The 115343-nt window shown below is 45.0% G+C and carries 114 protein-coding genes and 1 other annotated feature (1 of these 115 cut by a window edge); of the genes, 94 read left to right on the top strand and 20 right to left on the bottom strand.

The annotated features are described in order from the left end of the window. Window positions 1-780, top strand: the 3' portion of a protein-coding gene (locus tag GDZ68_RS01885) for a LysR family transcriptional regulator (RefSeq protein WP_153720674.1). 108 nt of this gene lie to the left of the window's left edge; the window shows 780 of its 888 coding nt (coding positions 109-888); the start codon falls outside the window, past its left edge; the stop codon is at window positions 778-780. Window positions 781-815: 35 nt separating this feature from the next. Here the strand turns inward: GDZ68_RS01885 and GDZ68_RS01880 are convergent, their stop codons facing one another. The 4 genes from GDZ68_RS01880 to GDZ68_RS01865 form a co-directional block, all read right to left on the bottom strand. Then, window positions 816-2006, bottom strand: a complete 1191-nt coding sequence (locus GDZ68_RS01880; protein WP_153720574.1) for an MFS transporter — start codon at window positions 2004-2006, stop codon at window positions 816-818. A gap of 295 nt (window positions 2007-2301) precedes the next feature. Beyond that, window positions 2302-2757: a TlpA family protein disulfide reductase gene (locus GDZ68_RS01875; protein ID WP_153720573.1), complete on the bottom strand. Its 456-nt coding sequence runs from the start codon at window positions 2755-2757 to the stop codon at window positions 2302-2304. An 81-nt stretch (window positions 2758-2838) separates the two neighbouring features. Further along, window positions 2839-3381, bottom strand: coding sequence for a peroxiredoxin (locus tag GDZ68_RS01870; RefSeq protein WP_153720572.1), 543 nt, complete (start codon window positions 3379-3381; stop codon window positions 2839-2841). Between the two features lie 174 nt (window positions 3382-3555). Then, complete coding sequence (locus tag GDZ68_RS01865; protein WP_153720571.1) at window positions 3556-3858, bottom strand: hypothetical protein; 303 nt, start codon at window positions 3856-3858, stop codon at window positions 3556-3558. A gap of 201 nt (window positions 3859-4059) precedes the next feature. Here GDZ68_RS01865 and GDZ68_RS01860 point away from each other — a divergent pair, with 201 nt between their 5' ends. The 5 genes from GDZ68_RS01860 to GDZ68_RS01840 are packed head-to-tail and all read left to right on the top strand — an operon-like array spanning window position 4060 to window position 8516. Next, window positions 4060-5166, top strand: a complete 1107-nt coding sequence (locus GDZ68_RS01860) for an ABC transporter ATP-binding protein (protein ID WP_194841016.1) — start codon at window positions 4060-4062, stop codon at window positions 5164-5166. Further along, the gene (locus tag GDZ68_RS01855; protein WP_153720570.1) at window positions 5156-5980 is read left to right on the top strand and encodes an ABC transporter permease; all 825 of its coding nucleotides are present in this window, start codon (window positions 5156-5158) and stop codon (window positions 5978-5980) included. Before GDZ68_RS01860 ends, GDZ68_RS01855 begins: the two co-directional genes overlap by 11 nt. Next, a complete protein-coding gene (locus GDZ68_RS01850) occupies window positions 5964-6758 on the top strand; it encodes an ABC transporter permease (protein ID WP_153720569.1) in 795 nt (264 codons plus the stop codon). The genes GDZ68_RS01855 and GDZ68_RS01850 overlap by 17 nt, the downstream gene beginning before the upstream one ends. After that, entirely contained in the window at window positions 6755-7828 is a 1074-nt protein-coding gene (locus GDZ68_RS01845) for an ABC transporter substrate-binding protein (RefSeq protein ID WP_153720568.1), read from the top strand. The genes GDZ68_RS01850 and GDZ68_RS01845 overlap by 4 nt, the downstream gene beginning before the upstream one ends. A 28-nt stretch (window positions 7829-7856) precedes the next feature. Further along, on the top strand, window positions 7857-8516 hold the full coding sequence (locus GDZ68_RS01840) for a potassium channel family protein (RefSeq protein WP_153720567.1): 660 nt from the start codon (window positions 7857-7859) through the stop codon (window positions 8514-8516). A gap of 693 nt (window positions 8517-9209) precedes the next feature. Here GDZ68_RS01840 and rnjA read toward each other — a convergent pair. The 3 genes from rnjA to def (GDZ68_RS01825) form a co-directional block, all read right to left on the bottom strand. After that, window positions 9210-10877: a ribonuclease J1 gene (gene rnjA / locus GDZ68_RS01835; RefSeq protein WP_153720566.1), complete on the bottom strand. Its 1668-nt coding sequence runs from the start codon at window positions 10875-10877 to the stop codon at window positions 9210-9212. Between the two features lie 3 nt (window positions 10878-10880). Next, entirely contained in the window at window positions 10881-11090 is a 210-nt protein-coding gene (locus GDZ68_RS01830) for a DNA-dependent RNA polymerase subunit epsilon (RefSeq protein ID WP_153720565.1), read from the bottom strand. 241 nt (window positions 11091-11331) lie between these two features. Further along, window positions 11332-11889 (bottom strand): peptide deformylase, encoded by a 558-nt coding sequence (gene def, locus GDZ68_RS01825; RefSeq protein WP_153720564.1) that lies wholly within the window; start codon window positions 11887-11889, stop codon window positions 11332-11334. A 109-nt stretch (window positions 11890-11998) separates the two neighbouring features. Between def (GDZ68_RS01825) and GDZ68_RS01820 the strand changes: the two genes are divergently transcribed. The 7 genes from GDZ68_RS01820 (at window position 11999) to GDZ68_RS01790 (ending at window position 19192) form a co-directional block, all read left to right on the top strand. After that, window positions 11999-12634: a YkyA family protein gene (locus tag GDZ68_RS01820; RefSeq protein WP_194841015.1), complete on the top strand. Its 636-nt coding sequence runs from the start codon at window positions 11999-12001 to the stop codon at window positions 12632-12634. Window positions 12635-12909: 275 nt separating this feature from the next. Further along, window positions 12910-14025: a pyruvate dehydrogenase (acetyl-transferring) E1 component subunit alpha gene (gene pdhA, locus GDZ68_RS01815; RefSeq protein ID WP_153720562.1), complete on the top strand. Its 1116-nt coding sequence runs from the start codon at window positions 12910-12912 to the stop codon at window positions 14023-14025. A 3-nt stretch (window positions 14026-14028) separates the two neighbouring features. Then, window positions 14029-15006 carry an alpha-ketoacid dehydrogenase subunit beta gene (locus tag GDZ68_RS01810; protein ID WP_153720561.1) on the top strand — a complete coding sequence of 326 codons (978 nt, stop codon included), beginning with the start codon at window positions 14029-14031 and terminating at the stop codon, window positions 15004-15006. Between the two features lie 72 nt (window positions 15007-15078). Further along, the gene (locus GDZ68_RS01805; RefSeq protein WP_153720560.1) at window positions 15079-16455 is read left to right on the top strand and encodes a dihydrolipoamide acetyltransferase family protein; all 1377 of its coding nucleotides are present in this window, start codon (window positions 15079-15081) and stop codon (window positions 16453-16455) included. 5 nt (window positions 16456-16460) lie between these two features. Then, complete coding sequence (gene lpdA / locus GDZ68_RS01800) at window positions 16461-17873, top strand: dihydrolipoyl dehydrogenase (protein WP_153720559.1); 1413 nt, start codon at window positions 16461-16463, stop codon at window positions 17871-17873. A 71-nt stretch (window positions 17874-17944) separates the two neighbouring features. Next, window positions 17945-18907, top strand: coding sequence for an NAD(P)H-dependent flavin oxidoreductase (locus GDZ68_RS01795; protein ID WP_153720558.1), 963 nt, complete (start codon window positions 17945-17947; stop codon window positions 18905-18907). A 12-nt stretch (window positions 18908-18919) separates the two neighbouring features. Beyond that, on the top strand, window positions 18920-19192 hold the full coding sequence (locus tag GDZ68_RS01790) for a UPF0223 family protein (protein WP_153720557.1): 273 nt from the start codon (window positions 18920-18922) through the stop codon (window positions 19190-19192). 37 nt (window positions 19193-19229) lie between these two features. Here the strand turns inward: GDZ68_RS01790 and GDZ68_RS01785 are convergent, their stop codons facing one another. Beyond that, window positions 19230-19877, bottom strand: a complete 648-nt coding sequence (locus tag GDZ68_RS01785) for a YktB family protein (protein ID WP_228550968.1) — start codon at window positions 19875-19877, stop codon at window positions 19230-19232. A gap of 159 nt (window positions 19878-20036) precedes the next feature. Here GDZ68_RS01785 and GDZ68_RS01780 point away from each other — a divergent pair, with 159 nt between their 5' ends. Together GDZ68_RS01780 and GDZ68_RS01775 are read left to right on the top strand one after the other, a co-directional pair. Further along, window positions 20037-20237 carry a hypothetical protein gene (locus GDZ68_RS01780; protein WP_153720555.1) on the top strand — a complete coding sequence of 67 codons (201 nt, stop codon included), beginning with the start codon at window positions 20037-20039 and terminating at the stop codon, window positions 20235-20237. A gap of 156 nt (window positions 20238-20393) precedes the next feature. Further along, window positions 20394-21185 carry an inositol monophosphatase family protein gene (locus GDZ68_RS01775; protein WP_153720554.1) on the top strand — a complete coding sequence of 264 codons (792 nt, stop codon included), beginning with the start codon at window positions 20394-20396 and terminating at the stop codon, window positions 21183-21185. 83 nt (window positions 21186-21268) lie between these two features. On the opposite strand, the gene GDZ68_RS01770 is transcribed toward GDZ68_RS01775, so the two are convergent. Beyond that, a complete protein-coding gene (locus tag GDZ68_RS01770) occupies window positions 21269-21454 on the bottom strand; it encodes a YlaF family protein (RefSeq protein WP_153720553.1) in 186 nt (61 codons plus the stop codon). A 99-nt stretch (window positions 21455-21553) separates the two neighbouring features. Between GDZ68_RS01770 and typA the strand changes: the two genes are divergently transcribed. Beyond that, window positions 21554-23395: a translational GTPase TypA gene (gene typA, locus GDZ68_RS01765; protein ID WP_153720552.1), complete on the top strand. Its 1842-nt coding sequence runs from the start codon at window positions 21554-21556 to the stop codon at window positions 23393-23395. Window positions 23396-23419: 24 nt separating this feature from the next. Next, window positions 23420-23755, top strand: coding sequence for a YlaH-like family protein (locus tag GDZ68_RS01760; protein ID WP_376776819.1), 336 nt, complete (start codon window positions 23420-23422; stop codon window positions 23753-23755). 958 nt (window positions 23756-24713) lie between these two features. On the opposite strand, the gene GDZ68_RS01755 is transcribed toward GDZ68_RS01760, so the two are convergent. Both GDZ68_RS01755 and GDZ68_RS01750 read right to left on the bottom strand, forming a co-directional pair. Next, entirely contained in the window at window positions 24714-24917 is a 204-nt protein-coding gene (locus GDZ68_RS01755; RefSeq protein WP_153720550.1) for a YlaI family protein, read from the bottom strand. Window positions 24918-24930: 13 nt separating this feature from the next. Then, complete coding sequence (locus GDZ68_RS01750; protein ID WP_153720549.1) at window positions 24931-25431, bottom strand: peptidyl-prolyl cis-trans isomerase; 501 nt, start codon at window positions 25429-25431, stop codon at window positions 24931-24933. A gap of 177 nt (window positions 25432-25608) precedes the next feature. Here GDZ68_RS01750 and GDZ68_RS01745 point away from each other — a divergent pair, with 177 nt between their 5' ends. The 3 genes from GDZ68_RS01745 (at window position 25609) to pyc (ending at window position 30581) form a co-directional block, all read left to right on the top strand. After that, the gene (locus GDZ68_RS01745; protein ID WP_153720548.1) at window positions 25609-25890 is read left to right on the top strand and encodes a YlaN family protein; all 282 of its coding nucleotides are present in this window, start codon (window positions 25609-25611) and stop codon (window positions 25888-25890) included. A 63-nt stretch (window positions 25891-25953) separates the two neighbouring features. Further along, the gene (locus GDZ68_RS01740; RefSeq protein ID WP_153720547.1) at window positions 25954-27120 is read left to right on the top strand and encodes an FtsW/RodA/SpoVE family cell cycle protein; all 1167 of its coding nucleotides are present in this window, start codon (window positions 25954-25956) and stop codon (window positions 27118-27120) included. Between the two features lie 17 nt (window positions 27121-27137). Further along, window positions 27138-30581, top strand: coding sequence for a pyruvate carboxylase (gene pyc / locus GDZ68_RS01735; RefSeq protein WP_153720546.1), 3444 nt, complete (start codon window positions 27138-27140; stop codon window positions 30579-30581). 111 nt (window positions 30582-30692) lie between these two features. Here pyc and GDZ68_RS01730 read toward each other — a convergent pair whose 3' ends face one another. Beyond that, complete coding sequence (locus GDZ68_RS01730) at window positions 30693-31601, bottom strand: COX15/CtaA family protein (protein ID WP_153720545.1); 909 nt, start codon at window positions 31599-31601, stop codon at window positions 30693-30695. A gap of 402 nt (window positions 31602-32003) precedes the next feature. On the opposite strand from GDZ68_RS01730, the gene cyoE reads away from it, so the two are divergent. The 8 genes from cyoE to GDZ68_RS01690 all read left to right on the top strand — a co-directional run bounded on the left by cyoE (window position 32004) and on the right by GDZ68_RS01690 (window position 38611). Continuing rightward, window positions 32004-32921 (top strand): heme o synthase, encoded by a 918-nt coding sequence (cyoE, locus tag GDZ68_RS01725; RefSeq protein WP_153720544.1) that lies wholly within the window; start codon window positions 32004-32006, stop codon window positions 32919-32921. Between the two features lie 102 nt (window positions 32922-33023). Next, window positions 33024-34091, top strand: coding sequence for a cytochrome c oxidase subunit II (gene coxB, locus GDZ68_RS01720; RefSeq protein WP_153720543.1), 1068 nt, complete (start codon window positions 33024-33026; stop codon window positions 34089-34091). Between the two features lie 33 nt (window positions 34092-34124). Then, window positions 34125-35999 carry a cytochrome c oxidase subunit I gene (locus GDZ68_RS01715; RefSeq protein ID WP_153720542.1) on the top strand — a complete coding sequence of 625 codons (1875 nt, stop codon included), beginning with the start codon at window positions 34125-34127 and terminating at the stop codon, window positions 35997-35999. Further along, window positions 35999-36625, top strand: a complete 627-nt coding sequence (locus GDZ68_RS01710; RefSeq protein WP_153720541.1) for a cytochrome c oxidase subunit 3 — start codon at window positions 35999-36001, stop codon at window positions 36623-36625. The genes GDZ68_RS01715 and GDZ68_RS01710 overlap by 1 nt, the downstream gene beginning before the upstream one ends. 1 nt (window position 36626) lies before the next feature. Further along, window positions 36627-36974 carry a cytochrome C oxidase subunit IV family protein gene (locus GDZ68_RS01705; RefSeq protein WP_153720540.1) on the top strand — a complete coding sequence of 116 codons (348 nt, stop codon included), beginning with the start codon at window positions 36627-36629 and terminating at the stop codon, window positions 36972-36974. Between the two features lie 20 nt (window positions 36975-36994). Next, window positions 36995-37195, top strand: a complete 201-nt coding sequence (locus GDZ68_RS01700) for a hypothetical protein (RefSeq protein ID WP_153720539.1) — start codon at window positions 36995-36997, stop codon at window positions 37193-37195. Window positions 37196-37200: 5 nt separating this feature from the next. After that, on the top strand, window positions 37201-38124 hold the full coding sequence (gene ctaG / locus GDZ68_RS01695; protein ID WP_153720538.1) for a cytochrome c oxidase assembly factor CtaG: 924 nt from the start codon (window positions 37201-37203) through the stop codon (window positions 38122-38124). Window positions 38125-38149: 25 nt separating this feature from the next. Next, window positions 38150-38611: a DUF420 domain-containing protein gene (locus GDZ68_RS01690; RefSeq protein WP_153720537.1), complete on the top strand. Its 462-nt coding sequence runs from the start codon at window positions 38150-38152 to the stop codon at window positions 38609-38611. A gap of 45 nt (window positions 38612-38656) precedes the next feature. Here GDZ68_RS01690 and ytvI read toward each other — a convergent pair whose 3' ends face one another. Further along, window positions 38657-39712, bottom strand: coding sequence for a sporulation integral membrane protein YtvI (gene ytvI / locus GDZ68_RS01685; RefSeq protein ID WP_153720536.1), 1056 nt, complete (start codon window positions 39710-39712; stop codon window positions 38657-38659). Between the two features lie 106 nt (window positions 39713-39818). Beyond that, on the bottom strand, window positions 39819-40178 hold the full coding sequence (locus GDZ68_RS01680) for a YugN family protein (protein ID WP_153720535.1): 360 nt from the start codon (window positions 40176-40178) through the stop codon (window positions 39819-39821). 300 nt (window positions 40179-40478) lie between these two features. Here GDZ68_RS01680 and GDZ68_RS01675 point away from each other — a divergent pair, with 300 nt between their 5' ends. After that, complete coding sequence (locus GDZ68_RS01675; RefSeq protein WP_194841014.1) at window positions 40479-41489, top strand: CAP domain-containing protein; 1011 nt, start codon at window positions 40479-40481, stop codon at window positions 41487-41489. Here the strand turns inward: GDZ68_RS01675 and GDZ68_RS01670 are convergent. Further along, the gene (locus tag GDZ68_RS01670; RefSeq protein ID WP_153720533.1) at window positions 41486-42217 is read right to left on the bottom strand and encodes an amino acid kinase family protein; all 732 of its coding nucleotides are present in this window, start codon (window positions 42215-42217) and stop codon (window positions 41486-41488) included. The genes GDZ68_RS01675 and GDZ68_RS01670 overlap by 4 nt on opposite strands. Before the next feature lie 93 nt (window positions 42218-42310). Between GDZ68_RS01670 and GDZ68_RS01665 the strand changes: the two genes are divergently transcribed. Both GDZ68_RS01665 and GDZ68_RS01660 read left to right on the top strand, forming a co-directional pair. Then, window positions 42311-43762, top strand: coding sequence for a UDP-N-acetylmuramoyl-L-alanyl-D-glutamate--2,6-diaminopimelate ligase (locus GDZ68_RS01665; RefSeq protein ID WP_153720532.1), 1452 nt, complete (start codon window positions 42311-42313; stop codon window positions 43760-43762). Window positions 43763-43821: 59 nt separating this feature from the next. Further along, window positions 43822-44265 carry a YlbF family regulator gene (locus tag GDZ68_RS01660; protein ID WP_153720531.1) on the top strand — a complete coding sequence of 148 codons (444 nt, stop codon included), beginning with the start codon at window positions 43822-43824 and terminating at the stop codon, window positions 44263-44265. Window positions 44266-44960: 695 nt separating this feature from the next. Here the strand turns inward: GDZ68_RS01660 and GDZ68_RS01655 are convergent. Then, window positions 44961-45833, bottom strand: a complete 873-nt coding sequence (locus GDZ68_RS01655; RefSeq protein WP_153720530.1) for a PI-PLC domain-containing protein — start codon at window positions 45831-45833, stop codon at window positions 44961-44963. Window positions 45834-46041: 208 nt separating this feature from the next. On the opposite strand from GDZ68_RS01655, the gene GDZ68_RS01650 reads away from it, so the two are divergent. Further along, on the top strand, window positions 46042-46314 hold the full coding sequence (locus tag GDZ68_RS01650; protein ID WP_153720529.1) for a YlbG family protein: 273 nt from the start codon (window positions 46042-46044) through the stop codon (window positions 46312-46314). A gap of 12 nt (window positions 46315-46326) precedes the next feature. Here the strand turns inward: GDZ68_RS01650 and GDZ68_RS01645 are convergent, their stop codons facing one another. Continuing rightward, on the bottom strand, window positions 46327-46722 hold the full coding sequence (locus GDZ68_RS01645; protein ID WP_330583156.1) for a DUF7147 family protein: 396 nt from the start codon (window positions 46720-46722) through the stop codon (window positions 46327-46329). A 102-nt stretch (window positions 46723-46824) separates the two neighbouring features. Between GDZ68_RS01645 and GDZ68_RS01640 the strand changes: the two genes are divergently transcribed. The 3 genes from GDZ68_RS01640 to coaD are packed head-to-tail and all read left to right on the top strand — an operon-like array spanning window position 46825 to window position 49305. Beyond that, window positions 46825-48267 carry a hypothetical protein gene (locus GDZ68_RS01640; RefSeq protein WP_153720528.1) on the top strand — a complete coding sequence of 481 codons (1443 nt, stop codon included), beginning with the start codon at window positions 46825-46827 and terminating at the stop codon, window positions 48265-48267. Beyond that, window positions 48264-48818 carry a 16S rRNA (guanine(966)-N(2))-methyltransferase RsmD gene (rsmD, locus tag GDZ68_RS01635; RefSeq protein ID WP_153720527.1) on the top strand — a complete coding sequence of 185 codons (555 nt, stop codon included), beginning with the start codon at window positions 48264-48266 and terminating at the stop codon, window positions 48816-48818. Before GDZ68_RS01640 ends, rsmD begins: the two co-directional genes overlap by 4 nt. A 4-nt stretch (window positions 48819-48822) precedes the next feature. Further along, window positions 48823-49305 carry a pantetheine-phosphate adenylyltransferase gene (coaD, locus tag GDZ68_RS01630; protein ID WP_153720526.1) on the top strand — a complete coding sequence of 161 codons (483 nt, stop codon included), beginning with the start codon at window positions 48823-48825 and terminating at the stop codon, window positions 49303-49305. A 45-nt stretch (window positions 49306-49350) separates the two neighbouring features. On the opposite strand, the gene GDZ68_RS01625 is transcribed toward coaD, so the two are convergent. Next, on the bottom strand, window positions 49351-50238 hold the full coding sequence (locus tag GDZ68_RS01625) for a hypothetical protein (RefSeq protein WP_153720525.1): 888 nt from the start codon (window positions 50236-50238) through the stop codon (window positions 49351-49353). 128 nt (window positions 50239-50366) lie between these two features. Here GDZ68_RS01625 and GDZ68_RS01620 point away from each other — a divergent pair, with 128 nt between their 5' ends. Further along, window positions 50367-51413: a SepM family pheromone-processing serine protease gene (locus tag GDZ68_RS01620; protein WP_153720524.1), complete on the top strand. Its 1047-nt coding sequence runs from the start codon at window positions 50367-50369 to the stop codon at window positions 51411-51413. Between the two features lie 8 nt (window positions 51414-51421). Here the strand turns inward: GDZ68_RS01620 and GDZ68_RS01615 are convergent, their stop codons facing one another. After that, a complete protein-coding gene (locus GDZ68_RS01615) occupies window positions 51422-52621 on the bottom strand; it encodes a nucleotidyltransferase (protein ID WP_153720523.1) in 1200 nt (399 codons plus the stop codon). Window positions 52622-52747: 126 nt separating this feature from the next. Here GDZ68_RS01615 and GDZ68_RS01610 point away from each other — a divergent pair, with 126 nt between their 5' ends. The 45 genes from GDZ68_RS01610 to GDZ68_RS01390 all read left to right on the top strand — a co-directional run bounded on the left by GDZ68_RS01610 (window position 52748) and on the right by GDZ68_RS01390 (window position 100265). Beyond that, window positions 52748-53281, top strand: coding sequence for a YceD family protein (locus tag GDZ68_RS01610; protein WP_153720522.1), 534 nt, complete (start codon window positions 52748-52750; stop codon window positions 53279-53281). Between the two features lie 24 nt (window positions 53282-53305). Further along, window positions 53306-53479 carry a 50S ribosomal protein L32 gene (gene rpmF / locus GDZ68_RS01605; RefSeq protein ID WP_153720521.1) on the top strand — a complete coding sequence of 58 codons (174 nt, stop codon included), beginning with the start codon at window positions 53306-53308 and terminating at the stop codon, window positions 53477-53479. A gap of 1101 nt (window positions 53480-54580) precedes the next feature. Beyond that, complete coding sequence (locus tag GDZ68_RS01600; RefSeq protein WP_153720520.1) at window positions 54581-55342, top strand: enoyl-CoA hydratase/isomerase family protein; 762 nt, start codon at window positions 54581-54583, stop codon at window positions 55340-55342. 126 nt (window positions 55343-55468) lie between these two features. Next, window positions 55469-55684 (top strand): acetyl-CoA carboxylase biotin carboxyl carrier protein subunit, encoded by a 216-nt coding sequence (locus tag GDZ68_RS01595; RefSeq protein ID WP_153720519.1) that lies wholly within the window; start codon window positions 55469-55471, stop codon window positions 55682-55684. A gap of 18 nt (window positions 55685-55702) precedes the next feature. Then, a complete protein-coding gene (locus tag GDZ68_RS01590) occupies window positions 55703-57253 on the top strand; it encodes an acyl-CoA carboxylase subunit beta (protein ID WP_153720518.1) in 1551 nt (516 codons plus the stop codon). Window positions 57254-57312: 59 nt separating this feature from the next. Further along, window positions 57313-58212, top strand: a complete 900-nt coding sequence (locus GDZ68_RS01585; RefSeq protein WP_153720517.1) for a ketopantoate reductase family protein — start codon at window positions 57313-57315, stop codon at window positions 58210-58212. After that, window positions 58212-58592: a DUF3397 domain-containing protein gene (locus tag GDZ68_RS01580; RefSeq protein WP_153720516.1), complete on the top strand. Its 381-nt coding sequence runs from the start codon at window positions 58212-58214 to the stop codon at window positions 58590-58592. Before GDZ68_RS01585 ends, GDZ68_RS01580 begins: the two co-directional genes overlap by 1 nt. An 86-nt stretch (window positions 58593-58678) precedes the next feature. Then, a complete protein-coding gene (bshC, locus tag GDZ68_RS01575) occupies window positions 58679-60295 on the top strand; it encodes a bacillithiol biosynthesis cysteine-adding enzyme BshC (protein ID WP_194841012.1) in 1617 nt (538 codons plus the stop codon). Window positions 60296-61295: 1000 nt separating this feature from the next. Further along, a complete protein-coding gene (gene mraZ, locus GDZ68_RS01570) occupies window positions 61296-61727 on the top strand; it encodes a division/cell wall cluster transcriptional repressor MraZ (RefSeq protein WP_153720671.1) in 432 nt (143 codons plus the stop codon). Between the two features lie 17 nt (window positions 61728-61744). After that, a complete protein-coding gene (gene rsmH, locus GDZ68_RS01565) occupies window positions 61745-62677 on the top strand; it encodes a 16S rRNA (cytosine(1402)-N(4))-methyltransferase RsmH (RefSeq protein WP_153720514.1) in 933 nt (310 codons plus the stop codon). 17 nt (window positions 62678-62694) lie between these two features. After that, window positions 62695-63066 (top strand): cell division protein FtsL, encoded by a 372-nt coding sequence (gene ftsL / locus GDZ68_RS01560; protein WP_153720513.1) that lies wholly within the window; start codon window positions 62695-62697, stop codon window positions 63064-63066. Between the two features lie 32 nt (window positions 63067-63098). After that, entirely contained in the window at window positions 63099-65291 is a 2193-nt protein-coding gene (locus GDZ68_RS01555) for a penicillin-binding protein (RefSeq protein ID WP_228550967.1), read from the top strand. Between the two features lie 74 nt (window positions 65292-65365). After that, window positions 65366-67261 (top strand): penicillin-binding transpeptidase domain-containing protein, encoded by a 1896-nt coding sequence (locus GDZ68_RS01550; RefSeq protein WP_153720670.1) that lies wholly within the window; start codon window positions 65366-65368, stop codon window positions 67259-67261. Between the two features lie 55 nt (window positions 67262-67316). Continuing rightward, window positions 67317-68288, top strand: coding sequence for a phospho-N-acetylmuramoyl-pentapeptide-transferase (mraY, locus tag GDZ68_RS01545; RefSeq protein WP_153720511.1), 972 nt, complete (start codon window positions 67317-67319; stop codon window positions 68286-68288). Further along, window positions 68289-69638, top strand: a complete 1350-nt coding sequence (gene murD, locus GDZ68_RS01540) for a UDP-N-acetylmuramoyl-L-alanine--D-glutamate ligase (protein ID WP_153720510.1) — start codon at window positions 68289-68291, stop codon at window positions 69636-69638. Window positions 69639-69695: 57 nt separating this feature from the next. Then, the gene (gene ftsW / locus GDZ68_RS01535) at window positions 69696-70784 is read left to right on the top strand and encodes a putative lipid II flippase FtsW (protein ID WP_153720509.1); all 1089 of its coding nucleotides are present in this window, start codon (window positions 69696-69698) and stop codon (window positions 70782-70784) included. A gap of 15 nt (window positions 70785-70799) precedes the next feature. After that, window positions 70800-71585, top strand: a complete 786-nt coding sequence (locus tag GDZ68_RS01530; RefSeq protein WP_153720508.1) for a cell division protein FtsQ/DivIB — start codon at window positions 70800-70802, stop codon at window positions 71583-71585. After that, window positions 71557-72282, top strand: a complete 726-nt coding sequence (locus GDZ68_RS01525; RefSeq protein ID WP_153720507.1) for a DUF881 domain-containing protein — start codon at window positions 71557-71559, stop codon at window positions 72280-72282. Before GDZ68_RS01530 ends, GDZ68_RS01525 begins: the two co-directional genes overlap by 29 nt. Window positions 72283-72301: 19 nt before the next feature. After that, window positions 72302-73021 (top strand): DUF881 domain-containing protein, encoded by a 720-nt coding sequence (locus tag GDZ68_RS01520; protein ID WP_153720506.1) that lies wholly within the window; start codon window positions 72302-72304, stop codon window positions 73019-73021. Window positions 73022-73025: 4 nt separating this feature from the next. After that, entirely contained in the window at window positions 73026-73391 is a 366-nt protein-coding gene (locus GDZ68_RS01515; RefSeq protein ID WP_153720505.1) for a small basic family protein, read from the top strand. 100 nt (window positions 73392-73491) lie between these two features. Beyond that, window positions 73492-74778, top strand: a complete 1287-nt coding sequence (ftsA, locus tag GDZ68_RS01510) for a cell division protein FtsA (RefSeq protein ID WP_153720504.1) — start codon at window positions 73492-73494, stop codon at window positions 74776-74778. 46 nt (window positions 74779-74824) lie between these two features. Then, the gene (gene ftsZ / locus GDZ68_RS01505) at window positions 74825-75997 is read left to right on the top strand and encodes a cell division protein FtsZ (RefSeq protein WP_153720503.1); all 1173 of its coding nucleotides are present in this window, start codon (window positions 74825-74827) and stop codon (window positions 75995-75997) included. Window positions 75998-77093: 1096 nt separating this feature from the next. Continuing rightward, window positions 77094-77942: a sigma-E processing peptidase SpoIIGA gene (locus tag GDZ68_RS01500; RefSeq protein ID WP_153720502.1), complete on the top strand. Its 849-nt coding sequence runs from the start codon at window positions 77094-77096 to the stop codon at window positions 77940-77942. Next, entirely contained in the window at window positions 77936-78646 is a 711-nt protein-coding gene (gene sigE / locus GDZ68_RS01495; RefSeq protein WP_153720501.1) for an RNA polymerase sporulation sigma factor SigE, read from the top strand. Before GDZ68_RS01500 ends, sigE begins: the two co-directional genes overlap by 7 nt. 104 nt (window positions 78647-78750) lie before the next feature. Beyond that, window positions 78751-79539, top strand: a complete 789-nt coding sequence (sigG, locus tag GDZ68_RS01490; protein WP_153720500.1) for an RNA polymerase sporulation sigma factor SigG — start codon at window positions 78751-78753, stop codon at window positions 79537-79539. A 95-nt stretch (window positions 79540-79634) separates the two neighbouring features. Continuing rightward, window positions 79635-79880 (top strand): PRC-barrel domain-containing protein, encoded by a 246-nt coding sequence (locus tag GDZ68_RS01485; RefSeq protein WP_153720499.1) that lies wholly within the window; start codon window positions 79635-79637, stop codon window positions 79878-79880. Window positions 79881-79946: 66 nt separating this feature from the next. Then, window positions 79947-80636, top strand: a complete 690-nt coding sequence (locus tag GDZ68_RS01480) for a YggS family pyridoxal phosphate-dependent enzyme (RefSeq protein ID WP_408020111.1) — start codon at window positions 79947-79949, stop codon at window positions 80634-80636. Continuing rightward, window positions 80633-81082, top strand: coding sequence for a cell division protein SepF (locus tag GDZ68_RS01475; RefSeq protein WP_153720497.1), 450 nt, complete (start codon window positions 80633-80635; stop codon window positions 81080-81082). The genes GDZ68_RS01480 and GDZ68_RS01475 overlap by 4 nt, the downstream gene beginning before the upstream one ends. A gap of 83 nt (window positions 81083-81165) precedes the next feature. After that, on the top strand, window positions 81166-81453 hold the full coding sequence (locus GDZ68_RS01470; RefSeq protein WP_153720496.1) for a YggT family protein: 288 nt from the start codon (window positions 81166-81168) through the stop codon (window positions 81451-81453). Window positions 81454-81516: 63 nt separating this feature from the next. Beyond that, entirely contained in the window at window positions 81517-82293 is a 777-nt protein-coding gene (locus GDZ68_RS01465) for a YlmH family RNA-binding protein (RefSeq protein WP_153720495.1), read from the top strand. Between the two features lie 99 nt (window positions 82294-82392). After that, window positions 82393-82902: a DivIVA domain-containing protein gene (locus GDZ68_RS01460; protein ID WP_153720494.1), complete on the top strand. Its 510-nt coding sequence runs from the start codon at window positions 82393-82395 to the stop codon at window positions 82900-82902. 50 nt (window positions 82903-82952) lie between these two features. Then, window positions 82953-83165, top strand: a binding site (T-box leader). Between the two features lie 69 nt (window positions 83166-83234). Next, window positions 83235-85994 carry an isoleucine--tRNA ligase gene (gene ileS / locus GDZ68_RS01455; protein ID WP_153720493.1) on the top strand — a complete coding sequence of 920 codons (2760 nt, stop codon included), beginning with the start codon at window positions 83235-83237 and terminating at the stop codon, window positions 85992-85994. Between the two features lie 143 nt (window positions 85995-86137). Further along, window positions 86138-86617 carry a signal peptidase II gene (gene lspA, locus GDZ68_RS01450; RefSeq protein WP_153720492.1) on the top strand — a complete coding sequence of 160 codons (480 nt, stop codon included), beginning with the start codon at window positions 86138-86140 and terminating at the stop codon, window positions 86615-86617. Further along, on the top strand, window positions 86617-87522 hold the full coding sequence (locus GDZ68_RS01445; protein WP_153720491.1) for an RluA family pseudouridine synthase: 906 nt from the start codon (window positions 86617-86619) through the stop codon (window positions 87520-87522). Before lspA ends, GDZ68_RS01445 begins: the two co-directional genes overlap by 1 nt. A gap of 229 nt (window positions 87523-87751) precedes the next feature. Beyond that, window positions 87752-88300 (top strand): bifunctional pyr operon transcriptional regulator/uracil phosphoribosyltransferase PyrR, encoded by a 549-nt coding sequence (gene pyrR, locus GDZ68_RS01440; RefSeq protein ID WP_153720669.1) that lies wholly within the window; start codon window positions 87752-87754, stop codon window positions 88298-88300. A gap of 21 nt (window positions 88301-88321) precedes the next feature. Next, window positions 88322-89605: a uracil-xanthine permease family protein gene (locus tag GDZ68_RS01435; protein ID WP_153720490.1), complete on the top strand. Its 1284-nt coding sequence runs from the start codon at window positions 88322-88324 to the stop codon at window positions 89603-89605. A gap of 56 nt (window positions 89606-89661) precedes the next feature. After that, the gene (locus GDZ68_RS01430) at window positions 89662-90540 is read left to right on the top strand and encodes an aspartate carbamoyltransferase catalytic subunit (RefSeq protein ID WP_153720489.1); all 879 of its coding nucleotides are present in this window, start codon (window positions 89662-89664) and stop codon (window positions 90538-90540) included. A gap of 1 nt (window position 90541) precedes the next feature. Next, window positions 90542-91819, top strand: a complete 1278-nt coding sequence (locus tag GDZ68_RS01425) for a dihydroorotase (protein ID WP_153720488.1) — start codon at window positions 90542-90544, stop codon at window positions 91817-91819. Then, a complete protein-coding gene (locus tag GDZ68_RS01420; protein ID WP_153720668.1) occupies window positions 91819-92919 on the top strand; it encodes a carbamoyl phosphate synthase small subunit in 1101 nt (366 codons plus the stop codon). Before GDZ68_RS01425 ends, GDZ68_RS01420 begins: the two co-directional genes overlap by 1 nt. Beyond that, window positions 92912-96109, top strand: coding sequence for a carbamoyl-phosphate synthase large subunit (gene carB / locus GDZ68_RS01415; RefSeq protein WP_153720487.1), 3198 nt, complete (start codon window positions 92912-92914; stop codon window positions 96107-96109). Before GDZ68_RS01420 ends, carB begins: the two co-directional genes overlap by 8 nt. Next, entirely contained in the window at window positions 96106-96885 is a 780-nt protein-coding gene (locus GDZ68_RS01410; protein WP_153720486.1) for a dihydroorotate dehydrogenase electron transfer subunit, read from the top strand. Before carB ends, GDZ68_RS01410 begins: the two co-directional genes overlap by 4 nt. Continuing rightward, entirely contained in the window at window positions 96882-97796 is a 915-nt protein-coding gene (locus GDZ68_RS01405) for a dihydroorotate dehydrogenase (protein ID WP_153720485.1), read from the top strand. Before GDZ68_RS01410 ends, GDZ68_RS01405 begins: the two co-directional genes overlap by 4 nt. Next, window positions 97793-98506, top strand: coding sequence for an orotidine-5'-phosphate decarboxylase (pyrF, locus tag GDZ68_RS01400; RefSeq protein ID WP_153720484.1), 714 nt, complete (start codon window positions 97793-97795; stop codon window positions 98504-98506). The genes GDZ68_RS01405 and pyrF overlap by 4 nt, the downstream gene beginning before the upstream one ends. Next, a complete protein-coding gene (pyrE, locus tag GDZ68_RS01395; RefSeq protein ID WP_153720483.1) occupies window positions 98503-99132 on the top strand; it encodes an orotate phosphoribosyltransferase in 630 nt (209 codons plus the stop codon). The genes pyrF and pyrE overlap by 4 nt, the downstream gene beginning before the upstream one ends. 494 nt (window positions 99133-99626) lie before the next feature. Then, complete coding sequence (locus GDZ68_RS01390) at window positions 99627-100265, top strand: FusB/FusC family EF-G-binding protein (RefSeq protein ID WP_153720482.1); 639 nt, start codon at window positions 99627-99629, stop codon at window positions 100263-100265. Between the two features lie 179 nt (window positions 100266-100444). On the opposite strand, the gene GDZ68_RS01385 is transcribed toward GDZ68_RS01390, so the two are convergent. Beyond that, a complete protein-coding gene (locus GDZ68_RS01385) occupies window positions 100445-102133 on the bottom strand; it encodes an Rqc2 family fibronectin-binding protein (protein ID WP_153720481.1) in 1689 nt (562 codons plus the stop codon). A 121-nt stretch (window positions 102134-102254) separates the two neighbouring features. Between GDZ68_RS01385 and gmk the strand changes: the two genes are divergently transcribed. The 13 genes from gmk to spoVM all read left to right on the top strand — a co-directional run bounded on the left by gmk (window position 102255) and on the right by spoVM (window position 114998). After that, window positions 102255-102872, top strand: a complete 618-nt coding sequence (gene gmk, locus GDZ68_RS01380; protein ID WP_153720480.1) for a guanylate kinase — start codon at window positions 102255-102257, stop codon at window positions 102870-102872. Between the two features lie 3 nt (window positions 102873-102875). Beyond that, entirely contained in the window at window positions 102876-103100 is a 225-nt protein-coding gene (gene rpoZ / locus GDZ68_RS01375) for a DNA-directed RNA polymerase subunit omega (RefSeq protein ID WP_153720479.1), read from the top strand. A gap of 105 nt (window positions 103101-103205) precedes the next feature. Further along, window positions 103206-104423 carry a bifunctional phosphopantothenoylcysteine decarboxylase/phosphopantothenate--cysteine ligase CoaBC gene (coaBC, locus tag GDZ68_RS01370; RefSeq protein ID WP_153720478.1) on the top strand — a complete coding sequence of 406 codons (1218 nt, stop codon included), beginning with the start codon at window positions 103206-103208 and terminating at the stop codon, window positions 104421-104423. Beyond that, window positions 104413-106821, top strand: a complete 2409-nt coding sequence (priA, locus tag GDZ68_RS01365) for a primosomal protein N' (protein WP_153720477.1) — start codon at window positions 104413-104415, stop codon at window positions 106819-106821. The genes coaBC and priA overlap by 11 nt, the downstream gene beginning before the upstream one ends. Window positions 106822-107095: 274 nt before the next feature. Then, the gene (def, locus tag GDZ68_RS01360; protein ID WP_153720476.1) at window positions 107096-107581 is read left to right on the top strand and encodes a peptide deformylase; all 486 of its coding nucleotides are present in this window, start codon (window positions 107096-107098) and stop codon (window positions 107579-107581) included. Beyond that, window positions 107578-108516 carry a methionyl-tRNA formyltransferase gene (gene fmt, locus GDZ68_RS01355; RefSeq protein WP_153720475.1) on the top strand — a complete coding sequence of 313 codons (939 nt, stop codon included), beginning with the start codon at window positions 107578-107580 and terminating at the stop codon, window positions 108514-108516. Before def (GDZ68_RS01360) ends, fmt begins: the two co-directional genes overlap by 4 nt. After that, window positions 108513-109859, top strand: coding sequence for a 16S rRNA (cytosine(967)-C(5))-methyltransferase RsmB (rsmB, locus tag GDZ68_RS01350; RefSeq protein ID WP_153720474.1), 1347 nt, complete (start codon window positions 108513-108515; stop codon window positions 109857-109859). Before fmt ends, rsmB begins: the two co-directional genes overlap by 4 nt. Window positions 109860-109882: 23 nt before the next feature. Then, window positions 109883-110641: a Stp1/IreP family PP2C-type Ser/Thr phosphatase gene (locus tag GDZ68_RS01345; RefSeq protein WP_194841011.1), complete on the top strand. Its 759-nt coding sequence runs from the start codon at window positions 109883-109885 to the stop codon at window positions 110639-110641. Continuing rightward, a complete protein-coding gene (gene pknB, locus GDZ68_RS01340) occupies window positions 110638-112608 on the top strand; it encodes a Stk1 family PASTA domain-containing Ser/Thr kinase (RefSeq protein WP_153720472.1) in 1971 nt (656 codons plus the stop codon). The genes GDZ68_RS01345 and pknB overlap by 4 nt, the downstream gene beginning before the upstream one ends. Window positions 112609-112620: 12 nt before the next feature. Continuing rightward, the gene (rsgA, locus tag GDZ68_RS01335) at window positions 112621-113502 is read left to right on the top strand and encodes a ribosome small subunit-dependent GTPase A (RefSeq protein ID WP_153720471.1); all 882 of its coding nucleotides are present in this window, start codon (window positions 112621-112623) and stop codon (window positions 113500-113502) included. Between the two features lie 2 nt (window positions 113503-113504). Further along, window positions 113505-114173: a ribulose-phosphate 3-epimerase gene (gene rpe, locus GDZ68_RS01330; protein ID WP_153720470.1), complete on the top strand. Its 669-nt coding sequence runs from the start codon at window positions 113505-113507 to the stop codon at window positions 114171-114173. After that, window positions 114170-114823, top strand: coding sequence for a thiamine diphosphokinase (locus GDZ68_RS01325; RefSeq protein WP_153720469.1), 654 nt, complete (start codon window positions 114170-114172; stop codon window positions 114821-114823). Before rpe ends, GDZ68_RS01325 begins: the two co-directional genes overlap by 4 nt. Window positions 114824-114836: 13 nt before the next feature. After that, window positions 114837-114998 (top strand): stage V sporulation protein SpoVM, encoded by a 162-nt coding sequence (gene spoVM / locus GDZ68_RS01320; protein WP_153720468.1) that lies wholly within the window; start codon window positions 114837-114839, stop codon window positions 114996-114998. Window positions 114999-115343 lie beyond the last annotated feature (345 nt).

Genomic DNA, 115343 nt, shown 5'->3' with positions numbered 1-115343 from the left:
CAGACCATTGAAAAAGAGTGGGGAATGCTGCTGTTTATTCGCTCGCAAAAGGGGCTGGAACCTACGCCAGCCGGGGAGCATGTGATTGCGTATGCAAAAGAGTCCCTGGCAAAACGAGATGAAACCCTCGAGATGATTGCATCGCTTGAAGACAAAGTCCATGGAACGCTGAAAATTGCCTGTGCCTCGATTATTGGCCAGACGTGGCTGCCGCAGGTTCTGAAAGATTATGTGACATTATATCCGGATGCCAAAATTTCTTTGATGACCGGCTGGAGTTCTGAAATATCTAAAGCTCTGTATGAAGGCGAGGCGCATATCGGTATTGTCAGAGGGCAGACAGATTGGAAAAGTAACCGGGTGTATTTATTCAGGGATCAGCTCTATTTGGTAGATCGGGAAATCTCCACAATTGACGAGCTAAAAGACACGGATCGGCATTTTATTCAATTTAAAAGTGATTCCAATTATTATATGGAAATTCAGCGCTGGTGGCATAAACATTTTAATCAAAACCCGAGCCGCCAGATTATTGTAGATCAGATTGAAACGTGTAAACAGCTTGCTTTGAATGGCGTTGGTTACGCGATCTTGCCTTCCATTACTCTTTCGGGAGATGAGCGGGTAAATCGTATTCCTTTGTTGAACAGTGAAGAAGAGTTTGAACTGACGAGAGATACTTGGCTGATCGGCTATAATTCCACTTTCGAATTAAAACAAGTAAATGCTTTTGTCGAGATCGTGCAGAAGTATGCAGAAATCTTGCGCAAGGAGCAATAAAAAAGGCTTTCCCGCTGAATAGGGGAAAGCTTTTTTTATGTAGTACGGGCGGATTCAAGCAATGTTTTCTTCTGCTTTGCCCATGTTGAAGCTAATATAAAGCATAGCAGTAAAATAGTCGTCCCGACAATATACGGCGACCGTATATCCATGTCGAAAATATAGCCCGCCGTCGCCGGTCCGATCATATTGCCCAGACTCATATAGGCGTTCATCATACCTGCAGCATAGCCTTGTTCCTTACCGGCCAGCTTCGATACGAGCGTATTGACCGCAGGGCGCAGCAGCGAAGTGGCAGTAGAGAATACTGTCGCAACGAATAGAATTGTAAAGAATGTATTGACGAATAAAATGCACAGCATAGCAGCGGCTGCGACCACGAGATTGATCAAAATAATTCGCATCTCGCCGAAGCGCCTGAACAGCCGGTCGATAACGAATGTCTGGATGATAACCCCCACAAATCCGCCCACTGTAATAATTACGGCAATTTGTGATGGTGTGTAACCGTACTTATGGTCCACATATAGTGAAATGGTCGACTGGAAGTTAGCCAATCCGAATGAAAAGACAAACATGACAATCAGCATAACAAAATAGGGAGTTTTTGTTGACCGTCGCATCTGCTGGAATAAGTTTTCATTTGTCGGTGTCCCTTGCAGTACGGGTTTTGGATTAGGCAGGAACAGTAAAGAAACAATGGCTGCGAAAATCGATGCGCCTGTAGCTGCATAGAAGGGAAATGATAGGCTGATATTTGACAGAAAGCCTCCGATTCCAGGCCCAATCATGAAACCTAAGGACATGGAAGCCCCGAGAAGACCCATTCCGCGTCCGCGCTTTTCGAGTGATGTAATATCGGCAACAAATGCCATGGTAGGTGGAATGATAAAGGCGGCGCCGAATCCCGAAAAGAAGCGGGAGACGTACAGCATCCAGAGCTCTGTTGATAAACTGAAGGCTAATTGAGAAAGTCCGTAAATAACTAAACCGATAACAATAATCTTTTTCCTGCCGATCTGATCGGAAAGATTACCTGAAATAGGCGACATAATGAACTGGGCGAATGAAAAGATCGCGATCAGCAATCCAAGAGCCTGTCCCGCTACGCCGAAGGTTCCTAAGTATTCCGGCATGATAGGAATGATGAGGCCGACGCCTGCCATTGCGATGAACATGTTGAACATTAAAATATAAAGGGCGAGATTATTTGAGTTTTGTGGCATATGTGTGCTCGCTTTCTGGAAACTTTTTCTCTATCGTATCATATAAAAAAAGCTAATACACTTGCTTAGACTTAAGCTGTTAATAAAGTGTTTCGATAGAATATTGGCTCTTCGCCTATAGGCTTATCGCGTAAGGCGAACCCCCAGCGCCGAAGCGGGTCTAAACTGCAGCATGATTTTCGCAATACATACATGACAAGTTGTCAAGAACTGATTTCAGGGCAGACCCAGAATATTTAATCTAAATCCAGCTAAATAAAAAACGGCCCCTTCTTAAGAAGGAGCCGTTGAGAAATTAATCTTCTTTTTTCATTTCGTCCAGTACACGATTGACGCGTTTTTCCAGCATCTTCATGCCGCTGCCGCCTGCTTGGAAGTGGCGAAGCTGGCCGTCTTTATCGAATACGTAGTACGCAGGGACATACTGATTTTCGAATGCATCGTTCAGTTTTAGTTCGCTGTCTACGAAGATTGGCTGAGTGATGTCGTGTTCAGCAGCAACTTCCTTGATTTGCTCAAGATCCACATCATCTTCTGAACGCGGCATATGTACAGCAACTACGTTCAATTCTTCTTTATATTTGTCTCTGAAGCTGTTGACGTCTGGCATTGCTTCTTTACAAAGATGGCAGCTGACAGACCAGAAATGAATCAGTGTCGGTTTTTCACCAACCAATTCAGATTTAGAAGTTTCGCCGTTTAACCATGCGGTTGCACCATCAAGTTCAGGCATTGGTGTACGTAATTTCATCAAGAGTTCCTCCTAGCAAACTATAGTAGTTGTCAAAAAATCCCCACGATTGATGTAATACGTGGGGACGCTTGTACAAAATTAAAGTGTTTTTTCACCCGGGCGCCAGTTTGCAGGGCATAGGCCGCCGGTTTGCAATGCTTGAAGAACACGAAGAGTCTCGTCCACGTCACGCCCGATATTATTATGGAAAACTGTCTGATACTGAAGTTCTCCTTCAGGGTTAATGATGTAAAGGCCGCGCAATGCGATACCTTCTTCTTCGATTAATACGCCATAATCACGTGATACTGTGTGGTTCGTATCTGCTGCTAATGGGTATTTAAGTTGTTCAAGACCATTTTCCTTGCGATCTGTATTGATCCAAGCAAGGTGAGTATGGATTGTATCAGTGGAAACACCGATTACTTCTGCATCTAAGTCTTCAAACTCGTCATAGCGGTCAGACATCGCAGTGATTTCTGTCGGACATACGAATGTGAAGTCCATTGGATAGAAGAAAAGTACAGTCCATTTGTCATTTTTAATGTTGTCTTGCAAACTTACTTTACCAAAAGATTTGTCAGCCAATACTGCTTCCATTGTGAAATCTGGAGCTTGTTTACCTACCATACGTTCAGCCATAATATAAATCCCTCCAATTATCTTTTGTGCAGAATCATATCTGAGCTGCACAATTCTTATATAGAATATCAAATAATGAATCCAAATACAATTAGAATGACTTGAAGATAATAATTATTATTAAAAACAAGATAAAGTCTTATATGTAAAGGATTTGGGTAAACTATTTATAGTTTACTCAAAATCTTGTTGGCAGTCAGAAGGCTTTAAAGGACGTGTTTGACACGTTTCGCAACTCGGATCACAAATCATCTCTCGCCACTCATCACAATCTTTACAATAACGTGCATCGAACTCATCGCTGTAATGAAGTGTCTCCATGCATTCAATACAATGAGAAGCCATTTCTTTCCATGTACGGATCTTATTATTATTCATCAGAAAAATTCCTTCAAGCTGATTTTCTCTTGTAGATGATTCTGATTTTCGATTCCGCTTGGCATCAGAGTCCAAATAAAAAAACAAGTGGTCTTCCAACTGAATCCCTCCTTAATAGATGGTTTCATTTTACTATGACATACGCGAAAAAACAATTTTCATGACCATTTTCCTGCATCTAAATTTCGGCTATAAAACAAGACTATATTTGCTTTAGCTGATAGTTTGTGTATAATGATTAGGTTTACAAGACTTCATATTGAAGTACTCGACTACATGTCACTGCAGGGAGGAATCATATTGACCAATCAACCGATTATTCGCTTTGAAAACGTTACAAAACGATACAACGAATCAACGACTGTTCTCGACCGCGTTTCATTTGAAATGGAGCGGGGGAAGTTCTATACATTGCTCGGGCCTTCAGGATGCGGAAAAACAACTATTTTGCGCTTGATTGCAGGTTTCACTGAAGCAACAGACGGAAACATCTTCTTTAATGGAAAGAAAATTAATTCCGTGCCGGCAAATGAACGGCAAGTCAATACCGTATTCCAGGATTATGCACTGTTTCCTCATCTAAACGTTTATGAAAATGTCGCATTCGGTCTTCGCATAAAAAAAGTGAAAAAGAATGACATCGACCGCAGAGTGAAAGAGGCGCTTAAATTCGTTAACCTGGATGGCTATGAAAACCGCGAAATCACGGAAATGTCTGGCGGCCAGCGTCAGCGGGTGGCGATTGCGCGTGCAATTATTAATGACCCTGAAGTCATTCTGCTGGATGAACCGCTGTCTGCGCTTGATCTGAAGCTTCGTTCCGCGATGCAGTATGAATTGCGTGAACTGCAGCAGCGCCTGGGAAAAACTTTCGTGTTTGTCACGCATGACCAGGAAGAAGCTCTTGCCATGTCAGATGAAATTTTTGTGATGAATAACGGTGAAATTCAGCAATCCGGAACACCTATTGATATTTACGACGAACCGATCAACCGATTTGTTGCTGATTTCATTGGGGAATCAAATATTGTCAAGGGCAAGATTGTAGAAGATTATCTGGTGGAGTTTACAGGCAAGCAATTTCAATGTGTGGACGGCGGATTTTACCCGAATGAAAAAGTGGATATCGTGATTCGTCCGGAAGATTTGGAAATGACGACAGTCGAGCAGGGGAAGCTGAGTGTCACCGTGGATACGCAATTATTCAGAGGGGTCCATTACGAGCTGTCCACCTACGATGCGGACGGCAATGAGTGGCTTGTCCATTCCACGAAGCCTGCGGATGTCGGCACGATGATCGGCCTGGATTTTGCGCCGGTTGATATACACGTCATGCGTTTAAATGAGTCGGAAGAAGATTTTGATGCGCGTCTTGAATCGTTTGGAGTGGCGGAAGATGAAGAATAATCCGCTGCGCTTTATATATGCCGTGCCGTATGCTGTGTGGATGCTGCTGTTTGTGCTCGCGCCGATAGCGGTTATTGTCTATTATTCTTTCTTTGATCTATCAGGAAATCTGACGCTCGGCAATTACCGCAACTTTTTCACGTCCGTCTATTTTAAGCTGACGATGAGTTCGTTCTGGTATGCATTTTTGATTACCTTTTTCTCGTTGCTCATTTCGTATCCAACCGCTTATTTCTTAACGAAAACTAAACACAAGCAGCTGTGGCTTTTGCTGATCATTATTCCTTCGTGGATTAATCTATTGCTGAAGACGTATGCTTTCATCGGCTTGATGGGACTGTACGGACCGATTAATGCTTTCTTGGAAACAATCGGGATCGGCAGCCAGCAAATACTCTTTACCGATTTTAGTTTTGTTTTTGTCTCTGTCTACATATTTATTCCGTTTATGATTTTGCCGATATTCAATTCGTTGGATAAAATAAATCCTGCGCTGCTGGATGCTTCAAAGGATTTGGGAGCGAATGCGTGGGTAACATTTAAGCGGGTGATTTGGCCGATGACGATTGACGGAGTAAAATCGGGCGTGCAGGTCGTATTCATACCGGCGCTCTCTTTGTTCATGATTACACGGCTGATCGCCGGGAATAAAGTAATTACACTCGGGACTGCGATTGAACAGCAGTTTCTGGTCACGCAGAACTGGGGAATGGGTTCAACGATCGCTGTATTCTTAATTATTTTCATGTTCTTAATCATGGTGCTGACATCCGGGAAAGAGAAAGGGGGCAATGCAAATGGGAAAGTTAAGTAATCTGCCGAAAATCTATCTGGCGGTTGTTTTCCTGATTTTGTATACGCCGATTTTCTATCTGATATATTACTCTTTCAATTCGGGCGGCGGCATGTCAAATTTTGAATCCTTTACGCTGGAACACTATCAGGCAGTATTTCAAGATACCCGCTTGTTGATCATTGTTATGAATACGGTTATTATCGCTTTACTGTCGGCATTGCTGTCTACAACGATTGGAGTGATCGGTGCACTTGCGATCTATTTCATGCGTAATAAATCCATGAGGCAGACGATCCTGTCACTCAATAATATTTTGATTGTCAGTCCTGATGTTATTATAGGGGCATCCTTCCTAATTTTATTCACCTTAATTGGCGTGAAACTCGGTTTTGCATCTGTACTGATTTCGCATATTGCGTTCAGTATTCCGATTGTAGTGATCATGGTGCTGCCGAAACTGCAGGAAATGAGTACAACATTGGTGGATGCCGCGCTCGATCTCGGAGCGTCGCGAAAAGACGTGCTGACCCGCGTTGTGCTTCCTTATATTAAGCCGGGGATTTTTGCGGGTTTCTTTTTAGCATTAACCTATTCATTGGATGATTTCGCGGTAACTTTCTTCGTGACGGGCAATGGTTTTTCTACACTGTCCGTAGAAATATACTCGATGGCACGTACAGGCATTACGCTGACGATTAATGCGCTGTCCGGCTTGATTTTCGTTATTACGATGGTCCTGGTGCTTGGTTATTATATGATCGGCAGCCGGAAAGTAGATCAGGGGGTGAAGCGATGAAAGGCCTTGTCAGCGGTGCTGCAGCAATCCTGCTCGTTTCTTTTGCCTTGCTGTTTACGAACTACCAGCTGGAACATAAAGCGGGGGGCGCCGGAAAAGATACGATTACGGTTTATAATTGGGGCGAGTATATCGATCCTGATCTTTTGAAGCAATTTGAAGAGCGGGAAGGCATCAAAGTCATTTATGAAACCTTTGATTCGAATGAAGGCATGATGGGAAAGATCGAACAGGGCGGAACCTCCTATGATCTATCGGTCCCTTCAGAGTATGCCGTTCAAATGATGGAGGACAGGGAATTGCTGATCCCTTTGGATTTCAGTAAGATTCCGAATATCAAAAATATCGATCCGTACTTTATGAACTTACCGTTTGATACGGACAATACGTATTCGATTCCTTACTTTTGGGGGACACTGGGCATTGCTTATAATCCGTCACTATTAGAAGGGCAGACGTTTGAAAGCTGGGAAAGCTTATGGGACGCCTCACTTCGCCAAAAGCTCATCTTAGTCGACAGTGCGAGAGAAGTTATAGGCGTCGCATTAAATTCCTACGGTTATTCACTGAATTCCACAAGTCTGCAACAGTTAAAAGAGGCAACGGATAAACTGGAAACGATGGGACCGAATGTGAAAGCGGTAATTGGAGATGAAGTGACGCAGTTGATGATCAATAATGAAGCATCTGTCGCACTCACTTGGTCAGGTCAGGCAGCAGATATGATCTCGGAAAATGAAGACATCGATTATATTGTGCCGGAAGAAGGATCTAATCTTTGGTTTGATAATATTGTCATACCGAAAACGGCAAAAAATATTGAAGGTGCTTATAAATTTATTAATTTCATGCTGGAGCCCGAAGTAGCTGCCCAGAATGCAGAGTATGTAGGTTATTCCACCCCTAATAAGGAAGCTCTTGCTTTTATGGATGAAGAAACGGTTACGGATGAACGTTTTTATCCGAATGAAGAGGCGAGGGAAAATCTCGAAGTTTATGAGAATTTAGGATTAGAGACGCTTGGCGTGTATAATGAGTTATTCCTGAAATTTAAAATGGGTTTGCGATAGCACAGATTTTGATGTGAGGAGCAATGTGATGAAAAAAGAATTCGTAGTGATCGGTCTCGGGCGGTTTGGCGGAAGCATCGTTAGAGAACTGATTGAACTGGAAGCAGATGTCATGGCAATTGATATTTCACAGGAACGTGTGGAGGAATATGCGAATATCGCTACACAGGCGGTCGCAGTAGATACAACAGATGAGGCGGCTTTACGGTCTTTAGGTATCCGGAATTTTGAGCATGTGGTCATTGCGATTGGTGAGAATATCCAGTCAAGTATTCTGACGACTCTTATCTTGAAGGAGATAGGTGTGCAGCGGATTACTGTAAAGGCACAAAATGATTATCATGAAAAAGTGCTGCGGAAAATCGGAGCAGACCAAGTTGTCCATCCTGAACGGGATATGGGGAAGCGGATTGCGAATAATCTGGTGTCCAATAATATTCTGGATTACCTGGAGCTGTCTGACGAGTATTCTATCGTGGAGATTCAGGCGAATAATTATATTGCAGGTTCTTCTTTGATTGATTTGGATATACGTGCAAAGTATGGGGTAAATATCGTCGCGATCAAGAGAGGCACCCATATATTGGTGTCACCGCAGGCGATTGAGCAGATCGAAGTGAATGATGTTTTGATCGTTATCGGTTCTGATTTGGACATTCACCGATTTGAGCGTAAGGCATTGCATTAATTAAAATTTGCGCTTTATCATCTAGTGTAAAAGATAGGTAAGCAGGGGGGATACCGTTTCCCTGCGTTCCAGGCGGACGCGTGTCTTGCGGGCCCGCGGTGAGCCAAGCGAACAGCGGAGGGTTCGCTTTGCCGTATTTTTGCGCTCTTTGCAAAAATTAAGGCAATACAGAGTTTCTTCTACACGCTATTTTCGCTTCGCTCCCGCAAGTCGTCTCACCTGTCGGGCTGATCCTCCCAGAGTCGCCGCCTTCCACTTCGGTACACTAGCTGGTTTTTCAGGACTTTTTATGTGAATGGCAGTATGAGCAATACCGTCTGAGACTTTTGTGACAGGTGGTATTTCATGCAATGCTTATTACTCTGCAAAGGCTAAGATTCTTGTGATCAATACGTTTGCAAAGTCGAGCAACGAAAATACACCAACTTAATCTGTATTATGCGAAAAAGCAGCATGGTATACATTCTTCAACTTAAGCGAAGGCGCAACTGCGGGGTCGGCCGTTGCGATGAGACTGCTGGCGTGGTCTTCGCCAGTAGGCTTATCGCGTAAGGCAATCCCCCAGCGCCGAAGCGGGTTTACACTGCAAAAACAAACCCCATTCAAACTGCCTGCATAGTCGAGTAGCGGAACCGCACTATTTGAACACAAAAAAAGCAAGTGCAAAAATGCACTTGCTTTTTGGTGTTTTATTTACAGTTCCATAATTACTGGAAGAATCATTGGCTTGCGTTTCGTTTTCTCGTAAAGATACGGAACCAGTGTATCAATAATTTCGCTCTTCAGCTGATTAACGGAGTCGGGCTTGCTTGCCAGTTTACGCTGCAATGTCTTGGACAGCATATACTGCGCTTCGTTGATCATCGCGCCGGACTCACGCATGTAAACGAATCCGCGGGAAATTAAATCAGGGCCGGATACCAATCTGTTTTTCTTTGTATCAATAGTAGCTACGACAATGACCAATCCATCTTCCGATAGAATACGGCGGTCGCGCAGTACCACGTTGCCGATATCTCCGATTCCGCTGCCGTCGATATACACATCTCCGGAAGGTACACGGCCGGCAAGTCTTGCCGAATCATCAGTAAGAGCGAGCACATCGCCGTTCCCTATAATAAAGATATTATCAGGTTCTACATCACAATCAACGGCAAGTTCCGAGTGCATGCTCATCATCCGGTACTCGCCGTGAATCGGCATGAAGTACTTTGGCTTAATGAGACGCAGCATCAGTTTCTGCTCTTCCTGTGAACCGTGGCCTGACGTATGGATATTGTTCAGCGGTCCGTGAATTACTTCAGCGCCTGCACGGAACAGGGAATTTATTGTTTTATTCACACTGAGCGTGTTTCCTGGAATTGGAGATGAAGAAAAGATCACCGTATCTCCAGGCTGAATCTGCACTTGTCTGTGTGTGCCGTTCGCGATGCGTGACAGAGCGGCCATAGGTTCTCCCTGGCTCCCTGTGCACAGAATCATGACTTTATTGGCTGGCAGACGATTTAGTGACTGTGCATCAACGAACAGGTCTTTAGGTGCATCGATGTAGCCAAGTTCTCTTCCGATTGTGATAGCATTGTCCATACTTCGTCCGAAGATTGCAACTTTACGGTCGAAGTTCTGTGCTGCTTCAATTACTTGCTGCAGCCTGTGAATATTTGATGCAAATGTCGCAAAAATAATACGGCCGTCTACTGTTCGGAAAATATCATTCAGACTTTCGCCGACTTTTCTTTCAGACATGGTAAAATTCGGGATTTCAGCGTTTGTACTATCAGACAGAAGGCAAAGCACGCCTTCACTGCCGATTTTCGCCATCTTATGCAAGTTGGCCGGTTCTCCGACAGGTGTAAAATCAAATTTAAAGTCTCCCGTATGCACAATGTTTCCGGATGGTGTCTTCACTACGACTCCATAAGCATCGGGAATACTGTGCGTCGTTCTGAAGAAAGAGACGGATGTTTTACGGAATTTAATAAAATCATCTTCCTCTATCTCATGAAGCTTTGTTGTACGGAGCAATCCGTGCTCTTCGAGTTTATTGCGCAGCAATCCAATCGCAAGTTTCCCGCCGTATACCGGGATATTTATCTTTTTCAAAAGATAAGGAATTCCGCCGATATGGTCTTCGTGCCCGTGTGTGATAAAAAGCCCTTTGATCTTGTCGACATTGCGCTCAAGATAGGTGTAATCTGGAATGACATAGTCAATGCCCAGCAGTTCATCTTCAGGGAATTTGATTCCGGCATCAATGATGATGATTTCATCTTGGAATTGCACACAATACGTATTCTTACCGATTTCACCTAGTCCGCCCAGAGCGAAAACGGCTGTTTCATTATTTTTAATTGATTTCATAAATTAGACCTGCTCAACCTGGAAATGCGAAGAAGCTTGTTCGTACTCTAAATGCTCGCCTTCCAGCTTCTGAATAAATTCAATCATAATTTGGCGATCCTGCAGCTGATCACGCACTGCTTTCTCTGTTTCTGCTTCTACGTACAGGCTTTGTGTGTTTTCGCGGACTGGTACTTGGTGTACGTTTTCATGGTAATAAACTTTAAAGATCATAATGAACTCTCCTTTTTATCGTTCGATATAAGACATATTTTCAATAATAGCATTTAAATGCTTTAAAATAAAGAAAAGCCCACCAATTACTTGGCAGGCGTAAATATCTAAGCAATCGTCTTTTTACCGAGCAGGCCATTAAGTCGTCTAAGCAATTTGCGTTTCAGACGTTTATACATGGCGTCATCACTCCTTGACAAGACTATAGCATAATCTTGCTGTTCTGTCAAGGTTTTTTCCTTTACTCTCTCTCAAATGGGGAAGCTCCATCAATATCCTTATAAGGAGCGTTTTCATCAATATGGTCATAGAACATGATACCGTTCAAGTGATCCAGCTCGTGCTGGAATGCAATTGCAGGCAATCCTTTCAGTCGTTTTTTTATCGGGTTGCCTTCTTTATCAAACGCTTTGATGGTAATACGGGAATAGCGCGGTACATAACCTTCCACTTCACGATCTACAGACAGACAGCCTTCACCGGAAGACAGATACGTCTTTTCTACGGAATGACTGATGATCTTTGGATTGATGGCAATGAAGTTCGTCAGCGGCGGCTCTTCGTCCGGAATGTGCAGGGCGAAGACTCTCTTTGAGGCATTCACTTGCGGTGCCGCCAACCCGATGCCTGAGCGCAAGTTATATTTCTCGCAAAGCTCGTCATCCTGGCTGTTGACGATGTATTCAAGCAGATCATCGCATAATTGGCGGTCTTCTGTACTTAATGGAAAGGTCATCTCTTTTGCTTTTGCGCGCAATGCAGGGTGACCTTCACGTATAATGTCATTCATTAATATCATTTTAATTCTTCCCTTCGGATATGGTGAGTAGTATATAGTTTACACTAAGTATAAACGAAGCTGAAAAATGGGGAAAGAGAAATGTATGAGATAAATAGGAGGTTTTATGTTGAAAAAGATCATGCTGTTGCTATCTATAGCTTTACTGCTTGTCGCCTGCTCTGAAGAAACATCGGAGAAACAGCAGCTGACAGACGCGCTGGCGGCAATTAATGAAAAAGAATCGCAAAGTCTGAGCGTTGTAAAGAAGTTAAATCAACAGGAAGAGAAAGAACAAAAGATATTTACCCAGACAATGGAGCTTACGCAGGAACAATATCCTGAAGTGAAGAAGCAGGTCGCTTCATTAAAAAAATCGTCGGGGAACAGAATGGAAATGATAGAAAAGGAGGAAACGGCTCTCAGCGAAGCGAAGGATGAAACAAATGAAGTAGATGAATTGATGAAGGTGTTAAAACCAAAAGATAAGAAAACTGTGGACAAAATGCTGGGTACGCTAGAAGAACGATATATTTTGCATGAAAAATTCATAATGGATTATAAAAAACTCATCGATGCACAGACTCAGTTATACACTCAATTAGAAGATCGGGAAGTCCGTGCGAGTCAGCTACAGAGGAAAGTGAAAGAAATAAATGGATTGGCTGTTGCCATTCAGCAGTCGATTGATGAGTTTAATGAATCAACCGCTGAAGTTAATCGGCTGGGAGCGCGTGTTTTAGAAAGTTTAGAAGAGGCTAAATAAGGAAAGTAAAAGTAGGGAGAGTGTTCCCTGCTTTTTTACGGAGTTCAGAGAAGTTGATATAACAAGAAAAATAGGGAATACGGTTGTGGTGTACCAATACAGAAGTGCAGTTGTCTTAGTACAGATTGTTTTTGTGAAACTATGATAAATGACGGAAACTCTATGATTACAATGGTTGACCGCGCGCTCAGTTTTGAGTATACTAAAAAATATACCACGTTGTATTCATTTTATTAGAAAACAATATAATACAGATATAAAGGAGAGAGTCAGATATGGTAGCTAAAAAAGGAAATCAATATGATCCGGTGAAAGCGCTTCAATTGATTGAAAGCCAATTTGAAATGGTACAAATTTTAAATGAAGAAGGAAAGATTGTGGATAAGGAGTTGGATCCGAAACTTTCTGACGACGAATTAGTCGAGTTGATGAACCGCATGGTCTATACAAGAATTCTGGATCAGCGCTCTATTTCATTGAACAGACAGGGCAGATTAGGTTTCTACGCACCTACTGCAGGTCAGGAAGCTTCACAGCTGGCATCTCAATACGTGTTGGAAAAAGATGATTTCATTCTTCCGGGATACCGCGATGTGCCTCAGCTCTTGTTCCACGGCTGGCCGTTAGAAATGGCATTCCTTTGGTCAAGAGGCCATTATGAAGGAAGCATCATTCCGGACGGGTTGAATATCTTCCCTCCGCAGATCATTATCGGCGCGCAATATATTCAGGCAGCGGGTGTGGGTCTAGGATTTAAGAAAAAAGGACAAAAATCAGTTGTTATCACTTATACAGGTGACGGCGGTACATCTCAGGGTGACTTCTATGAAGGATTGAACTTTGCGGGGGCATATAAAGTACCGGCAATCTTCATTATCCAGAATAACCAGTATGCGATTTCCACTCACCGCGACGTTCAGACTGCGGCTAAAACATTAGCACAAAAAGGTGTGGCGGCAGGCATGCCGAGTGTACTTGTAGACGGAATGGATCCGCTGGCAGTATATGTAGCAACCCGCGATGCAAGAGAGCGTGCAGTCAATGGCGACGGACCAACACTTATTGAGACTATGTGTTACCGCTACGGGCCACATACGATGGCAGGGGATGATCCGACGCGCTACCGTACTTCCGATATCGACGACGAATGGGAAAAGAAAGATCCGATCGTCCGTTTCAGAACGTATCTGGAAGAAAAGGGCATCTGGTCCAAAGAGGCAGAAGAAAAAGTGATTGAACGTGCAAAAGAAGAAATCAAAGAGGCGATCAAGAAAGCTGATGCAGCGCCTAAGCAAAAAGCAACGGACTTTATGAAAATCATGTATAAAGGCGATATGCCGTTTAACTTACAGGAACAAGCAGATAATTACGCTCGGAAGGAGTCGAATTGACCAATGGCACAGATGACAATGATTCAAGCGATCACAGATGCGCTTCGAACAGAACTGAAAAACGATGAAAAAGTCTTACTCTTCGGGGAGGACGTAGGCGCTAATGGGGGTGTCTTCCGGGCAACGGAAGGACTTCATAAAGAATTCGGGGAAGACCGCGTATTTGATACGCCGCTTGCAGAGTCCGGTATTGGCGGGCTTGCAATCGGTTTAGCATTAACCGGCTTCCGTCCGATTATGGAAATCCAATTCTTTGGCTTTTTATTCGAAGTACTGGATTCTGTCAGCGGCCAGATGGCGAGAATGAGCTTCAGAACAGGCGGCCATTTCAACGCGCCAGTTACGATCCGTGCGCCATTTGGCGGCGGTGTGGCGACTCCTGAAATGCACGCGGACAGTCTCGAAGGAATTGTCGCTTCACAGCCGGGTCTGACGGTAGTCATTCCTTCAACTCCTTACGACGCAAAAGGATTGCTCATTTCGGCAATTAAAGATGATAATCCGGTAATTTTCTTGGAACATATGAAATTATACCGTTCATTCAGACAGGAAGTTCCTGAAGAAGAGTATACGATTCCTCTAGGAAAAGCTGATGTCAAGCGCGAAGGAAACGATTTGACGATTATTGCATACGGTGCGATGGTTCAGGAAAGTCTGAAAGCGGCAGAAGCATTGGAAAAAGAAGATTACTCGGTTGAAGTAATTGACTTGCGTACGATCCAGCCGTTAGACGTAGAAACTATCATCAAATCAGTAGAAAAAACGAACCGTGCGATCGTCGTGCAGGAAGCGCAGCGCCAAGCGGGAATCGCAGCGAATGTCGTGGCAGAAATTACAGAACGCGCAATCCTAAGTTTAGAAGCACCTGTTTTACGGGTAACAGCTCCAGATACAGTGTATCCATTTGCTGCCGGTGAAAGTACTTGGCTGCCAAATGCGAAAGATATTGCAGCGAAAGCTAAAGAAGTCCTAACATTTTAATTGAGTCCGGTGTTCATTTCGAATGAAGTTGATTTGAAATGAATGCCGGATATTACAGAAAGGGTGAATTACGTGACCTATGAATTTCGTTTACCAGACATTGGAGAAGGTATACATGAAGGAGAGATCGTAAAATGGTTTGTGAAACCGGGCGATACGATCCAGGAAGATGACACGCTGTTAGAGGTACAAAATGATAAAGCAGTTGTGGAAATCCCGTCCCCTGTTTCAGGGACTATCGAAGAAATCTATGTCAGCGAAGGTACGGTGGCGGTAGTCGGAGACAAGTTAGTTCGTTTCGACGCGCCGGATCATGATATCCCTGACCATGAAGACGACGAGAGTGCGGATTCATCTTCAGAAGAAGCCAGTGCAGAAAAATCACATGAACAGGTGCAAGAAACAGCTGGTGTGGAAGGGGCTAAGAAACCTGAACAGCCTGCAGATGACAAACCGTCTGCTGGGCCGAAGAAGGAAACAGCTTCAACACCTGCAGAGAGTCCAGATGAAAACCGCAGAGTGATTGCGATGCCTTCTGTGCGTAAATACGCGCGAGAGCAAGATGTCATGATTGTGCAAGTTGCAGGCAGCGGAAAAAATGGCCGTGTACTGAAAGAAGATATCGATACATTCAAGGCTGGCGGACAGCAGCAGCCGGCAACTGAAAATGTGGAAATTCAGGAAGCAGCGGAGCAGACAGGTGGAGAAACGTCAACTCCGAAACAACAACCTGTTTTTGAAGGTGAATTCCCTGAAACTCGCGAAAAGCTTTCGCCGATGCGCAAAGCGATCTCGAAAGCCATGTCGAATTCAAAACATACAGCGGCTCACGTTACATTACTCGATGAAGTCGATGTGACAGCGCTTGTTGCGCACCGCAAAGAATTCAAGGCAATTGCAGCAGAGCGCGATATTAAATTAACATACTTGCCGTATGTAGTGAAAGCGCTGGTTGCGACTTTGCGTGAATTCCCGCAATTGAATACGTCACTTGACGACGCAACAGAAGAATTGATTCAGAAACATTACTACAATATCGGGATCGCTGCAGATACTGACCGCGGCTTAATGGTGCCGGTCGTGAAAAATGCAGATCGCAAATCCGTATTCCATATTTCAAATGAAGTGAATGAATTGGCTGGAAAAGCGCGTGACGGGAAACTTCAGGCAGCAGAAATGAAGGGCGCATCCTGTACCATCACGAATATCGGTTCTGCCGGCGGACTTTGGTTCACACCGATTATTAATCACCCTGAAGTAGCCATTTTAGGTGTCGGAAGAATATCTGAAAAACCTGTAGTAAAAAATGGTGAAATTACAGCAGCACCTATGTTAGCATTATCTTTGGTATTCGATCACCGAGTAATTGATGGCGTAACGGGACAATTAGCGTTAAACTATCTTAAGGAATTACTAGGTAATCCATCACTTTTATTAATGGAGGCGTAAAGCACATGGTAGTAGGAGATTTTCCAATTGAAGTAGATACACTCGTAGTAGGTTCAGGCCCGGGAGGATATGTTGCAGCAATCCGCGCAGCGCAACTTGGACAGAAAGTAACGATTGTAGAAAAAAATACGATTGGCGGCGTTTGTTTGAACGTTGGCTGTATTCCGTCCAAAGCATTGATTTCTGTTGGGCACCGTTTCGTGGCAGCTCAAGATTCTGATGCTATGGGAATCACTGCTGAATCTGTCAAACTGGATTTTTCTAAAGCAATGAAGTTTAAAGAAAGCGTAGTTTCTAAATTGACAGGCGGCGTTTCAGGTCTGTTAAAAGGCAATAAAGTGGAAACAGTAGAAGGCGAAGCATATTTTGTTGATGCGAATACTGTACGAGTTATGACAGATAAATCTGCTCAGACATATAAATTCAATAACGTGATCATCGCAACTGGTGCACGTCCTGTTGAAATTCCATCTTTCAAATTCACTGACCGTGTAATCAATTCTACAGGCGCGCTAGCTTTAAAAGAACTTCCTAAAAAGTTAGTCGTTGTCGGCGGCGGTTATATCGGAACTGAGCTGGGTTCTGCTTATGCAAACCTTGGTTCTGAAGTGACGATTCTTGAAGGTGCTGACGATATTCTTGCAGGCTTTGAAAAGCAAATGACACAAATCGTTAAAAAAGGCCTGAAGAAAAAAGGCGTTGAAGTAGTTGTAAAAGCATCTGCTAAAGGCGTTGAAGAAACAAAAGACGGCGTCATCGTAACGTACGAAGTTAAAGGCGAAGAAGTGAAAGTGGAAGCGGACTATTGTTTAGTAACAGTCGGCCGCCGTCCGAACACAGACGAAATTGGTCTCGAAGGACTAGGCTTGAACATGTCTGACCGCGGTCTTATCGAAGTAGACAAGCAGTGCCGTACAAATGTGCCGAATGTCTATGCAATCGGTGATATTGTAGCGGGTCCTCAGCTGGCGCACAAAGCTTCTTATGAGGCGAAAGTGGCTGCTGAAGCTATTGCAGGAGAAAAGTCTGAAGTGGACTACATGGCAATTCCTGCTGTCTGCTTTACAGATCCAGAACTGGCTACTGTAGGGCTGAATGAACAACAGGCCAAAGACGAAGGCTATGAAGTAGTGAGCGGTAAATTCCCGTTCGCGGCAAATGGCCGTGCGCTTTCATTGGATGCAACAGAAGGCTTCGTGAAGTTGGTTGCACGCAAGGAAGACGGGCTGCTTCTGGGCGCACAAATCGTTGGGGAAAATGCATCTGACATGATTGCTGAAATGGGCTTAGCCATTGAAGCGGGCATGACACTTGAAGATGTCTCTATGACGATCCACGCACACCCGACATTAGGTGAGATTTCCATGGAAGCAGCTGAAGTTGCTCTTGGAAAGCCGATCCACATGATGACAAAATAAAACAGCATGATATTACAGCCCATGGGAATCATTTCTCATGGGTTGTTTTTCAATGGAAAAGGAGAGAGGTCTTGAACTGGAATACGAGAGTGACAGAGTTATTTGGAATTGACTATCCGATTGTGCAGGGAGGACTTGCCTACTTAGCATATGCCGATCTTGCTGCGGCGGTATCTGAAGCCGGCGGGCTGGGGCAGATTACGGCTATGAGTCTGCCTTCTCCAGAAGCATTAAAGCAGGAGATTCATAAAGTGCGTCAGAAGACTGTCAGGCCATTTGGTGTAAATTTCGCAATCGGCAATCATGGAAGATCATTTGAAGCGATGGTGGAAGCAGCAATGGAAGAAAATATCGAGATCATTTCTGTGACCGGCGGAAATCCTGCACCTTTATTTGATTTGCTGAAAGGAACCTCTGTGAAAAAACTGGTCCTGACAGCCTCCAGGAGACAGGCGCAAAAAGCGGAAGAGATTGGGGCGGACGCTGTCATTGCGGTTGGCCAGGAAGGCGGTGGCCATCTTGGACGCGATGACATCGGCACGATGGTGCTGATCCCGCGTATTGTGGACGCTGTAAGCATTCCGGTAATCGGGTCAGGCGGGATTGGTGACGGACGCGGCTGGATGGCGGCACAGGCGTTAGGTGCTGAGGGTATTGAGATGGGTACACGTTTCATTGCAACTAAAGAGTGCGTCGATGCTTCCCCGGCTTACATCGAAGCGCTGCTGGCCGGCACTGAGACAGATACCGCTGTGATCAAGCGGACAATCGGCGCGCCTGCACGTGCTCTTTCAAATGAGTGGACATCAAAGATTTTACAACTGGAATCTGAAGACGCGGGTTATGAAGGATTAAAAGATTATATTAGTGGAGAAGCTAACTGTAAATTTATTCATGAAGGATCTGAACAAGATGGGTTCGGCTGGGCCGGTCAAGTTACAGGAATGATAAAAGACGTCCCGGCAGTTGCGGAACTGTTTGCCCGGATGCGCAGTGAAGCTGAAGCGGTGCGGAAAAAATGGAGCGAAGGATAAGGAGGTCAATAGATGGCAGAGTATCAATATCCGCTTCGTGCGGATTGGTCGACTGATGAAGTGGTTGCGGTTATCGATTTTTTCAACCAGGTAGAGAAGGCATATGAATCTTCTGTTGATCGGGAAGATTTTATGAAACACTATCGATTATTTAAAAAAGTGGTTCCCTCAATGGCAGAGGAAAAAACGATCTGCAAAGAGTTTGAAGACAGCAGTGGATATGTTGCTTTCCGAGTGGTTAAACTTGCGAAGGAAAGCGTGTCCGGTGATCAGTTGAAAATATAAAAAACGATGACCTGGAAAATTTCCGGTCATCGTTTTTTTATTTCAATGAATAGCAATCGGAAGAATGGATCACTATATCATAAATTGGAAGCAAGCGATTGAAAGTTTCATCCGCATAGCGATAAAACTCTTCCTCTGTCATTTTGACTGCCTGTTCTTCAGGCAAATGGCGTCCTACAAGAAATTCTGCTTTTTTGACAGTCTGCAGACGCTCGAGAATTTTCTCGAGGCCTTCTTTGCCTGTGTCGCTGATTGTCTCTGCTTCCGGCTTCATATGATCTCCGGAAACAATAAAATCTTCGGGCAGGGAAAGAAGTTCATCCAAATTCTTTTCCAGTCGTTCGGCAATTCCTTTTTTATCAGGATTTTCATAAATAATTGCCAGAACGATGAATAAATGAGTGCCCCATAAGCCAATCTGAAAGTGAGGCAGCGCTTTATATCCTCTCTTGGCAGGAGCGAAAGCGACCCAGCTATCTTTAGGCGGATTTACTGTCCGTCTGGCATGTTTAGCGACGTGCGGGAAAAATTCTCCCTTCCCATGCGCAGAAAGGTGGTGTGAAAAATGATTTCCCAAATCTCTGAACTTCGGCTGAATCTTTTCCTGCAGCGCCTCCATCCGATATTCCAGACCTTGAATCGAAAAAACATCAAAATCACTTGCGTTCCAATACGTTCTAGTCAATAAAATTCTCCTCCAGTTTGTAATGTCTACGTTTATCTTATCAATAAACGGGGAATAATTTAAAATAACAAGGCTTCTAACCACTTAAAGTCGGAATTTTCACATACCTTATTATAAGCCGGTTAGTTCAGCTAAAACTAATTAAAGGGGTGCTTACTCATGAAACAAGTCGTTCATTTTATTCGTAAAGAAGATGTGGAAAGAGAATATCTCCGGACGCTGCATTTGGAACTTGATTACGAATTAGCTACTCTGTATGATGCATTGCAGGAAGAAGACACGAAACAAGTCGAGAAAAGTAAAGAGCGTTTGGCGGAGATTCATAATGAGCTGGAGACTTTAGATGTTTTCACAGCGTGAGAGTCCATCATTAGTAAGAGGCATCCCTCATTTACTTCAGAATTGAAGAAAATGTGACGGGATGCCTTTTTACTTAATCAGGTGTAACCGTTTTCTCTTTTGTTCCTTCTGCTCTATGTTATACTAGCACTAGTCGGAATGGGAAGAGGTGGCAAGATGAATCTTAATGCAATCGATCGCTATGCAAAATCGTTGATAAAAGAAGCTGGCCACAAAATACGTGTGTCCTTTTTTAATACAATAGATATCGATTCAAAGTCTGATGCTAACGATTTAGTAACGAATATTGATAAAGAAGTGGAACGTTTCTTCATTGAACGGGTAAAGGAAGACTTTCCTGATCACAAAATTGTATCAGAAGAAGGATTTGGAGATCGAATTTCTTCATTGGATGGAACGGTATGGTTTTTGGACCCGATTGACGGAACCATGAACTTTATCCATCAAAAAAGGAATTTTGCGATTTCATTGGGGATTTATGTAGACGGCGTGGGGATGCTGGGTTACATATATGATGTGATGGCGGACGATTTATACCACGCAGCAAAAAACGAAGGTGCCTACTTTAACGACGAACGGCTTCCACAGCTGGAAGTTACACCTCTCGAAGAAGCGGTGATCGGTATCAATGCGAGCTGGGTAGCGCCGAATGCAAAAGTGGATAATGATAAGATTATTCAATTGGTCACTCGCTGCAGGGGGACACGTTCATACGGTTCAGCGGCAATTGAGCTGGCTTACGTTTCATCTGGAAGAATTGATGCATATATTTCCATGCGCTTGGCGCCGTGGGATATAGCGGGGGGCATCGTCATTGCGCAGGAAGTCGGGGCGCTGGCTACAAACTTGCAGGGTGAAGCACCGCATTTACTTGGAACGGACTCGTTTATTGTGACCCGTCCTAACTTGCATAATGAAATATTGACAAATTATATCCGACTAAAATAAAAAAGGGGCTGTTTGTTAAACCGATACGGTTTAATTTGCAGTCCCTTTACCTATATTTCGGCAACCTTGTATATAATAGGAGCTTATAGAGTTCCTTCACGGCGCATGCGGGCTTTTGTTTTAAAACCATTACCCATAATTAAGACGAGGGCTACGATGGCAAGAACGACAAGTAAAATGCTGCGCATGCCTATTCCAACGCCGATTGCAGACATAGACAAAACGGCCGCAAGTGAATAGATTACGAAAATCCACTTAATGTTTTTCAAAAAAATCCCTCCAAATAAAATTAAATATTATTGAATTGTACTATCTTGTGCTATAATAACACAGTTGAACATCTGAAAAAAGATAAACGGAGTGAAAAAATGACAAACGAGCGTACAGATCTTAGAAATATAGCAATTATCGCCCACGTAGACCACGGTAAAACTACTTTAGTTGACCAGCTGTTAAAACAATCAGGTATTTTCCGATCAAATGAGCACGTGGAAGAGCGAGCAATGGATTCCAATGAGTTGGAACGTGAGCGCGGAATAACGATTCTAGCTAAGAACACAGCTATTGAATATAAACATACAAAAATCAATATCTTGGATACACCAGGACACGCAGATTTCGGCGGAGAAGTAGAACGAATTTTGCGCATGGTAGACGGTGTTATCCTGGTTGTCGATTCATTTGAAGGATGTATGCCTCAGACTCGTTTCGTGCTGAAGAAAGCACTTGAAACGAATTTGAAGCCAATCGTCGTTGTGAATAAAATCGACCGCGACTTCGCACGTCCGGAAGAAGTAGTAGATGAAGTGTTAGAATTATTCATCGAGCTGGATGCAAACGATGAGCAATTGGAATTCCCTGTTGTATATGCATCAGGATTTAACGGAACAGCAAGTCTGTCTCCAGACCCTGAAACACAGGAAGACACGCTTCGTGTGCTGTATGATTCCATTTTAGAAAATATTCCAGCACCGATCGATAACCGCGATGAGCCATTACAGTTCCAAGTATCACTTTTGGATTATAATGACTATGTCGGCCGTATCGGAATTGGACGTATTTTCCGCGGAACGATGAAGGTCGGAGAACAGGTTGCAGTTTTAAAACGTGACGGTTCTGTGAAAAACCTTCGTGTAACAAAATTATATGGCTTCATGGGTCTTAAACGAGTGGAAGTTGAAGAAGCATATGCAGGCGACCTGGTTGCTGTTTCCGGAATGGGAAACATCGATGTAGGGGAGACTGTATGTCCTACTGATCATCAGGAAGCACTTCCTGAACTTCATATCGATGAGCCGACACTGCAAATGCGTTTCTTGGTCAACAACAGTCCTTTTGCGGGCCGTGAAGGTAAATGGGTTACAGCACGCAAGATTCAGGAACGTTTAGACCAGCAGTTAGAGACAGATGTTTCTTTACGTGTAGATCAAACAGATTCACCTGATGAATGGATTGTTTCGGGACGCGGAGAGCTTCATTTATCAATCTTAATTGAAAACATGCGCCGTGAAGGATACGAGCTTCAAGTATCTAAACCGCAAGTAATCATCCGTGAAATCGACGGTGTTCGTTCAGAGCCTTTCGAACGTGTACAAATTGACGTTCCGGAAGAACACACTGGTTCGATCATCGAGTCAATCGGTGAGCGTAAAGGTGAAATGATCGATATGATCAATAACGGAAATGGACAAGTGCGTCTAATTTTCTTAGTTCCTGCACGCGGATTGATTGGGTATACAACAGAATTCCTGACGCTGACTCGCGGCTATGGTATTTTGAATCATACATTTGATTGCTATAAACCGATAACAACTGGTAAAATTGGCGGACGACGTCATGGAGTTCTTGTTTCCATGGAAAACGGAACAGTTACAGGATACGGCGTAATGCAGCTGGAAGACCGAGGTACCATGTTTGTTGAAACGGGTGCTGAGATCTACGCAGGCATGGTAGTCGGAGAAAGTAACCGTGACAGCGATTTGACGATCAACTTGACAAAAATCAAGCATGCGACAAACGTTCGTTCCGCGACGAAAGATCAGACGGTCACAACCAAGAAACCTCGTATTATGTCGCTTGAAGAGGCACTCCAGTATATTGGAGATGACGAGTATTGTGAAGTTACACCGCAAACGATCCGTTTACGCAAGAAGGTTCTTGACAAAAACGAACGTGACCGTGCAAATAAAAGAAAAAAACTTGGGGAATAATATAGATAGAAGGGAATGTATGGAATGAGAGTAGAGGATTCAGAGATGGTCTACAATCGGATGTCCGGAATTGCGCGTATGGTTTATGAACTGGCGCCTAATTTCGACGTAGCCGGCTATATTCTGTTGGCCCTCATTTTCATCATGTCTGCTATTGTGTACAAGCTTGGTTTTGCAAAAAAGATCAGCTTTTGGCAGAACGCGGTTATATATACGTTTTTATTTATTGGCTGCCTAGTGCTGACGTTCTTAGCTTTTTTCCTTCCGATCGTGGAAGGCTTGATCGTCGCCGCTGCCATTCTGATTATTTACCGCGTACGCCGAATGAACGAATACAAGAAAGACTCCGCTGTGCAATAACAGCGGAGTTTTTTTGTGCTTCCGTTTCTCGACTTTGCGGGCAGTTTGAATAAAGTGTGTGTTGTGTTTGCAGTTTAAATACGCTGCGGCACTGGGGGATTGCCTTACGCTATGAGCCTGGTGGCGGAGAGCGCGGCTATCTGCCAAAGAAGCTTGGCGGATGATCATAGTATCCGCTCAAGCGCTCATAGTCCAGCCTCAACCGCTCATACACACCTGCCGTGTGATCATTCGGCTCGGCCGCGTGATCATAAAGCATCCCGTTGTGATCATTGAACCGGCTTCCGCGCTCATAGCCGCCCTGCAGTTGCGCCTGAACTGGTATGTGGAATGCAGGGCATGGGCAGCTTTTCGGTATGTTGTGGATTTAGTTGGTATGGTGTGGTTTCGTTTCTCGACTTTGCAAGCAGTTTGATTGAGGTGTGTGTTTGCAGTTTAAACCCGCTTCGGCGCTGGGGGATTGCCTTACGCTATGAGCCTACTGGCGAAGAGCATGCCAGCAGTCTCATAGCAACGGCCGACCCCGCAGTTGCGCCTACGCTGGCGTGGGGAATGTATGATATGCTGCTTTTTTGCAGGGTACAAGTTTAATTGGTCTGTTTTCGTTTCTTGACTTTGCAACCGCATGAATCACATTGATCTGCACCCTTGGTTAATCTGAAGTATTGCATGAACACCATATCAAATATAAAAGTCATAGACAGCATGCTCATACTGCTAACCACATAAAAAGTCCTGAAATACTAGCCAGTGTACCGAAGTGGAAGACGGCGACTCCGGGAGGATCAGCCCGACAGGTGAGACGACTTGGGGGAGCGAAGCGACCAAGTCGGCTCACCGCGGGCCCTCCGGAACGCGTCCGTCTGTAACGCAGGGAAACGGTATCTCAACTACAACCCATTATTATTTTTTAATTAAAAACTCCGCTGCACAAAACCTGCACAGCGGAGTTTACCTATTAAAAATCCTTTTCAGTTAAATGGGAACTCCGGTAGAAGATGAAGTTGCCTGTTGCTAACCGCGCCTCTGTCTTTTCACTGATGCGCTCCCGGCAGGAAGGGCACATATACGTATGGATCGGCTTGTTTCTCAGCTTTTTAGCAAGAGGATCGCCATCTTCTAACTGATTGATTTGGTCGCACAGGACGCACTTGACACGCATGCGGTCATCTCCTTCAATCCACTTGGATCGCTTGCACATTACGGATCGGTGACTCTCTGTTCGACCCGTCTCTGAACAGTACATGGACAGGCCCGTCTTCGCGTAAAGGCTTGCCTTCATGACTGAATTTGAAAAGAATGTCAGCTGATTCCGACAGTGGATACGTGTATTTTTCATTGTCTTTAGTAATAATTGTAAATGTTTTAGCACCGGCATTCGGCTCCGCGTTATTAATAAACGGCTCCAGAACAATTGCGAAGCTGCCGGTCAGCATCTTATCCTTCTCATAACGTTTTTCACTCTTTAACGTTGGAGGGTAAGTGGCCCCTTCCATAATTTCTCGCGACCAGTGCTTGCCCATTTTTTCTTTATACTCTTCCATTTCATCGCGTTCCACGAAATCTTCCGTAAAGAAAACGTCCAGATCTATACGGCGGTCGTCAAAAATCCAAACCGTCGGATCCAAAGTAATCGAATGTTTTACATTTCCTGTGATAGGTACGATAAATTCCAAAATACTTCCCCCTAAATCATAATCAACTATTTTCAGTATACCTTTTCATTGTGAAAGTGAAAAGGATTTCATACGGATTCATACTTTTCCTCGGGTTATACTTGCAATTTTTAATTGCAAAAGATACAATTTAGACATCAACACCTTGCGGGAATAATGAATAATGGGGGCGTCTCCATGGATATAGAAGTTCAAGATACTTACAAAGAAAAAGCAATGAAGCAACTTCATGCGGATGCAGATAAAATTGCAAAGTTAATCAAGGTACAGATGGATAATTTAACGATGCCGCAGTGTCCGTTATATGAAGAAGTGCTTGACACACAAATGTACGGCTTGTCCCGTGAGATTGATTTTGCTGTGAAGCTGGGTCTGGTTGAACAGGAAAAAGGCCGTGAAATCATTTCGATGCTAGAGAAAGAGTTAAATATCTTGCACGAACTGTATACAAAAAAATAAATGAAAGACTCAAACTTCTAAAACGGTTTGAGTTTTTTATTTAGGACGACGAGGTAGCCAGCAATGAAGACTTATATGAACCGAATTTTAAGAAATTTTGACTATTCCCTATTCGCAGTTTATTTGTTATTATGTCTATTTGGTTTAATAATGATTTACAGCTCAAGCATGGTGTGGTCAGTAAATCGATATAATGATGAACCGACGCGCTTTTACAGCAAGCAAATCAAAAGTCTTGCTCTCGCGGTTCCCGCCTTCCTGGCTGCATCAATTATTCCGTACCGGCATTACCGCAATAAAAAATTCCTCTACGTGACCGTCGGTGTGATGTTTGCACTGCTTATTACGGTTAAGATTGTCGGTTTTGGAGATGCAGTCGGTGCGAAAAGCTGGATTGCTTTAGGAAAGTTAGGTAATATTCAGCCAACGGAAGTAGCGAAGATTGCTTTCATCATCTATTTTTCAGGTGTATTTGCCAATAAGTTTTATGCGGGCACCCTGGATGAAATCAAAACTACTATATTTCCGACGTTTTCCATACTTACAATTTCTTTGATATTAGTAATGTTGGAGCCAGATTTTGGCGCAACGATGATCTTATTTTTACTCGCTGTCTCGGTAATCGCTGCGAGTGGTATGAAATGGAAGAATTATTTGAAAATCAGCTCTGTTTTTGCTGTACTAGGGGTGGGATTAGGCCTCCTTTTATGGATAAAGTGGGATGACGTCATGACAGGTTCTCGTGTCGGACGAATTCTTGCCTATACTGATCCTTTTGAATATATGCAGGGATCAGGACTACAAATAGTCAACGGCTACATTGCAATCGGTGCCGGCGGCTTGAAAGGGGTGGGGCTTGGAAATTCTATACAGAAACTTGGATATTTACCGGAACCTCATACAGACGTCATTATGGCAGTGATATCTGAGGAGATGGGGTTGATAGGGACAACTATTGTCCTTGGCGGTTTGTTTTTCATTGTCATGAAAGCGTTTATCGTTGCGCTGCGCACAAAAGATGCTCATGCACGTATGCTAGCTGCAGGAGTCGGGAGTTTGATAGGTATTCAGACTTTTGTAAACTTAGGCGGTTTAACAGGATTGATCCCATTGACAGGTGTTACGCTGCCGTTCATCAGTTTCGGCGGTACGTCTGTTGTCTTCCTGTCTATTGCGCTGGGCATACTGATGAATGTATCTATGTTTGTTAAATACGAAAAAACGAAGTAGAGAGGAATGTGTTATAGGTGGAGAGAAGAGAAATTAAAAAGGTACTGGTCGCAAACCGGGGGGAAATTGCGATCCGTGTTTTCAGAGCATGTACAGAGTTAAATATTGCTACAGTCGGGATTTACTCGGCAGAAGACCGGGCTTCTTTGCACCGCTATAAGTCTGATCAGTCATTTTTAGTAGGCGAAGGAAAAAAACCGATTGATGCGTACCTGGATATTGAGGGGATTATCGAGATTGCTAAAAAAGCGAATGTCGATGCGATTCACCCTGGTTACGGATTCTTGGCAGAGAACTCTGCATTTGCATCGCGTCTGGAAGAGGAAGGAATCATTTTCATTGGCCCTACATCCAGACATTTAGAGATGTTCGGCGACAAAGTAAAAGCGCGTGAGCAGGCCATTGCTGCAGGTATCCCTGTGATTCCGGGAACTGACGGGCCGGTAACTTCTGTTGAGGAAGTTCGGGAATTCGGTGCGCAGAATAAATACCCGATCATTATCAAAGCTTCATTGGGCGGAGGCGGCCGCGGGATGCGGATCGTAGAATCTGCAGAGGAAGTGGATGAAGCATATAACCGGGCGAAATCAGAAGCGAAATCAGCATTTGGTTCTGACGAAGTATATGTGGAAAAGTATATTAAACAGCCTAAACATATTGAAGTGCAGATACTAGGAGATACATATGGAGATATTGTCCATTTGTACGAGCGTGATTGTTCGATCCAGCGCCGTCATCAAAAAGTAGTTGAAATTGCACCTTCTATTTCGTTAACCGATGAGTTGAGAGAAGCTGTTTGTGAAGCCGCTGTCAAATTATCAAAGAATATAGGGTATATAAACGCTGGTACTGTCGAATTTTTAGTAGCTGACAATGAATTTTATTTCATCGAAGTGAATCCGCGCATTCAAGTGGAACATACGATTACTGAAATGATTACGGGAATTGATATTGTCCAGTCGCAAATATTCATCGCGCAGGGTGATAAGCTTCATTCGGAAGTAATCAATATACCGCAGCAGAAAGATATCCCGCTGTTTGGTTACGCAATTCAGTCACGTGTCACAACAGAAGATCCTTTAAATGACTTTATGCCGGATACGGGCAAGATGTCTGTCTATCGTTCAGGCGGAGGATTCGGTGTCCGTTTAGACACAGGAAATGCATATCAAGGTTCTGTCATTAGTCCGTATTATGATTCGCTGCTTGTAAAAGTATCGACATGGGGGCCGACTTTCAGCAATGCTGCAGCTAAAATGCTCAGAAATTTGAAGGAATTCAGAATCCGCGGAATTAAAACAAATATTCCTTTCCTTGAAAACGTTGTATGCAACGAGGACTTCTTATCAGGTGATTACAATACAAGCTTTATTGATGAAACTCCTGAACTGTTCGAGTTTGCGAAAAGACAAGACCGCGGGACGAAGATGCTCTCTTATCTCGGAAACGTTACGATCAATGGATTCCCGGGAATCGATGATCCGACAAGACCTGTTTTACATCCAGTCCGTATTCCAGCAGTCGATCCGAAGACAGCGCTTCCAAAGGGAACAAAGCAAATCCTGGATGAACAGGGCGCGGATGGTCTCGTGGAATGGGTACGCAGGCAGGAAGACGTTTTATTGACCGATACGACATTCCGCGATGCGCACCAGTCTTTATTGGCCACGCGAATGAGAACAAAAGAGCTGACGCAGATCGCAACGGAAAGCGCACACCTGCTTCCAGATCTATTTTCATTTGAAATGTGGGGAGGCGCCACATTTGACGTCGCTTATCGTTTCTTGAAAGAAAGTCCATGGGATCGACTGGAGAGATTGCGCGAGCAAATTCCGAATGTTTTGTTCCAGATGCTTTTCAGAGGGGCGAATGCAGTCGGATATACGAACTATCCTGACAACGTAATCCGGGAGTTCATTAAAGAGTCTGCAGCTTCGGGAATCGATGTATTCCGAATATTTGATAGTCTGAATTGGATTAAAGGCATGGAAGTGGCAATTGACGAAACCCGTGCATCAGGTAAGATCGCAGAAGCAGCCATCTGTTACACAGGCGATATTCTGGATGACAGCCGTGCGAAATATACAGTCAATTACTATAAAGAAATGGCGAAAGAATTAGAAGCGGTAGGCGCACATATTCTGGCTATTAAAGATATGGCGGGTCTCTTGAAACCGGAAGCGGCATATCGTTTAATTTCAGAATTAAAAGACTCCACTGAACTGCCGATTCACTTACATTCTCATGATACGAGCGGTAACGGAATTTTCATGTATGCAAGAGCGATCGAGGCGGGTGTGGATATTGTCGATACTGCCATCGGTTCAATGGCAGGCATGACCTCTCAGCCTTCTGCCAATTCACTTGCTTATGCAATGCAAGACAGCAAGCGGCAGGTCCGGGCAGAAACTGAATCTCTGGAGAAACTTTCACATTACTGGGAAGATGTCCGCAAGTACTATAAGCCTTTTGAGAGCGGCATGAACAGTCCGCATTCGGAAATTTATGTACACGAAATGCCGGGCGGCCAGTACTCCAATCTGCAGCAGCAGGCGAAAGCGGTCGGTCTGGGCGAGCGCTGGGAAGAAGTGAAGGAAATGTACACCCGTGTAAACTTCTTATTCGGAGATATTGTCAAAGTGACACCTTCTTCAAAAGTAGTAGGGGACATGGCTCTCTTCATGGTTCAAAACGAGTTGAATGAACACTCAGTCATTTCTCGCGGCCATTCAATCGACTTCCCGGAATCGGTTATCGAATTTTTCGAAGGATCGATTGGACAGCCGTACGGAGGCTTCCCGAAAGAATTGCAAGATGTTATTCTAAAGGGCCGTAAAGCCATTACCGTGCGTCCCGGAGAGTTGCTGGAGCCGGTTAATTTTGAAAAAGTGATGGAAGAATTAACAGCGAAGATGGAAAAACCGGCAACTATGCATGATGCCCTTGCACATGTTCTCTATCCGAAAGTTTTTGAAGAATATATTGAAACGAAGAAACAATTTGGTGATGTATCTGTCATCAGTACACCTCAATTTTTATACGGTCTGCGTTTAGGCGAAGAAATTGAAGTTGAAATTGAAGTGGGTAAGACACTGATCGTGAAACTTGTATCCATTGGAGAACCTCAGCCAAACGGTACACGGGTGCTGTATTTTGAATTGAACGGCCAGTCGCGTGAAGTCGTCATTCAAGACATGCACATCGAGACGAAAGATGTGAAGAAGCAAAAGGCGGATCCGTCAAATGAATCCCACATCGCGGCGACAATGCCGGGAACTGTATTGCAGGTGGCGGTTTCATTGGGAGCTAAAGTAAAACGCGGAGAGCACTTGCTTATAACAGAAGCGATGAAAATGGAAACTACGATTCAGGCTCCGTTTGACGGGGTAGTAAAAGAGATTTACGTAGGGCCCGGGGATTCTATCTCGACCGGTGACCTGCTCATTGAAGTAGAACATTGATAAACAGCTCCTGCAGATCGTTTAACGCTGCAGGAGTTTTTGTGAGGCTGGTAATGAAATAAAAAAGAGCTCAGCCTGTAAACAGCAGCTGAGCACTTTTAACGAAGTCGGTTATTTTGAATGGCTGCGGGAAACGAGCAGCACTAAATAGGTAAGTAAACCGAAAAGCAATGTAATGAACAAGGAATGAAGCAGAGCAACATAGAGATTTAATCTAGTAAGTACGACAATCATGCCGGTTGTTGCCTGTGCCAGAACCAATAAAAAGGCACTGATCCAGCCCCAGTAGATCACACGCTGATCACTGTAGTGTCTGATTGCTTTGATCGCTATGAAGCCGATCCAAACCAGGATAAGAGCAGCAGCGAGGCGATGGCCCATCTGCACCCACTCGTACATGCTCTGTGGTAATTTGAATTCTCCATTGCGGCACATCGGCCAGTCGGAACAGGCAAGTCCTGAACTGGTATGACGCACGAGAGCTCCTGTATAGATTACGAAATATGAATAAATGGTTACTCCGATTGTATGAAACTTGAGAGAAGAACCTATCCTGATCTTATCTGCATCAAATTTCTGATCTACTTCAAAAATCAGCAGTGTCAGTAAAAAGACAGCCGAGAATGAAATAAGCGAAATGCCGAAGTGCAGAGCCAGGATGAAATCGCCTTGACCCCACAATACTTGAGCTGCTCCAATCAATGCCTGAAGAATTAAAAAGAACACAGCCATGAAAGCAAGAAACTTTGTTTCACGTATATGGCCAAGGGCTTTCCAAGACCATACTGCCAGAACAACAATCAAAATGCCAACGCTGCCTGTTACAAGACGGTGGGAGAATTCGATGAGAACCTCAGCGGTAATTTCATCAGGAATCAATTGTCCATTACAGCCGGGCCAGTGTCTTCCGCAGCCCATTCCGCTGTCTGTCTTTGTGACGAGCGCTCCTCCGAGCAAGATAGCGAGCATGCCTATGGTGGAAGCAACGCCAAACCATTTTAAAAACCGATTATATCGCAAGTATGAGACACCTTCTTCTATGAATTGACCTAGTGGCCGGTCTATTGTTGTGTTGCCCAATTGCACAGAAAAACACAGCATGCAGCTAAAGCCGCTGTCTGTATTTGCCATGCAGTTGAATTATTCGTTTCATGTTTTATAATATAGAAAATCACATTGAAACACAATGCCATGGGCTGATAAAGCTTCGGTGTGTAAGGCTTTTCACAAATTGTTCATAAAAAAGCCTCTTTAACTTCACAATTCTCTTGTAGAAATGCTTTACTATATAGTAGGTGAAGGACAAAGACGCTCAGGTTGCACGAAACTGCTATAAATTGCGAAATGGTGTAGAAATTACCGACGAATTTCGATATAGTAAGTGTTAGGGTCTTTGCTGAAAACTTTGAAAGGAGGGTTATTATGTCAAACGGTCGAACGCTTTCGACAGTTGCAGATCCCAAAGTGGAGTCGATTACCTTATGGAAAGACTTTTTGGCGCTTATCAAAATAGGTATCGTCAATTCGAATTTGATCACTACGTTCACCGGTCTTTTTTTGGCATTTCAATTCACTGGGAAAAGTTTTCTCCATAATTTCGATTTGTTGGTATTTGCAATCTTGGGTACCGGGTTGATCATTGCAGCTTCTGGAGCACTGAATAATTTGATTGACCGGGATATCGACCCGATTATGTCGAGAACAAAGTCGAGACCGACAGTAACAGGCAGATTTAAAACGCCTGCTGTGCTGACGCTGGCCATTACATTTCTGCTTGTCGGAGAGGTTTTGTTATTCTCTGCTTCCGCAATGGCCGGCTGGCTGGGGATCATTGGAGTACTGGCTTATGTTGTTCTATATTCCATGTGGTCAAAGCGCCGTCATGTCAGCAATACAGTAGTAGGAAGCTTGTCAGGTGCCGTTCCTCCTCTTATCGGATGGGCTGCGGTTGATCCGGCACTGCCGATGGGCGCATGGGCACTGTTCCTGATCATGTTCATATGGCAGCCTCCGCACTTTTATGCGCTGGCTATGCGCAGAACAGAGGAATATCGTTCAGCAAACATCCCGATGCTGCCTGTAGTAAAAGGTTTCGAACGCACGAAGAAATCTATGCTCATATGGGTATTGTTGCTATTCCCGCTGCCTTTCCTGCTGCTAGAGCTTGGTGCAGGATTTGTAGTATTTGCAACTTTGTTGAATGTCGGGTGGCTTTATCTTGCACTTAAAGGATTTAAAGCTAAAGAAGATCTGAAATGGGCTACTTCAATGTTTATCTACTCGTTGAATTACATGACAATCTTGTTTGTCTCCATGATTATTTTCTCTATATTCATCTAACGTTTCGGAATTCTTTCTTTAAAACAGGAATTCATCATAGAGAGGCTTCTAGTCCTCCATAGTAGAAAAACATTTTTTTAGAAAGAGAGGTATTAGTTAGCGATGATTAAAGGACTCAAAAAGTGGCGTCTCTTTTCATTATTGGCGGTTTTCGCAGTTTTCTTAGCAGGCTGTGGACAAGAGCAGCTTTCAACATTCCATCCGGCAGGGCAAGTCGCTAAAGATCAGTTTAACTTGCTGCTGTTATCATCAGGAATCATGTTACTAGTCATCATCGTAGTAGTAGCAATTTATTTAGTTGCACTAGTACGCTTCAGACGTTCCAAATTGGGTGAAGATTTTGTGCCTGAACAAGTGGAAGGAAGTCATACACTTGAGATGGTCTGGACATTCATTCCAATCGTTTTGATTCTGATCCTTGCTGTTCCTACGGTTTACTACACATATAAATTGGGTGACGTAAAAGCGATGGAAGCAGTTGACGAAGACGGAAACGCTGAAAACCTTGTAATTGATGTAACAGCAAAATTGTATTGGTGGGAATTCGAGTATCCTGATCTAGGAATTGTTACGGCTCAGGAACTGGTAGTACCTACAGATGAAAAAGTGTACTTCAACTTGATTGCTGCAGACGTTAAACACTCATTCTGGATTCCGGCAGTAGGCGGTAAGCTGGATACGAACGTAGAGAACGTCAATAAATTCTACTTAAGTTTCGAAAAAGAATCAGAAGGCCTGAAAGACGGTGTTTTCTACGGAAAATGTGCGGAGCTTTGCGGACCTTCCCATGCTTTGATGGACTTCAAAGTAAAAACTTTACCGAGAGATCAGTTTGATGACTGGGTGGCTGGAATGCAGAAAACGGCTGATGAACCAGTCGTTGCAAATGCTGACGGCGAAGCAGTATTCTCTCAAAGCTGTATCGGATGTCACGCAGTTTCAGGCGTAGGTGAGTCTGGAGCACAGGGACCCAACTTGGCTACATTCGGAGATCGCAACCGTGTTGCAGGTTTCTTGAAGCACGATGAAAAGGAACTGAAAGACTGGATTCGCGATACACAGAAACATAAACCGGGCAATCAAATGCCTTCATTCGGTAAAGACCAGATTTCTGACGAAGATTTAGATGCTTTATCAGAATACTTACTAGGCTTGAAAGTCGAAAAATAATTTTCAAACGGAAATTGAATAGGAGGTAACACAGTGAGTTCAGTTGCTCAAAAAACAGGCTTTGGCGCAACGCTCTGGGATTGGCTGACGACAGTCGACCATAAGAAGATTGGGATACTGTATCTCCTTGGGGGATTATTCTTCTTCGTTCTTGGCGGTATTGAAGCGATGATCATTCGTCTTCAATTGATGACGCCAAACAATGATCTCGTAAGCGCAGGGCTTTTTAACGACTTAATTACAATGCACGGAACGACCATGATATTCTTGGCAGCGATGCCGATTCTATTTGGTTTTATGAACGCCATCATGCCGCTTCAAATCGGAGCACGTGACGTAGCATTCCCATTCATTAACTCATTAGGTTTTTGGATGTTCGTCTTTGGTGGTTTATTCCTTAACATTTCATGGCTTTTCGGTGAAGTTCCAGATGCTGGATGGACATCTTACGCATCTCTATCACTTCATTCACCGGGTCATGGTATTGACTTCTATGCAATTGGTTTGCAAATCGCCGGTGGTGGTACGTTAATGGCAGGGATTAACTTCCTCGTTACGATCATCAACATGCGTGCACCAGGGATGACTTACATGCGTATGCCATTGTTTACATGGACTACGTTCGTAGCGTCAGCGATGATTCTTTTCGCATTCCCTCCATTGACTGTTGGATTGTTCTTCTTAACATTTGACCGTATGTTCAGCGGTAACTTCTTCGATCATACGATGGGCGGAAACACGATTATCTGGGAGCATATTTTCTGGATCTTCGGACACCCTGAAGTATATATCCTGATTTTGCCTGCATTCGGTATTTTCTCAGAGATTTTCTCCGTATTCTCACGGAAGCGTCTCTTCGGTTACACAGCGATGGTATTCGCTACCGTATTAATCGGATTCTTAGGTTTCATGGTATGGGCTCACCATATGTTCACAGTTGGTCTTGGACCGACTGCAAACGCGATTTTCGCGGTAGCAACAATGGCAATTGCAGTTCCTACCGGTGTTAAAATCTTTAACTGGCTCCTTACGATCTGGGGCGGAAGCATTAAAGTTACCACACCGATGCTTTATGCACTCGGTTTCATTCCATCATTCGTAATGGGTGGAGTTACCGGTGTTATGCAGGGTGCAGCACCACTTGACTATCAGCTTCACGATACGTACTTTATCGTAGCTCACTTCCACTATGTAATCATCGGTGGGGTAGTATTGGCTATTTTCGCGGCACTTCACTACTGGTGGCCGAAAATGTTCGGTACGATGCTGAATGAATTCCTTGGAAAAATTACGTTTGTATTCTTCTTTATCGGATTCCACATGACATTCCTGATCCAGCACTGGTTAGGTTTCTGGGGAATGCCGCGCCGTGTCTGGACGTATATGGACGGACAGGGATGGAATATGGCGAACATGATCAGTACAATCGGTGCACTTCTGATGGCGATCGGGTTTATCGTAATGGTTATTAATATCCTTATGACAACTATTAAAAATGAGCGCGTTGGAAATGACCCATGGGGAGACGGACGCACACTTGAGTGGGCGATCGGATCACCTCCAGTATTCTACAACTTTGCAGCAACACCATTAGTTCGCGGTCTCGATACACTTTGGATCGAAAAGATGGAAGGCAGCAAGGAAATGATTACACCTGCTGAGCCGATTACGGATATTCACATGCCGAACGGTTCCATTATTCCAATGTTGATGTCTCTGGGTCTGTTTATTGCAGGCTTCGGTGCGATGTTCCACCAGGAAACTTCTTGGGGACTTCCTGTACTGGTATTCGGACTTGCATTTACTTTTGTCAGCATGGCTGCACGTTCGTTGAGAGATGATCTTGGTTTCTATGTGACGAAAGAGCAAATCATGCAAGATTTAAAGAATAAAGGGGGGCGTAACTAATGGATTTGAACAAAAAATTCACCCCTGAAACATGGCCGGCTCATCCAGAAAAGGCTACCTTAGAAGCAAAGAATAAATTCGTTGGTTTCTGGCTTTTCCTAGGTGGAGAAACTATTCTCTTTGCTACGTTGTTTGCAACGTATATGGCATTGAAAAATAAAGGTCCAAGCGGCTTTGGTTTCACAACTCAAGAGCTCTATACGTTACCGTTAGTATTTGTCATGACGATGCTTCTTTTGACATCTTCATTGACTAGTGTGTATGCTATGTATCACTTGAAGAGTTTCAATTTTAAAAAGATGCAATTATGGCTCGCCCTTACTGCATTTCTAGGCCTTGGATTCTTGATGTTAGAAGTCTATGAGTTCTCTCACTATGTAAAAGAAGGATTTACGTTCAGTAACAGTGCGTTCAGTTCCTCTTTCTTCACACTGGTAGGTACACACGGCTTCCACGTGGCGATTGGTTTAGTTTGGATTACCTTGTTGATCTTCCGTAACTCCAAGCGCGGACTGAATTTGTATAATGCAACGAAGTATTATACATTTTCATTGTACTGGCACTTCATTGACGTAGTTTGGGTATTCATCTTTACTGTAGTCTACTTGATGGGAGTGGTGGGTTAAGATGGCAGATATTCAAGTAATTAAACGATCTCCGGCTGAGCAGCTGCTTCAGCAGCGACGTGCAAAAGAATCTATGCGAAATCAAGTAGCGATGTTTGCTTTAATGATTTTCTTAACACTCGTTTCATTTTCGATGGTAGTCGCATATCTGTCTGACGTTGCGGGATTCTCTAAATTCTTCGTCATTCCGACGTTGTTCTTGTTTGCGGCAGTACAGGTTGGTCTTCAACTGTTCTACTTCATGCATATGAATGAAAAAGGACATGGCGTTCCGCAAATGTTTATGTTTACAGGTGCTCTGTTAGGTTTCTTGATTCCTTTGACATTTGTAACAATCGTTTGGTGGTAATCAGTAAAAGGGGTTTATGGATGCATTCCATAAGCCTCTTTTTTTTCGCTGTTAAAATTTGCGCAGACGAAATTGTCAAAGTTCGTACATTGAGTTATGGCACAGTTGCTCGTATAATGGGTAAAGGATACATTTCTGTTCGCTTTGCTGTTATTTATTTCATTATTCAGCAACAGAAGGACTGGCTTGGTGACGGCAGGCTGACTACAAAAGGAGAGTGACTGTTTTGCCTCTAAGTATTTTTGGTTTTCGGGCTTTGTGGAGTCCTTATTTCTTAATCGCTATCGTACTTGGTGTTGTAATATATTATTTAATTACTGTTAAGTGGAGAGATCGCTTTGAAGGATCCGAACCTGTAACTAAACAGCATATTATCTATTTCATTTCTTCAATGGTTCTTTTATATATCGTGAAAGGATCACCAATGGATTTAATCGGACATATTTTGTTTTCTGTTCATATGGCACAAATGGCCATACTGCTATTAATGGTTGCCCCGCTCTTTATCATGGGAATTCCAAATTGGCTTTGGGAGAAGTTTTTATCTGTAAAGGCAATTAGGAAGGTATTTATGCTATTGACGAAACCGGTCATTAGTTTACTGCTCTTCACACTGATGTTCTCCATGTATCATTATCCGATGATTCTGGATCAGGTGAAGTTAAGTTTGCCGCTGCACACTGTGTTTACAGTGACACTTTTCATTTCGGCAATTTTCTTATGGTGGCCGGTTGTGAATACTGTAAAAGGACAGCCGCATCTTCATGGATTGAAAAAGATCGGCTATGTCATCCTTAGCGCGCTTCTAATTACTCCTGCCTGTTCATTGATTATCTTCGTGGATGTTCCGGTGTATGAGACGTACAGCAGCGGGGAAGCATGGTTAAAAGCAATGGCGCTGTGTGTACCGAGCAGCACGCTTGCCGGATTATCAAATCTTGGCATGTCAGGTCCTGAACTGTTTACGGACATGCCTACACTTTACGATCAGCAATTAGGCGGTATTTTAATGAAAGTTATTCAGGAGATTGTCTATGTTGTGGTGATTGGACGAATTTTCTTAAGTTGGTCTAAATACGAGAGAGAAAATGCAGATGAAATTACTCGCCAGGACTTGCTGAAACGTCAAAAATTAACTATGCACGGCTGAGTAAAAAAAGAAGGAGTTTACAGCGATGGAACTTCCAATATTACCGACCATCAGTACATTTTTTATCGTCTTGTCTGCTGTTTTGGTAGCGGTCGGATGGTATTTGATTCTTCAGAAGAAGAAGGCGGCCCACCAAAAAACGATGGTGGCCGCAGCTGTATCCGCAGTGTTGTTTTTCATTATTTACATTTCACGGACTGTATTTATTGGAAATACTGCATTTGGAGGTCCTGACCACTTAAAGATTTATTACACGGTGTTTTTAATTTTTCATATCGTACTTGCTACTACAGGAGCTGTTCTGGGAGTGATTACGATGGTCGCCGGATTTAAGAACAATCTGGCCCGTCACCGAAAAATGGGACCCGTCACAAGCATCATCTGGTTCTTTACCGCAATTACAGGCGTTGCCGTCTACTTATTGCTTTATGTGTTTTATAAAGGCGGAGAGACTACTTCTGTATTTAAAGCGATTTTAGGTTTTTAATCAATTAGAAAGGGTATATCTCCGGGAGGGAGATATACCCTTTTTTCATATTTTGAAATTCAGTTTAATAATGTCCGCTTCTCTTGCGGTATTGAAGAGAATGACGAGCATCGGTCCAATGAAAAAGCCCAGCACGCCGAATAATTTTAACCCAATAAACATGGCGATCAATGTAGGCAAAGGCGACAGGCCTATTTGGGAGCCCATCACTTTCGGTTCAACCGTCCGTCTGATGATCAGCAGGATTACGGCCAGGATGGCAAGTTTAGTACCCATGGCTATATCTCCGGATACATATTGATAAATCGACCATGGCGCCAAGATGATGATGGATCCTAAAATCGGTATAATGTCGATGATCCAAATCACGAGAGACATGACCACTGCGTACTTTGGAATAATCAGCAGCAGACCGATAAATGAAACGGCCAGAATGATCAGACTTACTAATAATTGTGCTTTGGCAAATCCCAGGATGACGTTATTTAATTTGCTCATCATATAATGGACTTTTTGTGCGGTCGTTTCTGTCAGATGACGATAAAATGCGCGCTTCAGGTTAGGCAATTCCAGCATGAACAAGAATAAAGCGATCATGAAGACAATGAAACTCACCAGGAAGTTCGGAATTTCCGAAATCAGTCCGAGAATCTTATCATAGCTCAGAAGTGTAATCAGTGAAACACGGAATGATTCAATAATTTCATTGAATTCTTTCTCGAGCATGGCAATAATGTCTTCCGGCATTCCTATCGTATACTGAAATATTTTACTCTGCGTGTTGATCCAAACACTTGAAAGTGAATTCAGGTAGTTCGGAATTTCTTTGGTGAAATGAACGATTTTTCCAATGAGTGTATTCACCGTGTAAAAGAGAAGAAATACACTGACCCCAACAAAGACAATGAAGTTGACAATGACAGAAAGCTTGCGTTTCCATTTAAACCTTCGCTCGACCCATTTTACAAGCGGGTCTAAAAAAATCGCAGTCAGCAGAGCTAAAATAATTGGTATAGAAACAGGCAGGATAAAAAATATAATTAACAGTAAAACAGCAATACTTAATGTGATCATCAAATTTCGTTTGGTCAGCAATTTCAAGAGTCATCGTCCTCCACATACATTCTGAGTTTATTATAACCAAACAACAGACGTAATAATAGGAAAAAGCCGAAGAACATGATGCTCTTCGGCTTTTTTTATTTTGTTACACTGTATATTGCTTTAATTCGTCATAGACTGCTTTTGCTGTTAATTCACAATCTTTCACTAAGCTGGCCGGGAAATCCTCTTCTTCGCCGTATTCTACGCCGAAAGGATAGTAGTATTTACCAAGAACAGGCTGCTTTAAGCGAACTGTTGCTTTTCTGCCGTCGATATCGCCTTCTACTAATGTGCCGAAGATGCGCATATAATATGTACCTTCGCGAATGATAAATTTCTTGTCGAAAGTGACGCGCTCGTAATCCCATTGACCTTCAAGAACCAGGCCGTTCTTCAGCATAATTTCTTCCATGACCTTTAAGTCAGATACAAGGCCGTCAATGCCTATATTTTCAATATACATTTGTAAATCCCCCTTCATGTTCGTCCAAACGAATACTTATACCATTATATCATAGAACAAATTAAAATCACTTGCAATGACAACATTGTGTCAACGCTTCCTTCTGTAATGATAAAGAATGACGGGGGCAAATCTATTCTGTACAATAAAGGAAAAGAACCTCTGTACAAAGTATGAAAGCCGTATGACAGGTATAGTAAAGACAGAGACAGCAACAAGAAAGGAAAGGGAGATTTCATGTGGAGAGCAGGCTGGAAGATACTTCTGATGCTGGTAGTGGTCATGGGAGTGTTTTATTTTATGAATGACAGAGTGAGTGTCAATGAACCGCTTGAATCGCCTGTGCAGCATGGCTCTCCTGTTGCCGTGCCTGAAAAAGGAGAAACCATGGACGTGCAGGGCAGGCCGAGACCGGAAGAAGGAATATCACTTTACGTCGGTCAAAAAGCGGAAAAGCTGATAAACGACTTTGGAGAGCCTTCGAGAGTCGAACCGTCAAGCTTTCAATACGAATGGTGGATTTATAAAGGGGAACCGAGCTTTATGGCGGGTGTGCTGAAAGATAAGGTCATTCAGCTTTATACAGCAGACATATCAGCAGATACAGCACCGTTCACAATCGGCCAGGATGTTCAGGAGATTCATCGCTTCACGCCGATCGAGTCAGAAATCGATGTGCACATAAAAGATAATACGTATACTTTTTCCTTAAATAGTGAAGACATTAAAAATAGAATTTTAATACCTTATCAGGACTTATATGTTCAATTATATATTGACCAGGTAGATGAGCAGCTGGAAGGGATTCGTTTTATCAGTCCGAGTACGCTGGTAAAACATCAGCCCTACGATATGACTTATTTAGGAGAGATGATTGAAGCGCCAAAGCCTTCCTCTACTGTGCAGACAGAAGTGGACAGCGCGATGGAACGGCAAATAGTGGAACTGACGAATCAGCTTCGTGATGAACATGGCGTGAGGACTTTAATTGAAGATTCAAAACTGGCTACGCTGTCGTGGGAGCATAGCCAAGAAATGACTTTTCAAAAATACAGTTCACGTGAGGATGAACCGACGGAAAACTTTGCAGAACGCCTGAAAGCGGCAGAGGTTCTTTCGGTCAAGTCAGGCGAGAATACGGCATTGAATTATATAGATGCAATTGAAACAGTTCACGGCTGGCTGAACTCGCCTAAGCACCGGGACATCTTGCTGAATCCTGTTTTTACTCATACAGGGGTTGGTGTTTACAATAAATACTACACACAGTCCTTTATTGCGCAGACAAAAAGGGATGGTTTGGATAATTAAGGGAGAATCCACGTGCCTTCCTCTTCAGACGCGATGCCTCGGATATGAAGAGGTGTCGCGGTTTTTTTTGCGTACAGCGCCGCTTTTTTCTGGATGATCGGATGCTGACAGTCTAATAAAGGAAGAAACTCTGTAAATGACAATTGATCATAACGGATGTACTGTGAGTTCGTATGAGGATCTGCGGACATGACAGCCGGGACGTCTTTATAAAACTCCACATGGCTTGCCTGCAAAGCTGCGGCGAGTGCGATAGCTGTCAAATCGCTGCCGCCCCTTCCAAGTGTCATGAACTGTCCCTGCTCGTTCATACCCTGGAAGCCGGGGACGATGAGGCATGAGTGTGTCTGCAGCGTATTAAGTATATGAGAGGTATTGATTTTTTCGATCATTGCATTGCAAAATTCCCCATGCGTCCGGATTCCTGTATTTTGTCCGTAGATGATCGTGTTGTCGATTCCTTCTTTTGATAACTCGGCTGACATCACCGCTGATGAAATTAACTCTCCGCAGGCAGCCGCCAAGTCCTTTGCCTCGCCTGAATGATTGAGCGCATCTGTGACATTCAGCAGAGTATCTGTTGAGTATGCATCCCCGCCGCGTCCCATTGCGGACACAACGACAACTACTGAATTATATCTCGATAATCCATCTTTAATGTGCTGAATGCACTTTGCACGCTGTTGCTGATTCTGCATGGCGACCCCGCCGAATTTCTGGATAATCATAGAATCCCAACTTTCTTCGTGACATTCTTCTTGCAAGCTTCATAAGATGAAGTGAAATTATGTTTCGTTTCATTATATTCTGTTGAAGTTAAAATGTTCGGGAAAGGGCGTGACACCTTGCTTTTATCTGAATTGATAAAGGAGTGGCCGTGTACATTGCTGCAAGGGTCAATCCGGCAGACAGTCGGAGGAATTACGGAAAATTCGAAGCGGGTACAGAAGGATTTCGTGTTTGTCGCCAGAAAAGGCGCGTTGTGCGATGGACTGGAATTTATCGAAGAAGCAATTGTGAAAGGCGCGACTACTATAGTTTTGGATCGAGTGAACGCGGATCTGCACATACCTGCGGGCGTCACTGTAGTAGTTGTTCCCGACAGCTCTTTGTTTATTTCGTTCGCAAGCGCGAAATTAGCAGGCAATCCGGCATCTGAATTAACAGTGATCGCAGTAACCGGAACTAATGGCAAAACGACAGTCAGTCATTTTATCGGACAGCTGCTGGCGGCCCAAGGAGTGAAAGCGGCGGTAATCGGGACGACAGGAATCTATATAGACGGCATACTGACCGGGACACCCGACGATTCGCTGACGACGATGCCGGCAGAGCAGCTGCATCCTCTATTGCGCACTTGTATTGAGCAGCAAGTCACACATGTCATCCTCGAAGCCTCCTCAATCGGTCTCTCTTCTAACCGCCTGGCTCACTGCTCCATAACAATCGGTATTCTTTTGAATATAGGCATTGATCACTACGCCGAACATGGCGGTAAACAGGCATATATCGATGCGAAGAAACGTCTGGTTTCATTGGCGGAACGATTAGTGGTCAATGAAAGTGACCCGGTATGTGCGGAGATGAGCAGGGAAGCGGCAGGAACCGTGCTGTATTTCAATGAAACACATATAAACAGTACGCTTACGACAATCAATGGATTTAAAGTGAATGTTCCGGGCCTGCATAACGAGATGAATGCGAGAGCTGCGGTTTGTGCGATGCAGGCAGCGGGCTTTTCATTTGAAGATGCGGTCTTGAACCTTGCTGTGCTGAAGCTGCCGGAAGGGCGTTTGGAAAAGTACAGTCAGAGAGGGGTGGACGTGTTTGTAGACTATGCGCATACACCGGATGCTTTACGGGCTGTGCTTGAAACCTTATCCGAAGATGGAGCCCGCCGGGTAGTAACGGTATTTGGCTGCGGCGGAGACCGGGATCATGAGAAAAGGCCGCAGATGGGAGCAGTGGCAGCGCAGCATAGTGCACATGTCATCTTGACATCAGATAACCCGCGTTCGGAAGAGCCTTCGTCAATTATTACAGATATCCTGGCCGGGACTACCGGTTTTACCGTACCGGTCGATGTGCTGCTCGACCGGAAGCTTGCAATCCGGTATGCGATCCGGCAGGCCGGACAGGGAGATATCGTGTTGATTGCCGGGAAAGGACATGAAAAAACACAGCAGATCGGTTCGCGAATTGAATCTTTCTGTGATATGAATGAGGTGCAATCGGCATTCGCAGAGGAAGACAAAGTGAATTTAGAATCTTAAAGGATAGTCGAATGGATCGATTTTTGGTATGATGGATGGGATAGGAGGTGCGGCAATCTATGATGATGACGGATGAATGGATGAATGTCATCGATATGGCGGAAGAACTTTCCGATATGCTGCTGCGTTCTGAGGTTGTTAAAACCTATCAAGACGCATACAACCGTGTGTATTCTGATCCTGATCTGCGGAAAGAGATCATTAATTTTAATAGAGTGAAGGAACAATATGAAGAGGTTCAGCGCTTTGGACGATATCATCCCGATTATAAGTCGGTTATGAAGGATATTCGTTTGCAGAAGAGAGCCTTGGATTTACGCGATGAGGTGGCGGCGCTGCGTCTGGCGGAGAATGATGTGCAGTCGCTGCTGGATGAAATCGGCATTATGATCGGCAGTTCGGTATCTGCGGCGGTGAAGGTGCCTGCGGGTGACGGAGCATTCACCAACAGTTCTTGCGGTGGCGGATGCGGCTCAGGCGGCAGTTGTTCGTGCTCGGCCTAAGCGATTTGAGCATTTGTTCATAAGAAAAACCCTGCGAAGTTTGCAGGGTTTTTCTTATGAGAGTTATTAAGTAGAAAAGAGACCGTTTCTGCGTTTCTTGCGGATAAGCAGTGTGACGACTTGATGTTCTGCCGCATGCCAATCAAGTGAAAGAGCGGGGAAGTGGAGAGAGATCGTTTCCCTGCGTTCCAGGCGGACGCGTTCTGGAGGGCCCGCGGTGAGCCAACTTGGTCGCTTCGCTCCCGCAAGTTGTCTCACCTGTCGGGCTGATCCTCCCAGAGTCGCCGCCTTCCACTCCGGTACACTGGCTTGGTTTTTAATATTTTTTGTGTGAGTGGCAGTATGAGCATACTTTTTGAGTCTACTATAGTAGGTATGATGTTCATGCAATGCTTAGTATTCCACAAGCGCTGAGATTCTTGTGATCAATGCGTTTGCAAGGTCGAGCAACTAAAAAATACCAACTCAACTTGTACTATGTTAAAAGCGGCATGTCATACATTCTCCTCGCCAGCGAAGGCGCAACTGCGGAATTAGCCGTTGCTGTGAGACAACTGGCGTGATCTTTGCCAGTAGGCTCACAGCGTAAGTCAATCCCCCAGCGCCGAAGCGGTTTTAAACTTCAAACACACATTTCGTTCAAACCACCTGCAAAGTCGAGCAACGAAACAGAAACAGCTCCATGTTGGAAATCTTTAATTCTCGTTGAAATATGCTAAAACATCTTTAGGCTTCTTCGTAATAAAACCGCTGAATTCTAACTTTGACAGCTTCTGCAGGTCAGTCGTGTCGGACATCTCGTAAAATACGTTGATGTTTAATTGCTGCAGAAATTGGACGAATCCGTCTGATGCAAGAGGGAACACTCCAATTTTTTCAGGAAGGCAGAATAAGTCAGCATTTGGTCTGTACAAGTGGCCGAACTTGCTTGTGTATGCGACATACGCTTTCTTGATCTCTTCGCTGCCGGCACCGAGCGCGACAGAATTTTGTGCATATAAATTAAAGCGGTCGATCTGTTCATCGTACGTGCTCGTGACAACAACTCGTTCAGCCGCGTCCATTTCCTTGAGCAGCCGCCACAGCTTCGAAGGGATCAAGCTGCCTTCGTACGTGTCGGGGGAATCTCCCATAGAAATGACGATCAGCAGCTGAGGGAACGTTTTTAATAGATCACGCAGTGGTAAAATTAAGGTCGGATCCTCTTTGGCCGCTGTCTTCGTTTGATCAGAAGAAGATGGATAGTCATTTTTTAATTCCGCCAGCGTATAGTCTGCAATAGCTCCGGTCGGCAACATGTCTGGAGCTATGATAATTTCTTCATCTTTGGTCAGCCGGATATCTACGACAAAACCGTGTACGCCCAAATCGGCTGTCTTAGTATATGCTGTGAGCGAATGGACGGAAGGGTCTTCGGCAATATCCATTTCGGCTAATACTGCAATTTCAGAAAATTGAAGCGCTTTCTTTTCTGCGCGCGGCTCCGGTTTCACAACCACTTTCGAAGCAGCCCAGGCAGCAACACTTGCAGCTCCAACAGTTAAAGCAACTTTGGTTTTCCTCCCCACTCTAAAACCTCCTCAGTAGTCAGTCGGACTTCACTATTTTTCACACTCAGTTTGCACCGAATGGACTTCTATATCTAACATAGTGTAACCTATTCTGCGGATCCAGTGCAATAATAGAATGAAGAGAACATCCAAACCTCCGATATGTAAGGTTGCGGGACTTTTCTCACCTATGGTATTGTATGAAGTAAGAAAGAGGGGGAGAAATATGATTGATCGGCAAGGAATAATTGTCTATCTCCATCATTTAAAACAAGCAAAATCACTGCGCAAGTTTGGGCATGTCCATTATATTTCCAAGAAAATGAAATATGTCGTGCTGTATTGCGACCGGGATGAAGTGGAAGGCACGGTCAGCAAGCTCGAACGCTTATCTGCAGTCAAAAAAGTTTTGACTTCCCAGCGTCCATTTGTCAGCACCGTATATGAAAATGCCAAGCCGGATAAAGCAAAAGAATATGATTACAAAACGGGTCTGTAATCGAACTTATTCTTAACGCAGCGGCGGCAGCAAATGATTTAAACGCAGAACACCGGTGATATATTGATAAAATAAATCTTTTTCCGCAAACTCAGATGAATGTTTTACTTCAACACGCACCGGCTTGCTGTTCATAGATTCAGCTTTTTCCGTGAATAAACTGACGCGTTTGGAAGGTTTATCCGCGGATTGTTTAATACCTTCTCGGCAAACATAGATTGGCATGAACTGGCTGTCACTGAATGCAGGTTCAAATGAAACCGCAAACGACAGATGTTCCGCTGAACCTTTTTTTGAAGAAAAGATATAGGACTTGTACAATCTATTGGAATTTGTCGACATTAATTCAAGCAGTTCATAAATGTCGCCATATCCTTCACCGAGTTCAATAAAGCGCTGTTGAATCATAAATTAGCTCTTCCTTTCAGCAATCAAAAGGCGGATTGCTTATATAATTATTGTCTTGAAAATGGATCTTATCCATCATACCATGTGATGAGGTGTTGTACTTTGAAAACTATCTTGAGGATTTTGTTTCTGCTGGCTGCAGTGAACGGGGGCCTTCTTTATCTGCATTACAGCCAGTCAGCCACTGCGAACGGCGACAAAGATCAGCCTGATACGTACCGCCAGGAAATTGAAGTCATTAACCGGGCAGACGGTTTGTATGTCAAGCATCATTTTTATGACCTGGCTACGGGAAGATATGAAATTATCTGGCCGGAAGGAAGTGTGGAGCACGACTGTCTGACGAAAGAATCTGCTTCCTGCTCACGCTTTAATGAATCGGGCATCGCTTTCGATGAAGGGGAACAAGATCAGCAGTCGATCACGTATAAAATTCCTAAAACCGAAAAGCTGGCAGGCCGCAAGTTATTTAAAAGACCTTTTGTTCTGCTGCAGGACGCCAAGCCTCTGACAACCGTCTTCCATATGACCGATGAGCAGAATATAGGAGGCATGTGGGTGAACGGTCTCGAGCGTGTCGGTATCGCTGATAAAGAGCGCATCACGTACCGGCTGTACCGCGGTGTCGGGTTCGTCAATGAGCTTTATTGGCAGCCGCAGGAAATACCGATGGCCTACTCTTCCAATAAATTAACATTATACGGTGAAGGTATAGATAAAAAGCAAATTGACAAGATGGAAAAGATGCTGGAGGAAATCGGCGGAGATCATGTCAGTGTTCTCTTATCATCCGGCAACCGTTCGTTATATGCGCAGCGGTTTGTTACGGAAAAGCCGGAGAACATGGACCGGGTGCAGAAGCAAGTCGCGAGAATGAGTGTGCAGTCCCGGTTTATCATCCCGGCGGACGAGCCGTCAATGAACAGTATGCTTGCATCGATTCTCGGAGATCAGGCAGTTGGTACAAAAGCTGAACAAAATGCTTTCATCCGTTTTAAAGAAGCGCTGACGGAAGAACAGTATGATGCTTTCCGCAAGAAAGTGCGCAGTCAGATGGGACAGCCTCTGGCAGCTGAGCAATTGGATGCCGATCTGAAAGATGTGATGAAGTTAGATTCGCAGTATTTCCGAAAGACCATGCACGAACAGGAGTACAGCTATCCATTCTTATTATTAGACTCCCGCAAGCTGCTGCTGGACGGAGGAGAGCTGAAAGAAGCGAAAGTCGTCGTGAAAGACGGAAAGAGCTATTATCCTGCCAATGAGTTGCTAACAGGAATGGGATATAAAATTACTTCGAATGAACAGTCGATTTATATTGAAAGTCCTAAGCGCAATTACCGTTTTTCGAAGATTGAGCCTTTCTACGTCATGAATGAGCGGAAATATGATTACAAAGAAAAACCGTATTTGACGATCAATAATAAATTGTATTTTGATGAAGTGTGGCTCAGAAGGATCTTTCTGGTATTAATTGAGAAATCCGATGACGCCGTTGATGTACAGCAAATTGAAAGTCTGATGAAGGAGATGGAAAAAGAGTGAGAGTCATTTCCGGTTCGAGAAAAGGCACGCCGTTAAAATCACTTCCGGGCACGTCAACGCGCCCGACATCTGACAAAGTAAAAGAGTCGGTATTTAATAAGATCGGACCGTATTATGATGGAGGGATTGTCGTCGAGCTTTTCGGCGGCAGCGGCTCCATTGCCATTGAAGCACTGTCACGGGGGATGGAGCAGGCGTATGTCTTTGAGAAAAACCCGAAAGCCTGTGCTATCATCAAGGCGAATTCGGAAAAATGCCGGATGGAAAACCAATTACATATTGAAAGAAAAGATGCACGTCAGGCTGCCGCCGTTCTGCAGAAAAATCATGTGACGGTAGATTTATTATTTGTAGATCCGCCCTATGCTTCAGTGGATTATTATGAACTGGTAAATGAAATGGCTGAATTGAATATATTGGCGGAAGACGCAACAGTTGTCTGCGAACATGAGAAAGCCACTGAACTGCCCGGGCAGTATGGTGATTTCAGCAAAGTCAGCTCGACTGTCTACGGCAGCACAGCCATTACTATATATGAGAAAAGAGGATAATGGCATGTCAAAAATCGCAATCGTGCCGGGCAGTTTTGATCCGGTGACGAATGGACATTTAGATATAATACAAAGAGCGGCGAAAACATTTCCGCAAGTGCATGTAGCGGTGATGAATAACTCATCGAAGAAACCCCTGTTCACTGTGGAGGAACGGATTGCCCTCATTCATGAAGTGACGTCACAGTACGACAACGTGACAATAGATTCTTCATCGGGTCTTTTGATTGACTATGCGCATAAAATTAATGCGTCTGTCATTGTAAGGGGATTGCGCGCGATTTCGGATTTTGAGTATGAAATGCAGATTACTTCAATGAACCGTGTGCTTGATGAAAGCATCGAAACATTCTTCGTCATGACGAAAAGTAATTATTCATTCCTGAGTTCAAGCATCGTCAAAGAAGTGGTGCAGTATGGCGGAGACGTATCCAGTCTTGTGCCTGCGCATGTCAATGATGCATTGATTCGGAAATTCAGTAAATAATAGAAGAATGGTTATGATGAAAACTCATCATAACCATTTTTCATATCAGTACATCCAAAAGAACAGCAGAGGCACGAGAAGGGTGTTCCAGGCTCTTCCGATAACGTACGGGAGTATTCGTATACCCGCGCTCTTCGCGATCGTCATGACTTGCATGTGGATGCTCATGCCGTTTAAAGAAATTATAGCTGCAATCAGAAGCGGGTAAAAACTGTCACCGCTGAAATGCTCGGTGGCAGACTGGACGCCGGATGTCATTTCAAAAATGGCCAATAATATGGTTTTGGTGCCGCCCATATCAACCGGGAACACAGTGGAAATCAAACTTGACAGCACATTACCCATTGAAGAAAAGAAAATGACCGTCGTCGCAACCAATAAAATGACGGATGAGCTGTCTTTGATTGAACTGAGTAAAGGTGATGGATTTTGCTGCTCATCTTTTACTGCTGGAGGAATCACGTGCTCTATTCGCTGCTTTCGAAGAAGCCACATCATCATCAGGAAAAAAACAATGTTTGCTAAATGAATGGCAAGCAGCAGTTTCCAGCCGTTTACCACACTGCCAAGCAGTTCATTTCCTACGAAACCGATGATGAACATAGGGCCGGGCGCATGACAGGAAGCGAGAAGCAGACTGCTTTCGGCAGTAGAAATTTCACCGTTTTTCTTCATTTCACTGACAGTCACGGCACCAACCGGGAAACCCCCGAAAGAACCAAGTACATATGCCTTTATGTATCTTTTCCACTGGCTTGCCGATTGTTGACCGGGCATTTTTAACAGCCATTGTGTCAAAATGATATAAGGCAGTAAATACGGCAGCAGCGCATGAATGAACAGCTGTGCACCTGAGACGGCTCCTTCATGCGCGACTTCAGGCTGAATGATAAAGAGGATGATCAATGCCCAGATGACGGTGACGTTGATCATGGAAGTCGTTGACGGGCCGGCTGAAGACTTTCCATTAGCGTCTCTCCTTCCTGTTTTTTGAACTGAAATGGAATCTACCGTAATATATATGTTAAATTCGTACAGGCTATTAATGGAGGGATGCTGTAATGAAAATGCGCAAGTGGGGAATAGTGGCTGTCATCCTTATACTGATAGCGGTTCTCGGACTTTTTCCGTTAGATATGTATATTTCAAGACCCGGCGGAGCATATGATCTGGCTCCGCTCGTGGATGTGGACGGCGGCGACCAAAATGAAAGAGGAACATTTAGTCTGATGACGATTGCGATCGGAAAAGCGACGCCTGTAACGTACGCGTTTTCGCATGTGTCGGATAAAATGAAGCTGCTGCCTGCTGCAAATGTGAGAAGGCACGGTGAAAGTGACGAGGAATATTCCATCCGTCAGAAAAAGCTGATGGCGGATTCGAAAATGCATGCTATTTCGGTGGCGTTTGATAAGACTGGAAAACCGATTGAAAGAGTATTCAGAGGGGTATACGTAGCCAACGTACTGCCGGAAGGAACAGCTGCGGGGAAACTGTTAACAGGTGACCTGATCCAGTCCATTGACGATGAGAAGCTGTCTTCAGCCAACGAGTTCATTGACTTGATCAGCAGTAAGAAAGAAGGCGACCTGTTAAGTCTTCGTGTCAGCCGGGGGAAACAGATGCTGACGATTCCGTTAGAACTGAAAAAGCTGCCCGGTGAAGAACAGCGCATAGGGCTCGGTATTCATTTTGAGGAGCAGATTGATATTGAAACGAAGCCTGAAGTCGATATCCATACCGAAGACATCGGAGGACCTTCAGCGGGTCTGATGTTTACTTTGGAGCTGATCAACCGGCTGACAGAAGTAGATTTGACGAAAGGATATAATATTGCAGGAACAGGTGAAATGCTGGAGGACGGTTCTGTAGGAAGAATCGGCGGCATTGATTTCAAAGTCATCGCGGCGGACCGCCAGGATATTGAAATATTTTTTGCGCCTGACGATGAACTGCCGGATGAAGTGAAAGCGAAAAATCCACAGCTGGTCTCGAATTATGAAGAAGCCAGAGAGACTGCGGAAAAGATCGGCACTGACATGAAAGTTGTACCGGTGAAAACGGTGGACGACGCGCTTAGTTATCTGGAACAGCTGGAAGAAAAGTGACAGCTGTTCTACAGCAGGATTGGAGGCGTGCGGTAATCCAGTCCCGACATTGATGCATCCGGCCGGACACCGCACATATAAATATCCGTACTTTTAATATCCAGTTCGAGCGAAGGATCGGACAGAGAAGCTGCCCTGCTGACCAGCGGCAGCTCTAGCTTTTTTTTCGCAGTCTGCAAATACTTCCTGCCCTCCCGGGACATCCCGAGAAGCCGAAGATACCCGGGTTCTGTAATGTTATCTCTAGTTGATGCGCGGCAGCCAGTCAGGATGTGGACGAGCATCCGCTGAATCCGTGTCCACGTATAGCGCTTTGATTTGACTGCCTGCATGAAGCTTTGAAACGTCGGCTGCTCTTTCGCGGCTTTGAAAAACGCGAATTCGATACCTTCCGCAATATCCGCAATTTCACTCAGACGCCCGGGTTCTTCCCGCAGAATCGTATACCGCAGGAGCGGATAAAACTTGTCCCAGCTCTGAAATTCGAACTGTTCCTGCCAGTCATTCAATAAAAGAAAAGAAGCAGACGGCATAAACGATTGAATTTCATCATCATGGCAAGAAAAAATAGATTTTCGGATACTGGTCGCGCTCGCGATCGAGTGGTCCGGTAATTCCGTATCATGATAATGCGTTCCGGTCCGCTCAATTGTCACAGGTACCATGGAGGAATGAATGTCCTTTGCCGCCTGCATATATTGAAAACCTAAAATATTATTCGGCTCGGATAAATCCGCTAATTCAGCGGCACTATCGGAGGAAATTGCTTCATAGCCTGTCCGCAATGCGTTCGGATAGCTCAAGCCTTCCTTCATTGCCTCTTTAATCGTTTGTTCATAAATTTGTCGATGCTGTGAAATTACATCTAAGCTGCTGATAAATGGAGCAATGGATCCCTGCTCGCTGCCGAAGCAGAAATAATTGCAGCCGGCCGCATCGAGAAGCTGGATGGCGCCTTTTGCGAATTGTGGAGCATGTGCCGTTGCGAACGCATAGGGCAGCTCAATGACCACATCCGCGCCGCCGGCAAGAGCCATCCTGGTGCGTGTCCATTTATCTGTGATCGCAGGCTCTCCGCGCTGCAGAAACTGTCCGCTCATGACAGCGATAATCACATCCGCTTCAGTTTGTCTTTTCGCTTCCTGTAAATGAAAAAGATGCCCGTTATGAAAGGGATTATATTCAACTGTAATTCCGGTTGCAATCAATGGAATCCTCCTCTATGCTAGTGTATAGTGAATTATAACGTTAAGCTTGTTGGAGTGACAAGAAAATATCTTGACATCCCTTATTTTAAATACTATAATCAACATTGTTGTCTTGAGGTGATAGACATGAAATGGTCCATTCATCAATTACGGAAACATAGGCAAGGCCCGCTATTGCTTGACGAAGCAGTAAATTTGGATTCCGTTAAAAAACGGAATGAAGAAATTAGGGATATTAAGCCTGTTCGAGTAAGCGGAACATGTTCAATTGGTGAGAAAAAGTTAACATGCCGGCTTAGGCTAGAAGGTTCGATGACTCTGCCTTGTGCACGTACGTGGGAAGACGTCGAGTATCCGTTCTCCATAGAATCAGTTGAGCAATTCAGCTGGGATGAAGAGACGCTGCAGCAAGATGATGAAATTCATCCGGCTGAAGGGGATATGATCGATTTTATTCCTGTATTGGAAGAACTTCTTTTATTGGAAATTCCTCTGCAAGTATTCTGCGAATCAGCGGATGATGTGCGGGAGATGGAAGGTAAAGGCTGGTCCTATACAACCGATGAAGAGTTGGAAACGCTGCGTCTGCAGGAAGCAGAAGAAAAAGTGGATCCTCGCTTAGCGGGATTGGCTAATTTTTTTGAAACCGATAAAGAGTAAACCCTTATAAGGAGGTGCCCAAAAATGGCAGTACCAAAGAGAAGAACTTCTAAAACGAAGAAAAATATGCGTCGAACTCATTTCAAAATTGAAGCGCCAGGTATGAATACTTGCGACAACTGTGGCGAAATGAAATTGGCACACCACGTTTGCAAATCATGCGGACACTACAAAGGAAAAGACGTTGTAAACGGATAATTAGATTCGTGAGCAGCAAATAGAAGGCTGTCCTGAGACCATGGCTCAGGACAGTCTTTTTTGTTTTTCGTTAAAATGGTATGCTAGAACCAGCGAAACTTCGCGGATGATCATCGTATCTGCTCAAGTGCTCATAGTCCGGCCCCGGCCGCTCATACACACCGGCCACGTGATCATTCGGTCCGGCCGCGTGATCATACCGCAACCCGCCTTGATCATTGAACCGGCGTCCGCGCTCATAGCTACTCCATAGTGGCGTTTCCGCTGTTATGTGGAATGCAGGACATGCAGCTTTTTGATATGTTGTAGATTTAGTAGATGCGGGTTTCGTTGCTCGACTTTGCAGAGTCTTTTAATGAAGTGTGCGTTTGCATTTTAAAACTGCTTCGGCGCTGGGGGATTGCCTTACGCTATGAGCCTACTGGCGAAGAGCATGCATCATTGCCTTAATTTCTGTAAAGAACACAGAAATACGGCAAAGCGAATCCTTCGCTGTTCGCTTAGCAACGGCCGACCCCGCAGTTGCGCCTACGCTTTTGTTGGAGAATGTATGTCATGCTGCTTTTTGGCAGAGTGCGAGTTTAGTAGGTGTGTTTTCGTTTCTCAACTATACAAATGTATTCACCACGAGAATCTTGGCCATTGCAGATAATTAAGTATTGCATGAAACACTACCTGTCATAAAAGTTCACGCGGTATGCTCATACTGCTACTCACACAAAGAGTATTGAAACACCAGCCAGTGTACCTTCGTTCCAGGCAGCCTAAGTACGCCGCGTCCTGCGGCAACGGTTGCATGACTCACTTCATGTGAGCCCGCGGCTAAAAACACTCGGAGAGGATTAGCCCGATAGGATGAGACAACTAAAGGGAGCGAATGAAAATAGTGTGCAGAAGGAACTCTGTATTGCCTTAATTTCTGCAAAGACCGCAGAAATACGGCAAAGCGAACCCTTCGCTGTTCGCTTGGCTCACCGAGGGCCCTCCCGAAAGCGTCCGCCTGGAACGCAGGGAAACGGTTTCTTTTCACTTTCCCACCTTTAAACCACAATAATTATATTCTGCTATCAAGCTTACATAAATAAAAAAGGAGGAAACGCTTTGTCTTTTTCTATTCTAATCAAGGACTCGATTGCTTACTTTACAATTCAACGCCCTGCCATGCGCAATGCAGTAAACTATGACATCATGCAAGGCCTGGAGGAATTCTTGGACCGCATTGAAGACGATCCAGAAATTGCATTTGCTGTAATAACGGGAGAAGGAGAGCGGGCATTCTGCTCAGGGGGAGACCTCAGCGATTTTCACGGTTTCCAAACAGCAGACGACGCGTGGCCGATGCTGAGCAGAGGAGCGAAAATACTTTACCGAATTGCGACCTTGCCAATGCCTACAGTTGCTCTGGTGAATGGAGCGGCAGTCGGCGGAGGCTGTGAGCTGGCGACAGCGTGTGACTATCGACTGGTTTCAAACCACGCAAAAGCAGGCTTTATTCAAGGAACACTGGCTATCACTTCAGGCTGGGGGGGAGCGACACTTTTATTCGAAAAGAATGGTCCGCATGATCAGCTGCTGATGCTGGTGAGCAGAGCCGGCATTCATTCGGCAGAGGAATTAAAGCGGATGGGCTGGGCGACAGAACTCTATATGGGAGATGCTGATACAGCGCTGGAACAGTTTTTGGCGCCGATGCTGAAAATACACCGCAATGTACACCGCGCCTATAAAGCGATTGCTACAAGAAAGTGGAAGGCGACTGAACTGCAGCAGGCGATGCTGGAAGAAGCGCGGGTCTGCTCGGTGCTGTGGGAAAGTGATGCGCATCATGAAGCTGTCCGGCGGTTTTTGACGAAGAGCAAGTAAAGTTTGCGCCACGCTGCACATACACTTAGAACTTGCTGTCTATTTACTTGTAAACGTTTTCAAAAATAAGCTACACTTAACTAGATAGCAAGACTGTTGGAAAAATAGATACCGAGGAGTGATTGTATGCAAGAAGTCAAAGCAGCAATGGCAGGAACAATTTTTTCAATTGAAGTCAAAGTAGGAGATACTGTGGCCAAAGGGCAGACCGTCATGATCCTAGAATCAATGAAGATGGAAATTCCGCTTGAGGCGGAGACAGACGGGACAATCACGGCAATTAACGGCAAAGAAGGCGACTTTGTCAATGAAGATGATGTGTTAGTGACAATCCAATCTTGACGGAAGGCGGGGAGTTTCTTGACAAATGATTCGGCAAAAACAGCTTATAATGAAAAACTCGAAGAAATTTCTGTGCGAATCTCTGCCGGTGGCGGAGAAAAATACCATCAAAAACTGGAAGAACAAGGCAAACTGTTCGTCCGGGAGCGCCTGCGCTTGCTTTTCGATGAAGGAAAATATGCGGAAGACGGTAAATTCGCAAATTGTGAAGCGGCTGATCTGCCGGCTGACGGTGTAGTGACGGCTACCGGCAAGATGAACGGCCAGACGGTCTGTGTGATGGCGAATGATTCTACTGTCAAAGCTGGTTCCTGGGGAGCACGGACAGTGGAGAAAATCATACGTATTCAGGAAACAGCTGAGAAATTGCGAGTTCCTTTACTTTATTTAGTTGATTCCGCAGGGGCAAGAATTACCGATCAGCTTGAAATGTTCCCGAACCGCAGGGGAGCGGGGCGTATTTTCCATAATCAGGTCCGCTTATCAGGCATGATTCCGCAAGTGTGCATCCTGTTTGGTCCTTCCGCTGCCGGCGGTGCTTATATTCCGGCTTTCTGTGATATTGTCATCATGGTTGAGGGGAATGCTTCGATGTATCTGGGGTCTCCCCGAATGGCCGAAAAAGTCATTGGAGAAAAAGTTTCATTGGAAGAAATGGGCGGCGCGCGGATGCACTGCTCAGTCAGCGGATGCGGCGACTTGCTTGTTGAGAGTGAAGAACAGGCAATTACGGAAGCACGCAGATATCTGGCGTATTTCCCTGCCAATTATCAGGCTGATTCGAGAATCGCCAAGCCCGGCACCATAAAGGAAGGGCGTTCATTGGAAGAAATTATTCCGGAGAATCAAAACGCCCCGTTTAATATGTATGAAGCGATCGATCAACTGGTCGATGAAAACAGCTTATTTGAGATTAAAAAACTATTCGCTCCTGAAATCATTACGACGCTGGCCCGGATTGACGGCCGTCCTGTCGGTATCATTGCAAACCAGCCGAAAGTAAAAGGCGGCGTGCTGTTTGTTGATTCAGCGGATAAAGTAACGAAATTTATTACGTTATGTGATGCGTTTTCTATTCCTCTGCTCTTTTTGGCGGATGTTCCCGGCTTCATGATCGGAACAAAAGTGGAACGGCAGGGCATTATCCGTCACGGAGCCAAACTGATTATGGCAATGAGTTCGGCAACTGTGCCGAAAATTTCCGTCGTTGTCCGTAAAGCCTATGGCGCCGGGCTGTATGCGATGGCAGGACCTGCATTTGAGCCGGACGTCTGCATTGCACTGCCGACTGCACAAATTGCGGTGATGGGTCCCGAAGCAGCTGTCAATGCGGTTTATTCCAATAAAATTGAAGCGATGAAAGATCCGAAAGAGAAAATTGAATTCATCAAAGCGAAACAGCAGGAATATAAAGAGGAAATCGATATTTATAAGATGGCTTCCGAATTAATCATTGATGAAATTGTGGCGCCTTCTGATCTGCGGGCCGTATTGGCGGACAGACTGGCTTATTACGAGACGAAAGAAATCATCCAAGCGCCAAGAAAACATCCGGTTTATCCTGTATAATAGAACCAACCAGGGGAGAGGCGCCGTTGTCGTGTCTCTCTTTTTCAAGGAGGAAACGTATGCGATTTGTAATAGTGGGAGCGGGCTCCATAGGATTATTGATCGGCTCCTATTTAGCACAGCATAAAGCTGACGTGACATTCTGGGTGCGGCGCAAAGAGCAGGCGGACCAGCTGAGAAAAGGTTTGGTCAGGCTCGAAGAAACAGGCGGGGAAACGATCGTATCTGTTCGTACTGCTGAGACCCCGGAGGAACTGCCGACAGATGCTTTATGGATCATCGCAGTGAAATATGATGCACTGCAAAGCGTCTTACATAGAATCAGTGCTTTACCCGGGCAGCCGGATCTTCTGTTCATCCAAAACGGAATGGGTCACTTGGCGCTCATCGAAAAATTAAAGCTTGGGAATACATCATTTGCCACAGTGGAGCACGGAGCAGGACGTATAAATGACCGCACAGTCCGTCATAATGGGATAGGACCGATCACCATTGCGATTTCTAATGAAAAAATGACAGAAACGGTGAAGTGGCTCGAGCAGATCGATCCGCAGCAGTTTCCAATTGCTGTACAGCAGGATGCGGAGGAGTTATTGCTCCGTAAAGCGCTGATCAATTGCGCAATCAATCCGCTGACGGCCATACTGCAGGTGAGAAACGGCCAGCTGATTGAAAATACATCCTTTCATGAATTGTTTCAAAAACTGAGCAGTGAATTACTAAGCAACTTTCCTGAACTATCCGCTATATTAACTTATGAGGATATGGAAGCTGTCTGCAGAAAAACTGCCGGCAATCAATCTTCCATGCTGACAGACAGATTAAAAGGGAATCCGATGGAGATTGAATCGATCATCACTGCCGTCTTGGAAAGAATTCGGCAAAAGGGTGGCCAGGCACCTTTATTGGACACGCTCGAAAAAATGCTGCTCGGTTTAAATAGAGGTGACGGTATCTGATGGCAGAAAATATAATCGGAGCGGTATTGCTCTTTCCGTTCATTATTCTATTCCTCATACTGTGGATTTTAAAAAGGTCCGGAATTACGCCTTCCAAAAGATTCGGCTTGGCAGTCGACGTTACCACGCCGTTTGCAGCAATCGCAGTGACGGTTTTACTTCATGCGATATGGGATCAATGGCTGGGTGTTTATGTCATCGGAACTGTCTGTGTACTTGTGATTATTTTTTCTGTCATAGAGCGAATGGCAGAAAAAGAGTTTCGGACACAGCGGGTGCTCAGGAAAGCGTGGCGGGTCTTTTTTCTGTTGGTGACCGCCGCTTACTTGTTATTAATATTGACAGGAATCATCTTGCAGATCATATATTATGCGAAGTGATCTGAAATGGACAGGCGTATGAATTCAACCTGTCTGATTGAGATGATATACTGATGGTAGCATTCGATATAAAAGGAGTTCATGAGATGGAATTAGACACGATAGAGTTGCCTGGAAAAAATAAATTAATGGAAGCGTATCGTCAGGATTCGCAATTTAACCATAGATTTTTTGATTATGAAATAACAGCAGCAGGATACGAAGAAAGGGCAAAAGAGCTAACGCAGCGGGCTTACCAAAGAGAAGAACTAGCAGCTCTAATTGAAAGTTATATGAAGCCTTACGGGATTTCTGAATTGGCTGCGCAGCATATAAAAGAACTTTCATTAGACGCTTTAGTTGTTATCGGCGGACAGCAGGCGGGAGTGTTGACGGGCCCATTATATTCCGTACATAAGGCAATTTCGGTTATTTTACTGGCTCGCGAACAAAGAGATGTACTCGAAAAACCAGTAGTACCGGTGTTTTGGATTGCAGGGGAAGATCATGATATCAATGAAATCAATCATACATATACCGCGCAGGACGGCAAGGCTGTAAAACGCCAGTTTAAACAGTCTTCCATTTTAAAGTCAATGGCTTCTGACACGGTCTATGATCAAAAAGAAATGCATGCCTATATTAAAAAGATTTTCAAAAGCTATGGCGAATCGGCGTATACGAATAAACTGCTTCAGAACGTATTAAAAACAGCGGAAGAGCAGCAGTCCTATACAGGTTTTTTCACAGCGCTGATGAATCAATTATTTTCCGACCATGGATTATTATTTCTGGATGCCGCATATAAACCGCTGCGTCAGCTGGAATCAGCCTATTTCTCACAAATGATCGAGAATGCAGCCGATATGGCCGCGAGCATTTATTCGACTGAGCAGGATTTGAATTCTTTGGGATACGATAAGCCGATTGAATCTGAAGAACAAGATGCGAACTTGTTTTATGTACATGATACAGGAAGAGTTTTGCTGAAGAGAAACGGCGAGATGTTCGTTAACGAGCAAATAGGCCTTTCCTTCTCGCAGCAAGAGATGCATGAGCTTGCTGAAAAAGAACCTTGGCTATTAAGCAATAACGTAGCGACACGTCCTCTGATGCAGGACCTGGTGTTTCCTGTTCTGGCATTTGTCGGCGGTCCGGGGGAGATTGCGTATTGGTCATTGCTGAAAGAATCCTTTCACAAATTAGGTATTCGTATGCCTGTCATAGTGCCCAGAATTTCGATTACATTGATTTCCAGACAAGTACAGGAAGCGCTGAAAATGTCGGATGTAACGATCCGTCAAGTATTGGATCACCAGCTGCCTCAACTGCAAAAACAATGGCTAGATGAACAAAAAGACGAGACATTCGATGCACTTATTGATGAATCAAGAGAGCAGCTTCATGCTCAATTTGAGAAGATGCAGGCCCATCTGAAAGAGCAGGACCAGGGGCTGTTACAGGTGCTCGACAAAAACCTGCAGTTCCACGAAAAGCAATTCAGCTACTTGAAAAAAATGAAAGAACAGTCACTGCTGCGCAAGCACCAAGTGCAGTACAGACGCTATCAGATACTGAGCGAGCAGCTATATCCAGAAGGCTCATTGCAGGAACGCCTGTACTCGCCATACTTTTTCATCAATCAATTCGGCGAAGGTTTCATAGACGAACTCCTGCGCCAGCCGTACTGTTTCGACGGTAAGCATCAGTTGGTTTATTTGTAATAGGTTGTAAGAAAAAACGGCATTGCAGACGCAATGCCGTTTTTCTGCGTTGTGGGCGTAGTTATTTAAGGTCAAAGGTTTCGTTGGTTTGATTTCATTGCTCGACTTTGCTGAGCGTTTGAATGAAGTGTCGGTTTGCAGTATAAACACGCTTCGGCGCTGGGGGATTGCCTTACGCCATGAGCCAGCTGGCGAAAAACGTGCCCATCTGCCAAAGAAGCTTGGCGGATGATCATAGTACCCGCTCAAGCGCTCATAGCCCAGCCTCAGCCGCTCATACACACCGGCCACGTGATCATTCGGTTCGGCCGCGTGATCATACCGCATCCCGCCGTGATCATTGAACAGGCCTTCGCGCTCATAGCCGCCTTCGCTGGTGTGGAGGAGGTATGACATGCTGCTTTTTTGCAGAGTGCGAATGGAGTTGGTATGGTTTCGTTTCGTTGCTCGACTTTGGAAACGCCATCAATTACAAGAATCTAAGTCTTTGCAGAATGCTAAGTATTGCATGAAACACCTTACCTATCGTAATAGTCCCAGATATTATGCTCATAGTACCTACTCACACAAAAAATATTGAAACACCAGCCAGTGTACCGTAGTGGAAGGCGGCGACTCGGGGAGGATCAGCCCGAAAGGATGAGACAACTAAAGGGAGCGAAGCGACCAGTTGGCTCACCGAGGGCCCTCCCGAAAGCGTCCGCCTGAAACGCAGGGGAACGGTCTCTCTCCACTAACCCATATTTTATAACGCATACTATTCCCTTTTTCAAAACAAAACGCCTTTCATTTTAGAAAGATGTTTTTTTATTTGCAAAGGACCCCGAAAATGATTAGAAAAACTGTCGAAACATATGCATACCAATGTAGAAAATGCGCAAAACTAAAGAGAAAGAAGTACTATTGACACATTTTACTGATTATGCGAAGAAAAGTAGCATACTGGGTGGAGGAAAGTGGGGGGATGTGGTACATTATTTCATATAGTGGGGTGAAGGATATGTTCATGGGGGAATATCAACATTCAATTGATATGAAAGGCCGTCTCATTGTTCCTTCGAAATTTCGGGAACAATTGGCAGAAGGCTTTATTTTAACCCGTGGATTAGACAACTGTCTATTCGGCTACCCGCTGGATGAATGGCAAAAGCTTGAAGAAAAATTGAAAGCGTTGCCGGTTACAAAAAAAGATGCCCGTGCATTCACCCGTTTTTTCTTCTCGGGAGCTGCAGAAGCAAGCATTGACAAGCAAGGCAGAGTGAATATTCCTGCCAACTTGCTGGAATTTGCGAAAATTGAGAAAGACTGCGTGGTCGTCGGTGTTTCGAGCAGGATTGAGATCTGGTCTGCTGAACGATGGGATGCATATTACGAAGAATCTGAGCAATCATTTAATGACATTGCAGAAAACCTTATTGATTTTGATTTTTGAAAGCAGGCGTTGTGAAAATGTTTAACCATACCACAGTCTTACTGCATGAAGCTGTCGAAGGCTTGAATGTAAAGAAAGACGGCATATATGTAGATTGTACACTTGGCGGGGCGGGTCATAGTGAAGAAATCGTCAAGCTCCTTTCACCTGAAGGAAGGCTGATCTGTTTCGACCAGGATATGACAGCTATTCAAGCTGCAGAAACAAAACTGGCGAAATACGCAGCACAAGTGCAGTTTGTCCATGCGAATTTCAGTGAACTGAAAGAAGAGTTAGCCAACATAGGTATTACAGAAGTGGACGGCATCCTGTACGATCTGGGAGTATCTTCTCCACAGCTGGATACAGCGGAACGGGGCTTCAGCTATCATCTTGACGCGCCTCTGGATATGCGCATGGATACGAGCGCGCCGCTGAGTGCCTATGAAGTGGTCAATGAATGGCCATATGAAGATCTCGTACGGATTTTCTTCAGATACGGTGAAGAGAAATTTTCTAAGCCTGTCGCGAGAAGAATTGAAGAAGCGAGAAAGAAAGAACCCATCCGTACGACAGGGGAGTTGGCGGAGCTGATTAAAACGGGAATTCCGGCTGCGGCAAGAAGAACAGGCGGCCATCCTGCAAAGCGGGTGTTCCAAGCGATCCGAATTGCTGTAAATGATGAATTGGGTGCGGCAGAGAAATCTTTGACTGATGCATTGACACTTCTGAAGCAGGGCGGACGGATCAGCGTCATTACTTTTCATTCGCTGGAAGACCGTTTATGTAAAAGTATTTTTAAGGAAGCATCTTCTTTACCAGAACTGCCTCCGAACTTACCGGTTATCCCTGATGGAATGGACCCCGATATACGCCTGGTAAACAGAAAGCCCATTGTTCCGACAGATAAAGAAATCGAACAAAATAAGCGGGCCAGATCGGCGAAATTAAGAATAGCAGAGAAGAAATAGAAAAGGGGAATCGAGCAATGGGACTAGAACAACGGAAACTATACACTCCATATACACCGGAAGTCGAACAACATACAACGAAAGATCAGCAAACTGTTGTCCGCCGTGTCAAAAGACGTTTTTCTAAAGGCGAAAATTTATTGTTCGCTTTATTTGCAGCATTTACGATTTTATTTTCTACTATGCTCTTACAGACGCATTCTGATTTAAACGCTGTGAATAAAGAAGTACAATTGATGAATTCAGAAATCGATGAAACCACAAAACAGAATACTGAATTGTCCAATCAGGTGAGCGATAAGATGACTTATGAGCGCATTTGGAAAAAAGCAAAAGAAAATGGCCTGAACCTCAACGAAAGTAACGTAAAGGTCGTGCCGGGACGATGAAGAAGTTTCGATTTCAATGGGGAGCCTTTCTAATGTTGCTGGTATTCGGAGGGCTCTTTTTCATATTATTCGGCAGATTCCTTTTTATTCAGATGACCGGCCAGGTAGACGGCAAGGAACTGGCGAAAATCGCTGCGAATCAATATGAAAAGCACAATGTATTGCAGGCGGACCGGGGCTCCATCATCGATCGGAATGAAGATCCGATTGCATCAGATACTCTGAGCTATAAAGTAGTGGCTGTGCTGAGTGAGGCCGCCAGCAGTAAAAACAGCTCCCGTAAATATCATGTAGTGGACTATGAAGAAACGGCAAAAGTGCTGGCAAAATATATTGCGCTTGAAGAGCAGGAGATTCTGGCGAAAATGAAAAATGCCAAAGAAGGAACATGGCAGATTGAGTTTGGAAGCGCGGGCAAGGATTTAAACAGGGAAACCGTTCTGAAAATGGATAAAGAATTGTCCAAGAAAGGCTTGACAGGCGTTTTATTTGTTGAAGGCAAGAAGCGTTTCTATCCAAACGGCCGCTTTGCTTCGTACTTAGTCGGATATGCGCAGAAGGAAGAAACGGACGATAAGAAAGCCGTCACGGTAGGCAAGATGGGGCTGGAAAAGACGTATGACAAGCAACTCACCGGTAAAGACGGCAAAGTGAATTATCAGTCAGACAGCTGGGGGTATATTCTGCCCTCCACCAAGAAGAAGGTCGAGCAGCCGGTAGACGGTCATACGATTAAATTGACGATTGATAAAACAATCGAAAATTTCGTAGAAGAAGCGATGGACCAAGTGGAAAAAGAATATGCACCGAAGAAAATGCTGGTACTGGTGTCAAATCCGAAGACAGGGGAAATTCTGTCGATGAGTCAGCGGCCGACTTTCAATCCGATGACCAGAGAAGGATTGACGGAGAACTGGCTGAACGACGCGGTGGAACAGACGATTGAGCCTGGTTCGCCGATGAAAATGTTCACACTCGCTGCGGCGGTGGAAGAAAATAAATGGGATCCCAATGCGTACTTTAAATCGGGATCTTATAAGATTTATGACAAAATCATCCGTGATGTCAACGGTACAGGCTGGGGAACGATTACGTTTCTGGAAGGCCTTCAGCGATCTTCTAACGTAGGGATGGCTTATTTGCTGGAACGGATCGGCGATAAGAAATTCATTGAGTACATTCACGACTTCGGATTTGGCAAACGTGTAGGAATTGATTTGCCGAATGAAGCTAAGGGAATTGTCCTGGATAATTATCCGGCAGAACGGCTGACCACCTCTTATGGTCAGGGTTCTACCGTTACACCGCTTCAAATGATTCAAGCAGCGTCTGCGATCGCTAATAACGGCGTCATGATGAGACCTTATGTTATTGATGAAATCATTGATCCGAACACAAATAAAGTAATTGAGAATCACGAACCTGAACAGAGCGGTTCACCAATATCAGCGGAGACAGCCAAGAAAGTGCGTGAGATCCTGGCGACGACGGTCACTTCCGATAAAGGGACAGCTCAAAAATACAATCTGCCGAATTATGCAGTAGGCGGAAAAACAGGTACTGCTGAAATACCGCGTAAACAAGGACCCGGTTATATGGCAGGTTTCGGCAACTATTTGTATTCATTTCTAGGAATGGCACCAATTGATGATCCACAGCTATTGATTTATGTAACGGTCCAGCAGCCGAAATTAAAGGTTGGTGAATATGGTTCGGATCCGGTATCAAAAGTGTTTAATCCAATCATGGAAAACAGTTTAAAATATTTAAATATCGCTCCTGAAAATGAGGAAGAGATCCCTGTAATTAAAGTGGGCGATTATGTCGGGAAAAATGCAGAAACAATTGCAGGAACAGCACAGCAGGACGGTTTCAAACCGGTTATAATTGGAGAAGGCGGACAGGTAACGGAACAAATACCGGCTCCCGGCACCAAAATAACGGAAAACTCGATTGTCTTACTGAAAACTTCAGGCAAGACTTCGCTGCCAGATTTCAAAGGCTGGTCGAAAAAAAACGTGCTTGCTTTTAAACACCTGTCTCAGTTGGATATCCGAATAAACGGAGAAGGCTACGCAGTCGGGCAGAGCGTGACAAAAGGGACAAAAGTAAGTGATCAAGAGCCGATTGTCATTGAACTGCGCACACCGGAAGAGCAGTATAACGAAAAGAAAACCAAAGAGCAGAAAGAGCAGGCGGAAGAGGAAGAAATCATCGGCGGCTGATGAATAGAGCGTATTTCGCTGACATACCTTAGTAGAAAAACAAAGGTAGTGAGTCATTGCGGTCTTTTATTGATATGCAGTCGAAGAAGCGTTTGAGAGCAGCCTTCCTAATTTTCCTGATCAGTATGCTGATGGTAGTCGGCAAGCTGTTCCATGTACAGATCATCAAGCACGAATGGCTGAAAGAAAAGGCGGAGAAGAACTGGGATCTGCAAATTCCTTTTGGTGCCATGCGCGGTGAAATACTGGACCGCAACGGCAAGTTAGTAGTGGGCAATAAATTAGCACCGACACTTTATTTTATGCCTTCTCAAAATAAGGACATCTCGACTTCTATTCCGGAAATTGCGAAGATCCTTCATTTGCCGGTGGAACTGCTGGAAGAGAAGATGAACAAAAAGGAATATATGGTCAAGCTGGCACCGGAAGCGAAAAACATCACAAAGGAACAGGCGGAAAAAATTACGAAACTGCAGATTCCCGGGCTATACGTAGGAGTGGATTTCGTTCGCCACTATCCTTATGATGACTTGCTGGCAAGACTGATTGGATTTACGGGTTACGACAGTACGGGGCTTGCGGGCATTGAATATGCGTATGATGAGATTTTAAACGGCACAGGTGATAAAATCAGACTGTTTACGGATGCTAAAGGTATTCCGCTGCCCCATGTGGAAGATGATTTTGAACACGGTAAAGAAGGCTCGTCTCTGGAGCTGACCATTGATCTGAAGATGCAGCAAATTGTGGAACGCGAGCTGATTCAGGCAATGGAGAAATATGACGCAACGCAGGCCCTGGCGATCATTATGAATCCAAAAACAGGCGAGCTGCTGTCATTGGCATCGGTGCCGGGTTTTGATCCGCGTGAATATCAGAAAGCAGATTCGAAGATTTATAACCGGAATTTACCGGTATGGATGACGTATGAACCGGGCTCTACTTTTAAAATTGTGACACTCGCTGCGGCCCTCGAAGAAAAAGTCATTAATCTAGAAAATGAAAGTTTTTATGATCCGGGCTATACGATGGTGGCGAATGCCCGTCTTCGGTGCTGGAAACGGGAAGGGCATAAAGATCAGACATTCCTGGAAGTCGTGGAAAACTCCTGTAACCCGGGCTTCATCACAATGGGCCAGCGGCTGGGAAGTGAAAAACTGGATCGCTACATACGTGCATTCGGTTTTGGTGCGTCAACTGAATCCGGCATTGCAGGCGAGTCCAAGGGAATTTTATTCTCTAAAGAAGCTTTTGGGCCGGTGGAGCAGGCCACTACCTCGTTTGGACAGGGAATTTCAGTGACGCCTATTCAGCAGGTGCAGGCAGTGGCGGCCGCGATCAACGGCGGAAATCTTTACCAACCTTATATTGTCAAGGAAGTGAAGGATTCCAATGGAAAAACCCTGCAAAAATTCGAACCTGAACTGAAGCGGCAGATAATCAGTGAAGAGACTTCTGCCCAAGTGCGTCATGCCCTGGAATCTGTTGTAGCCAATGGATCAGGGCGCAACGCGTTCGCGGACGGTCTTCGTATTGGCGGGAAGACAGGGACGGCCCAGAAAGTCGTTGACGGGCGTTATAAGGACGGCGATTATATTGTGTCGTTCATCGGTTTCGCTCCTGCAGATGATCCGGAGCTGCTCGTCTATGTTGCAGTCGACAGTCCGAAGAACTCTATTCAGTTCGGTGGAGTCATTGCCGCGCCGATTGTCGGAAGGATTATCGAAGAAGTTGCACCGATCGCCGGCATAGAGCGCAGGGAAGAGCAGCTGGAAAAGGAATACCGCTGGGGAGATGCAGTGACATTCCGTTCACCTAGTTTACTTGGCATGAGTGAGAAAGAACTGCTCGCGCAAAATTACACATTCAAAATGAAATGGCATGGCAAAGGAAAGAAAGTGATACGTCAATTGCCTGCGCCAAATACACTGATGACCGTAGAAGACACGATTCATCTTTATACAGAATAATAAATATCGCAGGATCCAAGAGCGGATCTGCTGTTAATCAGAAGGAGAACCTATCATGACACTAGGTACGACAGTCACGACAATTGCTGCAGCTTTCTTTGTTTCAGCAATTGTCGGGGTGATCATCATCCCATTACTCAGAAGGCTGAAGTTCGGCCAAAGCATTCGTGAGGAAGGTCCGCAGGCTCATATGAAAAAAGCCGGTACGCCGACAATGGGCGGATTGATCTTCCTCATCTCTATCACAATAACCACACTAGTTTTATCTTACATATACGATACGCTGACCACCCATACGATTGTACTGTTGATCGTACTGCTCGGTTATGGGTTCATCGGCTTTTTAGATGACTTTATTATAATTGTCGCAAAACGAAACTTAGGGTTAACGTCACTTCAGAAGTTGATAGGCCAGATTATTATTGCGATTCTCGCCTTTTTCTTATTGAAACTCGGGCCGTTTGAAACAGTAGTCACCATTCCATTCACGACGATGGGAATAGATCTTGGTGTGTTTTACGTAGCCTTTCTGATTTTTTGGCTGGTAGGCTTCTCAAATGCGGTAAACCTTACGGATGGACTCGACGGCCTGGTCGGCGGAACGTCCACGATCGCATTTACAGCATTTGGCGTGTTCGCTCTGGTCTATGAGCAAAATGATATTGCGTTATTTGCTTTTGTAGTGGCGGGCGCCATGCTCGGATTCTTACTGTTCAACAGTAAGCCGGCTAAAGTGTTCATGGGCGATACAGGATCTCTTGCACTGGGCGGTGCGCTGGCGATGCTGTCCGTGTTGATCAAACAAGAATTATTGCTGCTGGTGATTGGGATCGTTTTCGTAATCGAAACGCTGTCTGTCATCATTCAAGTTGCCAGTTTTAAACTGACAGGAAAACGGGTTTTTAAAATGAGTCCGATCCATCATCACTTTGAATTATCCGGCTGGTCAGAATGGAAAGTGGTTCTCGTGTTTTGGGGAGTGGCGTTATTGGCTGCACTCGTACCTGTCTTTTTGGAGGTTATGTAAATGAAGAATACAGATCAGTTTATAGGGAAAAGAGTGCTTGTTGTAGGGCTGGCGAAAAGCGGAGTAGCTGCTGCCGGCCTGCTGCATCGGATCGGCGCAGCTGTTGTCGTTAATGATGCGAAATCAATAGAAGGCAATGAAGAAGCGGCGGAACTTCAGAAACAGGGGATTGAAGTAATCGGCGGCGGGCATCCAAGTGATTTATTGGACCGGGGTTTCGATTTCATCGTAAAAAATCCGGGAATCCCTTATACAAACCCATTGATTGCTCAAGCGGTCTCCGCGAATATTCCGGTTTGGACAGAAATTGAATTGGCAGGGCGGATCAGTGAAGCTTCAATAATCGCCATTACAGGATCTAATGGTAAAACAACGACGACGACTTTGCTCTACCATATGCTGAATATTGGCAAGAAAAAGCCGTTGATTGCCGGTAACATCGGAACAGTTGCCTGTACGGTGGCAGAAGAAGCTGAGGCGGACGAAATTATGGTACTGGAAGCTTCTTCTTTCCAATTGGCAGGAACGGAAAGTTTCAAGCCGCATATTGCGATATTCACAAATTTATATGAAGCACATTTAGATTATCACGGTTCACTCGATGAATATCTGGATGCGAAGCTGCAGGTTGCACGCAATCAGACAGATGAGGATTATTTGATTTTCAATCAGGATCAGGAAGCTGTGGACCGTTCAATCTCTCCGATGCGATCCCGGAAGGTTCCCTTTACCACACTCGGTAAAAGGGAAGAGGGGATTTCAGCCGACCGAGAGTGGATTTATTGGCTTGGCGAACCGTACATTGAGACAAAGATCATCAAATTACCCGGACGTCACAACTTAGAAAATATTTTAGCGGCCGTTGCGGCAGCAATTCTTTCCGGCTGTGACAAGCCGTCAATTGAAAATGTCTTAAGTTCATTTACTGGCGTGCGCCACCGTATGCAGTATGTAAGAGAAGTGCATGGCAGAACCATTTTTAATGATTCCAAAGCAACGAATACACTGGCTACAAAAAGCGCACTGTCGTCATTCAAAAATCCCATCGTACTGCTTGCGGGCGGCTTGGAACGAGGCCATTCATTTGAGGAGCTGCGTCCGTTCATGGTCAATGTCCGTGTCGTTGTAGCCATCGGAGAGACGGCGCAGCGATTCGCAGAGTTTGCGGCTGGCTGCGGTGTGACAGAAACAATTCTGGCTGATGATATGGAAGAAGCAGTAAAAGCTGCGTATGAGGCAAGTGCAGAGAATGATGTCATTCTTCTGTCGCCCAGCTGTGCAAGCTGGGATCAATATCCAAATTTTGAAATTCGGGGCGACCGCTTTATTGAAGAAGTAATGAAATTGTAAATAGACTGTAATAGTCGAAGCGTATAATTGCGAAACGACTGACTAATTTGCGGAAGGATGCGAACGCTGGAAAGAACTTTTCGAGCCGTCTTTTTACTGTCAGCTTTGCTTCTGTCGATTGTCGGACTGGTGTTTGTCCAATCGGCAGGTTCTTACTGGGGAGAAGTGCATTACCAGGATTCCTCTCCATTCATTGTCAAACAAGGTGTCTATATGGCTGTATCTCTTGGAGTCGCCTATGCGTTGTACAGAAGTCCTCTGACATCGAGGCCGACATTTTGGACATATTTTTACATTGGCTCCATTCTTGCGCTCGTGGCAGTCTTAATACCGGGAATCGGCGTAGTGCGCAACGGATCTCAGAGCTGGATTGCTCTCGGCCCGATCAGCTTGCAGCCTGCTGAATTTGTCAAGGTTGCGCTGCTTGGTAAATTAGCGAGCAGTATGAAAAAAGACAGCCGGAAATCTTGGCAATGGCAGCATTTTGCGTTGATATTACTGCCTGCTGCTCTGATTATGATGCAACCTGATCTGGGTTCTGCCGTCATAATGATCGTTTCAGCGTTTGTGATTCTTTTTCTGGCAGGTTATCCGCTGTCTTTCTTTATCTTTTTGTTTGTATCAGGCGCCACAGCTTTTGTCGGTCTCATATTAGCCGCGCCTTATCGATTGGACCGTATCAAATCCTATATTGATCCTTGGAATGATCCGCTGGGCACGGGTTTCCAGAGTATTCAGTCGCTGTTTGCGATTGCGCCCGGCGGTTTATTCGGACATGGCCTCGGGAACAGCCGGCAGAAGTTCCTGTATCTGCCTGAGCCGCAGAATGATTTCATTTTCTCAATTATTGCGGAAGAAATCGGTTTCATCGGCGCCGCGTGCATTGTCCTGCTGTTTATTTTACTGCTGGGGTCAGCGTTCGCGATTGCTATCCGGCTGCCCGACTGGAGTTCATTTCTGGTTGTATCCGGGATGGCGTCGATGATTCTGTTTCAAACATTTTTAAACATGGGGGTTGTGTCGGGCCTGCTGCCTGTGACGGGTGTGACATTGCCTTTCATCAGTTATGGCGGTTCGTCACTGTTGACGACCTGGCTGGCTATCGGGACTATTCTGCACTTTGCAAAAGGTAAAAAGACAGGCTGAAAGGAGAACAGTGCTATGGATAAAGTAATTGATATTGAAGAACGGATTCCGTCCATGCGCAAGAAACGCAGAAGGAAGACGAATAAGAAATTCATTCTGCTAATTGTGCTGTTTTTACTTGTTCTTTTTTCATTGCTTTATTTCCAATCTCCTTTGAGTGATGTCAAGGATATCTCCATCAACGACACTGAGCTGGCAAAAGGAACGTTTTATAAGGATCAGAGCGGTTTGTTTACAGGACAGTCATTATGGGGGTTCAAAACAGCGGATGTCGAGAAGAAACTGCTGAAAATTACAGGAGTGAAGGAAGTTTCAGTATCGCGGAAATTTTTAAATCACGTAAAAATCACCATGACGGAATGGAAGCCGATTGCGTATATAGAAAATAAAGCACAATACGATTTATTGTTAGTAAACGGAGATCGTATGGAAGTGGATAATCCGGATGCTTTGCTGCATGCTCCCATTCTGTCAGGTTTTTCCGATGCGGATAGTACTGGGCAGATGATCGGGCAGCTGCAGGAGATGGACCCTTCTGTATTTGAACTGGTTTCAGAAGTTCATTATACGGAGGAAGATAAAATTCGGGTGTTCATGAATGACGGTTATGAAGTGCATGCTGTCATCACAAGTTTTGCTGAAAAAATGTCGTACTATCCGGAAATTATTGCACAGCTGCCGAAAGAAGAAAAAGGTATTTTGGACATAGAAATTGGCGTGTTCTTTAAAACCTATACTGACTACTATGATGAACTGGGACAGGGGGGAGAAGATGAGCAAGCAAATGAAAGCAACCCGTAAGAAACAGGGGAAGCAATTCGTTTTTTCAATCGTCTTCCTGGCACTAGGTTTCATCCTGGCTTTTTCGTATCGGACGGTCGGCAGCAATCATAAAGAATTGGATGAGACGCAGACAGATTTATTCGTACAGGAAGAGAAGTACAGAGGAGAATTAATTGAGCAGCAGGAACGCAATAAGGAATTGACTGATGAGTTGTTCGATAAGCAAAAAAACATAGAGGAATTCGAGCAGGAGTTTTCGGATAAAGAAGAGAATCATGCCGTGCTCGTTGAGAAAGCAAAGGATCTCCGTTTACTGCTGGGAGTCATCCCGGCTAAAGGAACCGGCATTAAAGTGACGATGGAGGATGCGGATTACGATCCTTCCGTACAGAATCCCAATGACTATATCGTCCATGAAAGTCATGTACTGCGCGTCATGAATGAATTAAAAATTGCCGGTGCGCAGGGGATGACGATCAATGGCCAGCGGGTTAATTCAAATTCGTACATAAAGTGTACAGGCCCTGTTATTATGATAGATGGAAGAACGTTTCCAGCACCTTTCGTTATAGAGGCAATCGGTGATCCGAAAGTATTGTCGCCTGCATTGCACTTGAAGGGAGGCGTAATTGACGGGCTGTTGCGGGATAACATCGTCGTAACAACGGAAGAAGTAAAAGAAATTAATCTTCCGGCAATCCGTGATAAAGCTTGATAGGCAGAGGAGTGTTACAGTGAGTGGGAAAATAAACTGGAAGTTCACATTGATTCTGGGCCTTGTCGGCTTCATGCTGGCATTGCAATACAACTCCATTAACACGACTTCTCCCCGGGATACTCGGGATATTTGGGCGATCCGCAACGAATTAGCCAAGGAAAAGAAGATTCATTCCGAGTTACTTGGAGAAATACGCGAAGTAGACCAGACTCTCGCATCTTATGCGGAACTAACGAATGAACAGACTACAGAGGCTTTGCAACAGACATTAGATAAGTTATATACGCAAGCGGGTTTTATGCCGACCACGGGTCCAGGATTTGTAATAGAAGTTGCGCCTTCGCCTGAAAGCATCGCATTTGGTTATGAAGTGGAGCCGGTATCGTCGGAGCTGCTGACCAGGTTTATCAATGTGGTGAATCAGCATAAAGGAAACGAGCTGGAGATCGACGAGAAACGGTTTACCACACTGAGCTGGATCCGTGATATTAACGGAAAATTGACGGTCAATGGGGAGAATGTATCTACACCTCCTTTTAAAATAAAAATCGTCTCTCCAACAATTGAGGACAGCAAGAAACTTTATAATCACCTGCTGTCATCGGCAATACAGGACGAGTTTTATTTAGACGACTTAATTCTGGTGATCAGTAAACCGACAGATCAGATTACATTACAAAGCTGGACGGGTGGTTTCGAAAATCAATTTTTAAAAGAACAAACGAAGGAGGAATGACAATATGTGGCTACCATTGCTTGGGCTGCTCCTTGGCGTTTCACTTGGTTTGCTCTCGGATATACAAATTCCGCAAGTCTATAATAACTACTTATCCATCGCTATTCTCGCCGCTTTCGATACGCTGTTCGGCGGGATTAGAGCCTACCTTCAGCAAGTTTACGATGACAGAGTATTTGTATCAGGGTTTTTCTTCAATATCCTTCTTGCGGCCGCACTTGCATTTATCGGTGTGCATTTAGGGGTCGATCTATACTTGGCGGCAGTCTTTGCTTTTGGCGTGCGGCTGTTCCAGAATATCGCAGTCATACGCAGAATTTTGCTGGCAAAATGGACTTCCAGGAAACAAAATTCCGGTACGGATGTCTAGTTCCTTGCAATTAGGGAAGAAGGTGCTGAAAATATTTAGACAAAGCAATCGAAATGCAATAGAATGTAAGGTAATAGTTTCTTTTAGGAGGTGTCAATAATTGAGTCAATCATATAATTATGTATCGCTTGATATAGGATCATCTACAATTAAAGTATTGATCGGAGAAATGGATCATAATTCCCTTCATGTAATTGGCGTAGGGAATGTTCAGTCCGCAGGCATTCGAAAAGGAACAATTATTGATATCGATGCAACGGTACAGTCCATAAAAAAGGCAATTGAGCAGGCAGAAAGAATGACAGGACTGAAGATTGAAGAAGTTGTACTTGGCATTCCGGCTAACGGCGTTCAGCTTCAAGATGTCAAAGGTGTGGTGGCTGTCAACTCTGAAAATCGGGAAATCACAGATGATGATCTGGAACGCGTCATGAAATCTTCTCAAGTGATGAATGTCCCGCCTGAACGGGAGATCGTTAATCTGGTTCCTAAACAATTTATTGTGGACGATTATGATGAAATAACGGATCCTCGTGGTATGATGGGGGTTAGATTGGAAATGGACGCTACGTTAATTACAACGTCCAAAACTCTAGTACATAACATTTTGCGATGTGTGGAACGGGCCGGACTGCAAATACGTGAAATTTATTTGCAGCCGTTAGCAGCAGGTACTTTCGCTCTGTCGGAAGACGAGATGAATCATGGCACAGCGTTTATTGATATCGGCGGAGGATCCACTACGATTTCCGTTTTTGCGGAAAATCGTCTGGTGAAAACATCTGTATTGCCGATTGGCGGCGACCATATTACGAAAGATCTGTCAATCGTATTAAAGACACCGACTGAGCAGGCCCGGATGATCAAGCATCAGCATGGACATGCTTTTTACGACGATGCCTCCGACGATGAACTGTTTGAAGTTCCGGTTATCGGAGCAGATTCCAAAGATCAGTACAGTCAGCGCTATATTTCTGAAATTATCGGTTCACGGTTAGAAGAATTATTTGAACTGATCCTGGAAGATCTGTATGAATCAGGAATCAATGACCTGCCGGGCGGAATTGTCATCACCGGCGGCACTGCTAAATTAGACGGTGTGCTGCAATTGGCACGTCATATTTTCAAAACGAGAGTCCGGCTGTATACACCTGAATATATAGGTGTAAGAGAGCCGATGTATTCCACTGCAGTAGGTTTAATCCGCTATGCGTACATGGAAGATGTATTTTTCGGCCATGAAGGCGGACAAGCTGGTCTTTCACAGACAGATGATGCAGTATATGAAACCGCGGAACAAGCGCCTAAGCCTGCAAGACCGAAGAAAGAAAAGGGCGAAGGCTTTATGAAAAAAGCTAAAAAAATGTTCGATAATTTTTTTGAATGAAACATGTGGGGCAGGGAATCGCAGATAAAGTAGAGGAGGAAAACCAATGCTTGAATTTGATACGAATGTAGATGCGTTAGCAGTGATAAAAGTAATTGGAGTAGGCGGCGGTGGAAACAATGCGGTCAACCGAATGATCGAACACGGAGTACAGGGTGTAGAATTTATTGCAGTCAATACGGATGCACAGGCTTTAAAACTTTCATCGGCAGAAGTAAAGCTGCAGATCGGGGAGAAATTGACACGCGGTTTAGGTGCGGGTGCTAATCCGGAAGTCGGTAAAAAGGCTGCTGAAGAGAGTAAAGAACAGCTAGAAGAAGCATTGCGCGGGGCAGATATGGTATTTGTAACTGCTGGTATGGGTGGAGGTACCGGAACGGGTGCAGCTCCTGTTATCGCTCAAATTGCTAAAGATTTGGGTGCACTGACAGTAGGTGTTGTCACACGTCCATTCACATTCGAAGGAAGAAAGCGTCAGACACAAGCAATCGGCGGTATAACAGGCATGAAGGAAGCAGTGGATACGCTGATCGTGATTCCAAACGATAAGCTTCTGGAGATTGTGGATAAAAATACTCCGATGCTGGAAGCGTTCCGGGAAGCAGACAATGTACTGCGTCAAGGTGTTCAAGGTATTTCCGATTTGATCGCGGTTCCCGGCCTCATCAACCTGGATTTCGCGGACGTCAAAACGATCATGTCCAATAAAGGTTCTGCTCTAATGGGAATCGGTATGTCTACTGGAGAAAACAGAGCGGCAGAAGCAGCGAAAAAAGCAATCTCCAGCCCATTGCTTGAAACATCGATCGACGGGGCAAAAGGTGTTTTGATGAACATCACCGGCGGATCAAACCTGAGCTTGTTTGAAGTACAGGAAGCAGCTGATATCGTAGCTTCCGCATCAGACGAAGATGTAAATATGATCTTCGGTTCTGTGATTAACGATGATCTGAAGGATGAAATCATCGTAACAGTCATTGCGACCGGTTTTAATGAAGAGCATCTGACGGCACCGAGACCAAGCAGAAATTCAGGAGCCGGGGTCGGAAGTGGCATGCGTCAGCGCGAAAACAAGCCGCAGCAGCAGGCACCAGTGCAAAGCAGACGCGAAGAGCCGCGCTACGAGCAGCCTGAACAGCCAAGACAGCCGCAGACAAACCAGCACGAAGAGCAACTGGATATCCCAACGTTCTTGCGCAATCGTCAGCGCCGTAAGTAATAATAATTCAAAGCTTTCCGTCAGAGAAGTAATTCTCTGCTGGAAAGCTTTTTTGTAGTTATGCAGTAGGGTAAGTGGAAAGAGACCGTTTCCCTACGTTCTAGGCGGACGCGTGTCTTGCGGGCCCGCGGTGAGCCGACTTGGTCGCAAGCTCCCGCAAGTCGTCTCACCTGTCGGGCTGATACTCCCAGAGTGGTTTTGTCGCGGGCTTCCACTCCGGTACACTGGCTGGTTTTTCAGAAATTTTTATGTGAGTGGCAGTATGAGCATATTATTTGAGACTCTTATAAAAGTATGTTGTTCATGCAATGCTTAGCATTCTACAATTGCTTAGATACTTGTGATTAATGCATTTGCAAAGTCGTAAAACGAAAATTCACCAACTAAACTCTTATCCTGCAAAAAATCAGTATGACTTATTTTCTGCGACACAAGCGAAGGCGCAACTGCGGGGTCGGCCGTTGCTATAAGACTGCTGGCATGCCCTTCGCCAGTAGGCTTATAGCGTAAGGCAATCCCCCAGCGCGTAGCGAATTTAAACTGCAAACCCATACTTCATTCAAACTACCCGCAAAGTCGAGCAACGAAGCCATATCATACCAACTAAATCCACAACATACCAAAAAGCTGCATGACCTGCCTTCCATATACCAGCGAAGGAGCAACTAACGGGCCGGCTATGAGCGCGGAGGCCGGTTCAATGATCACGACGGGATGCGGTATGATCACGCATCCGAGCCGAATGATCACGTGGCCGGTGGGTATGAGCGGCTAAGGCTGGGCTATGAGCGCTTGAGCGGGTACTATGATCATCCGCCAAGCTTCTTTGGCAGATAGGCACGTTCTCCGCCAGCAAGCTCATAGCGTAAGGCAATCCCCCAGCGCCGCAGCGGTTTTAAACTGCAAATTCATACCTCATTCAAATTGCTTGCAAAGTCGAGCAACGAAACAAAACAAAACCAGCTCAAGCCAAACTCTTGAAAATACACAACACCAACCAAATTAAAATTTTGTCGAAGGCTTTGCGAAAAACTTTCCGCAGCCTGACATTTTTTTTAGGACGGCCGTGATAATCTATTTCTAAGGAGGCCGGCATATGTATGCGGAACTGATGATAGGAATTAATATGCTCTTTAACTATGCAATCCTGTCATTCACTAATAAAGTCGGAAATCACCAGACGGGCAGAAGGAGGCTGTGGAGCGCCTCGTTTATCGGAGCCTTCTTTATTACTATGTTTCCCCATTCTGTGCCAGCGATCATCTTTACTTTTTTAGGAATGACCTATATTGCCTTTGGACAAACGCTCAGCAGTTGGAAAAATGCTGCACCGGCAGTTCTGATCGCCGCTTTTTTTGCCGGCGGACTGCTGACACTGATCTATTCAAAAATAGCTATTGCACAAAACAATCTTTTTGTGTTATTTGCTGTGGGAATTGCGTACATCGCACTTTATATCTTCAAAATTAAGTGGCTGGATACCCGCAAAGACAGCAGACTGCAGCGTCTCACGGCAGATTCTGAGCTGATGCTGTGGAAACAGGAAATACCGCTGAAAGTATTTATCGATACCGGCAATCACTGTGTGGAGCCGATTTCAGGTGCGTCTGTTCATTTTATTGCTTTCGAAGCTGTAAAAGAACAGCTGCCTGCTGATTTTTCAACTGCTTTGCAAAAATGGAGCCCTGATACTTCGCCGGACCTGTCACAATTTCCTGCAGTTTACCAAAAAGATCTTCGATTAATTCGTCTGCAAACCGTGCAGGGCGCTTCGTGGACAGTCGGAATCAAGTATGACAGCTGGCATATAGACGGACAGCCACTGCCTGCCGGCTATGCCGTGCTGACAAAAGAACAGCGGAAATACCCGCAAGGTGCATCCGCTATACTGCAAGTCAGCGCACTGGAAATAATGAAAGAGGAAAGGAGAATAGAGACATGTTAACGGATGTGAAAAAGTGGATTTCCTATCTGGCGGGTTTCTTCAGGAAAAAGAATGGAACATTTTATATCGGAGGACATGAATCCCTCCCGAAACCGCTCGATAAAGAAAAGGAAGCCATTACGATACAAGCTTTGATGAACGGAGACCCGGCAGCTCGTGACACACTGATTGAAAAAAATCTTCGCCTGGTAGTCTATATTGCGAGACGTTTTGATAATACGAATACAAATATTGAAGACCTGATCAGCATCGGTACGATCGGACTTATAAAAGCGATAGAGACATTCAAAGCGGATAAAAATATTAAGCTGGCCACATATGCTTCCCGCTGTATTGAAAATGAAATTCTGATGCATCTGCGTAAAACCAACAGGATGCGTTCGGAAATTTCATTCGATGAACCGCTTAACTCCGATGCAGACGGAAATGAACTTCTGCTGTCCGATATATTGGGAACAGATGAAGACATTATTACAGATGATGTAGAAAAGAAACTGGAACGCCAGTATATGATTGATGCGATTTCTGGGCTTGATGATAGAGAACGATATATTATGGAACAGCGTTTTGGACTGATGGGCACGATGGAAATGACGCAGAAAGAAGTGGCCGATCTACTGGGGATCTCACAGTCCTATATATCGAGACTGGAAAAGAAAATCATCTCTGAACTTCGTGACCGACTGAATCAGCCGATTTCCTAATTGGCTGCATCGGTAGAAATTGGCGAATTTCAAAACCGCATATTCTAAAGACTTGAGGACAAACTACTTTGTACACTCACCTATAGAATGCGGAGGAATAGCCAATGGTACGTACAAGAGTAGAAATTTGTGGAATCAATACGTCCGAACTGCCATTATTGACAAGCGATGTAATGAAAGAGACTTTCATTCGTTTGCAAAGTGGTGATGAATTCGCCAGAGATGAATTGGTGTTTGCGAACTTGCGTCTCGTACTCAGTCTGGTACAGCGTTTTAATTACCGTGGAGAACAGGCTGACGATTTATTCCAAGTAGGCTGTATTGGATTGCTGAAAGCCATTGATAATTTTGATTTGAAACACAATGTTCGATTTTCAACGTATGCGGTACCCATGATCATAGGAGAAATTAAGCGCCATCTCCGTGACCACCATGCCGTCCGGGTATCAAGATCATTGCGTGATATCGCATATAAAGCCATTAAGGCAAAAGAAGAGTATATCAATGAACATCAGCACGAACCGCGCATCTCAGACTTAGAAAAAATGACAGGTATTCCGGAAGAAGATATTTTATTCGCACTGGATGCCATCCAAGATCCCATGTCATTGCATGAGCCGATGAACAGTGATGGCGGGGATCCGATCTATATGATGGATCAACTGCAGGATCAGCGTGTCTCAGAGGAACGCTGGATGACGTATGTGTCGATAAAAGACAGCGTAGATGAGTTGGACGAACGTCAGCAGCTCATCGTCTCCAAACGCTTTTACCTGGGACAGACACAAACAGAAATTGCGAAGGAACTTGGAATATCCCAAGCTCAGATCTCCCGAATTGAAAAGCATGCGATGGAAAAGATCCGATTAGGCATTGAGCAGAAGAATAGTTAAGTGACAGCCGTTACAATGCCCCGATCGGATTGTGACGGCTTTTTGCGTTCTCGATAAAAGACACTAAGCATAGTATGAAATAAGGAGGGGAAACTATGCGTTTTTCCAGCTTGCAGAAAAAAGAAGTGATTGAAATAAAAAAAGGTTCATTTCTTGGCTTCGTCCAAGATGCTACGATTGATATTACCAGCGGCAAAATAGATAAACTGCATATAGGCGAAATTCAACGTTCTTTTTTCTCAGATTCAAAATCAAAAGGCGTGCAAAAGGTTGGCTACGCCGATGTCAAAACCATAGGGAAAGATATTGTGCTTGTCCAGAAGAAACACTCAAATCAATGACTAATCGTTGATATCTAGTGCCTCGCTTGATACAATGTAGCAAAGAAGAAGAAAAGTAGTGATATTGTGGAAGTGAAACAACGGTTAGCAACTATACAGCAGCAAATAAACGAAACTTGTAAAAAAATGGGTCGAAACCCGGAAGAACTCACATTAATAGCGGTTACTAAATCGGTATCTTCCAAAAGGGCACAGTCCCTGGCAGATCTTGGTGTGAAAGATTTTGGAGAAAACCGACTGGAAGGACTTCTGGATAAACAGGAGAATATCCAAGAGGAAGTGAACTGGCATTTTATAGGCAATCTGCAGACACGCAAAGTGAAAGAGCTGATTGATACGATTGACTGCCTTCATTCTGTTGACCGCATGAGTCTTGTGAAAGAAGTGAATAAAAGAGCCTTCAGGCCATTGGATTGCTTTGTTCAAGTCAATGTCTCCGGGGAAGAATCAAAGTCTGGTATTACACCGGCTGAAGCCGATGCATTCTTTGAGCAATTAGCAGAGTATGAGAACGTTCATGTCATTGGATTAATGACGATGGCACCTGACACAGAGGATGAATCTGTCATCCGCAGCGTTTTCCGTTCATTACGGGAAATACGTGACAAAATCGCTGCAAAAAAATTGCCGTATGCCCCGTGCACACAATTATCGATGGGAATGTCCAACGACTTTATGATTGCAATCGAAGAAGGTGCAACGCATATACGGGTTGGCACCGCCTTAGTCGGATCAGAAAGCGAGGAAGACAAATGAGCCTCAAAAAACGATTTGAGAAATTGTTTTGGTTGGAAGAAGAGGAAACAGTCACTGAATCTGCGGGCAGACAACCGATTGCAAATCAGCCGCCTGCCCGGAAAGAACCTAAAAAGACCAACACTAGGAAGCAAGTAGCTGAACCGCATCCATCCACGCCGGTCATCAGCCTGCAAAGTGTCCAAAAATCATCGAAAGTGATTTTAGTGGAGCCCCGCGCTTATGCGGAAGCCCAGGATATTGCAGAGCATTTGAAAAACAAGCGCTCCGTCGTAGTGAATTTGCAGCGGATTGACCGGGATCAAGGATTTCGCATCATCGATTTTTTAAGCGGTACTGTCTATGCACTCGGAGGAGATATTCAGCGAGTGGGCACCGATATCTTTCTATGTGCACCTGAGAACGTGGAAGTGGCAGGCTCGATTACAGAATATCTGTCCGAATAAATAGTTGAATTATTTTATTGGACAAGCAGAAGAGCCCGCGAAAGTATGAGTTAAACCATTTTGAATGAGGTGTACATGAAATTATGATCGGTTTATTGAACATTGTGTATTTAGTAGTATCCAGAGCGGTTTTAATCTATTCTTTTATTTTAATCGCCTATATTTTAATGTCCTGGATCCCGTCGACCCGTGAAACTAAAATCGGTCAGCTGATCGGGCGTGTTGCTGAACCTTATCTGGGTTTTTTCCGAAAGTTTATCCCGCCGCTCGGTATGATCGATATATCTCCGATCGTGGCATTATTTGCACTGAATCTGATCGGCAGAGGACTTGGACAGATTTACCTGATGTTATTCCAAGCGTTGATCTAAGCATAAAATAAAACTTAAATCCTCACAGGGTGGGGATTTTTTTGTACAAGGAGAAGGATTTTCATGGAATCGATTTTCCAGCATTTCAGAAAGGAAGAGCAGCCTTTTATTGAAAAGGTGAATAGCTGGGTGAAAGAAGTAGAGGATACGTATGCCCCGAAACTGACAGAATTTCTGGATCCGCGTCAGCGGTTTATAGCGGAATCCATAGTGCGTAATTCTGAGCTGATGCTTGCGGCAGAAGGAGGATTTCCGGATTCTGAGCGAAAACGGATGCTCATCTATCCGGATTACTATTCACCGGAAACGGATGAGTTTCAAATCAGTCTGTATGAAGTGCATTATCCTCAGAAATTCATTGATATGAAGCATTCACAGCTTTTAGGTTCACTGCTGTCGGTGGGAATCGACCGTTCACGATTCGGAGATATACAGATAGCTGAGGAAAAAGTGCAATTTGCAGTAGCAGAGGAAGTATCCGAATATATTCATGTCAATTTTACACAGGTCGGCAAGGTAAAAGTATCCGTTAAACCCATTCTGAATATGGCTGAAGTGATTGATGCAAAAGAAGAATGGGCGGAAGAAATGCATATTATCAGTTCGCTGCGGCTGGATACAGTTGTCGCTTCATTGACAAATTGTTCACGCGCCAAAGCTTCTTCTCTGATAAAAGGAGAAAAAGTAAAAGTAAACTGGGCGATGATCGATCAGCAGGCTTTTGAAGTGGAAGAGCATGATGTTCTGTCTGTCAGAGGCTTTGGCCGCTATAAAATCCTCAGTATTGAAGGCAGGACGAGAAAAGATAAGATTCGGGTCGTGATTGGTGCGTTAGTCTGATAGAGAAAGCCTTGATAAAATCGGTAAAGTAGTGTTTAATCAAGTAGTACAGAACAATTGAGAATTGACATGGATCAGACGGAAAGGAGAAAGCATTTCATGGCTTTAACCCCTACGGATATACATAACAAAGCATTCAGTTCGAAATTTCGCGGTTATGATGAAGACGAAGTGAATGAGTTTCTAGAGCAGGTTATGAAGGATTATGAAAACGTTATAAAGAAAAATGAAGAGCTGCAGCAGACGATTTCTCTTAATGAAGCAAAATTAGCTCATTTCAATACAATTGAAGGCACTTTGCAGAAGTCTATTCTGATTGCTCAGGAAGCGGCAGAGGATGTGCGCAGAAATGCGATACAGGAATCCAAGCTGATCGTCAAGGAATCGGAGAAAAATGCAGACCGCATTGTCAATGATGCATTGGCGCGGGCGAGAAAAGTTGCGTTGGAAGTAGAAGACTTGAAGAAACAGTCCAAGGTGTTTAGAAGCCGTTTCAAGATGATGGTGGAAGCACAGCTGGATTTAATCAAGACAGATGACTGGGATCAGCTGCTGAAGTATGAGCTGGATACGACGAGTGCAGAAAGTGCGGCAGATGAAGAATCGTAAGAACTTGACAATTCTTTGCGGCATTTTTATAATGACAATAATTACGTAAAGTAGAAGCGTCGAAAGAGACAGTACTTTCTGATTTGACCGACAGCGAGCCGGGGGCGGTGGAAGCCCGGCGGGGATGCAGAAACGAAAATCACTCCGGAGCTGGTTCGTGGATATGTACATGGACCCGGTTACACTGCCGTTAACAGTGTCTAAGCGGCAATTGGTTTCAATTGCAAGTAGGGTGGTACCGCGAGAATAACCTCGTCCCTTTTTTGGGATGGGGATTTTTTTATTTTCTTTCATAGTACTTTAGACGTAAACATAAAGAGGAGGAATTATAAATGGAATACAAAGATACATTGCTCATGCCAAAAACAGAATTTCCGATGCGCGGAAATTTACCGAATAATGAGCCGAAGATGCAAGAAAAATGGAATGAAAAAAATATCTATCAGCAGGTGCAAGAACGTACAGCAGGCAGACCCTATTTTATCCTGCATGACGGACCTCCATATGCGAACGGCGATTTGCACATGGGCCATGCGCTCAATAAAGTGCTGAAAGATTTTATCGTCCGCTATAAATCCATGTCAGGCTTCCACGCACCTTACGTCCCGGGCTGGGATACGCACGGTCTGCCGATTGAGCAGGCGCTTGTTAATAAAGGTGTAGACCGCAAGAAAATGAGCATCGCAGAATTCCGTAAAATGTGTGAAGAGTATGCTTTGGAGCAAATTAATAATCAGCGCACTCAATTCAGACGTCTTGGAGTCCGCGGCGACTGGGAAAATCCTTATATTACATTAAAGCCGGCATTTGAGTCCCGTCAGATTCAAGTATTCGGCGAGATGGCCAAAAAAGGTTATATCTATAAAGGATTGAAGCCGGTTTATTGGTCTCCTTCCAGTGAATCAGCTTTGGCAGAAGCCGAAATTGAATATCAGGATAAGAAGTCTCCTTCTATTTATGTCAGCTTCCCTGTGCGCGACGGCAAAGGGGTACTGGCTGAAGATGTAAAATTCCTAATTTGGACGACAACTCCTTGGACGATTCCTGCAAACTTGGGGATTTCTGTACACCCGGCGTTTACGTATGCAATTGTAAATGTCAATGGTGAGAAGTTTGTTGTGGCAAAGGATCTTGTGGAGTTTTTAGCTAAAGAACTAGAGTGGGAAGATTATACAGTTGAACAGGAACTGCCGGGAGCTGATTTGGACCGTATTGTGGCGAAGCATCCATTCTATGACCGCGATTCACTTGTCATGCTGGGCGAGCACGTGACAGCAGATGCTGGTACCGGATGTGTTCATACGGCACCTGGTCACGGTGAGGACGACTTCTACGTCAGTAAAGCATATGGTATTGATGCTTTGTCTCCAATCAACGACCGCGGCGTCATGACAGACGAAGCGCCGTTCTTTGAAGGTATGTTCTACGAAGATGCCAATAAAGCAGTCACAGAAAAGCTTAAAGAAGTCGGCGCACTTCAGAAGCTTTCATTTATCACTCACTCGTACCCGCATGACTGGCGTACGAAAAAGCCGGTTATTTACCGTGCGACAGCTCAGTGGTTTGCATCGATTGAATTATTCAGAGAGGACTTGCTGGAAGCTATCCGTAAAACAGAGTTCACGCCTTCATGGGGTGAAACACGTCTGTTCAATATGGTTCGTGACCGCGGAGACTGGTGTATTTCCCGCCAGCGTGTATGGGGTGTTCCCATTCCGGTATTTTACGCGGAAAACGGCGATGCCATTCTGACTGATGAAACAATTGGCCATGTGGCAAAATTATTCCGCGAAAATGGTTCGAACATCTGGTTTGAACGTTCTGCAAAAGAACTGCTGCCTGAAGGCTTTGCACACGAAGGCAGCCCGAATGGAGAGTTTACAAAAGAAACAGATATCATGGATGTTTGGTTCGATTCCGGAACGACCCACCAAGGCGTCCTGGATGAGCGTGATGACCTCGTGTATCCGGCTGACTTGTACTTGGAAGGATCCGACCAATATCGCGGCTGGTTCAACTCTTCATTGACGACGAGTGTCGCAATCAATGGAATTGCACCGTACAAAGGGATTCTGAGCCACGGCTTTACGCTGGATAAAGATGGCCGTAAAATGAGTAAATCACTTGGAAACGTGATTGTCCCTTCAAAAGTGATCAATCAATTAGGCGCTGATATTGTTCGTCTGTGGGTTGCTTCTGTCGATTATACAGCAGACGTGCGTGTATCTGATTCGAACTTCAAGCAAGTATCAGAAGTATATCGTAAAATCCGTAACACGATCCGTTTCTTGCATGGTAATGTAGCTGATTTCAATCCGTCAGCGGACCGTGTGTCATTTGAGGACATGCGTCCTGTCGATCAGTATGTCTATGTGAAACTTCAAGATTTAATTGAGGAAGTAACAACAGCATATGAAAAATATGAATTTGCAAGTGTTTATCACGCTGTAAATAATTTCTGCACAGGCGTACTGAGCTCGTTCTACCTCGATATTGCGAAAGATGTCGTGTATATCGAAGGGGCGAATCATCCTCACCGCCGTGCGATGCAGTCGGTTATGTACGATACGCTGATCACTTTAGTCAAACTGATCACACCGATCCTGCCGCACACAGCAGATGAAATGTGGAACTATCTGACAGTGAAAGAAGCTGACAGTGTTCAATTAACCGATATGCCGAAAGCTGATCAAAAAGGCGAAACGGCAGATCAACTGCGCGAACGTTTTGACGGCTTGATGGATATTCGTGATGATGTACTGAAAGCTTTGGAAGAAGCGCGAAATGCAAAAGTCATCGGGAAATCACTTGAAGCAAAAGTAACGGTTGTATTGCCCGAAGATCAGCAAGGCCTGCTGCAGGCTGAAGATATTGACTTCGCACAATTTTTCATTGTTTCTGCATTTGAAGAAAGCAAAGAGGCAGATCTGCCAAATGCACTAAAACTGGACCGTGCAACTGTGCTGGTCGAAAAAGCAGACGGTGAGAAATGTGAACGCTGCTGGACGATTTCTACAACAGTCGGGGAAGATGCAGAGCACCCTGCACTATGTACACGATGCGCAACAGTCGTAAAAGAGAACTATGCATAAGTAATCTTGATGCAAAAGCCATCATCATTCACTCGTGGATGATGATGGCTTTGCTTTTTTATTGATTGAATGCAGTAAAAAGTTAAAATGACCTGACATTGTGGTAAAATAAATTAGACATTTGCTGGACGGAGGTAGACGCAGTGATCGCTTATTATGCAATAGCTGTTTTAGTCATAGCGCTGGATCAACTGACAAAATGGCTGGTAGTGAAAAATATGGAGCTCAGAGAATATATTTCTGTACTGGATCCTTATCTCGGCTTGCTCTCGCATCGGAACCGAGGCGCCGCCTGGGGTATGCTTGAAGGGAAAATGTGGTTGTTCTATATTGTAACCGTTGCAGTGGTTGCAGCTATTATATACTTTTTCCATACAGAAGGAAAAAAAGATCGCCTGCTCGGCATCAGCCTAATGCTTTTGCTTGGAGGGGCAGTCGGAAACTTCATTGACCGTTTATTCAGAGGAGAAGTCGTAGATTTTGTTTCTGTTCTGATCCCGGTTATTAATTATGATTTTCCGATATTCAACGTAGCAGACGCGGCATTGACCATCGCAGTCGTACTGATCTTAGTGCATGTACTGCTTGATGAGAAAAAGAAAAAGAAAAAAGGTGTTTCCTAATGGAACGATTTGAATTTGAAATTACAGAGGAACTTGCAGGCAGTCGGATAGATAAAGCGATTGCCACATTACAGCCCGACTGGTCACGTACGCAAATACAGCAATGGCTGAAAGAAGAACATATACAAGTGAATGGCAGCTTTGTAAAATCAAACTATAAAGTAAAAGCAGAAGATACGATTGCTATAGAGCAACCGGATCCTGAAGTGTACGATATCGAAGCAGAAAATCTCGATCTTGAAATTGTTTATGAAGATCGTGATGTACTGGTAGTGAATAAACCTGTAGGTATGGTTGTCCATCCCTCACCCGGTCATCTGTCAGGCACATTGGTCAATGGACTGATGTATCAGTGCACGGATCTCTCCGGTATCAATGGCGTTATGAGACCTGGTATCGTTCACCGGATTGATAAAGATACGTCCGGTTTACTGATGGTCGCAAAAAATGATAAAGCCCATGTTTCATTGGTCAATCAACTTGTGGAGAAGTCTGTTAACCGGGTTTACACGGCGCTCGTGCACGGTCATATACCCCACGACAATGGCACGATTGATGCACCGATTGGCAGGGATCCGCGCGATCGCCAACGGATGGCAGTCGTTGATAATGGAAAGAATGCGGTCACACATTTTAAAGTGCTGGAACGTTTTGGTGAGTACACACTGGTAGAATGCCGTCTGGAAACAGGACGTACACACCAAATTCGCGTCCATATGAAGTATATCGGTTATCCGCTTGTCGGAGATCCAAAGTATGGACAACGAAAGACAATAGATTTCGGCGGGCAGGTTCTGCATGCGGGAACAGTAGGCTTTGTGCATCCGGTAACCGAAGAGTATTTGGAGTTCACTGCGCCTTTGCCTGAAAATTACCAAAATTTACTGAATGATCTTCGTGGATAATAAGCATTGACAAGTGCAAGTTGATGGCTGTATACTCGATGAAGCAATTGAATAGCGATACCTTTAAAGTCAGTCCTGTGAGGCTGGGAAGGTTGCACGGAATTACATGTTGTCTTGCTGCGGCAAGACCTCGATGTATGCTTTTTTCTGCACGTCCGCCCTCCAGTCGAATCTGACTGGAGGGATTTTTTTATTGAAAAACGGAAAACGGAAAGGGGAAACCACTGATATGGCGGAGAAAGCAGCAATTCTCGATGATCAGGCCATCTCACGTGCGATCACAAGGATTGCGCATGAAATCATCGAAAAAAACAGAGGCATTGACGACTGTATACTGGTAGGCATTAAAACACGGGGCGCCATTTTAGCGAAACGCCTGGCAGACCGGATTGAACAGATTGAAGGCAAACCAATCAAAAAGGGTGAACTGGACATCACACTTTATCGTGATGATCTTCAACTGAAGCATGAACAGGCGGAAGCGCTCGTGCAGCAGGTCGATATTGCACATGATGTCGCAGATCAAAAAGTGATCCTGGTAGACGACGTTCTGTACACAGGACGCACTGTCAGAGCAGCTCTAGACGCGGTGATGGATTTGGGAAGACCTGCCTCCATACAACTGGCAGTACTTGTAGACAGGGGTCACCGGGAACTGCCGATTCGTCCGGATTTTGTAGGCAAGAACATCCCTACATCGAGTGATGAACAAGTAGTGGTCAGCATGATTGAAACAGATGGAACGGATGGCGTCACAATCCATACACGTACATTATAAACAGCCGGGGGACTTGAGAAGATGAGTGAAAAAGTATTAGATGTCAATGAAAAACCACAGCCGGTGCGATGGCTTGCGCTGAGCTTACAGCATATGTTCGCGATGTTCGGCGCAACGATTTTAGTGCCGCAGCTGGTTGGATTGAGTCCTGCAATTGCTTTATTGACAAGCGGAATCGCAACGATTGTATTTATTGCCGTGACTAAGTTTCAAGTGCCGGCATACTTAGGTTCTTCATTTGCCTTTATCATACCGATACAGATCGCGACGAAAACCGGTGGGATAGGAAGTGCAATGATCGGGAGTATGTTCGTTGCCTTAGTGTACGCGATCATTTCCCTGCTGATCTGGAAAACAGGCTATCGCTGGATCATGAAAATCCTGCCGCCGATCGTGGTTGGACCGGTCATTATGGTGATCGGACTTGCCATCGCACCGACAGCCATCAATATGGCGAGCACAATCCAGGTAGACGGGGCAGATACCTATAGCGGACTGCACTTTTCAGCTGCACTGGTAACTCTTGCAACCGCCGTATTTTGCCTGATGTTCTTCAAAGGAATCATCAGCCTGATGCCTGTGCTGATCGGAATCGTAGTCGGCTACATCTACTCAGCGGTAATCGGTATCTTGGATTTTACGAAAGTGGCAGAGGCAAAATGGTTTGCAGTGCCTGAGATGCTCATACCCGGAGTCGACTATTCCTTCGTTGTGACACCGACACTGCTCATCGTCATGGTGCCAATCGCCATAGTGACGATTGCAGAACATATTGGTCACCAGCTCGTACTCGGAAAAGTAGTTGAACGCAACTATATCGACAGTCCGGGACTGCACAGATCTTTACTTGGAGATGGTTTAGGAACATTGATCAGCGGCATGGTGGGCGGACCGCCGAAAACTACGTACGGTGAAAACATCGGCGTACTGGCAATCACCCGTGTATACAGTGTTTATGTAATTCTTGGTGCAGCCGTGTTTGCCATCTTCTTCTCTTTCCTTGGAAAAGTGATGGCAATCATTGCGACGATTCCGCAAGCGGTACTCGGAGGCATCTCCATTTTATTGTTCGGTATCATTGCTTCGTCCGGACTGCGCATGCTGATCGATCACCATATTGACTTTGACAATCAGCGAAACTTGGTTATTGCATCTATCATCTTGGTCATCGGCATCGGCGGCGCGACAATAAAATTCAGCCCGACGTTCGAAGTCGGCGGGATGGCTCTCGCAGCGATTGTCGGCGTACTGCTGAACTTATTCCTGCCAGGCAGAAAAGACGATACATTAATGGATGAAGAATAACGAAGATACATAATTACCTGCAGAACATGCCTGCACTTCATGAGGAGGAACATCCGATGGAACATTTAGTTTCAATGAAAGAACTGACAGTGGAAGAAATCATGCTCATTCTGGAGCGGGCAGCCATATTTAAACGGCTGGGCTTCCGGGAACTGCCGGGGACCTATACGGTGTGTAACTTATTTTTTGAGCCCAGCACTCGGACAAAAACAAGTTTTGAAATGGCTGAGCGGAAAGTCGGAGCGCAGATCATCCCGTTTGAAACCAGTTTCTCCAGTACGCTTAAAGGGGAGACACTATATGATACGATCAGAACATTGGAAGCTATCGGATTAGATGCACTCGTCATCCGGCACCCGTCGGACGGTTTTTATGAAGAACTCGTCGAGCGTACAAATGTTGCCATCATTAATGCAGGGGACGGCTCAGGCCAGCATCCGACGCAGTCACTGCTCGATCTGTTTACGATTCAGGAAGAGTTCGGCGGGTTTGAAGGGTTGAAAGTGCTGATTGCCGGAGATATTGCGCACAGCCGTGTTGCCCGCTCCAATGCGGAGGCGCTTCGCAAATTGGGTGCAGAAGTGACTTTCTTATGCCCGCCGGAATGGGCAGGGGAATTCGACAGTGTCGATAACTGGGATGAAGTCATTGAAACAAGTGATGTAGTCATGCTGCTCCGTGTTCAGCATGAGCGGCATAATACGGAGATGGCCTACACGAAAGCTGCTTATCATGAGCAGTACGGACTGACGGAAGAGCGGGCGGCACGCATGAAGGACAAGGCAATTATCATGCATCCGGCGCCAGTGAACCGGGATGTTGAAATAGCGGATTGCTTAATTGAAAGTCCGCAGTCAAGAATTTTTAAACAAGTCGAAAATGGCGTCTATATTCGAGCGGCTGTTCTAGAACTAATTTTGAAGGGGCGGAAGTAATATGACAACTTTAATTCAAAATGTACAGATGGTAAACGAAGAGGGCAAATTAATCCAGACGGATGTTAAAATCTCAGAAGGAAAGATTGCAGAAATCGGCAGCCAGTTAGCAGTTGAAGAATGCGAAGTCATTGAAGGCAACGGACTCTTATTGTCACCGGGACTAATTGATGTACACGTTCACTTGAGAGAGCCGGGCGGAGAGCATAAAGAAACAATTGCAACAGGCACTGCAGCAGCAGCTAAAGGCGGTTATACCACTATCTGCTCGATGCCGAATACCCGTCCAGTTCCGGACACGATTGAGAATATTGAAAAGATCAATAAATTAATTGAAGACAATGCGAAAATTCGCGTACTACCCTATGCATCAATCACGATTAGAGAAGCAGGAAAAGAACGGACGAATTTAAAGGAATTGAAAGAACACGGCGCATTCGCATTTACGGATGACGGCGTGGGGATTCAGGAAGCAGGCATGATGTATGAAGCGATGCAGGATGCTGCGGCTATCAACATGCCGATTGTGGCACACTGTGAAGACAATTCATTGATTTATGGCGGTGCTATGCATGAAGGCACGCGCAATAAAGAACTTGGTCTGCCGGGAATTCCTTCCATCGCTGAATCTGTACATATTGCGAGAGATGTTTTATTGGCGGAAGCGGCAGGAGCTCATTACCACGTATGCCACGTCAGTACAAAAGAATCGGTCCGGGTCATTCGCGATGCGAAGAAAGCGGGGATTCACGTAACGGGCGAAGTGAGCCCGCACCATTTACTGCTGGCAGAAAACGATGTGCCGGGAGACGACGCTGACTGGAAAATGAATCCTCCGCTTCGTTCGGAAGAAGACCGCCAGGCTTTGCGGGAAGGGCTGCTAGACGGTACGCTGGATTGCATCGCAACGGATCACGCACCGCATACTGCAGAGGAGAAAGCGGCAGGAATTGCAAAAGCCCCATTCGGTATTACAGGGTTCGAAACAGCATTCCCTCTATTATATACACACTTCGTCAAGCCGGGTCACTGGACACTGAAGCAGCTGGTGGACTGGATGACAGTCAAGCCGGCGGAAGTTTTTGATCTGCCTTACGGTAAAATCGAAGTTGGCGCGGCAGCTGACTTGGTGCTGATTGATTTGGAAAAAGAACAGAAGATCGACCGTACAACATTTGTATCGCAAGGAAAGAACACACCGTTTGATGGCTGGGAATGTGCCGGATGGCCGGTGATGACAATTTTCGGTGGAAACATCGTTTGGAAGGATGGTCAATGATGAAAAAACGTTATTTAGTATTAGAAGACGGTTCGATATTTGAAGGAAAAGCATTTGGAGCGGACAGTGCTTCTATCGGAGAAGCAGTGTTTTCTACCGGAATGACAGGATATCAGGAAACAATTTCCAACCCTTCAGGCTGCGGACAGATTGTTGTCATGACTTATCCATTAATCGGAAATTACGGGATTAACCGCGATGATTATGAATCGATCGATCTGGCAATTAACGGATTGGTTGTCAGAGAATTGACTGAAGAGCCTTCTAATTTCCGCAGCGGCATGTCGCTGGGCGATCTGCTTTCATTGAAAGGAATTCCTGGAATTCAGGAAATTGACACACGCAAGCTGACTCGTTTATTACGCGATAAGGGCTCTTTAAAAGGCAAGCTGACGGCTGCTGGCGACGATATCGATACAGCTGCAGTATTGGCGGAAGTTCAAGGGTATGATCTGCCGAAAGACTTAGTGGCAAAAGTATCAACTAAGCGTCCGTATCCAAGCCCGGGACACGGAAAGCGTGTTGTGGTGATTGATTACGGAATCAAGCACGGCATCTTGCGTGAGCTGAACAAAAAAAACTGTGACGTCATCGTGGTGCCTTATGATACCTCTTCAAAAGAAATCCTGGCTTTGTTCCCGGATGGAATTTTATTATCAAACGGCCCGGGTAATCCGGAAGATGTCGAAGGTGCAGTAGAGACAATTAAAGAATTGCTCGGCAAAAAACCGATCTTCGGCATCGGTCTAGGTCACCAGCTCTTTGCATTAGCTTGCGGAGCCAAGACAGCAAAAATGAAAAATAGCCATAACGGAGGCAATTATCCCGTTAAAGATTTAAATAGAAACCGTACAGACCTGACTTCTCAGAGCCATGGCTATGAAGTGCTGGAAGATTCATTAGCCGGTGCAGGTCTGGAACTGACACATAAAGCACTGAACGACGGCTGTGTGGAAGGCGTGAAAAGTGAAAAATACGAAGCGTTTACCGTGCAGTTCCATCCGGAAGCCTCTCCGGGACCGCATGATGCAAGCTACTTATTTGACGATTTCATCGAATTGATGACTGCAAGCAATCGAAAGGAGAATACCAATGCCTAAACGTACAGATATTAAATCCATCCTTGTCATCGGCTCAGGCCCGATCGTGATCGGCCAGGCTGCAGAGTTCGATTATGCAGGTACACAAGCCTGCCTGTCCCTGAAAGAAGAGGGCTACCGCGTTATTCTCATCAACTCCAATCCCGCAACAATTATGACGGATACGGAAGTTGCCGATAAGGTTTATATCGAGCCGATCACACTGGACTTCGTCAGCCGGATTATCCGCAAAGAGCGTCCGGATGCTTTGCTGCCTACACTTGGCGGCCAGACGGGATTGAACATGGCGATCGAGCTTCAGGAGTCAGGTATTCTTGATGAACTGGAGATTGAGATTCTGGGTACCAAACTGGATGCGATCCATAAAGCAGAAGACCGTGACCTGTTCCGTAACTTGATGAATGAAATGGGAGAACCGGTTCCGGAAAGTGATATTATCCATAATCTTGATGAAGCGTACGCGTTCGTAAAGAGAATCGGCTATCCGGTAATCGTTCGTCCTGCCTTTACGCTCGGCGGAACGGGCGGAGGAATCTGTCATGACGATGAAGACTTGGAAGAAATCGTAGCGAGCGGTTTGAAATACAGCCCGGTTACACAGTGTCTATTGGAGAAATCTATCGCAGGATTTAAAGAGATCGAATATGAAGTCATGCGTGACTCTGCAGACAACGCGATTGTTGTTTGTAATATGGAGAACGTTGATGCAGTCGGTATCCATACAGGAGATTCCATTGTGGCGGCACCGTGCCAGACGTTGACAGACCGTGAAAATCAAATGCTGCGCAACGTTTCATTGGATATCATCCGTGCATTGAAAATCGAGGGCGGCTGTAATGTTCAGCTGGCACTTGATCCGCACAGCTTTGATTACTACATTATCGAAGTGAACCCGCGTGTCAGCCGTTCATCTGCACTGGCATCTAAAGCAACAGGCTATCCGATCGCGAAGCTTGCGGCAAAAATTGCGGTTGGTCTGACGCTGGATGAAATGATGAACCCCGTAACAGGCAATACGTATGCATGCTTCGAGCCGACACTCGACTATGTTGTAACGAAGATTCCGCGCTGGCCTTTCGACAAGTTCGAATCGGCAAAACGTAATCTCGGCACACAAATGAAAGCAACAGGCGAAGTAATGGCGATGGGCCGTACGTTTGAAGAGTCGATCTTGAAAGCAGTGCGTTCACTTGAAACGGGCCAGTTCGATCTATCATTGCCTGGCGGAGATGAAATGTCTGACGAATGGATCGAGAAGCGGATCCGCAAAGCGGGAGATGAGCGTTTATTCTTCTTAGGGGAAGCGCTGCGCCGCGGAGTTACGATCGAAACATTGCACGAGTGGAGTGCAATCGATTTATTCTTCCTGCGCAAATTCGAAAACATCGTGCGCTATGAGCAGATGCTGAAAGATCATCCATTTGATTATGCAACAGCCTATAAAGCGAAGCGTTTAGGTTTTGCAGATGTTGTCATTGCGCAATTCTGGAATACGACAGAGCGTGAAGTGTATGATTGGAGAAAAGAGCAGGAATTAATTCCGGTCTATAAAAAAGTAGATACTTGTGCGGGTGAATATGAATCGGATACACCGTATTTCTACGGGACGTATGAAGAGGAAAATGAATCCGTCAAAACAGACAAGAAAAGTGTTGTGGTGCTCGGTTCCGGCCCGATCCGAATCGGACAAGGTGTGGAGTTCGACTATGCAACCGTTCACTGTGTATGGGCAATCCAGGAAGCCGGCTATGAAGCGATCATCGTCAATAATAACCCGGAAACGGTCTCAACAGACTTCTCGATCTCCGATAAGCTCTACTTTGAGCCGCTGACGATTGAAGATGTCATGCACATTATCGACTTGGAGCAGCCTGAAGGCGTTATCGTACAGTTTGGCGGACAGACTGCAATCAACTTGGCAGCAGACTTAGAAGCACGCGGCGTGAAAATTCTTGGTACATCACTTGAAGATATCGACCGTGCTGAAAACAGAGATAAATTCGAGAGTGCACTTCATGAAATCGGCGTTCCGCAGCCGCTTGGTAAAACTGCACTGTCTGTTCCTGAAGCAGTCGTGATAGCCAATGAAATTGGTTATCCGGTACTAGTCCGACCTTCCTATGTATTAGGCGGCCGTGCAATGGAAATTGTCTATCATGAAGAAGAGTTGCTGCAGTACATGGAAAATGCGGTGAAGGCCAGCCCCGAGCATCCTGTATTGATTGACCGCTATTTGACAGGTACGGAAATCGAAGTGGATGCAATCTGTGACGGCGAGACGGTGTTGATTCCCGGTATCATGGAGCATATCGAACGTGCAGGCGTTCACTCCGGTGACTCCATCGCTGTGTTCCCGCCGCAAAATCTGTCTCAGTCCATGATTGAAACGATTGCGGAATACACAAAGCGCCTGGCTCTAGGCTTAAAAATCAGAGGATTGCTGAATATTCAGTTCGTTATTTCTGAAGGACAGGTATATGTCATTGAGGTAAACCCGCGTTCAAGCCGTACGGTGCCGTTCTTGAGTAAAATCACGAATATCCCGATGGCTAATGTAGCGACGCAAGCGATCTTAGGCAAATCGATCGCAGAGCAAGGCTTCACAGACGGACTCGCGGTTGCACCAGAAGGCGTCTACGTAAAAGTACCGGTCTTCTCATTCGCAAAACTTCGCCGTGTGGATATTACACTCGGACCTGAAATGAAATCGACAGGGGAAGTCATGGGGAAAGACAGCACGCTGGAAAAAGCTCTTTATAAAGGGTTAGTCGCTGCAGGCATGGAAGTGAAAGAATATGGTTCTGTGCTCATGACAGTTTCAGATAAAGATAAAGAAGAAATTATCGAGATCGCGAGACGTTTTGTCCAAATCGGCTATCGCATCCTGGCTACAGAAGGAACAGCGAATGCCCTTGAACAGGCAAATATCGAAGTCCAGACAGTAGGAAAGATTGGAACTGACGGGCCGACATTGATTGACGTCATTCAAAAAGGACAGGCACAGTTAGTGATCAACACACTGACGAAAGGAAAGCAGCCTGCCCGTGACGGCTTCAGAATCCGCCGTGAATCCGTCGAGAATGGAGTTCCTTGCTTCACTTCGATCGATACAGCCGCTGCCATGCTGTCTGTAATCGAGTCGATGACATTTGAAACAGCTGCGATGCCAAAAGCGCAGGTGATCCAATGATCATCCAGGATTTGATGACCGTTGTTTCCCAGCAGCAAATCGCAAAAAACATTTTTGAAATGAAACTGGCAGGAAAGCTGGTCGGAGAAATTACTTCTCCGGGCCAGTTTGTCCATATCAGAGTATCCGATTCATTCGAACCGCTGCTGCGCCGTCCAATTTCTATAGCGGAGATCAATGCAGAGACAAATGAAATGACCATTATCTACCGGGCGGAAGGACGCGGTACAGAGCTGCTGTCTGAAAAGCGTGAAGGGGATATTGTCAATGTGCTGGGACCGCTTGGCAACGGATTCCCTGTTGGAGAAACAGCATCCGGCCAAACAGCTGTCCTGATCGGCGGAGGAATCGGTGTGCCGCCGCTTTATGAATTGTCAAAGCAGTTGACGGTAAAAGGCGTGAAATGCATTCATATTCTTGGCTTCCAGTCTGATGATGTCGTCTTCTATGAAGAAGAATTTAAAGCACTGGGTGAAACATATATTGCAACAGTCGACGGCAGCAACGGTACCGAAGGCTTTGTCACCAATGTCATGAGCGGGCTGGCAGATGAATTCGAAACATTCTACAGCTGCGGTCCTATGCCGATGCTTGATGCCGTACAAAAAGCCTATGTGCATAAAAAAGGTTTCCTATCATTTGAACAGCGCATGGGCTGCGGAATCGGCGCCTGTTTTGCCTGCGTCTGCCATACAAATGAGAACGCAACGGACAAAGCGTATGTCAAAGTATGCTCTGACGGTCCGGTATTTCCAGCAGGGGTGGTGCAAATATGAACAGATTAGCGATTACATTGCCCGGTCTCGACTTAAAGAATCCGATCATGCCGGCATCCGGATGTTTCGGTTTTGGAAAAGAGTATGGAAATTTATATGATCTTTCACAGCTCGGTGCCATTATGATCAAAGCAACAACACTCGAAACACGCTACGGCAATCCGACACCGCGCGTGGCAGAAACATCATCAGGCATGCTGAATGCAATCGGGCTTCAAAATCCGGGATTGAAGGGTGTTCTCGAAAATGAGCTGCCCTGGCTGGAAAAATACGATGTGCCGATTATCGCAAACGTAGCAGGTTCGGAAACAGAAGATTATGTAGAAGTGGCGAAAGAAATTTCCAAAGCACCAAATGTACAAGCATTGGAACTCAATATTTCCTGTCCGAACGTTAAATGCGGCGGTATTACTTTTGGAACAGATCCTGAAATAGCAAAAGAACTGACAGCAGCAGTAAAAGCTGTATCTTCCGTACCTGTCTATGTAAAATTGTCTCCGAACGTAGCTGACATTAAGTCAATGGCAGCTGCCGTAGAAGCAGGCGGAGCGGACGGTATCACGATGATCAATACACTTGTCGGTATGCGTTTGGATGAAAAGACCGGAAGACCGGTCATTGCCAATAAAACTGGCGGGTTATCCGGACCGGCTGTAAAACCTGTTGCGATCCGCATGGTGTATGAAGTGAGCCAAGTCGTCAATATTCCGATCATCGGAATGGGCGGCGTCACTTGCGTGCAGGATGTGGTGGACTTCATATCAGCAGGAGCAAGCGCCGTGGCGGTCGGTACAGCAAACTTCGTCGATCCGTTTGTCTGTCCGACGATCATAGAACAGCTGCCTGCCAAACTGGATGAACTGCAAGTGGACCACATTTCAGAATTGATCGGAAGGAGCCATCGCGTATGAATCGATCACCCATTATTGCACTAGATTTTAATTCAGCAGAAAAAACATTCGAATTCCTGAAAGCCTTTGATCAGCCGGTCAATGTCAAAGTGGGAATGGAATTGTATTATAAAGAAGGTCCCTCAATGATTGCCCGCCTGAAAGAAGCAGGCTATTCCATTTTTCTGGATCTGAAACTGCATGATATCCCGAACACGGTCAAGTCTGCCATGAAGGTCCTCGCTTCACTTGAAGTCGATATGGTCAATGTGCATGCAGCTGGCGGGAAGACGATGATGGAAGCAGCTTTGGAAGGTCTTGATACAGGTACGCCGGCAGGGAGAAAACGCCCTGCATTGATTGCAGTGACGCAGCTCACTTCTACCGATGACCGTCAAGTGCGGGAGGAGCAGCTGATTGGTGTGCCGCTCCAGGAATCTGTGGAACATTATGCGCAACTTGCTGCCTCCGCTCATTTGGATGGTGTCGTTTGTTCGGTGCAAGAAGCCAAAATAATTGAAGAAGTGTGCGGTAAAGATTTCTTTAAAGTTACACCGGGTATCAGACTTGCCGAAGGAGACGTTCATGACCAGAAGCGTGTGGCGACTCCTGCAAAAGCACAGCAGGAAGGTTCTACGCATATTGTCGTGGGACGTGCTATCACAGGTGCAGAAAATCCGTTGGCAGCTTATGAGTTAGTCAATACATTGTGGAAGGGGACCAATTCATGACCAGAGAAAAAGAAGTAGCGCAGATTTTATTGAATGTCGGAGCAGTTGCCTTGAATCCGAAAGAGCCATTTACCTGGGCATCAGGCATCAAGTCACCGATCTACTGCGATAATCGTTTGACGATGGCAGATCCGGTAGGACGCAAAGAAATCGCAGAAGGTCTGGCAGCGTTAATCCGCGTCCATTATCCAGAAACGACAGTCATTGCCGGAACGGCTACTGCAGGAATTCCTCACGCAGCATGGGTAGCGGACATCTTGAAGCTGCCGATGGTTTATATCCGTTCTTCAGCGAAAGCTCACGGCAAAAGCAAGCAGATTGAGGGCAAGATTGAATCAGGTGCAAAAGCAGTGATCATTGAAGACTTGATTTCAACAGGCGGCAGCAGCTTGAATGCAGCCGATGCGCTGTTCGCTGAAGGGATAGAGGTGTGCGGCATCGTTTCCATCTTTACATACGAGCTTCAGAAGGCGGATGAAAAGTTTGCAGAAGCGAAGCTTTCTTATCACAGCCTGACGAATTTCGCAGCGCTTGCTGAGGCGGCAAAAGAAGAAGGTGCGATCGAAGAAGAGTCCATGGCCGAATTAATGGAATGGCATACGAAGTTGAAGCAAGGTACTTTGTAATAAGTAAGGACTGCCTGGGAGGCCGCGAATTAATTTGCGTTTTCCTGCGGCAGTCCTTTTCTTTTTTGTCCTATTTCATTGAAGGTTTATGGGATTGGCAGAAGAAAGATGTCATTCACAATGTGTACTGTCACAGTTATATCAAATAAAGAAATGTAACGGATTTCCTCGGACAGATGAATACAAATCCGAACAAAGTGATTGATAGGCTAATCGTGAGTACTGGCCTTTTCATGTGCAAAAAATATTGTCACGAAAGAAGGAAAGTTGTATGATATTTAACGTAGCACCTAAAAGAAAGAAGGTGATGTGAAGATGGCAACTCAAATGGCATTGCCAGCTTCTAAAAACACTCATGCAAAGCCGGATGATCAAAAGGCGATACTTTGCATGGGGCGAATGGTTATTTAATCGCTTATAATGTAGTTTCTCCATCTCTGATTCGAAGGCTTTGCACTTTGTTTAGCATCAGTAAAACAGAGGAGCTGACAGAAATGAAGAGTGAACAATTTATAAGAAACGATCAGTTCAATTTTATAAAACGGCAGGTATTACAACTGGTGAGTGGTCATGCGACAGTGAATGATCAACATGTCATTAACGCAATGGAATCACTGGCAATTGAGAAAACAGAAGATTTGTTTACAGGGTTAACGCCTATACAAAGGAACATTCTCAACCGTATAGTAAAAGTTGCAGATAAGGAAACAGCCGAACAATATCTAGTAGAAATAGAAGCATACATCATTCCGTTCAAGGAACTTTCGGAGCAGAAATTGCAAAAACTTTTTCCAAAAGTGAAAAAAATGAAGCTGCCGAAAGAAAGACTGAACTATAATAGAATGTCCTTTTTGAGTTACGATGATTTTGGAACGAAAAGAAGATATATTGTCGTGCCGGCTCGGAAGGGCATGATCGGGTTAACGGGCACGTACGAAGAAACGAAGACAAAGCAGATTTGTGCAATATGTAACCGGCTGACTCCTGTTTGTATGTTTATAACAAAAACAAAAGGTGATATCGCTGGAAACTATACAAAGAAAGGGAATTACATCTGTCGAGATTCGGAAGACTGTAATCACCATTTGCTTTCTTTGGATAAAGTATATGAATTTGTCGAGAACATAAAATAGAATGATTGTGGGAAAAGGAAAACTTTGTTTCAGGTGAGCTACTCCACGGGATCGGTTGATTTCATGGTCATCGAAACAATGGAACAAGTTTTTCCTGGCTGTTGAAGGGTGTTTTGCCGATTCGTGTCATCACGGACTCGCCAAAGCACCCTTATTTTTTGCCTACTTTCTTTTATGACTCACTTTCGCAGTGCACGGACCAAATCCTCATTTGGCGTGACAAATAGCGTCTTTTGTTCGAAATAAATAACAAATCCCGGTTTTGCGCCGGAAGGTTTCTTCACATGCTTGATTTCCGTGTAATCGACCGGCACGGAGGAAGACTCACGGGCTTTACTGAAGTAAGCGGACAACCCTGCAGCTTCTTCGATTGTCTGGGCATCTGGTTCAGCGTCATGAATCACTACGTGAGAACCCGGAATATCTTTCGTATGCAGCCAGACATGATCCCGCGCAGCCAGCTTGAACGTCAAATAATCATTCTGTTTATTATTTTTCCCTACCGAAATCGGAACACCGGTTGATGAAACGAATGCTTCCGGTGCAGGTTTTTTCGGTTTTGCTTTCTTTTTACTTCTTCTGGCACGCATAAATCCAAGTTCGACCAATTCTTCACGTATTTCTTCTATGTCAATTGGGGAAGCTTGGTATACCTGCTGCCGCACCATTTCGAAATACTCGATATCTTCTTTAGTTTTCTCCAGCTGCTCTGCAATCCGGATGAGTGCCGTTTTTGCTTTTGAGTAGCGTGAGAAATATTTTTGTGCATTATCAATCGGCGATTTTCTTGGATCAAGCGGAATTGTCACAGTCGTACCCTGCTCATAATAATTTTCCACTGTCACTTCTTTATCGCCTTTATTCAGCATGTAGCTGTTGGCAGTAAGCAGCTCGCCATAAAGCTTTAAAGTATCCAGATTCTGTGCAGTCTGCTCTTCTTTTTGCAGTTTTTTTGATTTGTTTTCAAGCTTTGTGATTTCATTTGAAAGCCAGCGTTCTAAATCGATTGCCTGTGATTTTACCCGTTCCCGCTCTGCTCTTGCAAAATAGACTTTGTCAAGCAGGTCTCCGAGCGTTTCAAATGTTTGGGGAATTCCTTCTATGTGCGTTAATTCTACAGCGGAAAATAGTGTCTTTCCCCCATTTTCTACAACACAAGGCTTCATTGATTCAATATTGAAGCTGTTAAGGAAAGATTTCCAAACAATAAAAGGAACGGCGTCATTCTGCTGTAGACGATATAGAAGCTCTGCGGCCGTCAAAGGGGAGAATCCTGCAAATTGCTGAACTGCATCTCTCGGTTCATTGAGACTCGGCAGGACCGCCATGAACTGCTCTTCAGAAACGCAGAAAGGGTCCAGTTTATCCTGCGGCGGTGCGGGAATAAAAGGCTGTCCCGGTAAAATTGTACGGTAACTGTTCACGGATGGCGGCAGATGCTTCATACTGTCGATGATCAAATCACGTGACGCATCCAGCAAAATTAAATTACTGTGGCGGCCCATGATTTCAATAACAAGCTTTCGCTCAATCTGATCGCCCAGTTCATTTCTTGCCTGCACATTCAAATGAATGATGCGGTCGGTTTCATACTGCTCGATTGATGTAATCATTCCGCCTTCCAGCTGCTTTCTGAGCACCATACAAAATAACGGAGGCTCAGCAGGGTTGGTCAGCACTTCATTCGTCAATTGAATCCTTGAATAAGAAGGATGCAGAGAAACGAGTAATTTATGATTTTTATTATTTGCCCGTATTTGAAAAATAATTTCCTGTGAATTCGGCTGGTGAATTTTAGAAATCCGGCCAGTCTTCAGCTGCTGCAGTTCGCTAACTATTGCTTTCGTAAATAAACCATCAAATGCCATATGGATTCCTCTTTCATTTCGTTTTGTTCCATTTTAGCACTCATCGGTTGATTATGGTATAATATGAACAGATTGCACGCGGTCAAGCCGTGCGAATTAATACATAACAAAGAGGGATTGCATGTACAAACATCGAGGACTCCTAATCGTCCTTTCTGGTCCGTCCGGCGTAGGAAAAGGAACCGTCCGTAAAGAACTGTTCTCAAGCCCGGACACCAACTATGAATATTCCATATCGATGACGACCAGAAATCCGCGTGAAGGCGAAGTGGACGGCGTGGACTATTTCTTCCGGTCACGCGAAGTATTTGAGCAAATGATCCAGGATGGAAAACTTCTTGAATACGCTGAGTATGTAGGAAACTATTACGGCACGCCCATTGATTACGTCAATGAAACACTGGACGCAGGGCGCGACGTATTCCTTGAGATTGAAGTGGTCGGTGCTGCGCAGGTGCGTGAAAAAGTGCCGAACGGCCTGTTTATCTTTTTGGCACCTCCAAGCTTAAGTGACTTAGAAACCCGTTTAATCGGAAGAGGGACGGAAGCATCGGATATCATTGCCGACCGGGTATTGAAGGCCAGAGATGAACTTGAAATGATGCATCTGTACGACTATGTAGTTGAAAACGACGAGGTCTCCAAAGCATGCGACCGTGTCAATGCGATTGTTACAGCAGAGCATTGCCGCAGAGAGCGTGTGGAGAAGAGATACTTACAAATGTTGGAGGGAGAATAAACTATGTTATATCCATCAGTTGATTCACTAAAAGGGAAAGTTGATTCTAAATACACATTGGTTACACTGGCAGCTAAACGTGCACGTGAACTGCAGGAAAAGAAAAACGAACTGCTTCACTCATACCGTGCTGATAAAAGTGTAGGCCGCGCGCTCGAAGAAGTAGCAGCCGGCGTTTTGATCAACAAACAGGCGGACGCATCGATTATCTATGAGGATGAAATTTGATTTAAGAGCCTGATTTAAATAAAAAAAGACTCCCTTGGAATTCAACAGTTCTCAGGGAGTTTGTTATTTTATCAGATGATCTCAGAAAGAGGGAAGGGGACCCTGGTGATGAATAATAAAAATATACTGCTTTGTGTGACGGGCGGTATTGCAGTCTATAAAGCGGTGGCGCTCGTCAGCAAACTGTCTCAGGCTGGCGCTGACGTGAAAGTGGTAATGACAGACTCCGCTATGGAATTTGTACAGCCCTTATCGTTTCAAGTAATGTCCAGAAATGATGTCTATACGGATACTTTCGATGAAAAAGATTCCCGTGTGATCGCACATATCGACCTGGCAGACTGGGCTGACCTCATTATCGTCGCCCCTGCAACCGCAAATGTGATCGGGAAATTGGCGAACGGAATTGCAGACGATATGGTGACAACCATCTTGCTCGCAACGGAAGCAGATGTCTGGATTGCGCCTGCCATGAACGTTCATATGTACTCGCACCCTGCAGTTGTGAGGAATATTGAACAACTTCACTTAGATGGCTATCATTTTATTGAGCCGTCTGAAGGTTTTTTAGCATGCGGTTATGTAGGTAAAGGACGCTTGGAAGAACCGGAACGCATCACCGAACTGGTAAAACAGCATTTCAATGGCAAGCAGAATTTGCCTCTCAAAGGGAAAAAAGTAGTGATCACGGCAGGTCCTACGCGTGAACGGATAGATCCAGTACGCTATATTACGAATTTCTCAAGCGGGAAAATGGGCTATTCAATGGCGGCTGCGGCTCAAAAGCTCGGCGCAGAAACAGTGCTTATTTCCGGACCGGTCGAATTACCGGTTCCTGCAGGAGTAAAGATTATTCACGTAGAAAGTGCTGCGGATATGTATGAAGCGGTGCTGGGTGAATTTCCGGATGCTTCTATTGTAGTGAAATCGGCTGCAGTGGCAGATTACCGGCCGAAATCTGTTCACGATCAGAAAATGAAGAAACAAGAAGGCGACGATGTCCTTGAACTTGAGCGTACAACAGATATCCTGAAGTCGCTTGGCGAGCGGAAAGAGCATCAGCTGTTAGTGGGCTTTGCAGCGGAAACTAATGATGTAATCGCTTATGGACAGAAGAAGCTGGAATCAAAGAATTTAGATTATATTATCGTCAACGATGTAACCGATCCGGAAGGCGGCTTCGGCAGCGACACGAATGTCGTCACCCTCCTTTCGAGAAAAGGCGGAGTTATTCCGTTTACTGCCATGCCGAAAGAGCAACTGGCACTTCATTTATTCGAAACGATTATTCAGCAGGAAGGCGGCAATTTGGATGATCGCTGAAGTCATTGTCGATGTGGCGGCTTATCCGATTGACCGCCCTTTTGATTATGCGGTACCGGCGGAATGGGAAGCTGTGATGGAGCCCGGACTTCGTGTAAAGGTTCCGTTTGGGCCCCGTAAAGTTGTTGGGTATGTCACGGGAATCAAAATGGACAGTGAGCTGGATTCTGCCAAAATCAAATCAATCATAGAGATCATAGACTTAGAGCCTGTGCTATCTCCCGAACTTTTGCAGCTGTCCCGCTGGATGGCAGATGAAACGATTGCCTATGAAATCGATGCGCTGCAAGTCATGCTGCCGGCAGCGATGCGTGCAAAATACGAAAAAATTATGCGCGTCATCAAACCTGAATTGCTTGATGAACATTTCCTTGAATTTCTTGGCAAACGCCGGCAAGTAACGCTGAAGGCTTTGCAGGATGCTCATTTGCTGAATGAAGCCAAAAAATACAGTGAAGCAGGAGCCGTTCAGATCGATACGGCCGTGCAGCAAAAGACGAAAATAAAAAAAGTCCGGATGATACATATCCCGGATGCAGACCATTTGCAGTCAGCTTTGGCAGATACGCATGCCAATGCAAAAAAACAAATAGAATTAATCAATTGGCTGCTAGAGCATCCGTCTTCTTCATTGGAAGCAAGTGAAATTATGAATAAAACCGGTGTGAAGGCAAATGTTTTGAAGGCGCTGCTCGATAAAAAAGTGGTCGAGGAATCGCAAGTGGAAGTGTATAGGGAACTGGATGCACCGAAAATGCGTGACAGCGGCAAACCGGAACAGCTGACGGATGAGCAGCAAGTATCGCTAACAGCCATTGAACAAGCAAGTGATCAGGAGAAACAAGAAACATTCCTGCTTCATGGAATCACGGGAAGCGGCAAGACGGAAGTGTATTTGCAGGCAATCGATCATGTACTGAAAAAAGGCAAGGAAGCGATTGTGCTCGTTCCTGAAATTTCATTGACTCCTCAAATGACTGCACGTTTCAAAGCGCGCTTTGGCGAGCTCGTTGCGGTGCTGCACAGCGGTTTATCGTCAGGAGAGAAGTATGATGAATGGCGGAGGATTCACCGGGGAGAAGTGAAAGTGGCTATCGGCGCACGCTCGGCAGTTTTTGCTCCGTTTACTAATTTGGGCCTGCTTATATTAGATGAGGAGCATGAATCTACTTATAAGCAGGAAGAATCTCCGAGATATCATGCGCGTGATGTAGCGATTTGGCGGGGGGATTATTATCAGTGTCCGGTCATATTGGGAAGCGCTACACCGTCTTTAGAATCGTATGCCCGGGCAACAAAGGGTGTATATACCTTATTGACCTTAACGAAACGTGCCAAACAGCAGGCGTTGCCGAGTGTACAAGTTGTGGATATGCGGGAAGAACTGAAAGCAGGGAACCGATCGATGTTTTCCCTTGCCTTGGCAGATGCGATCAGAGAGCGGCTGGAGCGCAAGGAACAGATTGTCTTGCTGCTGAATAAAAGGGGCTTTTCGAGCTTCGTATTATGCAGAGACTGCGGTACTGTGGTGGAATGTCCGAATTGTGATATTTCCCTAACCTATCACCGTTCATCCGAAAGTTTAAAATGCCATTATTGCGGTCATGAACAGCCAGTGCCGCTTGAGTGTCCGGAATGCGAAAGTGAGCATATCCGGTTTTTTGGAACAGGCACGCAAAAAGCACAGGAAGAGTTGTATAAACTGGTGCCGGAAGCTCGCGTCATTCGCATGGATGTGGATACAACGGGAACGAAAGGCGCGCATGAGCGGCTTTTGCATGATTTTGGAGAAGGTAAAGCAGATATCCTGCTCGGCACGCAGATGATCGCCAAGGGACTGGATTTCCCAAGAATAACGCTGGTTGGCGTGCTGGCGGCAGATACGTCGCTTCATCTGGCCGATTTCCGCGCTGCAGAGAAAACGTTTCAGCTGCTGACACAGGTAAGCGGCAGAGCGGGGCGTGATCAGCTTCCCGGTGAAGTAGTCATTCAGACATACGATCCCGAACATTATGCAATCGAGCTGTCAAAGTCCCAGCTCTATGTGCCGTTTTATGATATGGAAATGGAACGAAGAAGACAGCTCGGCTATCCGCCCTATTATTATGTGACTGTCGTACAGTTCAGCCACGAAGATGTATTAAAAGCGGCCGATTATGCGCATAAAGGCACAGCCTTCCTCGCGGAGCGTCTGTCTGCAGGCTCCGTCATCATCGGACCGACAGCTGCTGCAATCAGCCGTCTCAACAATAGATATCGTTATCAATGTTTGGTAAAATACAAACAAGAACCAGCTCTCATCCCCGTTTTGCAGGAATTGCTGAAACATTATAAAACGAACTGGGTGAAAGACGGACTGATCATGTCGATAAATCGTGAACCCACTGCAATATTTTAATTGAAGCAGTGCTGCAGCTTAAAAACTGCATTGGAACACCACTGGTATCACACAAAAATGTTAAAAGAAGCAGCCAGTGTACCGAAGTGGAAGGCGGCGACTCCGGGAGGATCAGCCCGACAGGTAAGACAACTTTGGGGAGCTTGCGACCAAGTTGGCTTACCGCGGGCCCTCCGGAACGCGTCCGCCTGGAACGCAGGGAAACGGTCTCATTCTACAAGCCTGCTCTCTATACCGCAAAAAAGATTTTTAACTTTAGAAATGAGGAATTATTTTGGCTATATTGGAAATTGTAAAACATCCCTCTCCGGTTTTGACGGCACCTTGTGAAGAGGTCACCGTATTTGATGAAAAACTGGGAGCATTATTAGACGACATGTATGAAACGATGGTTGAGAATGACGGAGTGGGCATTGCAGCTCCGCAAGTCGGCAAGTCGATTCGTGCGGCCATCGTAGATTTCGATGAAGAACAGGACATTATTGAAATGATCAACCCGGTAGTTACAGCGACTGGCGGCTCTGAAATAGAAGTAGAAGGCTGCCTCAGTTTCCCTGGATTATTCGGAGAAGTAGAGCGACCTTTCCATGTGCGCATCGAAGCGCAAGAGCGTGACGGCAGACTGTATGAACTGGAAGCAGAAGGGTACGAAGCACGTGCGATTCTGCATGAAATTGATCATCTGAACGGAATTCTATTCGATAAGAAAATACAGCGCATTGTAGATCCTTCCGAGTTTGAAGAGGAGGATGACGAATGACGAAAATCATTTTTATGGGAACTCCGCAGTTTTCCGTACCGGTTCTCACCATGCTTCACGAAGAAGGTTATGAAATCTTAGCGGTTGTTACGCAGCCTGACCGTCCTGTCGGGCGCAAGCGTGTGCTCACTCCGCCTCCTGTGAAGGAAGAAGCAGTCCGGCTTGGTTTGCCGGTCATTCAGCCGGAGAAACTAAAAGGTTCAGCTGAACTGCAGGAAATCATTAATCTCCAGCCAGAATTAATCGTAACAGCGGCATTTGGTCAATTGCTTCCCAATGAACTACTGGATGCACCGAAGCTTGGCTGTATTAATGTCCACGCCTCGCTTCTGCCGAAATACCGTGGAGGTGCGCCGATTCATCAATCCGTAATGGACGGTGAAAAGGAAACCGGCGTGACCATCATGTATATGGCTGAAAAGCTGGATGCCGGAGATATCATCTCTCAAGTCTCTCTGCCGATTGAAGAGACCGACGATACAGGAAGTATGTTCGATAAGTTGTCGGAGGCAGGGACCATCTTACTGAAAGAAACACTTCCTTCGATAGTTAATGGCACGAATGAACGGAAAGTACAGGATGAGACACAGGTGACCTTTGCGAGAAATATTTCTAGAGAACAAGAACGAATCAACTGGACAAATTCTGCCCGTTCTATATATAACCAGGTAAGAGGTCTGCATCCGTGGCCGGTAGCTTATACGAAGTTCGCGGATGACCAGGTGAAAATTTGGTGGGGACAGACAGAGGAACAAATATCCGAAGCAGCACCAGGTGAGATTATAGGCCTGGAAAAAGACCGTATCATCGTGCAGACAGGTGACGGAGCGTTTGCGATTACAGACCTGCAGCCTGCAGGAAAAAAACGAATGACAGCCACCGTTTTCCTTAATGGAATCGGCTCTAAGTGGCAAGTGGGAGAAAAATTTGAATGACACATTATAATAAGAAAATTTGGCGCGGGAATGTCCGTGATGCTGCTCTTTCGATTTTGATGGATATTGAAAACGAACAGGCATTCAGCAATTTATTACTTCATAAGACGATTGAATTATATGATCTGCCCCAAAAAGACCGCGCATTATTGACGGAATTAACATACGGGACTTTGCAGCAGCAAATGACGCTGGATTATTATCTGGCTCCTTATATTCGGGGGAAACTGCAGCCGTGGGTTCGTCAGTTATTACGATTGTCTGTTTATCAAATCGTTTACTTATCGAAAATACCTGAACATGCAGTCGTCAATGAAGCGGTTAAAATCGCCAACAAGCGCGGCCACAAAGGCGTTTCATCAATGGTCAACGGGATTTTGCGCTCTATACTGCGTGAAGGTGTTCCTTCATTAGATGAAATAAAAGATCCTGTCACCCGTTTATCCATAGAAACGAGTCACCCGGAGTGGCTGATAAAGAGATGGATTGAACAATATGGAATGGAAGAAGCGACCGCCATTGCAGTCATTAATAATCTGCCGCCTGTCACGACTGCACGGATTAACTCTGTCAAGACCAACAGAGGAGAAGTGATCGGCCTGCTTAAGAAAGAAGGAGTTCTTGCATCTCCCGGTAATTTAACGGAAGGCAGTATTCAAGTGGAATCAGGCAGTTTAGCATCCACCGAAGCCTATAAACAAGGCTTGCTGACAGTTCAGGATGAGAGCTCTATGTTGCCGGCCTTGGCTCTGCAGGCGGAACCCGGAATGAAAGTGCTGGACATGTGCGCAGCCCCCGGCGGGAAAACTACTCATATCGCAGAACGTATGAAAGATGACGGGGAAGTGCAGGCGCATGATCTTCATCCGCATAAATTGCGTTTGATTGAGCAGAACGCGAAGCGCCTTGGTCTGACTTCTATTCAGACACACAGCGGCGACAGCAGAGAGCTGTTATCCACTTATGAGCCGCAGTCTTTCGACAGAGTGCTCGTTGATGCACCTTGCAGCGGTTTAGGAGTTATTCGCAGAAAGCCTGAGATTAAATACAAAAAGACACTTCAAGACATCGAAAATTTGGCGTCCATTCAAAAAGATCTTCTGCAAGTCGCCAGCCAATTGGTGAAAAAAGGCGGCCGTTTAGTTTATAGCACTTGTACGATTGATAAAACAGAAAACCAGGAAATCGCGGAATGGTTTTTAAACGAACAGCCTGATTTTGAATTGGTGCCGCTGGATATACTGGGTGAAAAGAGCAACCGTGAGTTTGTTCAGGTCTTACCGCATCAATATGAAAGCGATGGGTTCTTTGTAGTTGCTTTGCAGAGAAAAACTGACCTGTAAGATAGGGAATGGGGGATTGGCTGATGAAATATGAAATCCGCTCAGATACCGGGCTGAAACGAACGGTAAATGAAGATGAAGCGGCCGTGTTCGTTCATTCAAGAAACAATGCAGTGCTTGCTGTCATTGCAGACGGAATGGGCGGGCATAAAGGAGGAGATTATGCCAGTGCCACTGCCGTGCAGATGATTGGAGAGCAATTCATGTCTGCAAGTGGCGAAGTGGAGACAGAACAGGATTGGTACGATCTGCTTTATGATTCTGTCGTGGATGTTAATCTATATTTGTATAATAAAGCACAGCAGGATGAAAGCTATAAAGGGATGGGCACCACACTTGATCTGGCATTGGTTTTGGGAGATCAATGCCTGGTTTTTCACGTAGGCGACAGCCGGATCTATCAAGTGACCGGCAAAGCGATCCGGCAAATTACAAAAGATCATTCATTTGTCAATGTACTCCTCGAAAGCGGCGAAATTACCGAGCAGGAAGCGGAAGTACATCCACAACGTAATTGGATAATGAAAGCGGTGGGTTCTGAGAAATCGATCGTCCCGGATCTATATACAATCGACTTGCCTTCGAAATCTTATTTGCTGCTTTGTACAGATGGTTTAAGCAATAAAATTGAAAAAGAATTGATGCTGGATATTATATTACGTAATGTTCCATTAGCGGAAAAAGCCGATAATTTTGTAGAATTGGCTAATAATCGCGGCGGCGAAGACAATATCACGGTGATTTTATTGGAAATACCTGAAAACGAGGTGATTCCAACATGATCGGAAGACGAATCGGACAGCGCTATGAAATTATCCGCGTCATTGGAGACGGGGGAATGTCACGGGTTTATCTGGCTCATGATATTATCTTGGATCGTGATGTGGCGATTAAAGTCCTGCACTATGATTTCGCCAATGAAGAAGAACTGAAAAAACGATTCCAGCGGGAAGCATTGTCGGCAACCAGTCTGACACACCCGCATATCGTTAATATTTTTGATGTAGGTCAAGAAGACGAACTCCATTATTTAGTGATGGAATACATACCTGGCCGTACATTGAAGGAATATATTCATACGCACGGCGCGCTGACTGCTGAACATGCGGTGTCCATTATGCTTCAGCTGGTATCTGCTATTTCTCATGCGCATCATAATGGTATCGTGCACCGGGACATCAAGCCGCAGAATGTGCTGATGAACGGTGAAGATGACGTGAAAATAACAGACTTCGGTATTGCGATGGCTTTGAATTCCACTGCTCACACGAAAACCAACTCGGTAATCGGTACGGTTCATTATCTTTCTCCTGAACAGGCAAGAGGGGGGATGGCGACAAAGCGTTCCGATATTTATTCTCTCGGCATCGTTTTTTATGAACTGCTTACAGGGAAATTGCCATTTTCTGCAGAAACAGCTGTGGCGATAGCGTTGAAGCATCTTCAGGAAGAAACACCTTCAGTTCGTGAACAGATGCCTGAAATTCCGCAAAGTGTGGAAAACGTCATCTTGAAAGCTACGGCAAAAGATGCGAACTACCGCTATGATACAGCAGATGATATGTACGATGACTTGCTGACTGTGCTTTCCCCGGAACGTGCAAATGAAGCAAAGTTCACCCTGCCGTTTGATGATGACCGTACTGTAGCGATTCCTATTGTAAAGGATCCGAATAAATTTAATAATGTCGAAGATACAGTCAAAATCGCACCGGTAAAAAAAGAGCCAGAACCGGTTGTTCCTGAAAAGAAGAAAAAGAAAAAGAAAAAGTGGCCGGTCATTCTGGGTGTCAGTGTGCTGATTATTGCGTTGCTCGCGGTATTACTGACGATGCTGCTGAAACCAAAAGAGATTATTGTCCCTAAAGTTGTTGGCGAAGAAGAGTTGGCGGCTACAGAAATTCTTGAAAAAGAAGGCTTTGTAATTGACGAACGATTCGAAGAAACTTCTGATGAATTTATTGCAGGACAGGTGATTAAGACGGTTCCTGAAGCGGGCAAGAAGCGTAAAGAAGGCGACGGAGTGAAATTATTTGTCAGTCTGGGCAAAGACAAAATGACTTTGGAAGACTATACAGGCCGTAATTACGAAGCAACAGTGCGACTGTTGGAGAGCTATGGATTCGAGTTTGGTGATCCTGTTGAAGAATACAATGATGAACCGGAAGGAACCATAATCGGCCAGCAGCCCGAGGCCGGCGAAGAAGTCGTGCCGGATGAGGCTGAACTGATCTTTACCGTCAGTAAAGGGAAGGAACTTCAGTCATTGAATGATCTGCGCGGCATGTCTGAAAAAGAACTGAAAAGCTACGCAAAGAGCTCCGGATTCAATATTCATATTGTCAGTGAGGAGTATTCAGAGAGTGTAGAAAAAGGCCGTGTGATTTCTCAAAAGCCTTCTAAAGGAACTAAAATGGATAAAAACGGCCGTGTAGATGTCGTCCTTTCCAAAGGAGCGCCGAGTAAACCGGTGAAGCTGCTGGTCAAGACGATTACGATACCTTATGAATATCAGGAATTTGACGAAGACGGAGACGGCGAGGCGGAAATGCAGCCTCAGAAAATCCAAATTTATATACAGGATCGCAACCGTACGATGAATGATCCTGCGGAAGAATTTGAAATTACGGAAGATACTACACGAAAGATTTCAATTGAGCTGGAGCAGGGAGGGCGCGGAGGTTATAAAATTCTGCGTGACCAGACCGTTATAGAAGAAGATAAATTCGATTACAAAGAGTTGGATTAAAGGAGGAGTTCGATGGCAGAAGGTCAGATTCGAAAAGCAATCAGCGGTTTTTATTATGTAGAACACGAGGGTGAATTGATTCAATGTAAAAGCCGCGGCGTGTTCCGTTTGAAAAAGATTAACCCGCTGGTTGGCGATACAGTCACATATGTTCCGGATGGAGAGAATGATGCGCTGATCACGGATGTTCACCCGCGAAAAAGCGAGCTGGTCAGGCCGCCAATCGCGAATGTGGACCAGGCGCTTCTTGTCTTCTCCGTCGTCGAACCAGACATGAGCCTGCGTTTGCTGGACCGTTTTCTGACGGTCATTGAATCCCATCAGCTTGAGCCGATTATCTATATCTCAAAAGAAGATCTTGCAGATGACCGGACGGTGGAAGCTAATGAAAGTAATTTAACATACTATCAGAACATCGGCTACACTATACTGCGCAACCGCGGCAATGAAGATACGCTGCTGGAAGTGCTGCGCCCCTATTTAACTGACAAGACTACTGTTCTCGCGGGGCAGTCGGGTGTAGGGAAGTCTACCCTGCTGAATACGCTGCTGCCTGAGCTGGATCTAAAAACCGGGGTCATTTCTGATGCTCTCGGGCGCGGAAAACACACGACACGTCATGTGGAACTGATGGAAGTGGCGGGTGGTTTAGTAGCAGATACACCGGGTTTCAGTTCACTCGATTTTGATCATATTGAAAAGGAAGAGCTGCGGAATTATTTCCTTGAAATTGCCGAAGCCGGTGAAAGATGCAAATTCAGAGGGTGCATTCATGTGAAAGAACCTGGCTGCGCAGTGAAATCGCAGGTGGAAGAAGGCGTTATCTCTGATTCACGCTACAAAAATTATTTATTATTCCTACAGGAAATTACAGACCGAAAGCCGAGGTATTGATCATGATAAAAATCGCACCGTCTATTTTAGCAGCAGACTTTGCAAAGCTTGGAGAAGAAGTGAAGGAAGTAGAAAAAGCAGGTGCTGAACTGATTCATATTGACGTCATGGACGGTCATTTCGTACCGAACATTACGATGGGGCCTATTGTAGTGGAAGCATTGCGTCCGCTGACGGATCTGCCGCTTGACGTTCATTTGATGATTGAAAATCCGGACGATTATATCGAAAGCTTCGCAAAAGCAGGCGCGGATTATATTACAGTTCACGTGGAAGCCTGCCGTCATCTGCACAGAACGCTTCAATTGATCAAATCAGCAGGTGCGAAGCCGGGTGTCGTTCTGAATCCACACACCCCTGTTGAGCAGATCATGCACGTGCTTGAAGATGTGGAAATGGTCCTGTTTATGACAGTGAATCCTGGATTCGGCGGACAGTCATTTATTCATTCTGTTATACCGAAAGTGAAGCAGCTGTCAGACATAATTAAAGAACGCGGCCTGTCAATTGAAATTGAGATTGACGGCGGCATTAATGAAGAAACGATTAAGCCATGTGTAGAAGCCGGCGCGACAATTTTTGTTGCGGGCTCTGCAATTTACAATCAGGAAGACCGGGCAAAAGCATTGCAGGCGATTAAATCTGCCGGCGAGAGTGTGAGTATTCAATGAAATATGCCATCATTTGCGCGGCGGGTCCTATTGAAGAAGTAGTGGATTTAGCGGAATATGATCAGGAAGATACGGTTTATATCGGGGTGGACCGCGGGGCTTTTTATTTATTGGAAAAAGGTATTCAGCCGAATGAAGCGGTGGGAGACTTTGATTCGGTGTCTGAAGAGCAGTTTGCAGCGATAAAATCTTCTGTAGATATTATTCATCAGGCCAATGAAGAAAAAGATGAAACAGATACCGAACTGGCTATGCAGCGGGCGCTGGCGTATGAGCCGGATTATATTGTATTGACAGGTGTCACGGGCGGACGTCTCGATCACTTGCAGTCAGCGCTGCATTTGCTGTACCGCATGCAGTCAGAGCATCGCAAAGTGAAGTTTAAAATTCACAATACGACGAATGATATACGAGTCATGCTGCCCGGAGTACGCCGGGTGAAAAAAGATGAGCGTTATCCTTATACCTCATTTTTCTCGTTTGGCCCTGTCGTGACAGGCTTGACGCTCACTGGTTTCAAGTATGAGACGGTCAATGAACGGCTCGAAATGGGCATGACCCGATTTACGAGTAATGAAACGGCGGCGGATGTTTGTACTATCTCTTTCCGTGACGGCATATGCTTAATGGTAAGGAGTTCAGATTCCTGAAAGGAGTGGGGATTTGCGAGTATATACATTCACGCTGCCGAAGTTCGTCAGCAATATCGTCAGAAAATGCGCAGTCGCGTTCCAGAAGGACGGCCGTGCTAAATCAACTGTTGCTGCGAATAGTAAAGCCAGCAAGTCGAAAAGACGTAAAAAAGAAAAAACACAAGGCGCCTGATATAGGCGCCTTGTGTTTTTTTTTGCATATAAGACTTGTGACGTCCTGCTTCAGACGGCAGATGCTCGGGTCATAAGCCGAATCTAAACGCCGTCTTCAGCATTTGATTACATCCAGCTTCAAGCGCCAGCCTCTCGGAACGTTTCGGACTCGCCAGAAAGGCAAAAAGCGCCTTTATGGCAAGTCCTCCAACGTCTGTCGAGGCTGCCCGGCGCTTTCAGCATTTGATTACATCCAGCTTCAAGCGCCAGCCTCTCGGAGCGTTTCAGACTCGCCAGAAAGGCAAAAAGCGCCTTTATGGCAAGTCCTCCAACGTCTGTCGAGGCTGCCCGGCGCTTTCAGCAT

This window comes from Sporosarcina cascadiensis (assembly GCF_009650995.1).
GTDB lineage: Bacteria > Bacillota > Bacilli > Bacillales_A > Planococcaceae > Sporosarcina > Sporosarcina cascadiensis.
The sequence above is the reverse complement of the archived record's forward strand: the minus strand, read 5'-3'. Positions and strand labels throughout refer to the sequence as shown.

Bases quoted from the DNA above. Each gene is read 5' to 3' on its own strand.
- GDZ68_RS01880 (WP_153720574.1), bottom strand. From the start codon at position 2,006: ATGCCACAAAACTCAAATAATCTCGCCCTTTATATTTTAATGTTCAAC.
- GDZ68_RS01875 (WP_153720573.1), bottom strand. From the start codon at position 2,757: ATGAAATTACGTACACCAATGCCTGAACTTGATGGTGCAACCGCATGG.
- GDZ68_RS01870 (WP_153720572.1), bottom strand. From the start codon at position 3,381: ATGGCTGAACGTATGGTAGGTAAACAAGCTCCAGATTTCACAATGGAA.
- GDZ68_RS01855 (WP_153720570.1), top strand. From the start codon at position 5,156: ATGAAGAATAATCCGCTGCGCTTTATATATGCCGTGCCGTATGCTGTG.
- GDZ68_RS01850 (WP_153720569.1), top strand. From the start codon at position 5,964: ATGGGAAAGTTAAGTAATCTGCCGAAAATCTATCTGGCGGTTGTTTTC.
- GDZ68_RS01845 (WP_153720568.1), top strand. From the start codon at position 6,755: ATGAAAGGCCTTGTCAGCGGTGCTGCAGCAATCCTGCTCGTTTCTTTT.
- GDZ68_RS01840 (WP_153720567.1), top strand. From the start codon at position 7,857: ATGAAAAAAGAATTCGTAGTGATCGGTCTCGGGCGGTTTGGCGGAAGC.
- rnjA (WP_153720566.1), bottom strand. From the start codon at position 10,877: ATGAAATCAATTAAAAATAATGAAACAGCCGTTTTCGCTCTGGGCGGA.
- GDZ68_RS01830 (WP_153720565.1), bottom strand. From the start codon at position 11,090: ATGATCTTTAAAGTTTATTACCATGAAAACGTACACCAAGTACCAGTC.
- def (WP_153720564.1), bottom strand. From the start codon at position 11,889: ATGATATTAATGAATGACATTATACGTGAAGGTCACCCTGCATTGCGC.
- pdhA (WP_153720562.1), top strand. From the start codon at position 12,910: ATGGTAGCTAAAAAAGGAAATCAATATGATCCGGTGAAAGCGCTTCAA.
- GDZ68_RS01810 (WP_153720561.1), top strand. From the start codon at position 14,029: ATGGCACAGATGACAATGATTCAAGCGATCACAGATGCGCTTCGAACA.
- lpdA (WP_153720559.1), top strand. From the start codon at position 16,461: ATGGTAGTAGGAGATTTTCCAATTGAAGTAGATACACTCGTAGTAGGT.
- GDZ68_RS01790 (WP_153720557.1), top strand. From the start codon at position 18,920: ATGGCAGAGTATCAATATCCGCTTCGTGCGGATTGGTCGACTGATGAA.
- GDZ68_RS01780 (WP_153720555.1), top strand. From the start codon at position 20,037: ATGAAACAAGTCGTTCATTTTATTCGTAAAGAAGATGTGGAAAGAGAA.
- GDZ68_RS01775 (WP_153720554.1), top strand. From the start codon at position 20,394: ATGAATCTTAATGCAATCGATCGCTATGCAAAATCGTTGATAAAAGAA.
- typA (WP_153720552.1), top strand. From the start codon at position 21,554: ATGACAAACGAGCGTACAGATCTTAGAAATATAGCAATTATCGCCCAC.
- GDZ68_RS01760 (WP_376776819.1), top strand. From the start codon at position 23,420: ATGAGAGTAGAGGATTCAGAGATGGTCTACAATCGGATGTCCGGAATT.
- GDZ68_RS01755 (WP_153720550.1), bottom strand. From the start codon at position 24,917: ATGCGTGTCAAGTGCGTCCTGTGCGACCAAATCAATCAGTTAGAAGAT.
- GDZ68_RS01745 (WP_153720548.1), top strand. From the start codon at position 25,609: ATGGATATAGAAGTTCAAGATACTTACAAAGAAAAAGCAATGAAGCAA.
- GDZ68_RS01740 (WP_153720547.1), top strand. From the start codon at position 25,954: ATGAAGACTTATATGAACCGAATTTTAAGAAATTTTGACTATTCCCTA.
- cyoE (WP_153720544.1), top strand. From the start codon at position 32,004: ATGTCAAACGGTCGAACGCTTTCGACAGTTGCAGATCCCAAAGTGGAG.
- coxB (WP_153720543.1), top strand. From the start codon at position 33,024: ATGATTAAAGGACTCAAAAAGTGGCGTCTCTTTTCATTATTGGCGGTT.
- GDZ68_RS01710 (WP_153720541.1), top strand. From the start codon at position 35,999: ATGGATTTGAACAAAAAATTCACCCCTGAAACATGGCCGGCTCATCCA.
- GDZ68_RS01705 (WP_153720540.1), top strand. From the start codon at position 36,627: ATGGCAGATATTCAAGTAATTAAACGATCTCCGGCTGAGCAGCTGCTT.
- GDZ68_RS01700 (WP_153720539.1), top strand. From the start codon at position 36,995: ATGCATTCCATAAGCCTCTTTTTTTTCGCTGTTAAAATTTGCGCAGAC.
- GDZ68_RS01690 (WP_153720537.1), top strand. From the start codon at position 38,150: ATGGAACTTCCAATATTACCGACCATCAGTACATTTTTTATCGTCTTG.
- GDZ68_RS01680 (WP_153720535.1), bottom strand. From the start codon at position 40,178: ATGTATATTGAAAATATAGGCATTGACGGCCTTGTATCTGACTTAAAG.
- GDZ68_RS01675 (WP_194841014.1), top strand. From the start codon at position 40,479: ATGAATGACAGAGTGAGTGTCAATGAACCGCTTGAATCGCCTGTGCAG.
- GDZ68_RS01670 (WP_153720533.1), bottom strand. From the start codon at position 42,217: ATGATTATCCAGAAATTCGGCGGGGTCGCCATGCAGAATCAGCAACAG.
- GDZ68_RS01665 (WP_153720532.1), top strand. From the start codon at position 42,311: ATGTTCGGGAAAGGGCGTGACACCTTGCTTTTATCTGAATTGATAAAG.
- GDZ68_RS01660 (WP_153720531.1), top strand. From the start codon at position 43,822: ATGATGATGACGGATGAATGGATGAATGTCATCGATATGGCGGAAGAA.
- GDZ68_RS01650 (WP_153720529.1), top strand. From the start codon at position 46,042: ATGATTGATCGGCAAGGAATAATTGTCTATCTCCATCATTTAAAACAA.
- GDZ68_RS01645 (WP_330583156.1), bottom strand. From the start codon at position 46,722: ATGATTCAACAGCGCTTTATTGAACTCGGTGAAGGATATGGCGACATT.
- coaD (WP_153720526.1), top strand. From the start codon at position 48,823: ATGTCAAAAATCGCAATCGTGCCGGGCAGTTTTGATCCGGTGACGAAT.
- GDZ68_RS01625 (WP_153720525.1), bottom strand. From the start codon at position 50,238: ATGATCAACGTCACCGTCATCTGGGCATTGATCATCCTCTTTATCATT.
- GDZ68_RS01620 (WP_153720524.1), top strand. From the start codon at position 50,367: ATGAAAATGCGCAAGTGGGGAATAGTGGCTGTCATCCTTATACTGATA.
- GDZ68_RS01610 (WP_153720522.1), top strand. From the start codon at position 52,748: ATGAAATGGTCCATTCATCAATTACGGAAACATAGGCAAGGCCCGCTA.
- rpmF (WP_153720521.1), top strand. From the start codon at position 53,306: ATGGCAGTACCAAAGAGAAGAACTTCTAAAACGAAGAAAAATATGCGT.
- GDZ68_RS01595 (WP_153720519.1), top strand. From the start codon at position 55,469: ATGCAAGAAGTCAAAGCAGCAATGGCAGGAACAATTTTTTCAATTGAA.
- GDZ68_RS01585 (WP_153720517.1), top strand. From the start codon at position 57,313: ATGCGATTTGTAATAGTGGGAGCGGGCTCCATAGGATTATTGATCGGC.
- GDZ68_RS01580 (WP_153720516.1), top strand. From the start codon at position 58,212: ATGGCAGAAAATATAATCGGAGCGGTATTGCTCTTTCCGTTCATTATT.
- bshC (WP_194841012.1), top strand. From the start codon at position 58,679: ATGGAATTAGACACGATAGAGTTGCCTGGAAAAAATAAATTAATGGAA.
- mraZ (WP_153720671.1), top strand. From the start codon at position 61,296: ATGTTCATGGGGGAATATCAACATTCAATTGATATGAAAGGCCGTCTC.
- rsmH (WP_153720514.1), top strand. From the start codon at position 61,745: ATGTTTAACCATACCACAGTCTTACTGCATGAAGCTGTCGAAGGCTTG.
- ftsL (WP_153720513.1), top strand. From the start codon at position 62,695: ATGGGACTAGAACAACGGAAACTATACACTCCATATACACCGGAAGTC.
- GDZ68_RS01555 (WP_228550967.1), top strand. From the start codon at position 63,099: ATGTTGCTGGTATTCGGAGGGCTCTTTTTCATATTATTCGGCAGATTC.
- GDZ68_RS01550 (WP_153720670.1), top strand. From the start codon at position 65,366: ATGCAGTCGAAGAAGCGTTTGAGAGCAGCCTTCCTAATTTTCCTGATC.
- mraY (WP_153720511.1), top strand. From the start codon at position 67,317: ATGACACTAGGTACGACAGTCACGACAATTGCTGCAGCTTTCTTTGTT.
- murD (WP_153720510.1), top strand. From the start codon at position 68,289: ATGAAGAATACAGATCAGTTTATAGGGAAAAGAGTGCTTGTTGTAGGG.
- ftsW (WP_153720509.1), top strand. From the start codon at position 69,696: ATGCGAACGCTGGAAAGAACTTTTCGAGCCGTCTTTTTACTGTCAGCT.
- GDZ68_RS01530 (WP_153720508.1), top strand. From the start codon at position 70,800: ATGGATAAAGTAATTGATATTGAAGAACGGATTCCGTCCATGCGCAAG.
- GDZ68_RS01525 (WP_153720507.1), top strand. From the start codon at position 71,557: ATGAGCAAGCAAATGAAAGCAACCCGTAAGAAACAGGGGAAGCAATTC.
- GDZ68_RS01515 (WP_153720505.1), top strand. From the start codon at position 73,026: ATGTGGCTACCATTGCTTGGGCTGCTCCTTGGCGTTTCACTTGGTTTG.
- ftsZ (WP_153720503.1), top strand. From the start codon at position 74,825: ATGCTTGAATTTGATACGAATGTAGATGCGTTAGCAGTGATAAAAGTA.
- GDZ68_RS01500 (WP_153720502.1), top strand. From the start codon at position 77,094: ATGTATGCGGAACTGATGATAGGAATTAATATGCTCTTTAACTATGCA.
- sigE (WP_153720501.1), top strand. From the start codon at position 77,936: ATGTTAACGGATGTGAAAAAGTGGATTTCCTATCTGGCGGGTTTCTTC.
- sigG (WP_153720500.1), top strand. From the start codon at position 78,751: ATGGTACGTACAAGAGTAGAAATTTGTGGAATCAATACGTCCGAACTG.
- GDZ68_RS01485 (WP_153720499.1), top strand. From the start codon at position 79,635: ATGCGTTTTTCCAGCTTGCAGAAAAAAGAAGTGATTGAAATAAAAAAA.
- GDZ68_RS01475 (WP_153720497.1), top strand. From the start codon at position 80,633: ATGAGCCTCAAAAAACGATTTGAGAAATTGTTTTGGTTGGAAGAAGAG.
- GDZ68_RS01470 (WP_153720496.1), top strand. From the start codon at position 81,166: ATGATCGGTTTATTGAACATTGTGTATTTAGTAGTATCCAGAGCGGTT.
- GDZ68_RS01465 (WP_153720495.1), top strand. From the start codon at position 81,517: ATGGAATCGATTTTCCAGCATTTCAGAAAGGAAGAGCAGCCTTTTATT.
- GDZ68_RS01460 (WP_153720494.1), top strand. From the start codon at position 82,393: ATGGCTTTAACCCCTACGGATATACATAACAAAGCATTCAGTTCGAAA.
- ileS (WP_153720493.1), top strand. From the start codon at position 83,235: ATGGAATACAAAGATACATTGCTCATGCCAAAAACAGAATTTCCGATG.
- GDZ68_RS01445 (WP_153720491.1), top strand. From the start codon at position 86,617: ATGGAACGATTTGAATTTGAAATTACAGAGGAACTTGCAGGCAGTCGG.
- pyrR (WP_153720669.1), top strand. From the start codon at position 87,752: ATGGCGGAGAAAGCAGCAATTCTCGATGATCAGGCCATCTCACGTGCG.
- GDZ68_RS01435 (WP_153720490.1), top strand. From the start codon at position 88,322: ATGAGTGAAAAAGTATTAGATGTCAATGAAAAACCACAGCCGGTGCGA.
- GDZ68_RS01430 (WP_153720489.1), top strand. From the start codon at position 89,662: ATGGAACATTTAGTTTCAATGAAAGAACTGACAGTGGAAGAAATCATG.
- GDZ68_RS01425 (WP_153720488.1), top strand. From the start codon at position 90,542: ATGACAACTTTAATTCAAAATGTACAGATGGTAAACGAAGAGGGCAAA.
- GDZ68_RS01420 (WP_153720668.1), top strand. From the start codon at position 91,819: ATGAAAAAACGTTATTTAGTATTAGAAGACGGTTCGATATTTGAAGGA.
- carB (WP_153720487.1), top strand. From the start codon at position 92,912: ATGCCTAAACGTACAGATATTAAATCCATCCTTGTCATCGGCTCAGGC.
- GDZ68_RS01410 (WP_153720486.1), top strand. From the start codon at position 96,106: ATGATCATCCAGGATTTGATGACCGTTGTTTCCCAGCAGCAAATCGCA.
- GDZ68_RS01405 (WP_153720485.1), top strand. From the start codon at position 96,882: ATGAACAGATTAGCGATTACATTGCCCGGTCTCGACTTAAAGAATCCG.
- pyrF (WP_153720484.1), top strand. From the start codon at position 97,793: ATGAATCGATCACCCATTATTGCACTAGATTTTAATTCAGCAGAAAAA.
- pyrE (WP_153720483.1), top strand. From the start codon at position 98,503: ATGACCAGAGAAAAAGAAGTAGCGCAGATTTTATTGAATGTCGGAGCA.
- GDZ68_RS01390 (WP_153720482.1), top strand. From the start codon at position 99,627: ATGAAGAGTGAACAATTTATAAGAAACGATCAGTTCAATTTTATAAAA.
- GDZ68_RS01385 (WP_153720481.1), bottom strand. From the start codon at position 102,133: ATGGCATTTGATGGTTTATTTACGAAAGCAATAGTTAGCGAACTGCAG.
- gmk (WP_153720480.1), top strand. From the start codon at position 102,255: ATGTACAAACATCGAGGACTCCTAATCGTCCTTTCTGGTCCGTCCGGC.
- rpoZ (WP_153720479.1), top strand. From the start codon at position 102,876: ATGTTATATCCATCAGTTGATTCACTAAAAGGGAAAGTTGATTCTAAA.
- priA (WP_153720477.1), top strand. From the start codon at position 104,413: ATGATCGCTGAAGTCATTGTCGATGTGGCGGCTTATCCGATTGACCGC.
- fmt (WP_153720475.1), top strand. From the start codon at position 107,578: ATGACGAAAATCATTTTTATGGGAACTCCGCAGTTTTCCGTACCGGTT.
- rsmB (WP_153720474.1), top strand. From the start codon at position 108,513: ATGACACATTATAATAAGAAAATTTGGCGCGGGAATGTCCGTGATGCT.
- GDZ68_RS01345 (WP_194841011.1), top strand. From the start codon at position 109,883: ATGAAATATGAAATCCGCTCAGATACCGGGCTGAAACGAACGGTAAAT.
- pknB (WP_153720472.1), top strand. From the start codon at position 110,638: ATGATCGGAAGACGAATCGGACAGCGCTATGAAATTATCCGCGTCATT.
- rsgA (WP_153720471.1), top strand. From the start codon at position 112,621: ATGGCAGAAGGTCAGATTCGAAAAGCAATCAGCGGTTTTTATTATGTA.
- rpe (WP_153720470.1), top strand. From the start codon at position 113,505: ATGATAAAAATCGCACCGTCTATTTTAGCAGCAGACTTTGCAAAGCTT.
- GDZ68_RS01325 (WP_153720469.1), top strand. From the start codon at position 114,170: ATGAAATATGCCATCATTTGCGCGGCGGGTCCTATTGAAGAAGTAGTG.